This window comes from Kitasatospora sp. NPDC094015, from assembly GCF_040304075.1.
GTDB lineage: Bacteria > Actinomycetota > Actinomycetes > Streptomycetales > Streptomycetaceae > Kitasatospora.
On the sequence record NZ_JBEOUL010000009.1, the window covers coordinates 1 to 115,343 of the forward strand.

Below are 115,343 nucleotides of genomic sequence, written 5' to 3' on the forward strand. Positions count from 1 at the left end.
AGATCGAACCGCACGGCCCCATCGAGACCGAAGCAGCCCGCCGCCTCGCCGACGACCTCAAGAACGAGTGATCACCCGATTACCCAACACTTTCTGAGGCGCCCGGGGGGCTGAGGCGCGGGGTGCGGTCGTCGGGGTGCGGGCGGGCACCGGTGTGAAGCCGCGGTCCGGTGGGGCCGGCGCTCGGCGCGGGAGCCGCCGGCACCGGGACCGGGCGGGTATGCAGGGATGATGTCCTATCAGCACCCCGCACGGCCCGGCCGCGGCCCCCGGAACCAGGCGCCACGGCGGCGCGCAGCCGAACGAGGGGCGGCGCGCCGCGGTCCCGGCGGCGGACCGGGCCGGGACCGGGGGCCGTCCGCGGCGCTGCGCGGCGTGTCCGACTACGCCTGGCGGCTGCTGGTGATCGCCGGGGCCGGCTACCTGATCCTCATGATCGTGGGCCGCTTCCACCTGGTCACCCTCTCCTTCTTCCTGGCGCTGGTGATCACCTCGGTGCTCCGGCCGCTGGTCGACCTGTTCGCCCGCCGGATGCCCCGCTCGCTGGCCGTCCTGCTGGCGCTGGTCGGCGCGGTGGTCCTGATCGCGGCTCTGCTGGCACTGGTCGGGGAGACGGTGGCGGTGGAGACCACCACCCTGAGCGAGGAGTTCCAGAGCGGGGTGGACCGGCTCAAGCACTTCCTCACCGGGCCGCCCTTCCACGTCGACCGCTCGGTCTTCGACGACCTGGGCAAGAAGGTCACCACCTACCTCGCCGAGCACCGCTCGACCCTGATCAGCAGTGCGGTCAGCGGTGCCAGCCGGGCGGTCGAGGTCGCCACCGGGGCCGCGCTCGCCCTGTTCACCACCGTCTTCCTGCTGCACTCCGGCGACCGGATGTGGCTCTGGACCAGGGGCCAGCTCCCGCCCGGCGCCCGCGACCCCTACCACCGGGCCGGCCGCACCGCCTGGCGCACCTTCGCCGGCTACACCCGGGGCATCGTCATCGTGGCCGGCACCAACGCGGTGCTGGTCGGCATCGCGCTCTTCCTGCTCGGGGTGCCGCTGGCGCTGCCGCTGACCCTGCTGGAGTTCTTCGCCTCCTTCATCCCGCTGGTCGGCTCGCCGATCGCGATGGCCGTCGCCTCGCTCGTCGCGTTCGCCTCCCAGGGGCCGGTGATCGCCCTGGTCGTGCTGGCATTGATCGTGGTGATCGGCCAGATCGAGGGGCACCTGCTGCACCCGCTGGTGATGAGCTGGGCCGTCAACCTGCACCCGGTGGTGGTCGCCGCCTCGGTGCTCTGCGGCAGCATCGCGGCGGGCGTGATCGGCGCGGTGGTGGCCGTCCCGGCGGTCTCCGTGGTCTGGGCGGTCACCACCGAACTCCGCCACGGGGACGGCGCGGCAGGCGCCGGCGGCGGACGGCGTACGGACGGCCCGGGCGAGGGCGCGCCGCTCGGCGGATAGCGGGCGCGCCCCGCCGTCCCGTCGGGGGTTCCTCGGGCCGGGGCGGGCGTACTGACGGTGGTGACGGCGAAGGCTTAGGCTGGCCGCATGTCGAAACCTGACGGGCTGCTCGTTGACATCGCCGCGACGGTGGAGTCCGAGCACAGCAATCAGATGCCCCTCACCGTGGTCGTGCCAGGGGCGGTGATCACCGGGAGGCTCGCGCCGGAGGCGCTGTGGCGGGAACGGGTGGCGGAGGTCCTGGAGGCGTCCGAGCACCTGAAGCCGTTCTCACCGCTGTTCGCGACCGCTGCCGGGGACGGCCGGCGCGCGCCGGTCCCCGAACTGCAGCCCCGGCCCACCCACCTGCACCTGCACCTCGCGAAGATCCTCCAGGGGAGCTTCGGCCTGCCGCACACCGGCGGCATGTACCGGATCGCCATCGAGGACATCAGCAGCTGGACGATCGGCGACCTCAGCTACTCCGACCAGTGACCCACCGATGACCCACCGGTGACCGGCCGGTGACCGACCCCGGGGCGGGCCGTCGGCCCGCCCCGGAAGCACGACCGCGACACCGCCGGCCCTGCTCCGAGCGCGGGGCGTCCCCGCGACCGTCCCCGCCGCCGCACGCCGCTCAGGCGCCGATCGGTAAGGCTGACGGCCCCGGACCGGAACCGCGGGACGCGGCCGCTCCCGCCCCGCGCATGGCTGCCCGGGCACGGGCGGCGCCGGCCGGGGTGACCGGGGCACCTTGGCCGACGGCCGGACGAGGTCTGACCAGACCGGTGCAGGGCGGGCAGAGGCCCGGCCGCGGGACCGGGTCGTGGCAGGCGGTGCACTCGGCGAAGGCCGGCCGGGAGCGGTGCTCCACCGGGGGCAGCGGCCTGCTCCTCAGGCGGCTGCGGAGCAGACCGACCGGGGAGTGGACCGTCGGCGGGAGGTCGGGGAGCAGGGCCCGGGCCAGATCGGCGGGTGTGCTGCCGCGCTCCAGCCAGCGGGAGACGAGCGGTGCCAGGTGCCGGGCCTCGGCCTCGGCGAGCCGCAGGCGCGGCTCCGGCCCGAGCACCCGGATCAGGGTGGCGACCGCCTCGGGACGGGCGGGGGGTTCTTTCTCGTGGTCCTTTGAAGGAAGGGCGTCCGTGGCACCGGAGTTCGGCTCACCGGCGGCCGGAAGGGGGACATCCGGTCGCCCGCGCTGCGGGGTGTCGAAGACGTGGGCCTCCGAGCGCACCGTGCCGTCCGCCCCGCGCACCTTGTCGACGCGGTAGAACCCGGCCTCGGTCAGCTCCCGGAGCGCCCGGCGGATCGCCCCCCGGCCCTGGGGGCTGGTGTCGGCCATCCGGCGGCCGTCCTCGCGCCAGCCGTCCGGGCGGGACAGCAGATCGGCCAACAGGCCGCGGGCGGTGTAGCTGAGCCGCCGGTCCTGGAGGACGCAGTTGGGGAGAACCGTGAAATTGCGCGGGTGCGCGCTACGATGAATGTGCATGGGGTGCCTTGACCTTGTGCCGGACCCCGGGGTGTTGGAGCACCGCCGGGGTCAATCCTGTCTTGGGTGAAACATGGCACATGGTGGGCGAACCATCGGGGAATTGACGATCCGTCACCCATTCGGACGATGCGCACCGGGTACGCCGGGTGGTGGGTCGCGGACGCAACGGGCCCGGCCCGCCGGGGGGTTCGGCGGGCCGGGGGACTGCGGTGCGACGGGTGGGCTACTTCGCCGTCAGGTCGTAGACGGTGGTGCTGCCGACCGTCCTGGCGGTGAAGGTGGCCGCCACCCAGGCGGCGATCTTCGAGGAGTCGTTGCCGGAGGCGCCGTTGCCGCCCATTCCGCCGCCCATCCCGCCGCCGCCGATGAAGTAGTGGACCTTGCCCTCCGCGACGTACTGCTGGAAGGCCTCCAGGGTCAGCGACGGGTCGGTGCCGTTGAAGCCACCGAGGGCCATCACCGGTTCACCGGTGGCGAGTTGGTAGCTGGCCTGGTTCTGCGACCCGACCGCCGCGGCGACCCAGGTGTAGGAACCGGCGTCCTGCTTCAGCAGGGCGGCCAGCTCGCTGCTGACCTGGGCGCCGTTGAGCAGGCCACCCATCCCGCCGCCACCCATCCCGCCGCGGAAGCCGTTCCCGTCGCGGGCACCGGTGCCGCCGGTGCCGCCGGTGCCCGTACCGGTGCCGCCGCCCTGGGCCTGGCCCGGGAAGCCGCCGCCGGGGAACCCTCCGCCGGGGAAGCCGCCGGTGCCACCAGTGGTGCCGGTGCCGCCGGTGGCGCCGGGGGCCTGGCCGTTCGGGGCCTGGCCGCCCGGGGCGCCGCCGCCCGGGAAGGCCGTCCGACCGCCGCCCGGACCACCGCCACCGGGGCCGCCGAAGCCGTTGGCGCTCTGCACCCGCGGGCCGGCGGTGACGATCGAGCCGGAGTGTCCGGTGGACACGGTGTCCAGGGCGTACGCGGCCGGACCGCCGAGCGAGGCGGCCAGCGCGGCCAGACCGGCCACCGTCGCCACCCGGGCGCCGAGCCGGCCGGACAGCCGGCCCGCCAGCAGCAGGGCGGCCGCCGCCGCCAGGCCGCCGACCAGCACCGTCCAGCGCAGCCACGGCAGGAAGTCGGCGCTGCGGCCCAGCAGGACGTACGCCCACCAGGCGGTCAGCGCGACCACGCCGGCCAGCAGCGCCGCGTACGGCAGGCGGCGCCGGGCCCGCCACAGGCCGTCCGCGCCCATCCCGACCAGGGCGGCGACGGCCGGCACCAGGGCGACGGTGTAGTACTGGTGGAAGATGCCGGACATGAAGCTGAAGGTCAGTCCGGTGGCCAGCAGCCAGCTGCCCCAGACCAGGAAGGCGGTGCGGGCGCCGTCGGTGCGGCCGTGGCGGCGGGTGGCCCACAGGCCGGCCGCCAGCAGGACCAGGGCGGCGGGCAGCAGCCAGGCGATCTGGCCGCCGATGTCGCCGTCGAGCAGCCGGGTGATCCCGGTGCTGCCCCACATCCCGCCGCCCTGGCCGCCCCGGCCGCCGCCCATCCCGCCGCCGCCGACGCTGCCGGTCTCGTCACCGGTGATCCGGCCGAAGCCGTTGTAGCCGAAGGTGACGGAGAGGAAGTCGTTGTCCTGCGAGCCGCCGATGTACGGCCGCGCCGAGGCGGGCACCAGCTCGACGATGGCCACCCACCAGCCGGCGGACACCACCATCGCGAGCGCGCCCAGCAGCAGCTGCCGCATTCGGCGCCGGAGCCCGGTCGGGGCCACCACCAGGTAGACCAGCGCGAAGCCGGGCAGCACCAGGAAGGCCTGCAGGGTCTTGGTGAGGAAGCCGAAGCCGAACATCACGCCGGTGAACAGCAACCACCGGGTGCTCGCCGTCTCGGTCGCCCGGACCAGCCCGTACGCGGCCAGGGTCAGCAGCAGCACCAGCAGCGCGTCCGGGTTGTTGAAGCGGAACATCAGCGCGGCAACCGGGGTGAGCGCCAGCGCGGCGCCCGCCACCAGCCCGCCGAGCGGGGAGAACCGGCGCCGCACGGTGGCGTACACGGTGGCGACGGTGGCGACCGCCATCACCACCTGCGGGGCGAGGATGCTCCAGGAGCTGAGCCCGAAGATCCGCACCGACAGCGCCATCGGCCACAGCGACATCGGCGGCTTGTCGACGGTGATGAAGTTGGCGGCGTCCGAGGAGCCGTAGAAGAAGGCCTTCCAGCTCTGGCTGCCGGCCTGCACGGCCGCCGAGTAGAAGGCGTTGGCCCAGCCGGAGGCGGTCAGGTTCCAGAAGTACAGCACCGCGGTCGCGGCGAGCAGGCCGAGCAGCGCGGGGCGGGCCCAGCGCGGGTCGTCCGGGCGGCCGCGCCAGGCGCGGGCCGGGAGCGTGCGCAGCCGGCCCCGCCAGGACCCCGGGCCCTTGGGACCGGGCTCGGGCAGAGCGACCGGCGGGAACGGGAGGTCGGACGGTGACGGGGCATCGACCGCGGCCCGGGCCGGAGGTGCCGGCGGCGGGTGGTCCGCAGCCTCGGGCCACGGCTCGCTGGTCGGAGGAACGGAGTGGGTCGAGGTCATGCGGCAACGCTGTCGGCCGTTGCTGAGAGGTCCGTGAACGCGTCCTATGAGCGCGCTGTGATCTGCCGGAAGTCACCCGTCCGGCGCAGTCCGGCGCAGTCCGGAGCAGGTTGGGTGCCGAAGCGTCAGGCCGGCTGGGTGGGGGTCTGGGGCGGGGCGAGTCGGCGGCCGAGCCATTCCATGGCGGGCGGGATCTCCCTGGTCCAGGTGTGGAAGTTGTGGCCGCCGGTGTCCAGGGTGATGGTGGACAGCTGGGTGGGGGCCTTGAAGGCGGCCACCAGCTTCTGGGTGTCGTGGTAGTTCTCTTCGTTCAGGCTGGTGGCGAGCAGCAGCGAGACCGGCGGGGCGGGTTTGTTCTCCAGTCGCCAGAGCAGGTCGTTCTCGCGCTTGAGCTCGGCGTTGCCGTCGAACAGGTCGCCCGTGGTGGGGTCGCTGGGTGCCTCGTAGTAGCCGGACAGCGAGATCGCCGCGCGGTAGGCGTCGGGCTTGCGCAGGGCGAACTTCAGCGCGCAGTAGCCGCCGGTGGAGTCGCCCATCACCGCGTGCGCCTCGGGCCGGTCGGAGACCCGGTAGTCGGCGGCCATCGCCTTCGGCAGGTCGCTGGTGAAGAAGGTCTCCACCTGCGGGCCGTTCGGGATGTCCATGCACTCGGTGTCCCGGTTGCCCACGCCGGCCGGGGTCGGGCGCAGCATCACCAGCACGGTCGGCGGCAGCTGCTCGGCCTCGATCGCCTTGAGCGCGGATTCCGGGTACTTCAGCAGCGTGATCAGCTTCTCCGGGGTGCCCGGGTAGCCGGTGAGCACCAGCGCCATCGGGAACCGGGCGGTGGCGTACTCGGGCTGGAAGTACTGCGGGGGCAGGTAGACGTACCCGTCGGCGGTCAGGCCCGAGCCGGCGCCGCTGACGTCCACCTTCTCGATCGCGCCGGCGCGGTCCTTGGCGGAGCCCTGCGCGGAGTACATCTTCTGCTCGCCCGTCACCTTGACGGCCCGGGCGCCCGGCTGGTGGTCGACCACCTTGCCGGGGCCGCCGTCCAGGCCGAGCAGGTCGCTCCAGGTGGTGTAGAAGCCGAAGTACGAGTTGGCCACCAGGCCGAGTGCGGCCAGCACCACGATCTGGGTGCCGAAGAAGGTGCCGAGCCGTCCGAGCCAGGCCTTCCAGCCCTGCCCGCCCAGTCTGGGCCAGAGCCACATGGTCGCGACGAAGGCGGCGATCGCCAGCAGGGCGACGATGATCTGGAGCGGGAGTCCGGTGAGGCTTGGCACCTGTTGATCGTAAATGACGGAGGTTGACACCCTGGGAGCGGGCTGGGTGCTGTCTGAAGCAGAGCTGAGAATCCGCCGTTCCCGGGCGGAGCGGCGTGCGCGGGGCGCCCGCGGGCGGGGTCAGGCGGAGTCGCGGATGATCAGCCGCGGCTCGAACAGGACCGAGGTGGGGGCCGCGCCGGGGTGGCGGATGCGGTCGAGCAGGAGGGTGGTCATCCGGGTGGCCATCTCCTCGACCGGCTGGCGCACGGTGGTCAGCCGGGGATGGGCGGCGGTGGCGGCGCTGCTGTCGTCGAAGCCGATCACCGCGACGTCCTCGGGCACCCGTCTGCCGTGCTCCCGCAGGACCGCCAGCACGCCCTGGGCCATCAGGTCGTTGGCGGCGAACACGCCGTCCAGGTCCGGGTGTTCGGCGAGCAGCCGGGTCATCGCGGCGGCCCCGCCGCGGCGCGTGAAGTCACCGGCGGCCTCGGGCGACCACGGCCGGCCGTGCCGGGCCATCGCCTCCCGGAAGCCGGCCTGCCGGTCCTGCCCGGCGGGCAGGTCGGCGGGGCCGGTGACGGTGACCACGCGGCGGCAGCCCCGGGCGGCCAGGTGGTCGGCGGCGAGCCGGGCGCCCTCGTGGTTGGCGAGGTCGACGTAGCTGAGCGGCAGCGCGGCGGCGGGGCGGCCGAACAGGACCGCGGGCAGCCCGGCCTCGGCGAGCAGGGCGGGCAGCGGGTCGCCGCCGTGGGTGGAGACCAGCAGGGCGCCGTCGGCGCTGCCCCGCCGCAGGTAGGCGATCACCTGGGCGCGGGAGGCGTCGTCGTCGGCGAGCATCAGCACCGGGTGCATGCCGGGCGGGCGCAGGCCGCACAGCACCCCGCCGACCACCCGGCCGAAGAACGGGTCGGTGAACAGCATCCCGTCGCCGCCGGTCTCGCCGGCGCCCGAGACGATCAGGGCGACGGTGTCCGCGCGCCGGGTGACCAGCGCGCGGGCGGCGCCGTTTGGCACGTAGCCGGTGGCGGCGACGGCCTGCCGGACGGTCTCCTGGATCGCGGGGTCGACGTTGCGCACGCCGTTCACCACCCGGGACACCGTGGAGCGGGAGACCCCGGCCACGCGGGCGACGTCCTCCAGGGTGGCCGGGCGGGCTGCCGTGGGTTGGAGGGCGTCAGTCATACCGGTGTTATAGCACCTCGGCGACGGCCCGTCAGGGCGTGCCGGAGAGCGCTCCCTCCGTGTGGCCGCACGGAGGGAGCGCCGCTTTTCGGGGTCACCCGTCAGGGGTAGGAGACCAGGTTGGACGGGGTGGTGGAGGTGCCCGAGGTGCCGGCCCCGGTGCTGTTGATCACGTGGTCGAACTGGCCGTTGCCGCCGAGCGAGTTGACCAGGATGTCGTGGAAGCGGACGTTGGGCTTGTTCGGCGCCTCGAAGCCGTGGTCCATCCGGATCGTCGGGTCGACGTTGAAGTAGCAGTAGGAGCCGAGGCCCCAGCCCTCGTGGACGTTGACGTTGTCGTCCACCTTGTAGGCGGCCCAGCCCTTGGTGGCGCCGTTCTGGACCGCGGCCTGGTTGGGTGCGTCGTAGGCGATCTCGTTCTGGTAGAAGATCGTCCGGCCGCGCTCGCCGGACCACTCCACGTCGTACTTCTTGAAGTGCTCCACGAACAGGCCGGTGGCCAGCACGTCGTTGCCGCGCACCAGCATGCCGTAGTCGGACGGGTTGGCGTTCCAGCCGACCCCGGCGCCGTGGTCGGCCCGCCACAGCCAGGTGTGGTCGACGATGGTGTTGTTGCTGTTGATCACCATCGCGGTGGTGGCGGAGCCGGGGCCGGCGCCGCCGATCCGGGCGAAGACGTCCTGCACGGTGGTCGGGTCGGCGGCGTGGTTCGCGCTCGCGCCGTCCGGGCCGACCTGGAGCAGGGCGGGGGAGTTGACCGTACCGGCGTCGAACAGCAGGCCGGCCAGCCGGATGCCGTCCACGTCGGCGGTGCGCATCGCGGTGACGCCGTTGTCCGGCACGACGGTGGCCAGGCCCAGGCCGAGCACCACGGTGTCCGGCCGGGTCACCTCGATGGTCCGGTCGACGTGGTAGACGCCCGGGGTGAACAGCAGGTTGAGGCCCTGGGCCAGCGCCTGGTTGATGGTGGCCGCGGTGGCGCCGGGCTTGACCACGTAGAACCGGTCGAGCGGCAGCGAGCTGCCGGGGCCGGCGCCGTCGGCCCAGGAGATCCCGCTGGCGTCGGTCCGCTTGGCGGGCACGAACACCTTGTAGGCGCCGCCGTCCAGGTAGAGGAACGGCTTCTCGCGGGAGACCGGGGTGGTGGCCAGCGTGGTGTACGGCGGGTTGGGGAAGCCCTGGGCGGGGGCGCCCTGCACACCGGAGAAGGTCTGGTTCCAGACCCCGTTGCTGAACCCGCCGATCGCGCTGTCGCGGGTGTACCACTGCTGCTGCGAGTAGTTGCCGACGGTGCCGTCGATCTTGGAGTCGGCGATGTAGCCGCCGCTCGCCCAGCCGTAGCCGTTCGGGGCCAGGTTGAGCCCGCCCTGCACGTGCATCCGGCGGAACGGCGCGGCCTGCGAGACCGCCCAGCGGTCGGTGCCGTTGACCGGCTTCAGCGAGAGGTTCTCCGCCGAGCGCCAGAAGTTCTGGGTGGCGTTGCCGCCGAACCAGCCCGCGTCCACCGTGACGTCGCCGTTGAACACGGTGTCGTCGGGGCGCAGGCCGAGGCCTGCGATCGAGGTGTAGAAGCCGATCTGCGCGTTGATGTTGCTGTAGGTGCCGGGCTTGAACAGCAGCGCGTAGCGGTCGCTGCCGAACTGGTTGGACTCCTGCTTGGCGAAGACCTCGTCCACCTTCGCCTGGATGCCGGGCGTACCGGGGTCGAAGACCAGTACGTTGGGCCCGAGGTCGCCGCCGCCCTGGACCGGGGGCACGGTCGGGCCGCCGCCGGTGTGCACCCCGAGTTCCCACAGCGAGTAGCCCCAGGCGGTGCCTCGCGCGGTGCCGTTCATCCGCAGGTACCGGCCGGAGCCGGTGACGTTGATGGTCTCGGTGCCGCCGGTGCCGGTGGTGGTGGAGTAGACGGTGGTCCAGCCGGTGCCGTTGTCGGAGGTCTGCAGCTGGTACGACTTCCCGTACGCCGCCTCCCAGTTGAGCACCACCTGGCAGATCTGCTGGGTGCTGCCCAGGTCGACCTGGAGCCACTGCGGGTCGCTCGCGGCGGAGGACCAGCGGGTGCCGTTGTCGCCGTCGACGGCGAGGGCCGCGCCGGTGCCGCCGTTCTCGGTGGAGGAGGCGGTGGCGGGCCGGCCCTGGGCGGCGTTCGCGGTGCCGCAGCTGCCCGGGTCGGTGGAGCCGAACGAGCCGAAGACCTGGAACTCCCACAGCGAGTAGCCGTAGCCGGTGGCCCGGGCGACGCCGTTCATCCGCACGTACCGGCCGGAGCCGGCGATGTTGATGGTCTCGGTGCCGCCGGTGCCGGTGGTGGTGGAGTAGACGGTGGTCCAGTCGGTGCCGTTGTCGGAGGTCTGGATCTGGTACGACTTCCCGTACGCGGCCTCCCAGTTGAGCACCACCTTGCCGATCGTGGCGGTGGCGCCGAGGTCGACCTGGAGCCACTGCTGGTCACTGGCGGCGGAGGACCAGCGGGTGGCGTTGTTGCCGTCCACCGCGGAGGCGGCCGGGGTGCCGCCGTTCTCGGTGGAGGAGGCGGTGACCGCCTTGCCCTGGGAGATCAGGGTGTCGGCGGCGTGGGCGACGGTGCTCGGGAGCGCCAGGGCGGCGCCGGAGAGCAGGGCCAGGCCCAGCAGTCCGGCCAGGCCGCGGCGTCCGGCGGCGGGTGCGCCGTCGGGACGTGCTGAAGTGAGCCTCACGGGCTTCTCCTGCGGTGGGTGGGGGTGGGGGTGGGGCGCGGTCGAGCGGGCTCCGGTGGTGCAGGCCCGGCACCGGCCGGTAGGTCGCCGGCCGGCGTGGCGCGGGGGCGGTGCCGGGGGTGGCCGGGACCGGTCCGGCGAGGGCTCGGAGAGCGCTCCCCGGCAGGAGTCTCGGGGCCGCCGGGAGCGGGTGTCAACCCCCGGCGCCGAGTTGCCGTGCCGGTCATCTGCCGTGCGCAGCAGCGCGGTTGACGGCCGATCGGGTCGCCCGACCAGTCATCGTCGCTGGTCGGGGTCGGTGCCGGCGGTCAGCCCGCGGCCGGTACCCCGGGGCCGATCCGGCCGGCGATCTCGCCGCCCGAATCGAGGAACTGCGAGAGCGGCAGGGTGGCGGCGCCGACCGTGACGGCGTCCGGGCCGAGCCGCCCGAGCTCGATCGAGGTCTGCTCCCGGGGGAAGCGCAGCGCGTACGCCGTCGTGGCCGCCCGCACCGCGGGCAGCAGCCGGGGGCCGAGCAGCAGGCCGGCCCAGCCGCCGATCACGATCCGCTCCGGGTTGAACAGGTTGATCAGGTCGGCGATCGCGGCGCCGAGGTACTCGGCGGCCTCGTCCAGCAGCTCGACGGCGGCGCTCTCGCCGGCCTCGGCGGCAGCCAGCAGAGCGGCCAGCCCGGCCTTCTCGGCCGAGCCGTCGGCGGCCCCGCCCCAGCGTTCCACCAGCGCCTCGGCGCCGACGTACGCCTCCAGGCAGCCGCGCGACCCGCACCGGCAGCGCCGGCCGCCGACGTGCACCTTGGTGTGGCCCCACTCGCCGGCGCTGCTGGTCGCGCCGCGGAAGCGGGCGCCGTCGGCGATCACGCAGGCCCCGACCCCGGAGCCGAACAGCGCGACCACCGCGTGCTGCGCGCCCCGCCCGGCGCCGAACCACATCTCGGCCTGGCCGAGCGTCTTGGCGCCGTTGTCCACGTGCAGCGGCAGGTCGGTGCCGGCCCGCAGCAGCCGGCCGAGCGGCACCGCGTCCCAGTCGACGGTCTGGCTGTGCACCACGATGCCGGCCCCCTGCTCGGCCGGATCGCCCTGCTCCACGATGCCGGGGACGCCGACGCCCACCCCGAGCACGGTGTCCGGGTCGACGCCGGTGCGGCGCAGCACCTCGGCCAGCCCGGTCAGGATCAGCTCCACCACGTGGTCCACGTCGTGGCCCTTGTCGGAGAGCGGGTGGTCGCTGGCGGCCAGCTCGGTGAGCGCCAGGTCGAACAGCGCCACCCGGACCTGGGTCTCGCCGACGTCCACGCCCACCAGGTGGGCCCGGCCGGGCGTCACCTGGAGCAGGATCCGCGGCCGGCCGCCGTCCGACTCCACCGAGCCGCACTCCTCCACCAGGCCGTCGGCGAGCAGTTCGCCGGTCACGTTGCTGATCGAGCCGGCGCTCAGGCCGCTGATCCGCCCCAACTCCTGGCGGCTGAGCGGCCCGTCGAAGTACAGCCGGCGCAGCAGGGTGGATCTGCTGCCGCGCCGCAGGTCACGCACGGTCTGCTTGCCTCGAAGTGTCATGGACTCTCCTTCCGGTGCTGAATCTAGCGCTGCACAAACTCTTGACGCCAGCTTTTCTCACACGTTAAATCACGGCTTGAAGTAAGCCTGCCCGGGCCGCACTTCACCCCCACCACGCCACCCCGCCCGAGAGGGGCAACGGTCATGCGCATCAACCGCCTCGCCGCCGCCACCGCACTTGTCGCCACGCTCGTCCTGACCGCCACGGCCTGCGGCGGAGGCTCCACCGGCGCCGGCAGCGGCGACAACAGCAGCCCCAAGACTCTCACGTACTGGGCCTCCAACCAGGGCACCAGCCTGGAGAACGACAAGGAGGTCCTGGAGCCGGAGCTGAGAAAGTTCGAGCAGCAGACCGGCATCAAGGTGAAGCTGGAGGTGGTGCCCTGGTCCGACCTGCTGAACCGGATCCTCGCCGCCACCGCCTCCGGCCAGGGCCCCGACGTGCTCAACATCGGCAACACCTGGTCCGCCTCGCTCCAGGCCACCGGCGCACTGCTGCCCTTCGACGACGCGACCTTCGCCACGATCGGCGGCAAGGACCGCTTCCTGCCCGCCACCATCGCCTCCGCCGGTGCCGCCGGCAAGGACCCGGCCGCCGTGCCGCTGTACTCGATGGCCTACGGCCTCTACTACAACAAGAAGGCCTTCGCCGAGGCCGGCATCGCGGGCCCGCCGGCCACCTGGGACGAGCTGGTCGCCGACGGCCAGAAGCTCACCAAGGACGGCAAGTACGGACTGGCCGTCGAGGGCGGCAACGTCTCCGAGAACGTCCACCACGCCTTCGCGCTCGGCCAGCAGCACGGCACCGGCTGGTTCGACGCCGCCGGCAAGCCCGCCTTCGACAGCCCCGAGGCGGTCGGCGCCGTCAAGCAGTACGTCGACCTCATCGCCAAGGACAAGATCGCCGCCCCCGGCAACGCCGAGTACGCCAACAACCAGTCCGTCACCGACTTCGCCACCGGCAAGGCCGCGATGCTGATGTGGCAGTCCGCCGGCGCCAACCTCAAGTCGCACGGCATGAACCCGGACGACTTCGCGGTCGCCCCGATCCCCGTCCCGGCCGGTGCCACCGGCACCAGGGCCACCACCTCGATGGTGGCCGGCATCAACCTCGCCGTCTTCAAGAACACCAAGAACCGGGACGGCGCGCTCCGGTTCGTGAAGTTCATGACCGGGGACGAGGAGCAGAAGCAGCTCAACAAGACCTACGGCTCCATCCCGCCGGTCAAGGCGGCCCAGTCCGACCCGGCCTTCGCCACCCCGGAGCTCAAGGCGCTCGCCGACGTCCTGGCCACCAGCGCCCAGCCGCTGCCCCAGGTCGCGAACGAGAGCCAGTTCGAGACCCTGATCGGCACCGCCGTGAAGAACCTGCTCGCCGCGGCCGCCGCCGGCAAGCCGGTCACCGAGGACACCGTCAAGGCCGAGCTGACCAAGGCCCAGCAGCAGATGCCGGCGTCCTGACGTGCGAGCGCGACCGACCCGACCTCGCCCGCGGCGCCTCGCCCTGCCGTACCTGCTGCTGCTCCCCGCCCTCGCGCTGGAGCTGCTGATCCACCTGGTCCCGATGGTGGTCGGCATCGTGATGAGCTTCCGCCGGCTCACCCAGTTCTTCATCCGGGACTGGTCCTCCGCCCCCTGGTCCGGTCTGGAGAACTACCGCGTGGCGGTGGACTTCAGCGCCCCCGTCGGCCGGTCGCTGCTGCACTCGTTCTGGGTGACCTGCGCCTTCACCGTGCTGTCGGTCGGCCTGTCCTGGCTGATCGGCACCGCGGCGGCGATCTTCATGCAGGACACCTTCAAGGGCCGCGGCCTGCTCCGCGCGGCCTTCCTGCTCCCGTACGCGCTGCCGGTGTACGCCGCCGTGATCACCTGGTCGTTCATGTTCCAGCGCGACACCGGCCTGGTCAACCACGTGCTGCACGACCAGCTCCACCTGACCTCCGACCGGCCGTTCTGGCTGATCGGGGACAACAGCTTCACCGCGCTGGTCACCGTCTCGGTCTGGAAGTCCTGGCCGTTCGCCTTCCTCACCCTGACGGCCGGGCTGCAGAACATCCCGCGCGAGCTCTACGAGGCCGCCGCGATGGACGGCGCCGGCGTGTGGCAGCAGATCCGCCGGATCACGCTGCCCTCGCTGCGCCCGGTCAACCTGGTCCTGGTGCTGGTCCTCTTCCTGTGGACCTTCAACGACTTCAACACCCCGTACGTGCTGTTCGGCAAATCCGCCCCGGAGGCGGCCGACCTGATCTCCATCCACATCTACCAGTCCTCCTTCGTCACCTGGAACTTCGGCTCCGGCTCGGCCATGTCCGTCCTGCTGCTGCTGTTCCTGCTGCTGGTGACGGCCGGCTACCTGCTGGCCACCTCGCGCCGGAAGGACGCCGATGATTGACCCGCCCGCCTCCTACCGGTGGACCCGCCGGATCGCGCTCGCGGTGCTGCTGGTCTTCACCCTCACCCCGGTGCTGGTGATGCTCAGCTCCTCGCTCAAGCCGCTCCAGGACGTCCAGGGCCCGTTCCGCTGGATCCCCAGCACCCTGACCTTCCGGCCCTACCTGGACATCTGGCGGACCGTCCCGCTCGGCCGGTACTTCGTCAACTCGCTGATCGTGGCCGGCGGCGCCACCGTCTGCTCGGTGCTGATCGCGATCCTCGCCGGGTACGCGGTGAGCCGCTACCGCTTCCGCGGCCGCCGGCTGTTCACCGTCACGGTGCTCTCCACCCAGATGTTCCCCGGCATCCTGTTCCTGCTGCCGCTGTTCCTGCTGTTCGTCAACATCGGCAACTCCACCGGCGTCGCGCTCTACGGCAGCCGCGGCGGGCTGATCCTCACCTACCTGACCTTCTCGCTGCCGTTCTCGATCTGGATGCTGGTCGGCTACTTCGACTCCATCCCGCGCGACCTCGACGAGGCCGCCGCGGTGGACGGCTGCGGGCCGCTGCGCACCCTGGTCCGGATCGTCGTCCCGGCCGCCGTCCCGGGCATCGTCGCGGTCGCCGTCTACGCCTTCATGACTGCCTGGGGCGAGGTGCTGTTCGCCTCCGTGATGACCGACGACGAGACCCGCACCCTCGCCGTCGGCCTCCAGGGCTACGCCACCCAGACCGACGTGTACTGGAACCAGGTGATGGCCGCCTCGCTGGTGGTGAGCGTGCCCGTGGTGGCCGGCTTCCTGCTGCTGCAGCGCTACCTGGTGGCCGGGCTGACCGCCGGCGCCGTCAAATGACCCTCCGTGAAAGGCATGTTGTGAACGACCTCAGTGCTCTCCCGGACGGCTTCGTCTGGGGCGCGGCCACCGCCGCGTACCAGATCGAGGGGTCCGTGGACGCCGACGGCCGCGCACCCTCCATCTGGGACACCTTCTCCCACACCCCGGGACGGGTCGCCGGCGGCGACACCGGCGACACCGCCTGCGACCACTACCGCCGCTGGCCCGAGGACCTGGAGCTGATGCGCCGGCTCGGCCTGGACGCCTACCGGTTCTCGATCGCCTGGCCCCGGGTGGTGCCGCAGGCCGACGGTTGGGTCAACGCGCCCGGCCTGGACTTCTACGACCGCCTGGTGGACCGGCTGCTGGAAGCCGGCATCACGCCCTTCCCCACCCTCTACCACTGGGACCTCCCGCAGGCCCAGCAGGACCGCGGCGGCTGGCCGGAGCGCTCCACCGCGCTGCGCTTCGGCGAGTACGCGGCCGTGGTCGCCGAGCGGCTGGGCGACCGGGTGACCAACTGGGCCACCCTCAACGAGCCGCTCTGCTCCGCCTGGATCGGCCACCTGGACGGCGCGATGGCCCCCGGCCGGCAGGACCTGACCGCCGCCGTCCGGGCCTCCTACCACCTGCACCTCGGCCACGGCCTGGCCGTCGAGGCGCTGCGCGCACACGTGCCCGGCGCGCAGATCGGCATCGTCAACAACCTCTCCACCATCGAACCCGCCGGCGACCACCCGGACGACCTCGCCGCCGCCCGCCGGGCCGACGGCCACATCAACCGCTGGTGGCTCGACCCGGTGCTCGGCCGCGGCTACCCGCGCGACATGCTGGACCTGTACGGCGTCGAACTCCCGGTCCACGAAGGGGACATGGAGCTGATCTCGGCCCCGCTGGACTGGCTCGGACTGAACTACTACTTCCGCCAGATCGTCGCCGACGACCCGACCGGCCCGGTCCCGCACTTCCGCCAGCTGCCCGGCCCGGGCCCCGAGCACACCGCGATGCCCTGGGAGGTGCACGCCCCCGGGATCGAGGAACTCCTGCTGCGCCTCACCAAGGAGTACGGCGTCCCGAAGCTGTACGTCACCGAGAACGGCGCCGCCTACCGGGACACGGTCGCCGCCGACGGCAGCGTGCACGACCCGGAGCGCACCGCCTACCTCGAGCAGCACCTCGCCGCCTGCGCCGCGGCCGTCGCCCAGGGCGCCCCGCTGGCCGGCTACTTCGCCTGGTCGCTGCTGGACAACTTCGAGTGGGCGTACGGCTACGACAAGCGGTTCGGCCTGGTCCACGTCGACTACGGGACCCAGCGGCGCACCGTCAAGACCAGCGGCCACCGGTACGCGGAACTGATCCGCGCCCACCGCGCCCGCTGACCGGCACCACCGCAGAACCACTCCCGAGCAGGGCCCGACGACGCCGGTCGTCGGGCCCTTCGGCATCCTCCTGGACGGAACCGGTCATGGCCTCCTCCGTCCATCCCGAACCCCTTCCAACCCGGCTGAGCTGCGACGAAGCTGGTCATCGCCGCCAGGGGGGCGGGCCGGAGCACCGGCCGAACACCCCGGGCGGCCGCCGGATCCGGCTGCTCCTGCAGGGCAGCCGCGTCGTCGGCCTCACCCACCAACGTCACGTTCGCCACTCGGGGGAATCGCCATGTCTTCGAAGGTCTCCAAGCTCGTCCGGATCGCACTCGCCGCCTCCATCGCCGCGTCCGGCGCGATCGCCACCACCGCGCTCACCGCCACCACCGCGCAGGCCGCCACCTCCTCGGTCGACGGCAAGATCACCCGCGGCGAGATCATCACCCGGGCCCAGTTCTGGATGAACAAGAGCATCCCCTACACCCAGGGCGGCTCCTACGCGGACTCCTCGGGCCGCAGCTACCGGACCGACTGCTCGGGCTACGTCTCGATGGCCTGGCACCTGGGCACCAGCGCCAACACCCAGAGCCTGCCCGGCTACTCCTACGAGATCTCCCGGGCCGACCTGAAGCCCGGTGACATCCTCAACAGCTACTACGACCACGTCATCCTGTTCGACCACTGGGACGACGCCGCCCACACCAAGTTCTCCTACTACTCCTTCGGCTCCACCCCCGTGAAGCACGTCACCGGCGTCTCGATCAACGCCGCGACCTTCGACTCGCACCCCAACGGCGACTACAAGGCACTGCGCTACAAGAACGTCGTCGACGACCCGACGGGCAACCGCGTCGCGGTGTCGATGACGGGTGGGGTGGCGCATGTGGGGATCGTGGGTTCGGACGGTGCGATGTACAACTCGGACGGGGATTACGCGGGTTCGGGTTGGTCGGGGCGTTGGGACCGGATCGAGTCGTCGGGTCTGCGGGCGGTGACGAGTGTGTCGTCGGGCAGTGTGGTGCACGTGTTCGCGTTGGGTGCGAACGGTCAGGTGTTCGGCAAGGACGCGGACTACGCGTCGGGGCGTTGGTCGGACTGGGCCGAGGTGCCGGGTGGGGCCGCGGGGGCGACGGCGTTGACGGCGTCGATGACGGGGAGCACGGTGCATCTGGAGATCGTGGGTGCCGATGGTGCGATGTACAACACGGATGGGGATTACGCGGGTTCGGGTTGGTCGGGGCGTTGGGACCGGCTCGGGTCGTCGGGTCTGAAGGCGTTGTCGAGTGTGTCGTCGGGCAGTGTGGTGCACGTGTTCGCGTTGGGTGCGAACGGTCAGGTGTTCGGCAAGGACGCGGACTACGCGTCGGGGCGTTGGTCGGACTGGGCCGAGGTGCCGGGCGGGGCGGCGGGTGCGACGGCGGTCGCGGCGTCGATGACGGGGAGCACGGTGCACCTGGGGATCGTGGGGTCGGACGGTTCGCTGTACAACACCGACGGGGATTACGCGGGTGTCGGTTGGAGCGGTACGTGGTCGCAGATCCGGGGTGAGCGGAAGGTGACGTCGCTGGCGAGCACGTCGGCGGGTGGTGTGGTGCACACCTTCGCGATCGGTACCGACAACCGGGTCTACGGGATCGACGGTGACTACAACACCGGTAGGTGGAGCACCTGGAGCGAGCTCCCCGGCGGCGCCTCCGCCTGACCGGCGCCACAGTGCCGCGCCGGTCTCAGCCCGCCGTGCGGGGGATCCGCTGCTGCCAGTCGCGCTCGAACAGCACGTCGCCGCCCTCCAGCGCCCGCAGCTGGGTGCGGGTGGTGAAGTGGGTCGCGTCGCAGCCGATCTCGGACCGGGTCTGCACGGTGACGTCCCAGCCGATGTCGGGCCGCTCCAGCCGGACCGCCCGGTCCGAGCGGGCGGTTGCGCTCAGCGGGTCCTCGGCCCGGATCCGGTACGCCTCCAGCGCCTGCTCCTCCAGCACCAGGCCGTCCGGGAAGGTCACCGAGCCGCCGTCCCCGGGGCGGATCTCGGTGCGCCACTCGCCGTTCGCCACGTCGTGCACGGCCAGCCGCTCGGGGCGTTCGGTGAGCGGCTCGGTGCGCCCGACCTCCAGGGCCACCGCCTGCTCGGGCGCCTCGAAGGTGACCGGCCGGTTGCCGGCGTCGGCGGCCAGGTGGCGGACCGGCAGGGTGAGCACGCTGCGGCCGGGGTCGACCTCGAACCCGGTGGCGTCCGGCTGCGGCCACACCCACGGCCAGTACGCGGAGGACAGCGCCAGCCGGATCCGGTGGCAGGCCGGGAAGGCGTGCGCGATGCCGGCCAGCTCGAACTCCACCTCCGCCACCTCGCCCGGCTCCCACGGCGCCACCCGGTCCGGGCCGCCGCGCCCGGCCAGCGCGAGCACCCCCCGGGTGACCAGCGCGGACGAGCCGTCCGGGGCGACGTCGCACAGCCGCGCGGCGACCTGCCCGCGCCGTACGTCGCAGCGCACCCGCAGCCGCAGCGCGGGTCGGCCGAGGATCTCCACCGGTTCGGGCAGCGGGGCGGAGTCGAAGCAGACCGAACGGCCGTCCTCCTCGCGCTGGTCCGGCGGGAGGTCGGCGGCGCCGCCGAGCGGGCGGTAGCGGCCGGCGTCCAGGCCGGTGTGCTGCGGCGAGCGGACCCGGACGAACCGGTCCGCGGCGGCGGTACCGGCGGTGCGCAGGGCGTCGTCCAGGCCGTGGTGGACCTCGCGCACGTCGGGGGAGGGCCAGGACTCCTCGCCGATCCAGCGGCCCGGACGGTTGGCGTACCCGGGGGCGGGCGGCACCGACTCGTTCATCCAGCTGCGCAGCGCGGGTTCGGCCAGCACGCCGGTGTCGCGGTCCTTGAGCCAGTGGTCCCACCAGCGCAGGGTCTCCTGGAGGAAGCCGATCGACGGGCCGGGCGAGTGCCCCTGGTCCGGGTACTGGTGCGGCCAGGGGCCGATGATGCCGCGCACCGGGGCGGACAGGTGCTCGACCAGCCGCAGCACGGCGTCGCGGTGCGGGTCGGCCCAGCCGCCGACGGCCAGTACGGCGGCCGTGATCGCGCCGTAGTCCTCGCGGACGCAGTCGGGGCGCCAGTAGGCGTCCCGGGTCTGGTGGGCGAGCCAGGGGTGGACGAAGGGTTCCAGCGCGCCGAGCCGCTCCAGCCAGGCCCGCCGCCAGCCGTCCCCGGCGTACCGCGGGTCCGGCGGCCGGGCGGCGAGCGCCAGCAGTTCCGCGGACCAGGAGTGCAGCTCGGCGGCGAGCAGCGCACCGCCCAGGTAGTGCCGGTCGTCGTCGAAGCGGTCGTCGGGGGCGCAGACCGCGACCACCGCCCGCAGCGGCTCCGGGGCGCGGGCGGCGACCTGCAGGGCGCTCGCCCCGCCCGAGGAGAGGCCGAACATGCCGACCCGGCCGCTGCACCACGGCTGCCCGGCCAGCCACTCGACCACCGCGACCCCGTCGGTCACCTCCTGCTCGGAGCAGGCGTCGCCGGGCAGCCCCTGGGAGTTCCCGTAGCCGCGGACGTCGACCCGGACCGAGGCGTAGCCGTGCCCCGCGTACCAGGGATGCCGCTCGGCGTCCCGGAGCGCCGTCCCGTCGCCGAGCCGGAACGGCAGGTACTCCAGCAGCGCGGGCACCCGCTCACCGGTGACGGGCCGCCAGACCCGCCCGTGCAGCAGTTCGCCCCCGGGCAGCGGGATCCGCACGTCCTCGCGGGTGATCGGGTGCGGGTACGAGGTGGGGTGCCGCATGGTGGCCGCTCCCTGCAGTCGGTACGGGCGTCGCGCGGTGACCGCGGAGTTCCGTGCCGTACCGCCCTTCCGCTCCGCCGGATGGCCACCGAATCAGACAATAGTGGACTTACCGCCCTATTTCCCTGGCAGGGAGTGGCGGTGCACCGGCGGGGCGGGAGGGGACGGGAGGGCGGCGCGGGAGAGTCAGGCCTTGCTGAGCCAGGCGGTGGCGTTGAGGGCCAGGGCCGCGTCGGTGCCGGCCGGGTCGTCCCAGCCGTTGTAGAGGGTGTTGCCGCTCTGGCCGGTGCCGTCGTCGACCGGGGAGCTGTCGCCCCAGGCGGCGACCCGGCCGTTGCCGAAGGTGCTGGTGACGAAGAAGGCGCCGGTGTTGCCGCTGTAGCCCGTGCGGTAGACCAGGCCCTTGACCGCCGGGTTGTCGGCCGGCTTGAGGGTGAAGGTGGTGCCGCTGCGCAGGATGGAGCCGGTGACCGTGCCGAACGGGCCGTGCAGCACCGGGTCGCTCGGCAGCGCGGCGGCGCGCGGGTTGTCGGTGGAGATGTTGCTGAGGTCGACCGAGAAGCCGAACGGGTCGGTGTTGTCGACGCCGTTGCTGGTGAGCAGATCGTTGATGATCTTCGGGGAGTCCCAGCCGTCGTTGTTGCGGTCGCTGTTCAGGTGGTCCGAGATCAGGAACAGCCCGCCGCCGTTCTGCACGAACCGCATGATCGCGGTCTTCTCGGCGGTGCTGAATCTGGTGTTCGGCTCGGTCACCACGAAGGTGTCGAAGTTGGCGAGGTCGAGCGCGCCGCTGCCGCCGTAGCTGATGGTGTTGCCGGCCGGCAGGGTCTTCAGGCTGTACTGGCCGGTCTTCTGCAGTGCGACGCCCCAGGCGGAGAGGGCGCCGGTCCAGCTCTTCTCGGTGGTGGGGTGCGCGTTCTGGACGAGCGGGTCGGGCTGGGCGGTGCCGATGATCCAGTCGGCGTTGCCGGCCGTCTCGGCCTTGGTGTTGTCGAACAGGATGCGGTGCGGCACCGCGGCGACGGCAGCCGGGGCGGTGGTGGCGGCGCCGGCGGGGGCGGCCGGGACGGCGAGTCCGGTGAGGGTGGCCGCCAGGACGGCCAGGGCGGCGGTGGTGGCCTTGTTCCGGGCGGGGCGCAGGCTGATCATCTGCCGTTCCTCCGAGGGGAGTTGGGGTTTCCGGGCAGGAATGGGCGGGATGGCGCGGATCCGAGTATCCGCGCGTAGACCGGCCGGCGGAAAGCCGTTTCGGATGGCCTTTTTCTGTACGGCACATGACATTTATCGGGGCTGATGCCGGTCCGCCATGCGAGATGTCAGCAGGCGAATGTTGCTCGCTGTTGCGCATGACTTGCATGTGGGTACAACGGGGAGGAAAACTGTCCCGGCTCGCCCCCGTACCGAGAGGACACCCCATGTCAGCGCCAACCCGTCTGCGTGATCGGCTCACCAGGGACGAGTGGATCCGCCTCGGCGGAATGGGAGCCTTCATCCTCGCGCTGCACGTGATCGGCTGGGTCACCCTGCTGGCGATCATCGCGCCGCACCACTACGACGTCGGCGGGCAGGTCTTCGGGGCGGGCATGGGCCTCACCGCCTACACCCTGGGCATGCGGCACGCCTTCGACGCCGACCACATCGCCGCCATCGACAACACCACCCGCAAGCTGATGGGCCAGGGCAAGCGCCCGCTCTCGGTCGGCTTCTGGTTCTCGCTCGGCCACTCCTCGATCGTCTTCGGCCTGTGCGCGCTGCTCGCCTTCGGCATCCGGTCGCTGGCCGGCCAGGTCGAGTCGGACGACTCCTCGCTGCACAACGCCACCGGGCTGATCGGGGTCTCCGTCTCCGGCACCTTCCTGGTGCTGATCGGCCTGATCAACCTGGGCGCCTTCAACGGCATCCTCAAGGTGTTCCGCAAGATGCGCGACGGCGAGTTCGACGAGGCGGAGCTGGAGCGCCAGCTCGACCGGCGCGGCTTCATGAACCGGATCCTCGGCAAGGTCACCCGGGCGGTCACCAAGCCCTGGCACATGTACCCGGTCGGCCTGCTGTTCGGGCTCGGCTTCGACACCGCGACCGAGGTCTCGCTGCTGGTGCTGGCCGGCGGCGCCGCCGCCTTCCAGCTGCCCTGGTACGCGCTGCTGGTGCTCCCGGTGCTGTTCGCGGCCGGGATGAGCCTGCTGGACACCATCGACGGCTCGTTCATGAACTTCGCCTACGAGTGGGCCTTCTCCAAGCCGGTCCGCAAGATCTACTACAACCTCACGGTGACCGGCCTCTCCGTGATCGTCGCCCTGGTGATCGGCGTGATCGAACTGCTCGGCCTGCTCGCCGAGAAGCTCGACATCACCACGGGGCCGCTCGGCTGGATCGCCGGGCTGGACCTCAACCTGGTCGGCTACGCCATCGTCGGGCTGTTCGTGGTGACCTGGATCGTCGCGGTCGGCTACTGGAAGTTCGGCAAGGTCGAGCAGAAGTGGTCCGCCGCCGTCCGCGAGCCGGCGGCCGTCGAGGCCGACTGACCGCGCCCGCGCGAGCCGCGGGAGGCCCGCCCGACACCTGTCGGGCGGGCCTCCGGCCTTTCGTGGGGGCCGTACGTCAGCAGGTCAGCTGCGGCGCCGCCCAGTCGGCGTGGTCCGAGGCCGGGCCGTCGCCGCCGTCGGTGACCACCAGGCGCAGTTGCAGCGCACCGGTCAGGTCGGCGGTCAGGTGCTTGGCCGCGTCGCGGTAGGTCATCAGCCCGCTGTCGGCGGCCTTGGTGCCGTCCTTCCAGATCTGGAAGACCACCGAACCCTTGGTCGCGGACTCGTCGTCCACGCCCACGTCGGTGCTGAGCGAGCTGCAGGAGCCGCCCAGGTAGTAGGTGATCTCGCTGTAGGCGTTGGTGCCCAGGCCCTTGGCCCAGGTGGCGCCCTCGATGGTGAGGGTGTGGCCGTCGCCGCCCGGGGCCTCGTTGTTGCTGCGGTCCCGCTCGACCGGGCCCCAGCCGTTGACCGAGGCGGACCAGGCCAGGTCGCTGAGCTGGTAGTTGCCGGCCGCCGGGCCGTTGCCGCAGGCCAGCTCGGGATCGGCCCAGTCGGCGTGGTCGTAGCTCATCCCGTCGCCGGCGTCGGTGACCACCAGCCGCAGCGTGGTGGCGCCGGTGAGGTCGGCGCTCAGCCGCTTGGCCGCGTCCCGGCCGGTGACCGTACCGCTGTCGGCGGCCTTGGTGCCGTCCTTCCAGATCTGGAACACCACCGACCCGTTGCCGTACGTCTCGTCGTCCACGCCCACGTCCACGGTCAGGTTCTTGCAGCCGCCGCCGAGGTGGTAGCTGATGTCGCTGCCCGCGTGGACGCCGAGCCCGCGGCTGTAGGTGGCGCCGCGCAGCGCGAGGGTGCGGCCGTCGCCGGCGGCGGTGTCGCCGTTGCTGCGGTCACGTTCGGCCGGGCCCCAGCCGTTGATCGCGGAGGTCCAGGCCAGGTCGCTCAGCCGGTTCATGCCGCCGGGCGGCGGCACCGGGCTGCCCGGGGTGACCCGGAGCATCACCGTGCCGTGCGAGGGCACCGTGGCGCTGATCGCCCCGGTGGTGCTGCTGGTCGCCTTGGACCACAGGTCCTTCACCGCGTACGAGGAGGCGCCGCCGATGCCCACCGCCTGGACGGTGGTGGCGACCGTGGTGGCGTACGAGGACTCGTTGGTCAGGGTGACCGAACGGCTGCCGTCCGCCAGCGGCTTGGACATCACCACCTTGCCCCCGGCGGAGGAGACCACGGTGCCCTGGCGGCCCAGCGGGTCCTGGTCGACGGCTATGACGTCCTTGTTGGTGAGGATGTCGAAGGTGGCCGGGTCGGCGGTGCGCAGGTCGGTGCCGATCAGCAGCGGGGCGGCCATCTGGGACCAGAGGCTGAAGTGGGTGCGGTACTCGGTCTCGGTCATGCCGCCGTTGCCGACCTCCAGCATGTCCGGGTCGTTCCAGGCCCCCGGGCGGGCGTACGGGGCCAGCTGCTGGTTCTGGTGCGCGATGGTGATCATGCTGGACCAGGTGTCGCTGATGTCGCCGGTGGTGCGCCAGGAGTTGCCGACCGGTTGCGCCCAGTTCCAGGGCTGGTTGGCGCCCCACTCGCAGATGCTCAGCAGGATCGGGCGGCCGGTCGCCTTCAGCGCGTCGCGCATGGTGGTGTACCGGAGCTTGGCGTCCACGCCCTGGTTGTTGCAGTTGTCGTACTTGAGGTAGTCCACGCCCCAGGAGGCCCACAGGTTGGCGTCCTGCTGCTCGTGTCCGAGCCCGCCGGGGAAGCCCTTCACGTCGCAGGTGTGGCTGCCGGCGCTGGAGTAGATGCCGAACTTCAGGCCCTTGGCGTGGACGTAGTCGGCGACCGCCTTGATGCCGTGCGGGAAGCGCACCGGGTCGGGCACCAGGTTGCCGGCGGCGTCGCGGTCGGGCAGCGCCCAGCAGTCGTCGAGGTTGACGTACTGGTAGCCGGCGGCCTTCAGGCCCTTGCTGACGAAGAGGTCGGCGATGCCTTCCACCATCGCCTCGTTGAAGTCCGAGCCGCACCAGGTGGAGTTCCAGTTGTTGAAACCCATCTGCGGGGTGAGGGCGAGACCGTTGTCCAGGGCGAGGGCGGGTGGGGCGGTCGCCAGCTGGAGGCCGGCGCCGAGGGCCGCGCCACCGGCCAGCAGCGCGAGCGAGGTGAGCGCCGAGGCCGATCGGCGGCGCCAGGAATTTCTGCGGGACGGCACGTGAGGGCTCCTGCAGGGTGGGTGAGGGTGAGTGAGGGAGGGGCGAACCCGAAGGCAACCAAAGCCAACGAGTTCAAACGGAACGCAACATATGACAGCGGTGATTCCCGGGCCCGTCAAGGGTGCTGACGTGCCGTCGGACATCGGCGGTGGCCGGAACTGACGGGAAGTAGACCGAAATCAACAGGCGCACTCCAGCCTGTTGGATAATGTTGATCTCTGGCGACTCTCGCTGCGGCGATGGGCCGCCGGCCGCCCCGGTCTGGACGTGTCTGCGCCAAGAGTTAACGCGCGAGCCCTTGTCGCGTCATTTTCTACGCGCGTATCTTTACGTAGCCCGAGCTGCTGACAGCTCTGGATCTACGCGAGTAGTACGCACCCTGACGCACCATCAACGCCCGGAGACCGATCCCACAGTCGGCCGGGCCGCCGCGCTGCCCAGGACCCGGCCCACCCGACGGGCCGGGCGGATTAAGGAGTCCTGTACCGGTGTCCAAGCCCACCGCCGCCCGCCCCCGTTCCCGCCGGGCGCTGCTGCGTGCCACCATCCTCCCGGCCGGTGTCGCGGCCTCGCTCGTGCTCGTCCCGCTGCCCGGTGCCGCGGCCGCGCCCTCCGCCGACGCGGTGATCTCCGAGGTCTACGGCGGCGGCGGCAACTCCGGTGCCACGCTGAAGAACGACTTCATCGAGCTCGCGAACAAGGGCGGCGCCGCCTTCGGCCTGGCCGGCTTCAGCGTGCAGTACATCTCGGCCAGCCCCGGCCCGACCTCCGCCTGGAGCGTCACCCCGCTGAGCGGCTCGATCGCTCCCGGCGGCCGGTTCCTGGTCGCCGAGGCGGCCGGCACCGGCGGCACCGTGGCCCTGCCCACCCCGGACGCCACCGGCACCCTGGCGCTCTCCGGCACCGCCGGCACGGTCGCCCTGGTCCAGGGCGCCGACCCGCTGACCTGCAAGACGGCCGCCGACTGCGCCGCCGACCCGCGGGTGCACGACCTGGTCGGCTTCGGCACCGCCGTGGTCCGCGAGGGCAGCGGCCCCGCCGCCGGGGCGAGCAACACCGCCTCGGTGGCCCGCGCGGCCGGCCTGGCGGACACCGACGACAACGCGGCCGACCTGAAGGCCGGCGACCCGACGCCGACCAACAGCAAGGGCGAGACCACGGGTGGCGGCGGCCCGACCACCCCCACCAACCCGACCGAGCCCGGCCCGCTGCGGATCCACGACATCCAGGGCAACACCCGGCTGTCGCCCAAGGCCGGCCAGACCGTGCCCGGCGTCCCCGGCGTGGTCACCGGCGTGCGCACCTACGGCTCCAAGGGCTTCTGGATCCAGGACACCGCCCCGGACGCCGACCCGGCCACCAGTGAGGGCGTGTTCGTCTACACCGGCAGCGCCACCCCGACCGTCAAGGCCGGCGACTCGGTGCTGGTGACCGCGAAGGTCAGCGAGTACTACCCGAACCAGGCCGGCGGCAGCCAGTCCGTCACCGAGCTGACCAACCCGCTGATCACCGTGGTCTCCTCGGGCAACCCGGTGCCGGCGCCGGTCGTGCTGGACGACAGCACCATCCCGTCCGCCTACACCGCGGACGCGGCCGGTGGTTCGATCGAGGCCAACACCCTCGAGCCCGGCAGCTACGCGCTGGACCTGTTCGAGTCCCTCGAGGGGATGAACGTCCAGGTCAAGAACGTCCGCGTGGTGCAGGCCACCGACCAGTACCACGAGCTGTGGGTGGAGGCCCGGCGCGACGACGAGAAGTCCAACCGCGGCGGTGCGATCTACCTCGGCTACGACAACCCCAACTCCGGCCGGCTGATGGTCCAGGGCCTGGCGCCCGAGGCCGAGAAGCCGTTCCCGCTGGCCAACGTCGGCGACCGGCTGAAGGGCCTCACCACCGGCCCGCTGGACTACAACCAGTTCGGCGGCTACACGCTGGTCGCCGACACCCTCGGCACCCTCCAGGACAACGGCCTGGAGCGCGAGGTCGCCAAGGAGGCGGCGGCCGGTGAACTCACCATCGCCACCTACAACGTGGAGAACCTCGACCCGAGCGACCCGGACACCAAGTTCGCCGAGCTGGCCAAGGGCGTGGTGACCAACCTGCGTTCGCCCGACATCGTGACCCTGGAGGAGATCCAGGACAACAACGGCGCCACCAGCGACGGCACGGTGGACGCGAGCGCCACGGTGGCGAAGTTCGTCGCCGCGATCAAGGCGGCCGGCGGCCCGGCGTACGAGTGGCGCTCCATCGACCCGGTGGACGGCAAGGACGGCGGCGAGCCCGGCGGCAACATCCGCCAGGGCTTCCTGTTCAACCCCAAGCGGGTCTCCTTCACCGACATCCCCGGTGGCACCGCGACCACCGCCGTGGACGTCGCCGGCACCGGGAAGAACACCGCGCTGACCGCCTCCCCGGGTCGGATCGACCCCACGAACGAGGCCTGGAACGCCAGCCGCAAGCCGCTGGTCGGCCAGTTCTCGTTCAAGGGCAAGAAGGTCTTCGTGATCGCCAACCACTTCAACAGCAAGGGTGGCGACCAGGGCATCGACAGCCGCTTCCAGGCGCCGAGCCGCTCCTCCGAGGTGCAGCGGGTGAAGCAGGCCGGCATCGAGCAGGCCTTCGTCGCCAAGCTGCTGGCCGCCGACCCGCAGGCCAAGGTGGTCTCGCTCGGTGACTTCAACGACTACCAGTTCTCGCCGGCGCTGACCGCGCTGACCAAGAACTGCGTGCTGCGCGACCTGGTGAACGAGCTGCCGGAGAAGCAGCGTTACTCCTACGTCTACCAGGGCAACTCGCAGGTGCTGGACCACATCCTGGTCAGCCCCGGCCTGACCCACGCCAAGTACGACGTGGTGCACATCAACAGCGAGTTCGCGAACCAGGCCAGCGACCACGACCCGCAGGTGGTCCGCGTCAAGCCGTGACCCGCGAGGGCGGCGCGAAGGGGCGGGGCCGGTCGGCCCCGCCCCTTCGGGCTGTCCGGAGGTCGTCCGGACAGCCTGCGGTCAGCGCCCGAGCGCCTTCAGCACCGCGCGGGACATCGCCTGCTCGCCGGTGGCGTTGGGGTGGAACGGGACGGCCGGCGCGTGCGGGATGGTGCCCTCGATCCAGCGGTCGTCCGAGCAGATGTCGTGGCCCCGGGTGACGGCGGCGGTGTCGACGTAGGTGGCGCCGTTGGCCGCGGCGGTCGAGGCGAGCATCGAGTTGAGGCTGCCGAGCACGCCGCGCAGGTAGGCCACGTCCCCGACGGTGACGGGCTGGCGGCCGATGCAGTCCCGCTCGTCCTGCGGCAGCACGGACGGGTAGCCGACCAGCAGCACCTTGGCCTTCGGCGCCTTGGCGTGGATCCGCTGCAGGGCGTCCGCCAGCTGCGGGCGGGCCGCGTCGATCCGGCGCCGGAGGGTGTCGTCGCCGTACTGCCAGCTCCAGCTGCTCCAGTCCCAGTGGCCGTCGGCGTAGTGGTCCTTGCAGGGCGTGCCGAGCGGGTTGATGACGGCGCCGCCGATGCAGGTGGCGATCACGTCCGCGATGCCGAGGTCCGAGGTGCCGAGGTCGTTGCCGCCGATGCCGACGGTGATCAGCTCGGTGTCCGCGGTGACCGCGTCGAGCTGGGGGTCGTTGACCCGGATGAAGGCGTCGTACTGGGCCGAGGTGATGGCCTTGATCTTGGCCGCGGAGCAGGTGGTGTCGGTGTAGGCGCTGCTCTTGAGGGCGGCGGCGACCAGGTGGCCGTAGTTGCGGTCCGAGCGCAGGCAGAGCCCGGCGGACTGGCCGGGTACTCCGGCTCCGGCGGCGTAGGAGTCGCCGAGCGCGACGTACTTGCCGGTGCCGGTGGCCGCCTGGGCCGGGGCACCGAGCGCGGTGAGCACGGTCAGTGCGGCCGACAGCGCCGCACCGCAGGCCAGGACGGACTTTCGCTTCAGGGCAGGGCTGAGCACGGTTCCTCCTGGGGGAGAGAAACGAGGGTGGGTGAGGGTGCAGTGTGAGCCGGGCCACAGCGTCTACTGATTGGTAAGTTACTGGCACGTTAACGAGGTGTCCAGGTCTCCGTCCCGAGGAATTCGCACTGATCGGGGGTCAGTTCCCTTCGGAATTACGCTCCATGGTGGAGCGTTGGCGGCGCTTCCACGGGTGGCCCTGACCCGCTCGCGAATCCGTCCGAAAAAAGTCTGTGCGATTTCTGTTATCCCCTCCCGCCCCGTCCGTCTCCTAGGTGTCGGCATCCACACCCGACACTGCCGATGAGGGAGAGACACGCATGGGAAGCAGGGGAGCGGTCAACCACCGCCGCCGCAATCGCCGTGGTCGGCTGCTGGTCGCAGCCACCGTCACAGCAGGCCTCATCGCGGGTGCCGTCACGATCGGCACCGCGATGGGCGGCGACAAGCCGGTCGTGGTGTCCGCGGACGCCGCGCTGACCTCGGAGATAGGCCCGGCGGCCGGGCCGCTGCACAACGAGGCCCCGACACCGGTGACTTCGGTGCCGGCCAGCGACGCCGGCAAGGGCATGGTCTACACAGGCCTGACCGCGGCGGCCAACGGCGACAAATGTGCCGGAGTGTTCAAGGTCTCCGAGGCGGGGCTGTGCACGCACGGCCCGGACGAGCCGCCGCAGGGCATCGACATCCACCAGGACACCAAGCCGGCCGCGGCCGCCGCCGCCGAGCCGGCCGCGCTCGCGGTCAACAAGGACGCCCCGCCGTCCGCGGCCGACCTGCTGAGCGGCAGCCAGCCCGTCTTCGACGTGCAGTCCGGCGCCGCGCTGGCCTCCGACGCCCCGGCCGGCGGGTCGCCCGCCGCCGCGGCCGCGGCCGCCGCGGGCACCGCCGTGGTCTGCGACGGCGACGGCAGCACCGGCAACCGGATCCAGGTGCTGTACGTGCACGCGCCTGGCAAGGACCGTTTCGGCCAGTACCTGCCCTCGTTCAAGAAGTGGGCCGCCGACGCCGACGTCATCTACAACGCCAGCGCCCAGGAGACCGGCGGCACCCGCCACATCCGCTACGTCACCGAGTCCGACTGCTCGGTCGCGGTGCTGAACGTGGAGCTGCCGGACGCCGCGCTGCAGGAGTTCGGCGCCACCAACAACGCGCTGGCCAAGCAGGGCTTCAACCGCAAGGATCGCAAGTACATGATCTTCGCGGACGCCCAGGTCTACTGCGGCATCGGCACCTTCAACGGTGACGAGCGCCCGGGCAAGGACAACCTGAGCAACTTCGGCCCCTCCTACGGCCGTACCGACGGCGGCTGCTGGGGCGGTTCGACCGCCGCGCACGAGCTCGGCCACAACCTCGGCGCCGTGAACAACAGCGCGCCGAACAGCAGCAAGGCCGGCCACTGCGTCGACGAGTGGGACATCATGTGCTACTCGGACGCGCCGTACTACCCGAAGATGATCACCAAGTGCCCGAACCGGGCCAGTGACGACCGGCTGGACTGCAACCACGACGACTACTACAACACCAACCCGGCCGCGGGCAGCTACCTCACCACGCACTGGAACGTGGCCAACAACCAGTTCCTGATCTCCGGCGGAGGCACCGGGCCGAACCCGAACCCGAGCCCGACGCCGACCCCGTCGCCGAGCCCCACCAAGACCGGCACCGGCACCCCGAGCCCGAGCCCGTCGCCGAGCCCCACCAAGACCTCGACGACCCCCACCCCCAACCCGAGCCCGAGCCCGACCGGCGGCGGTGCGACCTTGCCCGACGTCGCGATCGGCCAGCTCACCCAGAACTCGGTCATGCTGAGCTGGGGCCAGGTCGCCGGTGCGGCCGGCTACGACCTGCTGCTCGACGGCCGGACCCTCGGCACCGTCCGCTCCACCGCGGTCAGCCTGATCAACCTGCGCCCCGACACCGCGTACAAGGTCTCCGTGGCCGTGCGCGACCAGGCCGGCAAGGTCGCCAAGCCCGGCCGTGAGGCCTCCTTCCGGACCCCGAAGGCGGCCGGCCCGGACGGCGCCACCAAGCCCGGCACCAAGTACACCCTGACCAACAGCCTGACCGGCCAGGCCGCCGACATGTGGGGCGGCTCGACCCGCGACGGGGCCGTGCTGATCGGCTACCAGCGCACCGGTTACGCCAACCAGCAGTGGACCTTCGAGGACCAGGGCGGCGGCAACCTGCGGATCCGCTCGGTGCGTTCGGACAAGTGCCTGCAGATCGGCGGCTCGGCCGTGGCCGGCCAGTACGTGATGCAGCAGGCGTGCAGCAGTGCGGACACCCAGCAGTGGAAGATCACCGCGAGCGGCAACGGCGTCACCCTGACCGCCAAGGGCTCGTCCCTGGTCCTCGGTGCCAGCAAGCGCTGGTACTACGGTGGCTGGCTGCTGGAGCTCCAGCAGCCGAACAACCAGACGTACCAGAACTGGACCATCCAGCCGGCCTCCTGAGGCCGACCCGAACAGGTGGCGGGGCGGGAACCGACCCCCTCCCGCCCCGCCACCCCCTGAGGAGCCACCGCTGATGCGCATCCGCACCCTCGCCGCCGCGGCGCTGCTGACCGGTGCCGCCCTGCTGGGCGGTGCCGGTCCGGCAGCCGCCCACGGCGACACCATCGTCTTCAAGATCACCACACTGGGGGACGGGCACACCCGGGCGGCCGCGACCTGGGCCAACGACAACGACCCGGTGACCGACCGGGTGGCCGCCACGCTCAGCGCGGTCGCCGAGGACGGCCGGTCGGTCGGCCCGTGGAAGCTGGAGCCGGTGGCCGGCACCCCCGGGACCTTCACCACCGGCCTGGCACTGCCGCCCGGCCACTGGGCGGTCACCGTCGAGTCCGGCTTCCCGGCGCTCGGCCGCGGCACCGCCGACCTCATGGTCACCGCGGTGCCGGGGACGGCGCCGAGCGCGGGCGCGGTGGTGCCGCCGGTGACGCCCGGTCAGGGCGGCCCGGCCACCGGCGCCGGGAGCGCCGCACCGTCCGGGACCGGCGTGCCGGCGGCCCAGGCCGCCGACCAGGCACCGGCCACCAACTGGGTGCTCGCGCTGGCGGCGGTCGCGGTGGCGGTCGCGGCGGTGGCGGTCGCCTCCTTCCTGCTGCGCAGGCGGCGCGCGGCGGGCTGAGCCCGCCCGCGCGAACCGATCAGCCCGGCCCTGCGGCCCGGGGCGCCGGACCTCCGGCGTTCCCGGGCCGTCGGTGTTCCCGGGCCGTCGGTGTTCCCGGGTCTGCACGGGGCTGTGGGGCCGAGCGGGGCTGCGGGGACGTACGGGGCTGTGGGGCCGGGCGGGGTTGCGGGGGCGGCCGCGGAGCCCGTACGCCCCGGTGGCCCGGCTTTGTTACCGACCGGTTGACCATGCGGCCCGCAGGCCGCAGTATCGGGGCACCCACCGAGCCCTGGAGGACCGTTCGCATGGCACTGGACGCCGACGTCATCGTGATCGGGGCCGGCCTCGCGGGCCTGGTCGCCACCGCCGAACTCGCCGACGCGGGGCGCAAGGTGATCCTGCTCGACCAGGAGCCGGCGGCCACCCTCGGGGGGCAGGCGCACTGGTCCTTCGGCGGACTCTTCCTGGTGGACTCGCCCGAGCAGCGCCGGATGCGGATCCGCGACTCGCGGGACCTCGCCTGGCAGGACTGGCTCGGTACGGCCGGCTTCGACCGACCGGAGGACGCGTGGCCGCGCCGCTGGGCCGAGGCCTACGTGGACTTCGCCGCCGGCGAGAAGCGCTCCTGGCTGCACGGCCAGGGGGTGCGGTTCTTCCCGGTGGTCGGCTGGGCCGAGCGCGGCGGGCTGCTGGCCACCGGCCCCGGCAACTCGGTGCCGCGCTTCCACATCACCTGGGGCACCGGCCCCGGGCTGGTCGAGCCGTTCGCCCGGCGGGTGCTGGCGGCCGCCGCGGCCGGGCGGGTGGACCTGCGCTTCCGGCACCGGGTGACGGCGCTGAGCGCCACGGCGGGCACGCTCGACACGGTCACCGGTGAGGTGCTGGTGCCCTCCACCGTCGGCCGGGGCGAGGCGAGTTCGCGGGAGGTGGCCGACACCTTCGAGCTGCGGGCACAGGCCGTGGTGGTCGCCTCGGGCGGCATCGGCGGCAACCACGAGCTGGTCCGCAAGGCCTGGCCGGCCCGGCTCGGCACCCCGCCCGAGCGGCTGCTGTCGGGGGTGCCCGCGCACGTGGACGGCTTGATGCTGGACATCGCCGGCGCGGCCGGCGGCAACCTGATCAACGGCGACCGGATGTGGCACTACACCGAGGGCATCGAGAACTGGGACCCGATCTGGGCCCGGCACGGGATCCGGATCCTGCCCGGCCCCTCCTCACTCTGGCTGGACGCCCGGGGCCGCCGGCTGCCGGTGCCGCTGTTCCCCGGCTTCGACACCCTGGGCACCCTCGAACACATCATGACCACCGGGTACGACCACACCTGGTTCGTGCTCACCCAGAAGATCATCGAGAAGGAGTTCGCGCTCTCCGGCTCCGAACAGAACCCCGACCTGACCGGGAAGTCGATCCGGGGCGTGCTGGGCCGTGCGCTGCCCGGGGCCACCGGGCCGGTGGAGGCGTTCAAGAAGCACGGCGCGGACTTCGTGGTCGCCGACTCGCTGCCCGAGCTGGTCCGGGGGATGAACGCGAAGACGCCCGAGGCGCTGATCGACGAGGCCGACCTGCGGCGCGAGATCGAGGCCCGGGACCGCGAGCTGGCGAACCCGTTCAGCAAGGACCTCCAGGTGACCGCCGTCCACGGGGCCCGCCGCTACCTCGGCGACAAGCTGATCCGCACCGCGACGCCGCACCGGCTGCTGGACCCGAAGGCGGGGCCGCTGATCGCGGTGCGGCTGAACATCCTCACCCGCAAGTCGCTCGGCGGGCTGCAGACCGACCTCTCCTCGCGGGTGCTGCGGGCCGACGGTTCGGTGCTGGACGGGCTCTACGCGGCCGGCGAGGCGGCGGGGTTCGGCGGCGGCGGGGTGCACGGCTACCGCTCCCTGGAGGGCACCTTCCTCGGCGGCTGCCTGTTCTCCGGACGGGCGGCGGGCCGGGCGGCGGCGGCCGCGACGGCCTGAGCCGACCGGTGCGGGGGCCCGGGCGGATCCATGGCAACCCTCGTCGGGATGCCCCGGATCCGCCCGGGCGATCACTACAGGTGCATGACCTTCAGGGTGTCCTCCAGGGAGTTCGCGTACAGGCGTGCTCCCCCGATCTTGGGGTGGAACGACTGGGCTGACAGACCGTACTTTTCCACGATCGGCCAGTCCTTGGCCGGGGTGTCGGATCTGGTGAGGGTCTTGACGATGCCGTGGATGTTCTCGGGCGTACCGCAGACGCCCTGACCTGCGAATTGCTTCGCCGGATCGGCGAACCACACCTGAGCGCCCAGCGCACCCGCGTCGTCGGCCGCATGCTGCATGGCGGCGGCCAAGGTGGCGGCGGTGCCGTTGAGCCAGCCCGTGGATGCTTCGGACAGGCCCGTGTCGGGAAGGCCCGGCATCTGGATCTTCAGGCAGGAGCCGTTGCCGGAGATCAGCGGCGGGTATCCCATGAGGACGATCTTCGCGTTCGGAGCCTTCGCGTGGATCCGCACCAGGGTCGTCGTGATGTCCTTGCGGACGATCGTGTCGATGATTCCCGGCACGGCCACCTCCAGCGGGTAGTCGAGGTACTGTGCGTCCCGGCCGTTGACGGCATCGTCCAGTTTGTCGAAGGTCTTGTCCTTGCAGTTGGCGCTGCCCTGGGCCAGCAGACACTTCTGGACGATGTCGGTGAACCTGGAGTCGTTGCCGCCGATGGAGAGCGTGACCAGGGTGGTGTTGTCGTCCAGGTATCCCTGGTCGATCTGTGGCATCTCACCGCTCAGGTAGTCCGCCTGGCCGAGCGGGTGCGGTGTGCCGCTGTAGCTCTGGGTCTCTCCCAGGATGTGGTACGTCCGAGCACCCGAGCACGCGATCAGGTGGTAGTCCAGGCTCGGGTCCAGTGCGTCGTCCAGGTCACCGATGGACCTGGACGCCCCCGGCAGCGTTGCCTGGCGCGACCATGCGTAGCGGGACCGGTGACAGGCGTCCCGCTCCGGCTTGTTGTTCTCGTCGCGGTAGTTGGTCTCCGGGTAGTAGTCCCGGTCGCCTTCCGAGGCGCCTTCGCCCGAGGAGTACGAATCGCCCATCGCGACCACCATGTTGTTCGGCTTGCCCGCCAGCGGCTGGAACGCCACCGCGCCCCACGCGATGTCCTCGTCGGCCGTGCCGTCCGGCGTGTCGTTCGACAGGGTCACCCCCGGTCGTCCCGTGAAGTGGAACACGCCCAGGCTCACCCAGCGTCCGGCGCGTTGCGGCACGTACCGGTCGGGGCTGGTGCTGTCGGTGTTGACGAGGTGGTACTTCGCCTTCCGCGTCTGTGCGCCGGTGTCGGGCAGGTGCACCAGGACACGGGCCCAGGTGAGGTCCTCTCCGAGGGTCCACGTCCCCGTGACGGTCATCCGGCCGCCGTTGCCGCCGAGATGGTCCGGATCCCGGGTGTGCGCGTACCAGTAGTGCCCGCCGTACCCGCCGCCGATCTGGTGCAGATCCTCCTTGCCCTCGTAGTGTCCGTCGGCATCGGGGTTGAAGTGGAACTGGAAGCTTCCCGCCGAACTGGCCTTGCCGCAGTCGGACCAGGTCTGGGTCCCGTCGGGCACCGAGGACACGACCTTCGCCCCCGCCGGCGTCGCCCCCGAGGTGTTCGGGCACACCGGGGTGCCGCTCCTCAGCCTGGTTCCGCGGCCGGGCTCCGCGACCAGCGTGGTGTACTTGATGTTCTCGTGGCCGCACGTGGTGGCGCAGTCCGACTTCCACGTCGCGTTGGGCTGGTGCCACCAGAACTGCTTGTAGCAGTCCTCGTTCGAGCAGTGCGGCGGGTTCAGCGGATCGCAGCCGTTCGCGCCGTTGCAGAACGTGTCCAGCGGCGGGGCGATCAGACTGCGGGAGAGGGCGGAGGTCCACCACGCGGGCCGGAAGCCGGCCGAGGAGAACCCGGGGTCGCCCGACCAGTCCTGACGGCCGTCGGTGCCGTAGGAGTATCCGGCGTCGATGGACCAGGCGGCCCAGCCCATCACCTTTTCCTGGTAAGGCCAGTACTGCGGATTGGCGGCGTCCTTGACGGCTGACGGACCGTCGACGTCGGTGTCCATGAACGGGTGCCCCCAGCTCTTCTCGTAGATCGGGTTGGCCGGGTTGTTGAACCAGCCCAGCCCCCAGTTCCCGGCGTTCTTGTCAGCAGCCGAAACCGGATTGAAGCCGAGGTTGTAGTTCCACACGGCGGTGAACCAGTTCTCGACCCTGGACGGGTCGTCGTTGTTGACGGTGACCGTCTGCCCGTCGGCGTGCACCTCGTTCCATTTGTCGGCGAGGATCTTCATCGACGCCGCGATGTTCGTGGCGTAGTCGACGGCCACAGCCTTTTGCAGAGCCGGTGACAGGCTCGTCCCGCCCTCCTTCTCGTGGCCCGCGAGGCGCATGCCGTCGGTGACCTGCCCCACGCCGTACCCGCAGTCGGACTTGTCCCAGTGGATCTGCCAGTAGGCGTTCGGGTCGTTCTTGACGGTCGCGCGACCGTAGTAGCCGTCCATGGCAGCGAGCGGATTGCCCATCTGCCCGGGAATCGCACCGCCTTCGGCCTGCCACAAGTTGGATTCCTGCGCCATGATGCCGAGCATCACGTTCGCCGGGATGCGCCCGCCACCCTTCAACGTGGGTGGTGGGAAAAGGCCCTGGGGATCGATCGTGCCCAGCCCTGCCTGGCTCCGGTACCCGCCCTGACGCAGGTACTGGGCGCGCAGCTGACCGCGGACTGCCATGTCGACGGCCCATTCGACCTGGTTGGGCGTCGGCTGCAGGGCCTGCGCGTCGACGTCGTTGCGGGAGACGGCGCAGATGCGGTCCGGATCGCGCGGATCCGTGGAGGCATCGGTGTCCGCCGGGAGCGACCGGGGAGTCTGCGTCCGGCCTTCTGCGGGTAGGGCGGGGGAGGGCGCTGCTCCACCTGGTTCCGTCGGGCCCGCGACCGTCTGGGCGATCTTCTTCCCGGTCGCGGTGGCCGTACTGCTGACCGTTACGGACTCGGTCCCGGCGGGGGATCCGGTGCCGGGTGCGGAGCGCGCCTGTGGAGCCGGCTCCGCACCGGTGAAGCCCTTGCCCGCGTCCTTGATGTGGGCCAGTCCGGCCCGGACGCCGGGGGTGAGCACCGGGTCCACGGCCAGGCGCCCTTGGGTGGAGACGTCCGAGCCGGCGGGAGCGTTGACCCGGGTGATGCCGGATCCCTCGAACTTCGAGGCTCCCTCGGGCTTTCCGGTGAGGAACACCCGGCCCTGGTCGCCCGGCATCAGATCCAGCTCGCCCAGCTTGCCGGCGGCGACCACGTCCGGGCTACCGTGACCGTGCCACACCTTCGCCTGTGCGGTCTTCAGGTCCTTGTGGTCGACGAAGCCGATCTTCCCGCCCTGGGCGGGCCGGATGTCGAACGGGACGCTGTCCCCGGTGGCCAGGGTCTGCACCGCACCCGAGCGGTCGATGTGGACCAGGCTGCGCCCGCTGGCGGCCACGGCACCGTCCTCGACCGGCACCGCGCCGGTGATCTCACCTCGAACGGCCGTGTCGCCCACGGCCTTTCCGGCCGGGTCGACCGTCACCACACGGGTCTGCGTCGCACGTGGGTCGTTCATGTCCCGGAAGGCGGTGAACGCGGCCGTGTGCGTCTGGGTGTTGCACGACGGGTCGAAGTAGGCGAGAGAGGCGGTGAACGGCAGCTTGTTCACCGCGCCGCTCGTGATGTCGATGATCGCGGCGAACGCACCGCCCTGCATCAGGTCCGGTTTGTTGGTGAAGGCGCGAGGCGCGTAGACGGCCGCGACATGGTCCGGATCCATGACGCACTGGTTGCCGATCCACGAGTCCGCGGACATGCCCGGTTCGCTGAGGACGGCCGCGGTCCGCCATTCGTAGGCCTGGTCGCTGTTGGCTACCAGGATCCTCAGCCCGTCGGTGTCCGCGGCGGCGGTGACGGCCCGGTCCTGGCTGCTCCTCCAGTCCCTGCCGAGGGAGGTGTCCGGATCCGTGACCCGCTTGGGCGGGGCCGGTTCGGCGTGGGAGCTGTTGCCGGCACCCGGATCGACCTCCGCGGTGGCCGGCACGGCCTGCACGAGTCCGCCGGCCAAGGCAGCACAGGCCACCATCGCGAGCAGCGGCCTGCCTGGTCGTATTCGCGTTCTCAAAAGACTTTCCCCCGTGAGTGGTTGGGTGATCTCCCGAGTCGCGTCCGGGATACGGCTCGACCCGCCCCGTGTCGGCCGATGGGGCGCCGACGGGCGGGAGGCAACGCGCCGTTCGCCGGATCGCGCGGGAGGATCGGGTGGACGGCTCCGGCCTTCGGCCGAAGTGCCGTCAGGGCCCGCGGCTTCCCTGCGGTACGGGCGAGGACAGCCGCGGTGATCGTGTCGCGCCTGCGACAGCTGACCGAAAGTTACGGCAACGGGTCGGCGGAGCCCGGGTTCGGCGTGCACAGTGATCCGGCAATTCCGGTGTGCCGGTGCACAGTGAGCCTCCGCGAAACCCGCGATCACGCAGGTGCGGGGGCCGGTCTGCCGAGGAACGGGACCGCACCGCGAGCGGCGCTGCCAGGGATCTTCGGGTCCCACTGTGCGTTGCCGCACCGGAGGGAGCGCTTCACTGTGCACACCGAACCTGGGAGCCGCCGATCCGTCGTCGTAGCTTTCGGTCAGCGGTTGCGAGGTCCGCACCTACCGGGATTCACCCTGTGCTGTGGCGTCGCCGGCAACCGAACCCTTTTCCACGTCCCGCTTCCCAGGAGACAACCCGTATGTCTGTTTCTGTTGCCGCGTACCGCGGCCGCGTTCGCACGGCTGCGTTCGCCGGATTCCTCGCCGTCGCCGCTCTGAGCGCTTCCGGCGTCGCCCATGCCGAGGGGGACCCCACCCGGGGCGGGGCCTCCGAGACGTACACCAACCCCGAGCAGTGTGCCGACCAGTCGGAGGAGTTCCGCTTCCGGTTCTACTACAACTCGAACTACGGCGGGGCCTGGGTCAACATCGGCCACTCCCTGCCCGACCTGGCCCGGCTCGAGCCGGGCGGCAGCTACCCCGGCACCTATCCCATGGGCTTCTGCGACAAGGGCAATGGTGCGGGCCAGAACGTGGCCAACAACGCGGCGTCGGCCTACAACTGGTACCGGGGCTACTGCGCGACCGTGCACTACAACTCCTGGTACCGGGGTGCCACCGACCAGATCTTCCCCAACAACGGCACGAACCTGTCGGCCACGTACAACAACAACAAGTCCATCAGTTTCGCGGCCTGCTGACCGGCGGCCATTCGTAACCATGTTGAGACGAAGCCACCGCAGAGCCCTGTCGGCCACCGCCGCCCTGATCATGTCCGCCCTGGCCGGTTGCGCCGGCGCGCAGTCCGGGCCTGCGGTGGTCTCCACCCCCCCTGGCTCCCCCGGTGCCCCGACGGGCGATCCGTCGACCTGGACACTGCCGCTGATGAACTACCAGCCGACCGCGGCCCAGGAGAACACCATCGGCCGGGCCCGGGAGATCCTCACCCGGCAATGTGCCGACGGCTACGGCATCACCCTCGCTCCCGAGCCCGAGCTGCCGCCACTGGGGCCCAAGAACCGCATGGACTGGCGCTACGGCATCCACGACCGCCAGCTCACGGCGCGTCGCGGCTACCAGCTCGACGACGTCCAGCAGGCCCGCTACGACGCCGCACTACGTGATCGGAGCAACCGGCCCCGGCAGTCGCCGGACACCCCCGTCGTCGTGTCCGGCACCGACCTGCCTCCCGATGTGCTCGCCGCAGCCGGCCCCCAGGCCCGGCAGGGCGTGGTCGGTGGCAAGCCGGTGCCCGAGGGCGGTTGCAGCGGCGAGGCCCGGAGAACGCTGGCCACGGACGCCCGGGGCCCGTCCCCTGTCGCCGACCGCCTCATGTCGGCCTCCTACCCCCGGTCGATGAACGAACCCGATGTCAAGCAGGTCTTCGCCGAGTGGTCCGCCTGCATGGCCGAGCGCGGCTTCCACTACAACGCGCCGATGGAGGCCAACGACGATCCTGCCTTCCACGCCGGTGCCGTCGGCGCCACCCGTACCGAGATCAGTACGGCCGTCGCCGATCTGGACTGCCGCGAGACCCACCATGTGGCCGAAGTCTGGCACGCCGCCGAAGCCCGCCTTCAGGCCGAAGCGGTCGACCAGAACCTCGCCGACCTCACCACCGAGCTCCGTGCCCTGGACCACACCCTGGTCATCGCCCAGAAAATCGTGGACTCAAGTCACTAGCCGGTTCCGGGCCCGTCGTCGGGCCGGGCCGGGGCGCCGCACCGCCGGAGACGGAGGGTCAGGTGCCTCCCGCGAGAACGACGGCACGCCGCGCGAGCCACAGGTCATGGCGCGCGCTGGGGGAGCGAAGCACGGAGCGCTCCAGCAGCGTCTCGATGCGGGCGAATCGCTTCCGCGTGGCGGTGGCCGAGAGGCGGAGCGCGGCGGCAGTCGGATCGAGACGCCCGTCATGGGCCAGATAGGTGGTGAGCGTGAGGGCCAGTTCGTCCGACGAGGATGCCGAGCGGATCGGGCCGAATTGGCGTTGGGCCCATTCCACCGCAGCCGGTCGGGCCAGCAGATCGTCGAGGGAGTCCCCGGAACCGCCGCCGGTGGCCCGCCCGCGCGCAGCAGCAGGCAACGATGCCGCACGCAGGGCCAGCGAGAGGAGCGATTGGTCGGCGAGCCGGTCGAGGTCCAGGTCCAGCAGGTCCCCGATGAGCTTGAGACGAGCGGACAGTGTGTTCCGGTGGATCTTCAGGTGAGCGGTCGCCTGCGACGAGAAGGCCAGCCACGAGGCGGCGGTGGCTGCGAGTTCCCCGCCGTCAGGATCCTGAGCCCGCTTGGCCGAATGGGCGTGCAAGGGCGCGAGCACGTCCAAGGCCCAGGACGTCGCGGCCGGCCCGAGGGTGAGCGCCAGATCCGGTCGGACCGCGAACTTCGCATGGCGGTCGGGCTGGTGGCGCGCCACGGCGAGAGCGTGAAAGGCCTGGGCGTAGCCGGTGGCTGTCTCGCGCAGCGGCAGCTCCTCGCTCGCTCCCACCAGGCAGTCGTCCGCAAGGGCGGTGAAGGCGCCTTCCAGCGCCGGGGCGTCGGCGGGCGCGATCACCAGCAGGTGGTCGGCGTAGACCGGGCACTCCACGACCCAGGCGCCCGCGGCTGCTTCCCTGCAGCGGGCTGCAAGGTGCCTGCGCACGCCCGGCCGGCACTCGACCACGTAGAAGAGGATCACCGGAGGGAGCGGCGGATGCAATGCCCCCGCGACCTGTCTGGCGGCAGACAGGTGTCCGTTCATCACCAGGTGGAGCACCGCCTCCCGGTTGCGCGTCTCGGCGCGTGCGAGCTGTTGCCCGTTCTGCTCGAGGCGCTCCGCCCGCCAGCACAGGCTCAGAGCCGACGTGGCGTCCGCGAGCAACACGGGCAGGCCGGACGGCGCGGGGCGGGTGACGATCGCAGTGAGAATCGGTGCGCGGATCCCGCGCCGGTCATCCAGGGGGAAGAGCAGAGTGGTGTGGCTCTCACCGTGGACGACCATCGAGCGCACTCGGCGGGCGGTGAGTTCACGGACCCCCCGGACGACGAGTTCGGCCTCCTCACCGTCCAGCCGGTCCGCCACGGCCGACACCGCTGCTCCGGTGGCGTCGGTCAGTTGGACCCGCGCGCCCACCCGCACGGCCAACCAGCGCAGAAGCGACCGGGTGCCCTCCTTGCGCGCCTCGCGCTGCATGGCCAGCACGTCCTCGGCCCGCTGGGCGGCTCCCCTGTCACGCGCAGACGTCTGTACTTGCATGTCGCCCCCCAGCGACAGCGGTAACCGGCGCGCGAGCTGGTCGGCGGCCGGCGACCACGGTCAAACTCGATCACGTTCCGGCATGTCAGGGTCAATGATACTCGCGAGTAGGACATCGCATGCCAGCCATCGACCGGGGGCGTCGTCCGCTCTGGTGGCCTCGCGGTCCCGCCGCGCGGGCGACAGGTCCCGACGCCCTTGTGGTCGGTCCCGGGCGGGAGGGCGGGGTGCGGTGTGCCCGCGGGCGTGCGGCAGAATCCTGGGGGCCGCCGTGGCGATCATGGCGGCGGCGCCCCGAGGTTGGTGGAAGGAAGCCGATGCCCCGCTCGTCCCGCAAGGAACCCGCCGCACCGCCCGCACCGGTGACGGTCACGGTCTGCCGGGGGTGCTGCTGCGGTGTCGCCGCCAAGTACCCGGGGGTCGACCACGTCGGGCAGGTGGACCGCCTGCGGGCGGGGGTCGGGGCGGCGGGCAAGGTCCGGGTGGTGGACTGCCTGGACGTCTGCGACCACGCCAACGTGGTGGTGGTCAGCCCCTCGGCGGAGGGCCGGCGGGCCGGCGGTAGGCCGGTCTGGCTGGGCTGGGTGTTCCAGGACGACATGCTGGACGACATCACCGGCTGGGTACGGGCCGGCGGGCCGGGCGTGGCCGAGGCGCCGGGCGTGCTCGACCTCCAGGCCTTCGAGGTGTCGCGCCGGGTGCGGGAGGGGCTCGGGGGAGCGTCGGCCGGCTGAACGGCCGGTCACGGTCCTTGCCGTCCACCCCAGTTGACGGCGAAGATCGGGATTCAGCCGTCGAGGACACGCTGCCTTCCCTACGCTGCAGATGTCCTGACGCCCCAACCCAGGAGATGCGGCGATGTTCTACTTCTCGGTCCTGCTCCTTGTCGCCGGCCTCGCGCTGGTGGTGCTCAAGCGTCGTTCGATAGCCGACTTCCGGTTCGCGACCGCGATCGGCGTCGTGGTGGCCGCCGTCGGCCTGCTGCTCGGACTGAGCTCCTTCACCTACGTGGTGGAGCCGTACGAGGTGGCGGTGCCCAGCTCGCTGGGCTCGGTGGGCAACACCTGGAAGCCCGGCCTGCACCTGAAGTCGCCGCTCACCGACGTCACCACCTTCTCCACCCGGCCCACCGACCTCAACCTCACCGGGGACGACACGGTCGAGGTCAGGTCGTCCGAGGGCGGGGTGCTCTACGTCGACGTCACGGTGAAGTGGTCGATCGACCCGGAGCACGCGCTGGCGCTCTACCGGCTGTCCGGCAGCTCGGAGAGCGTCCAGCAGCGGCTGGTCTACCCGGACACCCGGGAGATCGTCCGCAACGTCTTCGCCAAGCACACCAGCGTCGAGGGGTACGCCAGCCAGCGCGAGGTCATCAACTCCGAGATGGAGCGCGCGATCACCGAGCGGCTCAGCCCGCGCGGGATCGTGGTCAACGGGGTCAACCTGCGCAACGTCAAGCCGAACGACGTGCTGCAGAAGGCGATCGACCAGAAGATCCAGCAGGACCAGGCGACCGAGCAGGCCGCGGCGGCGGTGCTGACCGCCAAGGCCCAGGCCGAGCAGCGGAAGATCGAGGCCGAGAGCACCGCCCAGGCCAACGCGGTGATCGCCAACTCGCTGACCGACAAGATCCTGATGAGCCAGTGCATCGAGGCCTTCAAGGCCGCGGCCGACAAGAACCCGGTCTACGCCAGCCCGTGCGGCTCGGGCGCGGGCGGCACCCCGCTGATCGTGGACGGCACCAAGCGGTAGACCGACCGCACGGCCCGACAGCGGGAACCGGCCCTCCGCCCGACCGCGTGCGGATCTCCCGACCTGGGGGATGAGCAAGTCCCCTGTTATGGTGCGTCGATGTCAACGATCAAGCAGTTCCAGGTGACCTTCGACTGTGCGGAGCCCGCGCGCCTCGCCGCCTTCTGGTGCGAGGTGCTGGGGTACGTCATGCCGGCGGTCCCGGAGGGCTTTGCCACGTGGGAGGAGTACCACCGCTCGCTGCCGCCCGAGGACGAGATCTACTTCGCGTGCACCGATCCCTCGGGTGTGGCCCCGCGCCTGCTCTTCCAGCGAGTTCCCGAAGGCAAGGTCGTCAAGAACCGGGTGCACCTCGATGTGCGGGCCGGCACCGGGCTCGTGGGTGACGAGCGCCTGGCCACCCTCGAGGCCGAATGCGCACGGCTGACGGCGCTCGGCGCACAGCACGTGCTGACGCAGCGCGCCGACGGCGTCAACGAGTCGTGCATCACGATGCAGGACATCGAGGGCAACGAGTTCTGCCTCGACTGATCACTCCGCCGAGAGTGCGCCCCGTTCGTGGAGGCCGGTTCCGGGGTGGCCGCTCGCTCCGAACACCGGCCCGCGGGAGCTGCGCCTGGTGGCCGAGCATCCCCAACGGCCGTGTCACGTCAGGGTGGTGCGGCGGTGGGAGCCGGGGGGCCAGATGACCTCGACCGGTACGGCGGCGTGGCGGGCCGTGGTGACCATGTGGGCGGTGCCGCCGCGGCCGTTGCCGGGGAGGCCGTCCCAGACGGCGACCAGGAGGTCGGCCCGGCGGAGCAGTTCGGTGTTGGCCGCCTCGTAGGCCTCGGCGCCCGGGGTGGGGAAGGGGAGCACCAGCACCTCGGCGGCGGCCGCCCGGAGCCGGTCGAACTCGGGTGCGTAGCCGGCGCCGACCGAGTCGCGGTACGCGGGGGAGGGGATCACCGCGACCAGCCGCCCGCCGGCGGCGAGCACGGCGTCGGCGAACAGCGCGTCGGCGCCGCGGGCGAGGCAGGAGACCCCGGTCAGTTCGGCGGCCGGGTGCCGGGCCAGCAGCCGGCCGAGCGCGTCGCGGACCAGCCGGACGGTCGGTGCGGTGAGGTCCAGGTGGCCGGTCACCGCGATCACCGTCATGACGTCCTCCCGGCTCGGCTCCCCGGATGCTACCGGGCCGGCCCGCGGCGTGCGGGGCACAGTGCGGTATTGCGCCGGGGGCGCTCCGGGGTGCTGCGGGGCGTCCGGGGCGCGGGCCGGGCGGTGCGGGTCACGGCGGCGGCCCGGCGGTGGTCAGTCCGGTGCGTTCGGCCAGGACCCCGGCCTGGAACCGGCTCTCGGCCTGGAGACTCTCCAGGATCTCCGCGATGTGCCGGCGGCAGGTGCGCAGCGAGACGCCCAGCCGGCGGGCGATCACCTCGTCCTTGGCGCCCTCCGCCAGCATCCGCACCACGGCCCGGTGGACCCCGCTGCCGGGCTGTCCCCGCCCGCCCGCCGGGCGGCGGGTGTGGCACGGGGTGGCGGTGGCCCAGAGCAGGTCGAGCGCCTGGCAGAGGTGGGCGACCGCCCCGGGGTCGCGGAGCAGGACGGTGCTCGGGCTGCCGTCCGGCTCGCTGCGGCCGAGGAAGGCGGTGCTGCGGTCGATCACCGTGGCGGGGCCGGGCAGTTCGGGCAGCGCCCGGTAGTCGGCGCCGGCCGCGATCAGCCGGGTGATCCGTGCCCGCGGCGGTCCGGGGGCGGCGGGCACCGCCCGGCACAGGGTGCGGAGCCGGGCGCCGCGGGCCAGCGCGGCCAGTCCGGGGCCGTCCTGGCCGTCCGGGCCGCCGAGTCCGCCGGCGGCCGGCGCGAGTCCGCCGGGGGAGACCGTGAACAGCTCCTCCCGGCAGTGCGCGGCCTCCTCGGCGAAGACCGCCGCGGCGACCACCGGGTCGGTCAGCAGTTCGACCGGATCGCGTCGGGTGCGGCCGTGCCGGGCGGAGCGGTAGCGGGGCATCAGCGCGCCGAACTCCGCCCGGATCTCCCGGACCTGCTCGGCGGCCCGGGCGATCCCCTCCTCCAGCGGCGCGGTCACGCCGGCGGCGGCCAGCTCGGGGCTCATCGGGACGAGCTGGTCGGGCCGGTGCGGCACCGGGCGCAGCAGCCGTAGCCGCAGCAGCAGTTCGCAGGCCCGGTCGTACTGCTCCCGGTCCAGGTCGGGCGCCTCCCGGTCGGGGCGGGTGCGGTCGAGCCGGCCGCGGGCCAGCGCGAGGTCGAAGAGCCGGACGGCGGCGGGATCGAGCCGCGGTACGGGATCGGGAGCCGTGGTGTCCGGCAAGGAAGTACCCCCGGTCATGGTTCGCTGCACGTTGGGGACATGCAGGTTGCTGCCAGATCCGCGCGCTGGACGGTCGACGGACCGCTCGGGAAACTGTCAAATGCTCTGACCCGAAACGAGTCTGACAGTTCGTCACAGCAGTGGATCGTAGGCCTGAGCCGGCTCGTGGGGGGAGCTGGGGGCCTGCGCCGAACATCCCACAGGGCGATGTGCCCGGCCAGGGGGCCGGTCGAGCGACCGCAGTTTTCCGGACATCCCGACCGGCCGGTCGGCCGGGGCCGGGCCGCCGGACCCTCAGGACGACCGGAACCGACCACGCCCGCCGTGCCCCGCCCGCCCGGCCGATCCGCGACCCCGCGGGCGGCCCCCGACCCCGTGAAGGCCGCCCGTATGCCCTCTGCCCAGATCCTGGCACCCGACCCCGCCGAGCGGCTCGCCGTCCGGTCCGTACTCTTCGACCGGCTCCGGCTGACCGCCGGCGACCGGCTGGTGGTGGCGCTCGACCGGGGACGGGCGGGCGAGGCCGCCTGGCTGGCCGCCACCGCGCGGGCGGGCGGGGTCGCGGTGCGGATGGTCGCCGCGGACCCGGGGAGCCAGGTGCGGACGGGCCGGCTGGTGCTGGGCGCGCTGGCCGAGCTGCGGGGCGGTCGGGCGGCGGGCCGGGAGGCGGCGTTCTTCCTCTGCGCCGAGCTGCTGGACCACGCGGTGCTGCGGCTGCCGGCCTCGCTGGCGGCGGTCCAGCTGCCGGTGCCGGACTGGCAGGAGCCCGCCGTCCGGGCCGCGCGGCTGGCCGAGCTGTGCGCCGCCACCGCCGCCGCGCCGGCCGTCCGGGTGGGCACCGGCGGCGGCGCCGAACTGCTGCTGCGGCCGGCGGCCGGGCGCCCGCCCCGGGTCGAGGACGGCCCGGCGGAGCCCGGCCGGGTGCAGCAGCTGCCCGGCGGCCATGTGCACTGGCCGGTCGGCGCGGCCGACGGCGAGTTCCACGCGGACGGGCTGATCCGGATCAACCGGCCCACCCGGCTGGGTGGTTCGCTGGGCGAGCGGCCGGTCTCGGTGGAGCTGGCGGACGGCCGGGTCGACAAGGTGCGGTGCGCCGACCCGGTACTGCTCGGACTGCTGGAGCGGGCCGTCACCGTGCACCGCCTGGACCGGCTGGCGGCGGTGCGCTGCCGCCCGGTCGGCGGCCCGCCGCAGGTGACGCTGCGGCTCGTGGTCGACCCGGAGCACCCGTACTCGACGGCTTCGGCCGGTCTGCGCATCACCCTGGGCGCGTCCGCGTCCTGGGCACCGGAACCCCAGCACCGGGAGGCACCGTGAGCGCACCGACCGTCCGAGCGGCGGCGGGCCTGGTCCCCAGCCGCTACCTGCTGATCGGCGACCGGGCGTACCGCGGCCCGGGCGGCGGCGAGGCCTGGTTCGGCTACGCGACCCGGACCGCCACCCTGATCCCGCTGGACCGGGCGAGCGCCGAGGCGCTGCGCTCGGGCGATCCGGCGGCGCTGGCCGGGCTCGGCCCCGAGGAGTGCGGGCGGCTCGCCGCGCTGCACGCGCTGGTCGACCGCGAGGAGGACGAACTCGCCACCGTCACCGACGGGTTGCGTACGGGTTCGGCCCGCGGCTCGGCCCGGTCGGTGACCATCATGCCGACCGCCTACTGCAACATGGCGTGCAGCTACTGCGGCCAGGAGCACGTCAAGGCCGCGCACGACCGGGAGCGCTCCGAGCGGGTCGCCCGCCGGGTGGAGGCGATGATCGCGGACCCGGCGGTGGACACCGTCTCGGTCACCTGGTTCGGCGGCGAGCCGCTGCTGGCGCTGCGGGTGATCCGCGAGCTGAGCGCCCGGTTCACCGCGGCCGCCGCCGCGCACGGCACCCGCTACACCGCCCGGATGGCCACCAACGGCAGCCTGCTCACCGTCCGGACCCTGGCCGCGCTGCACCGCGACTGCGCGCTGGAGGAGATGGAGCTGACCATCGACGGGCCCGAGGAGGTGCACGACCGGCGCCGGATCACCCGCAACGGCCGGGGCAGCTTCCGCAGGACCGTCGCGGTGCTCGCCGAGACGCTGGCCGGAGGGCTGGCGCCGGGCCTGCGGGTGGGCATCCGGGTCAACATCGACCGGGGCAACGAGGACAGTGTCACCCCGCTGCTGCACGACCTGGCCTGCCTGGGCCTGGCCCACCCCCAGGTGACCCTGCACCTGATCGCGGTGCACTCCTGGGGCAACGACGTCTCCGAGGTGGAACTCGCCGCCCGCGCCTACGCGGCCCGCGAGGCCGAGTGGCTGCGCACGGCGGAGGCGCTCGGGCTGCACTTCGCCCCGCTGCCGGTGGCGACCGTCCGCACCACCTGCACCGCCACCACCCGCTCGGGCGAGATCATCGACCCCGGCGGCCGGATCTACTCCTGCTCCGAGCACCCGCTCGTCCCCGGCGCCGGCAGTGCCGGGGTGGTCGCCGAGGTGGCCGACCTGGTGGGCTCGGCCGCCCGGCCGGCCGGCGCCTTCGACGACTGGTACGAGCAGGTGGGGGCGGGCGCCGCGCAGTGCTCGCGCTGCCCGATCCTGCCGGTCTGCGGCGGTTCCTGCCCCAAGCTCTGGCGCGAGGGCCACCTGCCCTGCCCGAGCGTGAAGTTCAACTGGGCCGAACGCCTCGACCTGGCCGTCCGGCGGCGCGGCTTCACCCCGCTGCCGCCCGGGCCGGCCCATGCGCCGGAACAGCAGAACGGGGAGCAGCAGGACCGGGGGCAGCAGTGGTGAGCGGCGCCGCGCCGGCCGCCCGCCGGACGATCCGCTTCGCACACACCTCGGTCGGCGAGAGCTGCGACCCCGGCCACCTGGCCGCCCCGGCGCCGGTCAGCCGGGCCTGGGCCTGGGGCGGCGCCACCGGGCGCGGGGTGCGGGTCTGCATCGTGGACAGCGGCGTCACCGCCGGCCATCCGCAGATCGGCGACGGCGTACGGCAGTTGGCCGCCGCGCGGGAGCCCGCCGGGTCCGACCCGGCGGCCCCCCGGGCCTGGTCGATCACCGAGGACACCGGCGGCGACGTGGCCGGGCACGGCACCGCCTGCGCCGGGATCGTCCGCTCGCTGGCCCCGGACTGCGAACTCACCAGCGTCCGGGTGCTCGGCGGCAACCTCCAGGGCAACGGCGACGCGCTGCTGACCGCGCTGGAGTGGGCGGTGGCGGAGCGGTTCGCGCTGATCAACGTCAGCCTCTCCACCCGCCGGGAGCACTTCAAGGAGCGCCTGCACGACCTCGCCGACGAGGCCTGGTTCGCGGGCGTGACGCTGATCTCCGCCGCGCACAACAGCCCGGTGGACAGCTACCCGTGGCGATTCCCCTCGGTGATCTCGGTCGGCGCGCACGCGGTTGCCGACCCCGAACGGGTGGAGTCCAACCCCCGTCCGCCGGTGGACTTCTTCGCGCTCGGCGTGGACGTCGCGGCGCCCTGGCTCGGCGGCGCCACCCGCCGGGTCTCCGGCAACAGCTTCGCCGCCCCGCACATCACCGGCCTGTGCGCGCGCATCCTGGAGCGCCACCCTGGCTTCGGCACCCCGCAGTTGCGGCACGTCCTGGCGGCCACCGCCGACAACATCGCCCCGAGGAGACCGGAGTGACCTCCGACCAGCTCGACGAGATCCTGCGCTCCACCGTGCGGCTGGCCCGGCTGTCCTTCGCGGCGGCGGCCGCCTCGGTGTTCGTCCGGGACGAGGAGCACGGCACCCTGGTCTTCGAGGCGTCCTCGGGGGTAGGCGAGGACCGCCTGGTCGGGATCGCCATCCCGGGCGACCACGGCATCGCCGGCTGGGTGGCCAACACCGGCGAGCCGATGGTGGTGCGCGGGGCGGCCGAGGACGCCCGCTTCGACAAGGGCTTCGCCGAGAGCACCGGGCTGGTGCCGGACGTGATCCTGGCCGTCCCGATGGAGCACCGGGGCGAGATCCTCGGCGTCCTGGAGGTGCTCGACCCCGAGGTCGAGGGCATCGGCGACCTGGACGCGATGGACCTGCTCACCGAACTCGCCAACCAGAGCGCCGCGGTCCTCGCGCTCAGCCTGGCCGAGCGGCGCCGCCCGCCGGCCCGGCCCGAGCAGGACCCGCTGACCCGGATCGCGGCCGCCGCCCGGCAGGCCGACGGGGCGCGCGGCGAAGCCGTCCAGGCGCTGCTGGCGGCCGTGGCCGACCTGCTGCGGACCGACCGGTAGCCGGGGGGTGGCGGCGGTGCACCTGGCGGAACTCCTCACCCTCGGCGCCCGGCCGGCCGCCGGGCTGCTGCTCGCGCTCACCGACCGCTGCCCACTGGCCTGCGCGCACTGCTCCACCGACTCCACGATGGACTCCGCCCAGTCCGCCGGCGGCCCGTTCCGGCGGCTGGTCGCCGGCTTCGAGCCCGGGTGCCGGCCCGAGCTGATCCTGATGTCCGGCGGCGAACCGCTGCTGCGCCCGGCCCTGGTCGCCGAGCTGGCCGCCTCGGCCGCCCGCGCCGGGGCCCGCTCGGCGCTGCTCTCCGGGATGTTCTTCGCACGCGGCGGCGGTCTGCCCCCGGCGATCCGCCGGGCCGTCGCGGGCCTGCACCACTTCGCGGCCAGCCTCGACGCCCAGCACGAGCGCGAGGTCGGCCGGGCCGAGGTGTTCGCCGCGCTGGACGCCGTCCTCGACCTGGTCCCGGCCGCCAGCCTGCACGTCACCGCGCTGCCCGGCCCGGCCGGCCGCGACTACCTGGACGGCCTGGTCGCCGAGGTCCGGCGGCGCTACGGCGCCCGGCTGCCGATGCTGGTCAGCGCCGTGCAGCCGACCGGACGGGCCCGGGACCTGCTGCCCGCCCCGGCCCCGGGGGCGGCCCGGGGCGGCGGACCGTGCGAGTTCGCACACTGGCCGCTGGTCGACCAGGACGGCACCGTGTACGCCTGCACCCGGCAGAGCCTGCTGCGCGGCGGCGGACCGGCCCACCTGGTCCTCGGGCACGCCGCCCGGGACCCCTGGCCCGTCCTGCGCGAGCGCGCCCTCGCCGACCCGCTGCTGCGCTCGGTCCGGACCCTCGGCCCGGTCGCCACCCGCGAGCTCCACGGCCCGGCCGGCGGCTGCGCCGCGGACGCCTGCGGGAGCTGCCTGGGGCTGACCGCCGCCAGCGCGGCCGGCGCCGCCGACCGGCTGGCCGACCCCGCCGGGCAGCGGATCGAACGCGCCGTGCTGGCCCTGACTTCGGCCCGCTCGCCGCGCCGCCTCGCGCTGGCCCGGGGAGCCCTCGCCGACTACGCCGACCTGGTCGAACTGGGGTGGGCCGGATGAGACTCGACCAGGTGCTGACGCTGCGCCGCACCCCCGGCGCCAGTGTGCTGCTCTACCTGACCGACCGCTGCCCGGTCGGCTGCGCGCACTGCTCGGTCTCCGCCCGGCCGGACAGCCCCGGGCCGCAGGACCTGGCCCTGCTCGGCGAGCTGCTGGACACCCTGGCCACCCGGCCGGGCCTGCGTGCGGTCGCCGTCTCCGGCGGCGAACCCTTCGCCGAGCGGCGGGCGTTGACCCTGGCCGTGGACCGGCTGCACGACGCCCGGCTCGCCGTGGTGCTGTTCACCGCCGGCCACTGGGCCGGCGCCCGGACCCCGTCCTGGATCGACGCCCTGCTCCGCAAGGCGGCCACCGTCTTCCTCGGCGTCGACGACTACCACCTGGCCCGGCTCGGCCGGGACCGGCTGCGCCGCGCGGTACGTGCCGTGGCCGGGGCCGGCAGCCACCCGGTGCTCCAGGTGATCGACCGGCCCGGGCGCCTGGACCTCGTCCGCGCCCTGCTGGCCGAGGAGTTCGGGGACGGCTGGCCGGACCACGCGGAGCTGTACCCGACCGCCCCGCTCGCCACCGGCCGGGGCGCCGCGCTCTTCGCGCCGCCCGCGCCCCGGCCGGCGACCGCGTTCGGCCCCTGCCTGGCGGCGGCGGCGCCCACCGTGCGCTACGACGGCACCGTCACCGGCTGCTGCAACGAGAGCGTCATCACCGGCGCCGGCCCCGCCGCGCTGCGGCACCGGACCGGTGACGCGGCCGGACTCACCGCGGCCCTGGACGGCTTCGCCCGCAGCCCGCTGCTGCGGGTCCTCGCCACCACCGGCCCCGGTCCGCTCGCCGCGCTGCCCGGCTTCGGCGCGCTGGCCGGGGCGGAGCACGCCGGGATCTGCGAGGCCTGCTGGGCCGCCCACCGGGCGGTGCAGGCCGACCCGCGGGCCGCGGCCGTCCTGGAGCTGGTGGCACCCGGCGGCGAGGAGGTCCGGCGATGTCGCCCGAGCAGCTGAGCCCGCTCCCGGCCGGCCGGCGGCTGCGGCTGCTGCTGGACCGGCTCGCCCCCGCCCTCGGCTCGGTCGCGGCCGGCCTCTGGCACGGCGACGGCTGGTCGGGCCCGCCCGGCGTCCAGCGGTACCGGGCCTGGCTGCGCATCAGCCACCAGGTGGTGCGGGCCACCACCCCGCTGCTCGCCGACGCCGTCACCGAGTGCCTGCGCCGCCCGGACCCGCTGTCGGCCGAGCTCGCCCCGTACCTCGCCGGCCAGCTCACCGAGGAGCACGGCCACGACCGCTGGCTGCTCGACGACTACGCGGCCACCGGCGCCGACCCGGCGGAGCTGCTGGCCGCCCAACCGGCCCCCGCCGTCGCCCGGTTCGCCGGCGCGCCCGCCTACTGGATCCGGCACGCCCACCCGCTGGCCCTGCTCGGGCACATCGCCCTGCTGGAGTGGTACCCGCCGCCGGCCGGGACCGCCGACCGGCTGGCCGCCGGGACCGGCCTGCCCGCCGCCGCGTTCCGCACCCTGGCCGCGCACACCGTCCTGGACGCCGGGCACGGCGGCGCGCTGCTCGCCTTCCTGGACGCCCGCCGGCTCACCCACCCGCAGCACCGGCTGCTGCTCACCGCCGCCGCCACCAGCGCGGGCGGCCTCGCCGACGTCCTCGCCCCGCTGCTCCGGCCGGCCGGCCGGCGCCCGCACCCTACGGAGGAACCATGGCCGACCCGCACCGGCTGACCGAGCTCGGCTTCGACCTGGACTACGCGAGCGACGAGCAGCTGGCCGTCCTCGACGCGCTGACCGACGAGGAGATCCAGCTGCTGCTGGACGTCAAGCGGCGGCTGGACGAGGCCGGCGCCGACGTGGAGGGCCACGGGATCGAGGGAGGTGCGCTGCTGTGGTGAGCCCACCGCCCGGACCGGGCGCGCCGCCGGGCGCCCCGCCGGGCCCGGGGCCCGCGGCCGCGCCGGGGGCCGGCTGCTCCGGGTGCGGCACCGTCAACCCGCCGGTGGCCAGGTTCTGCATGGCCTGCGGCAGCCCGGTGGGCCGGCCGGCCCAGGCCGCGCCGAGCGGCCTGCGCTTCGTCACCGTCGCGTTCTGCGACATCTCCGGCTCCACCCGGCTGGCCACCAGCCTCAGCCCCGAGCGCTGGCACCAGGTGCTGGAGCGGTACTTCGGCACGCTGCGCGGAGCGATCGAGGAATTCGGCGGCCGGGTGGAGAAGTTCATCGGCGACGCCGTGGTCGGCGTCTTCGGCGCCGACCGGCCGGCCGACGACGACGCGCTGCGCGCGGTGCACGCCGCACACCGCGCGCTGCACCGGCTCGCGGCCGAGGACGACGGCACGATCGCGCTGTCGGCCCGGTTCGGGATCGCCTCGGGCCAGGTGGTGCTGGCCGATCGGGACTCCTCCTTCGCGATCGGCGCGGTGATGAACCGGGCCGCCCGGCTGCAGGCCGCCGCGCCCCCGGACGGCACGCTGGCCGACGTCCGCAGCTGGCTGCTGGTCCGCGACCAGGTCCGCTGCACGGCCGTCGCACCCGTTCTCGCCAAGGGCTTCGCCACCGCCTTGCAGGCCTGGGTGGTCGAGCCGGGCGCCCGCCCGGCCGCCGCGCCGCCGGTCTTCGTCAACCAGCGCCCGCTGCTGGCCCGGCTGACCGCGCAGTTGGCGGCCGGCCTCGGCCGGCCGGGCCGCACGGTGCTGGCGGTGGACGGCGAGGTGGGCAGCGGGAAGACCGCGCTGCTCGGACAGCTGGCCGGCTCGGCGCCGGCCGCCCGGGCCGCGGTGGTCCGGCTGGACTGCGCCCGGGACGACGGGGCGCACGGCCGCACCAGGCTGCTGCGGCTGGAGGCCGAGCTGGCGGCCGAACTGGACACCGGGTCGGCGGGCGGCCGGATCGCCCCGTCCACCGCCGAGTTGAGCTGGCGGATCGGCCGGCTGCTGGCCGCACTGAGCGCCCGGCAACCGGTGCTGATCCTGGTGGACAACGTCCAGTGGGCGCCCGAGGAGCTGTTCGGGCTGATCGACGACCTGCCGGCCGGCTGCGGCCCGCTGGTGTTCGTGCTGGCCGGGCGGGAGGTGCCGGAGCGCCCCGGGCACCGGCCGGCTGCCTTCTCGGTGCCGGCGCTGTCGGTGGAGCACAGCCACCGGCTGCTCGCCCGGCTGCGCCCGGTGGCCGGCGAGGACCGGGAGGCGCAGCCGGCAGCCGCCGGCGGGGACCTGGAGCTGCACTACGAGCCGGGCGCCGCCGCACTGGTGGCACGCAGCGGCGGCAACCCGCTCTTCCTGGAGCAGCTGGCGGCGCTGGCCGCCGACGGGATCGAGGACCTGGTCGCGCCCTCGGCCAGCGCCGCGCTCGGCGCCCGGATCGAACGGCTCGGCCGTCCGGCCCGCCGGGTGCTCGGCTGCGTCGGCGCCTGGGGCACCGCCGTGGACACCCGGGAGCTGGCCGACACCGCCGGTCTGGAGCCATCCGAACTGGCTGACGCCCTGGCCGAGTTGGAGCAGCGCGGGCTGGCGGCCGGCCGCCCCGGGGACGGCGGGCGGTTGCGGCTCGACTGCCGCGGCCCGGCCCAGGTGGCGTACGCGCACCTGCCGCTGGGCGAGCGGGCGGAGCTGCACACAGCGGTGGCCGGCCGGCTGCGGCGGCTCGCCGCGCGGACCCCCGGCGTGCTGGAGCAGGCTGCCGTGCACGCCGAGCGGGCCCTCGGCTGCGTCCGCGAACTCGACCCGGGCTCGGCGGCCGAAGCCGCGGCGAGTGCCCTGGCGGCGGGCTGCCTGGTCGCCGCGGCGCGCGGCGCGGTCGGCCGCTCCGACGTGCAGCGCGCGGTGGAACTCGCTTCGCGGGCGGGTGAGTTGGCGCTCGGTGCGGAGGAGGTGGACGAGGCGCTGGTGCTGGAGGCGGCAGCCATCGAGAGCTACGCGCTGGCGGCCTGCGGACGGACCGTCCAGGCGCTGGAGCTGATCGACCGGACGGCCGCGCGCGGTCCGGCCGCGGCCAACCCGGCGGCCGCCTTCCAGCTGCGCGCCAACGAACTGGCGCTGCGCCCGGCCGGGGAGGCGGCGGTCCGGGCCGCCCGGCGGCTCGCCGAGCAGGCCGGGGACGAGGCCTCCCGGGCCCGGCTGCTGCTGCTCGAAGGGCTCGGCGCGATCGCCACCGGCGACTACCGCCAGGGCGAGCGGTTGCTGACCGCCGCGTACGGCGGTGCGCACGCGGCCGGCGCCGGGCTCGGCACCGCGGAGATCCACGCCAACCTCGCGCTCTGCCTGGCCTTCGGGGACAGTCCCGTCCGGGACGCGCTGGAGCAGTGCGCCCAGCTGCGCCGGGACACCGCCGCGGCCCCGGTGCTGCACGCCCTGGTCGGCTGCTCGGCCGCGCTGCTGCACGCCTTCGACGGGGTGCCGGACCTCGCCCACGCCCTGCTGGACCAGGCCGGGGAGGTGTTCGACGGGGTCGGCCACCGGGCCGCGTCGGCCGGGCTGCACCAGTTCCGCAGCGCCGTGCACGAGTGGTCCGGCGATCTGGCGGCGGCCGCGCACTGGCAGCGCGCGGCCGCCGAGTGCTTCGAGGCGGCGGGTGCCGGACCGGCCGCCGCCCGCTGCCGGGCCTCCGGCTGGCTGCTGGACCAGCGGGGCCCCGCCCCGGCCGAGGGTCCGCCACCGCCCGGCGCCGGCTGGGAGGCCAGGCTGCTGCACCACCAGGTGGCGGCGGCCCGGCTGGCGGCCCGCGGCGACCCCGCCGCCCGCGAGCGGCTCGACCTGGCGCTGGCGGTGCTCGACCCCGTCCGCGGCGCGGGCGCGCTGCTGCTGCCGCTGACCGCCGCGCTCCGGATCGCCCGGTCCACGGCCGGTGGCGGCGACCTCGCGGAGCGGGCCGAACGGGCCCTGGCGGCCGCCCGGGACGCCAAGGGGGCGAGCCCCGGGCCGGCCCCGGTCCCGTGACCGGAATGGCACCGACGGGTATTTCACCATTCTCCGAGGGTCGTTTTCGCCTGCCATTTTTCGGGTCGCCGGGAGGTATTTCGAAATGTCGCCGCGACGGTTGACGCCGGTCCGGCCGGTGACAACAATTCGAAAAGGCCGCAGCAGCGTGCCCCAGGTACCGCCTGAACCCATGGGAGGGCTCATGTCCAACGAATTCGAGAAGAACGAGGCCGAGGAGCTGGCCGCCGCCGCCCGCGAGGCCGAGCTCGCCGAGGCCGACGTCGAGGGCCACGCCGCGGACGTCGAGGACGAGGCCGGCTTCACCAACATCAACTTCGGCTGCGCCGCCAACTGATTTCCGGCCGACCGTTGATCCCCCTTGCCGACGGCCGAACGGGTGCCGCCGGCAAGGTGTGGGTCGCCGCCCGCCGAAGAATTGTCCGGACAATTGTCAGCGCTCGGTCCGCCGGATATTCCGCAGCGGAGGTGGGGAGGGCCGGATGACCGATCGGACCGGCCCCGCCGCGCCCCGCTACCGGGCCGCCCCGGTGGCCGTACTGCGCATTCCGGCCCTGCCGGCCGACCGGTACGGCGCCCTCCTCGCGGCCTGCCCGCCCGAGGACCCGCGCTGGCCCGCAACCCACCGCGCGCTGCTCGCCGACCTCCGGGACGACCCGCTGCCGGCCGCCGCCGTCGAGTACGCCGCCCCCGACCTGGCCCGCGCGCTGGCTGACCCCGGCGCACCGGCCGACACCCGGACGGCCCTCGCCCTGGACCGCTGCCTGAACCGGCTGAGCACCCGCCCCACCCCGTTCGGCCTGGCCGCCACCGTCGCCACCGCGGACTTCGGCCCGCACCCCCGGCTGGAACTGGCGGGGCCGCCCCGGCCGGTCGCCCGCCCCGACGCCGCCGCGCTCGCCGACCCGGCCGAGCTCGGGGACCGGCCGGTCGTGGTCTCCGACCTGGTGCACACCCTCGACGGCCACCCCTGGCGGGAGAGCGCCGGCCGCGGCGCCGCCCGCTGGCTGCGCGGCAGCGCGCCGCTCCTCGCCGTGCTCGCGGCCGCCGCCCGGCCCGTCCCGCCGGCCGCCCTGCTGGCCGAGCTCGACCGCCGCCACCCCGGGCAGCCCGCCGCCGCCCGCAGGCTGGTCCGCGACCTGCTCCGGCTCGGCTTCCTGCGCCCCGCCACCGGCCCCGGCCCGGCGCCGGCGCCGCTGCGCGAGCTGTGCGCGGAGCTGAACGCGGCCGCCCCCGCGGACGCCCTCGGACGGCTGCGCACCGCGCTGCGCGCCGAACCCCGCCCGGCCCTGCACCTGGACGCCGTCGCCCGCCCCGCCGCGCCGCTCACCCTCGACCCGGCGGTCGCCCGGTACGCCGAGCAGGCCGCCGGGCTGCTCGCCCTGGTCGGCCGGGGCAGCCGCTACCCCCGCCACCTCGCCCGGGCGGCCACCGCGTTCACCGAGCACCACGGCGCGCACGCCCGGGTGCCGGCCCTCGCCGCCGTCCACACGTTGACCGACCTGCGAGCGCTGGACGGCGACGGGCCGGCCCCGTTCGACGACCGGGACGACCTGCTGGCCGGTCTGGTGGCCGAGGCGCTGGCACGCCGGCAGCCGGTCCGCGAACTCGACGACGACCTGCTCGCCCGCCTCACCCCCGGGCGCCCGATCGATCTGGACCGCCCGGCGCTGCCCGGGGCCGACATCTGCCTGCGGATCGGCCACGGCCCCGACGGGCGGGTACGGGCCGCGCTCGGCGGCCCGGGCGCCGTGCCCGCCGGGGTGGCCTACGGGCGGCTGACCGACCTGCTGGACGGCCCCGCCCGGGCCGCCCTGGCGGCCGCGGTCGACGCCGAGGAGGCGGCCGCCCCGGGCCACCGCTTCGTGGAACTCGGCTACCGGCCCGAGCGGGCCGCCGCCGCCAACGTGACGGCCCGGGAACTGCGGCGCGGCCGGCAGCTCCCGGTCGACCTGGAACCGGCCCCCGGCGCACCCGTCCTGGCCCTGGCCGAGGTGCTGGTCGGCGTCCGGGACGGGCGCTTCGAACTGCGCGAGGCCGCCACCGGTGGGCTGCTGCACCTCACCCAGGGCTCCGGGCTGGACCTGCGGCTGGCCCCACCGGTCTGCCGCTTCCTGCTGGACGCCTCCGCCAACCAGTTCCGCCACCCCGCCCCGTTCGACTGGGGCGTGGCCGGGCGGGGCCCGTTCCGGCCCCGGCTGGAGCGGGCCGGCCTGGTGCTCTCGCCCGCCTGCTGGCAGGTCGGGCGCGCCGACCTCGGCGACTGCTCCGCCGGCCGGGTCCGGGCCTGGGCGGCCGACTGGCTGGCTCCCCGGTACGTCCATCTGGTCAGCGCCGGGCGGCAGTTGCTGCTCGACCTGGACAGCGCTGTGTCACTGGCCCACCTCCGGCACGCCCTCGCCCGGGCGGGCGCGGGCCGGCTGCTGCTCCAGGAGGCCGTCCCGGCCCCCGGCACCGAACCGGTCACCGGACCCGACGGCGGCCGCCACACCCTGGAGGCGGTGGTCCCGGTCACCCTGACGACCCCGCACCCGGCCCGGCCCGCCGCGCCGCAGGGGCACGGATCGGAGGCGGTCGCGGTCGCCCGCGCGGGCCGGCCCGGGGTGACTACGGTGCCGGCCGGTGCCGTGTCGGCCGTGGCCCTGGCGGAACTGGTGTGCCCCGGTGGCGAGGTGGTGCGCATGTCGGCGGTGGACCGGACCGAGGGCCGGTCCGGGGTCGGTGCGGGTCACAGCGTCCCGCCGTCGGCTGCGGTGGGTCCGTCCGGGGCCCGGGCTGCCGACGGGCGGTCCGCGGGCCCGGCCGTTCCCGCGGCGGATCCGGAGCCGGCCCAGCCTGGTAGCACCATGGCGCCGGCCGCTGCCGCGTCGGCCGTGGCGGCGCCGGAACTGTCCTGCCCCGGAGCAGCGTTGGGTGCGTCGAGTGCGGCGGTGCCGTCGATACACGCTCCGGCGACGGATCGGCCCGGGGGCCCGTCCGGGGCCGGTGCGGGTCACGGTGTTGCGCCGCCCGCTGGGCTGGGCCCACCCGAGCCCTCGGCCGCCGGCGCGGCTCCGGGCGGCCCGCCGTCGCCGGCCCCGGCGCGCGGCCGCGTAGCTGCTGGCCTGCCGCCCGGGCGGCCGTCCGGTGAGTGGGTCTCGCTCCACCTCTACCTGCGCGGCCCCTGGCAGGACGCCCTGCTGGCCGAGCTGGTGCCCGAACTCCCGGGTGTCGAGCTGTTCTTCGTCCGGTACGCCGATCCGCTGGAGCACCTGCGGATCCGGGTCCGGCACCGCCCCGGGCGGTTGGAGGAGTTGCTCGACCTGGCCCGGGCGTGCGCCGGCCGGCTGCCGGTGCACGAGGTGGCGGTGCGGGAGTACCGCCCGGAGGCCGACCGCTACGGCGGGCCGGAACTCCTCGGTGCGGCCGAGCGGTTGTTCTGCGCCGACTCCGCGGCGGTGGTGCGGCTGCTCGCCGGCCGGCCGGCACTGCCCCGGGCCGTGCTGGCCGCGCTCACCCTCGACCGGTTGGCCGCCCTGCTGCTGCCCGACCCGGCCGAGCGCCGCGCGGTGGCGGCCGGGTCGGCCGACTCCCGGGCGGGCTCCGCGGAGCACCGGCGGCACGGCCGCGAGCTGTGGCGGCTGCGGACGGACGGCGGCGGCCCGGCGGCGGAGGTCGCCGCGCTCTGGGCCGGGCCCGCCGCCGAGTACGGCCGCCTGCTGGAGCTCCACCGGCCCGGCCCCGAGGGCGCCGACCGGCGCCGGTACGCGCTGGCCTCGGTGCTCCACCTGCACGCCAACCGGCTGGGCCTGGACCGGGCCCGTGAGCGCACCGCCCTCGGCCTGTGGCGGCGGCTGCTGGACCGCGAGGCCGCCACCGCCGGCCCGGCCCCACCGCCGGAGCCGGCCGGACCGACCGGACCCGCCCAGCACCCGCCCGTACAGGACCCGCCAGCGCCCGCGAAGGAGGCCGCACGGTGACAGCACCGGTAGCGAACTGGCTCGGACACCTCTCCGACGAGGAACGCGTCCCGCAGGACGAGGCCGCGGCCGTCGACCGGGCCGGCGCCCTGCTGGCCAGAGCGGCCGGCGAGGAGCCCGAACCGCTGTTCGTCGCGGCCAACCTGATCGCCCTGGTGCAGTTCCGGCTCGGCCGGCTGGACCACGCCCGGGCGCTGTGCCGGGCCGAGACCGCGTACGCCCGCCGCCGCCCGCCCGGCGGACCGTCCGCGCAGCTGGCCGCGCTCGCCCTCCAGCCGCAGGTCAACCTGGTCCGGATCGAGGGGTACGCCGGTGACCTGGACCGGGCACTGGCCGGGCTGGCCGCCCTGGAGCGGATCGCCGACGGGCTGGCGGCGCGCACCGCGGACCTCGACTGGCGGCCCGATGACCTCGCCGGGGACCCGGCGCTGGCCCGCCGGATCCGGGCGCTGGCCCGCAACATCCGGGTCAGCGACACCTGCAAGATCCTCCACCGGCGGGGCCGGCCCGACCTGCTGGGACCGGAGGCCGCCCGGTTCACCGCCCGCTGGCCCGCGCTGGCGTCGCACGGCATCCAGCACGCCGCCGAGACGCCCTGGCTGCTCGGCGACGGACCGGCCGGACACCCGGTCGACGGGCCGGCCGGACGGTCGGGCCCGGCCGCGCTCACCGACCCGGACCCGATGACCCGCCGGCTCGCCGTGGTCCGCACCCTGCACCTGGCCGCGCACGCGGCCGACCACGGCGAGCACCGGCGCGCGGCCGACCTGGCCGGCCCGCTGGTGGAGGCGATCGGCAGCCTGCCGGGCCCGTGGGCCTCGCCGCTGACCGTGCCGCGCTGGTGGGCCGTCCTCGGCGCCGCGCTGCAACACGCCGACCAGGAACGGCAGGGCCGGATCCTGCTGCGCGCGGCCCTCGCGGAGGCCCGCGGTGACGCGCCGCTGGTGCGCGGCGTCCTGCTGCGGCTCGGCGAACCCGCGCCGCCCCGGCCCCCGGCCCCGCCCGGGCTCGACGAGGTCACCCGGCGGCTGCACACCGCGCTGACCCCGCAGCGCAGCCGGGCGGGGGTGTGAGGATGGCGTCCGCCCTGACCCGCCTGGTCGGCCACGCCGATCGGCTCGCCGAGCACTGGGAGGCGGAGCCGTTCGTGGCCCGCTCGCTGGGTTCGTTCTCCGACGTGTTCGACGCCCGCACCGCCGAGCGGCTGATCCACACCACCGGCCTGCCGCTGCCCTCGGTCCGGCTGTTCCTGGCAGGCGAGGAGCTGCCCGCCGCCCGGGTCGGCCGCGGCCGGGAGCGGACGGCCGGCCGGCGCGAGGCGCTGGTGGACGGCCGGGCGGTGGAGCGCGAGGTCGCCGCCGGGGCGACCCTGGTACTGGAGGAGTTGCAGACCTACTGCCCCCAAGTGGCTTCCTTCTGCCGGGAGTTGACCGACGAAACCGGCTTCGCCACGTACTGCGCCGCGTTCCTCACCCCGGCCGGCTCGCGCGGGGTGGCCCCGCACTACGACACCGCGGGCGTGCTGGTGCGCCAGGTGCACGGCTCCAAGCGCTGGCGGGTGTCGCGGCCGGCGGAGCGCTGGCCGGTGCGCGAGTGGTCCCCCGGCCGGGCGGGCCCGGAGCCGGAGGAACTGCTGGACGTGGTGCTGCGGGCCGGGGAGTGCCTGTACATCCCGCGCGGCTTCGTCCACGTCGGCGACGCCACCGAGGAGGCCTCGGTGCACCTGTCGGTGGCGCTGCGCCCGGTCACCTGGGCCGCGGTGCTCCGTCCGCAGGTCGAACGGGCCCTGGCGGCCGAGGAGTTGCGCGAATGCCTGCCGTTCGGCTTCCACCGGCTCGAACCGGCGGAGTTCGAGCGGCTGCTGGCGGCCAGAACGGCCGCGCTCACCGACCGGCTGGCGGCCGAACTCGCCGCCACCGGCGCCAAGGAGACCGCCGCCCGGCTCCGGCCGGAGCAGCCGGGACCGGCCCCCGCGGGCGGCGGATCGCTGCTGCGCGCGCTCACCCATGCGTCGGCCCGGCCGGCGCCGCACCGCCCACGGGAGGCGAGATGACCGACACCGTGCCCGCCGAGGCACCGCCCGAGCCGGCCACCGGACTGCGCGGCAACCGCAACTGGCACCGGCTCTGGCTGGGCCAGGCGGTGTCCGTGGTCGGGGACTTCGTCTTCGACACCACCGTGCTGCTCTGGGTCGGCACGGTGCTCGCCAAGGGCCAGAGCTGGGCGCCCGCGGCGGTCAGCGGCGTGCTGATGGCGGCCGCCCTGCCGACCCTGCTGGTCGGGCCGGTCGCCGGGGTGTTCGTGGACCGCTGGGACCGCAAGCGGCTGATGCTGGCCACCGACGCGCTGCGGGCGGTGGTGATCCTGGCCCTGCTGGCGGTGCCGCTGGCGGGCGACCGGCTGCCGCCCTGGCTCGCCCTGACGCTGGTCTACCTGGCGGTCGCGGTGTGCGCGGGCGCCGGGCAGTTCTTCAACCCGGCCCGGCTGGCGGTGATCGGCGCGGCCGTCCCGAAGGCCGACCGCACCCGGGCGTTCAGCCTGACCTCCGCCACCGGGAGCGCGGCCGGCATCGTCGGGCCGCCGCTGGCGGCTCCGCTGCTGTTCACGGCCGGGGTGCAGTGGGCCCTGGTGGTCAACGCGCTGTCGTTCGCGCTCTCCTTCCTGCTGATCAGGTCGCTGGTGCTGGCACCGGTGGAGCGGCCGGCCGGGCGGGGGCCGTCCACCTTCCGGGCCGACTTCCGCGAGGGCATCAGCTTCTTCGTGCACAACCGCGTCCTGATGGCGCTGCTCGGCTCGGTCTGCGTCTACACCCTGGGCGTCGGCGCGCTCAACGTGCTGGACGTCTTCTTCGTCACCGACAACCTGCACTCCGCCGCCTCCTGGCTGGGCACGCTGGGCGCCGGCTTCGCGGTCGGCACGCTGCTCGGCGGCCTGCTGGCGGGCGTGGTCTCCGGGCGGCTGAGCGACCACCGGATCTACTGGCTCTGCCTGGTGCTCACCGGCGCCGGGGTACTGGTGTACTCGCGGCTCACCGCGCTGCCGCTCGCCGTGGTGGTGCTGGCGCTGATCGGCCTGCCGGTCGGCGCGGTGAACGTGGTGATCGGCCCGCTGCTGCTCGGGGTCACCCCGCAGCACCTGCTCGGGCGGGTGGTCACGGTGATCGGGCCGGTGCAGCAGCTCGCCGCCATCTCGACCATGGCGCTGGCCGGGTTCCTGGCCAGCACCGCGCTGCGCGGCCTGGACACCAGCGTGGCCGGGGTGCACTTCGGACGGATCGACACCCTGCTCGCGGCGGGCGGCCTGTGCATGGTCGCGGGCGGTGTCTGGGCGGCCCGCCGGCTGCGGCCGGCCGACCCGCTCGAGCCGGCCGAGGAGGCGGCCGCACCTGCACCGGCGGGGTGATCGCGAGAGCCCGGCGGGCTGATCGGGCAACCCCGGGAAAGAGGATCCCTTTGCGAACAGATGGGGGAACCTTGCGAACCGTCAGACCCGCCGGTAGTCGCTCGTTCATCGAATGTCCGTGCACGCGCCACCGCGCGCTGGGAAGGTCTGGGCCATGGATATCCCACGCATGGGCGTGCCCGAGAAGCTCGCCGACCGCATGAGCATGGCCGAGCAGCACGAGTACCTGCGCAGCGCGCTGTCCCGCCGCAAGCTGCTGCGCTCCAGCGCCGTGACGGTCGGTGCGCTGGCCGTCGGCGGCGCGCTGGGCTCCGGCACCGCGTACGCCGACCCGGCCGCGCCGGCCCGTGGCGTCACCGACGGGATCGACGGCTCGCTGGTCGCGCCGATCGGCCGTCACCTGGCCTTCGGTGCCGAGCCGGACAGCCAGATCCGGGTCTCCTGGCAGGTGCCGGCCCCGGTGAAGAAGCCCTTCCTGCGCTACGGCAAGCACCCGTGGGACCTGAGCCACAAGGTGGAGGCCGAGGTCCGGGCGCTGCACACGCCGGCCCTCACCCCGACCGGCCAGCCCGTCGACCAGTACTACCTGCACGTCAAGCTGGACCACCTGCAGGCGGACACCACCTACTACTACGGTGTCGGCCACCAGGGCTTCGACCCGGCCTCGCAGCAGGCGATCTCCACCCTGAGCACCTTCCGCACCGCCCCCGAGCGGTCCTGGCGCTGGGGCCGTCCGTTCGCGCCGTTCACCTTCACCGCCTTCGGCGACCAGGGTGTCAGCGCCCACGCGGCCGGCAACGACCACATCATCCTGGCCCAGAAGCCGGCCTTCCACCTGCACGCCGGCGACATCTGCTACGCCGACCCGGCCGGCTCCGGCCAGGACTCGGACAAGTCCGTCTTCGACGCCACCACCTGGGACAAGTTCCTGGCCCAGACCGAGACGGTGTCCTCGAAGATCCCGTGGATGGTCGCCTACGGCAACCACGACATGGAGGCCTGGTACTCGCACAACGGGTACGGCGGCGAGTCCACCCGCTTCTTCCTCCCGGAGAACGGCCCGGACCCGCGCACCGCCCCCGGCGTCTACGCCTTCAAGTACGGCAACGTCGGCGTCATCTCGCTGGACGCCAACGATGTCTCGTACGAGATCCCGGCCAACCTCGGGATCACCGCCGGCAAGCAGACCAAGTGGCTGGACCGCAAGCTGCACGAGCTGCGCGAGGACGACACGGTCGACTTCGTGGTGGTCTTCTTCCACCACTGCGCCTTCTCGACCACCCACCAGCACGCCTCCGAGGGCGGCGTGCGCGAGGCCTGGGTGCCGCTGTTCGAGAAGTACCGGGTGGACCTGGTGATCAACGGTCACAACCACGTCTACGAGCGCACCGACGCGATCCTCGGCAACAAGGTCTCCAGGGCGGTGCCCAGCGGCGCCACCGTCGAGCCCGCCAAGGACGGCGTGGTCTACGTGACGGCGGGCGCGGCCGGCCGCAGCCTGTACTCCTTCGACGCCCCCGACACCTACGAGGGCCACGAGAACCGGGTCGACTCGGTGCTCACCTACCACTTCGCCAAGGGCGGCACCAAGGTGCCCGAGACGGTGGAGTGGTCCCGGGTCCGCTACACCGGCTACTCGTTCATCAAGGTGGACGTGGCCCCGGCGCACCCCGGCCGGACCGCCACCATGAAGGTCACCGCCCTCGCCGAGGACGGCACCCAGGTCGACCACTACACCATCGCCCGCAAGGCGGGGGAGTGCTGGGGCCGCTGACCCCGGGCGGCCGCCGGCCGCCGCACGCCTGACCCGAGGCCCGCGCCCCTCCGCCAGGGGGCGCGGGCCTCGCGGCGTCCGCGCCCCCGGCGGTCGGGGCGGCCGGGCTCAGGCCAGGGCGGCCAGCTGCTCGGTCAGGGTGCCGGTGTTCTGGAAGGTCAGCCCCATCAGCGCGACGTGCTTCCAGCGCAGGGTGCCGTCGCCGTCCACGATGAAGACCGACCGGCGCAGCCCGAGCCCGGGCACCGCGATGCCGAAGGCGGTGGCCACCGCGCGGTCGGTGTCGGCCAGCAGCGGGAAGGCCAGCCGGTGCTTGCGGGCGAACGCCTCGTGGCTGTCCAGTCCCTGCGGGCTGATGCCCCAGACGGTGGCGCCCAGGCCCTTGAAGCGGTCCAGGTCCGAGGTGTACGAGCAGAGCTGCTTGGTGCACACGGCGGTGTCGTCGCCGGGGTAGAAGACCAGCACCAGCGGCGAGCCCTTGGCCTCGCTCAGCCGGTAGTCGCGGCGCTCGGCGCCGTCCCCGGCGAGCAGCAGGCCGGGGAGGGTGAACTCGGGTACGGCGGAACCGATCTCGGGCTGCTTGGCCATCGGGTGTCCTTCGGGGGAGGGCGGGTCGGGGGGTGTCCCCGCGTGATGCTACTCGTCCGTAGGCCCGGCGGAACGGGCGCCCGCGCCGCGGGCTGGTCTGGACCACCACCCGGTCGCCCGGCGACACTGCTGCCGTGACCGACCTGCCTGCCCTCCGGCCGTCCAGAAGCCAGGTGCCGCTGCACAACCTGGACGTGCCCGCGCCCGGGGTGCTGCCCTTCGCGCTGGGCTCCTTCGACACCATCGGACCGCTGTCCCGGGCGGCCTTCCCGCACCGGCACTCCTTCTACGAGATCGTCTACGTCACCCAGGGGCGGGGCTCGCACGTGCTCGACCTGGTGGAGTGGCCGCTCGACCCGCCGCACCTGTGCGTGGTGCTGCCCGGCCAGGTGCACCACTGGGCCCGGGCCCGCGGGCTGGGCGGCTGGGTGCTGCTGTTCAACGAGGACTTCCTGCTGAAGCACCCCGAGGACCTCGGCCTGCTGCGGCTGCTGGCGGGCCGCCCGTGGCTGCGCCCGGACCGCGTCCAGGACCGCGCGCTGACCGGCCTGCTCGGCGAGATGCTGCGCGAGCTCCAGGCCGGGGAGGCCGGCTTCCCGGGCGTGCTCCAGGCCTACCTGCACGTCCTGCTGGTCCGGGCGATGCGGGCCTCCGCGCCGGGGGCGCCCGGGCCGGTGCCGCCGAGGGCTGCCGAACTGGCGGCCCGCTTCGGCCGGTTGATCGCCGAGCCGGACCGGACGGGCCGCTCGGTCGGCTGGTTCGCCCGGGAGCTCGGCGTCTCCGCCGGACGGCTGCACGAGCTGGTGAAGGAGGCCACCGGGCGCACCCCGGCCCTGCTGATCCGGCAGCAGCAGACCTTGGAGGCGAAGCGCCTGCTGGTGGCCACCGAGCTGACGGTCCGCCAGGTGGCCGCAGCGGCGGGCTTCGCCGACCCGTCGTACTTCTGCCGGTTCTTCCGTCGCGAAGTGGGTCTGAGTCCGGGGGAGTTCCGGGCCCGGGCCGGAGGAAATCACCACGAACCCGGGATCAGGTCCATCGACCGCTGCCCGGCCGGGCCCGTAGCGTCGTAGCCCGGAACCCCCACCGCGCCACCCTGCCGGGCCCCCACCGTGGCACCCCACATGTCATGCACCCGGCAGGGTGGACCCCGTGCCACCACGGCAAGGAGAGCCGACCATGACCCCCTCCCGCGAACCCCTGGGCGAGCGCAGGCTGACCCGCAAGTCCCTGCTCAAGGCCGCCGTGCTGGCGGGTGCCACGCCCCTGCTGATCGGCGGCGGCGCCGCGCTCGCCCGGGACGGCGGGGACGGCCCGCCCGTCCTCACCCCGGCCTGCGACGACGGCGACCACCCCACCGCCGAGCAGATCGAGGGCCCGTACTTCAAGCCCGACTCCCCGCTGCGTACCTCGCTGGTGACCGCGACCACCCCCGGCACCCGGCTGGCCGTCACCGGCTACGTCTTCGGCCGGGCCTGCCGGCCGATCGCCGGGGTGCTGCTGGACTTCTGGCAGGCGGACGACGCGGGGGCCTACGACAACGCCGGATTCGCCTTCCGGGGGCACCAGTTCACCGACGCCCGGGGTGCTTTCGGGCTGACCACGGTCGTGCCGGGCCTCTACCCGGGCCGCACCCGCCACCTGCACGTCAAGGTGCAGGCCCCGGGCCGCCCGGTGCTCACCACCCAGCTGTACTTCCCCGGCGAGCCGCGCAACGCCACGGACACCATCTTCGACCCGGCGCTGCTGATGACCGTCCGCGCGAACGGCCCGGCCAGGGAAGGCAGTTTCGACTTCGTGCTGGACGTCGCGCAGAGCCCCTCGCCCTCGCCGACGCCCTCCCCGTCCGGGTCGTCCGGCGGTCCGACGGGCGGGAGCTGGCGGGCGGGCACCGCGTACCGGCCCGGCGACCAGGTCACCTACGGCGGGGCCGGCTACCGCTGCCTGCAGGGGCACACCGCGATCGCGGGCTGGGAGCCGCCGAACGTCCCGGCGCTCTGGCAGCGGCTCTGAGGCGGCCCGCCGCCCGCGTCGTCCGGCCGGTCCGAAGCCTGCGGGGGCCCCGGGCCGGCCGGGCCCCTTCCCGGGCCGGAGGGCCTACTGGCGGTAGGTGGTGAGGAAGCGGCCGATCCGGCTGATCGCCGTCTCCAGGTCGTCGGCGCGGGGGAGGGTGACGAACCGGAAGTGGTCGGGGCGGGGCCAGTTGAAGCCGGTGCCCTGGACGATGTGGATCTTCTCGCGGAGCAGCAGGTCCAGCACGAACTGCTCGTCGTCCACGATCCGGTGCACCGCCGGGTCGAGCTTGGCGAAGGCGTACAGCGCGCCCTTGGGCTTGACGCAGCTGACGCCGGGCAGGTCGTTGAGGGCGCGCCAGGTCACGTCGCGCTGCTCGGTGAGCCGGCCGTTCGGCAGGGTCAGGTCGTGGATCGACTGGTGGCCCCCGAGTGCGGCCTGGACGGCGTACTGGGCCGGCACGTTGGGGCACAGCCGCATGCCCGCGAGCATGGTGAGCCCCTCCAGGTAGTCCTTGGCGTGCTGCTTGGGCCCGGAGACCACCAGCCAGCCGCTGCGGAACCCGGCGACCCGGTAGGCCTTGGAGAGTCCGTTGAAGGTCAGCGTCACCACGTCGTCGGCGAGCGCGGCCAGGCAGTGGTGCTCGACGCCGTCGTAGAGGATCTTGTCGTAGATCTCGTCGGCCAGCACCATCAGGCCGTGCCGGCGGGCCAGTTCGAGGATGCCCTCCAGCAGTTCCTTCGGGTAGACCGCCCCGGTCGGGTTGTTGGGGTTGATGACCACGATGGCCTTGGTGCGGTGGTTGATCCTGGCGGCGATGTCGTCGAGGTCCGGGTACCACTCGGCCTCCTCGTCGCACAGGTAGTGCACCGCCTTGCCGCCGGCCAGCCGGACCACCGCCGTCCAGAGCGGGAAGTCCGGTGCCGGGACGAGGACTTCGTCGCCGTCGTCGACCAGGGCCTGGACCGCCATCTGGATCAGCTCGGAGGCGCCGTTGCCCAGGTAGACGTCGTCCACCGTCACCCCGGCCACCCCGCGCTGCTGGTAGTACTGCACCACCGCGCGGCGCGCCGGCAGGATGCCCCGGGAGTCGCTGTAGCCGTGCGCGCCCCGCAGGTTGCGGATGATGTCCTGGACGATCTCCTCGGGCGCCTCGAAGCCGAACGGTGCCGGGTTGCCGGTGTTCAGCCGCAGCACCGAGTGCCCGGCCTCCTCCAGTGCGTTGGCCTGGTCGACCACCGGGCCACGGATCTCGTAGCACACGTCCTTCAGCTTGCTGGACTGGCGAAACTCCATCAGCGGCCTCCCGAACCGTCACCGCGCCACACCGGCGGATGCTTTGTTCTACCAAGTAAGCACTTGGAAAGTCCAACCTATTGGCTATGCTGATCCGCATGTCACGCCGAAGCTACGACCAGTACTGCGCCGTCGCCCGCGCCCTGGATGCCGTGGGCGAGCGCTGGAGCCTCCTGATCGTCCGCGAGCTGCTCGGCGGCCCGCGCCGCTACACCGATCTGCACGCCGACCTGCCCGGCGTCTCCACCGACATCCTGGCCACCCGCCTCAAGCAGCTGGAGGGCGAGGGCCTGGCCGTGCGGCGCAAGCTGGAGCGGCCGGCCAACGCCACGGTCTACCAGCTGACCGAACGCGGGCTGGCGCTGCGCCCGGTGGTCGAGTCGCTCGCCGCCTGGGGCCTGCCGGAGCTCGGCGAGCGGCGCCCGACCGACGCCGTCCGCGAGCACTGGTTCACCGGCGCGGCGGACGGCGGTGCGGGCGCGGGGGCGGACGGCGGGACGGCGGAGCTTCAGGCGGCCGGACCGGTCTGACCGGCCTGATCGGCCTGCGGCGCGGCTCGCTGCACCTCCTCGGCCAGCCGGGCCACCAGCCCGGCGTGCAGCGTCCCCATGTCCGGCGCGGGGTCGCTGCGCAGCACCGCCGAATGGTCCCAGTACGCCCCCATGTACGGGTCCGGCCGGGTCAGCCGGCCGACCAGGGCATGCCGGTATGCGGGGGAGTCGGCGGCGCCCTCCGCACCGGCGTGCGCGGCGACGAAGCAGTCCACCGCGTCGGGGGCCGGCCGCTGCGCCAGCGCGTACGCCTCGCCCAGCCCTTCGTAGTACAGCCGGGCCCGCGGGCCGCAGCTGCCGGCCCCGTTCGCCCGGACGGCCGCGGCCGCCGACCGGTCGGTGACCACCGCGTGCAGCCGGGCCCAGGCCAGCGCCTGGCCGGCGGTGGGGGCGGTGGGCAGTTCGGGCACGGCCGCGTCGATGATCGCGGCCAGCAGCGCGCGCGGCAGGCGCGGCGGCAGCACCCGGCGCCAGAACGTGGCGAGCGCGTCCCGGTCCGGGGGTGCGTGCAGCGCGTCGCCCAGCAGCTCCAGCGCCTCGGGCCGCTCGGCCAGGGCCGTCAACGCGGCCTGCCGCCAGCGCAGGTCCCGCAGCGTGCGTTCCACCTCGGCCCGGTGCGCGGCCAGCGTGGCGGCCGGGTCGGCGTCCCCGCGCAGCACCTGGGCGACGGTGGGCAGGCCGAGCCCGAGCGCCCGCAGCTGCCGGACGGTCCGCAGCTGCCCGAGCGCCGCCTCGCCGTACCGCCGGTGCCCGCCCGGGCTGCGGCCGGCCTCCGGCAGCAGCCCCGAGTCCGAGTAGAAGCGCACCGTCTTCACGCTCACCCCGGCGGCCTCGGCCAGCTCGCCGATGCCGTAGCGGCCGGTGACCCCCTCGTTCTCCGTCATCGTGCACCCCCGTGTCGACCGTCCGGCCAGCGTAACGACCGGGGTGGCGGCGCCGCCGCGGGCCCCGCGGCCGGGTGGGCGGCCCGGCCGCCGCTACCGTCCGGTAGGCCGCCTGCGGGCCGGGCCGGAGGTGCGCGTAGCATCGACGGGCCATGGAGAACTACGCCACCGCCACCGTGTACCGCAGCTACGTCGCCGTCGGGGACTCGTTCACCGAAGGCATGTGCGACGAGCTGCTCCCCGACGGCCACTTCCGGGGCTGGGCCGACCGGGTCGCCGACGCGCTCGCCGCGGAGCGGCCCGACGAGGAGTTCCGCTACGCCAACCTGGCCGTCCGGGGCAAGCTGATCGGCCAGATCGGCGCCGACCAGATCGGCCCGGCCGCCGCGATGGGGGCCGAACTGGTCACCCTGGCCGGCGGGTTGAACGACGTGCTGCGGCCGGGCTGCGACATCGCCGAGGTCGAGCGCCGGCTCGGCGGGGCGGCCCGCGAGCTGCTCGCCGGCGACGCCACCGTGGTGCTCTTCACCAGCACCGACCCGGCCCGCCGGCTGGCCGGCGGCACCCGGCTGCTGCCGGCGATCCTGCGGATGAAGGCCTTCGTCGAGTCGATCGCGGCCGAGCACCCGGGCCGGGTCGCGGTGGTCGACCTGTTCTCCGCCCCCTGCTTCGACGACCGCCGGCTCTGGGACGAGGACCGCCTCCACCTCTCCCCGGAGGGCCACCGCCGGGTCGCCACCGCCGTCCTGGAGGCCCTCGGCCGCCCGGCCGACCACGACTGGCGCGCCCCGCTGCCCCCGGCCGCCCCGCGCGGCCGCGCCGAGAAGCTCCGCGCCGACCTGCGGTGGCTGCGCCTGCACCTCGGCCCGTGGATCGGCCGCCGCCTCACCGGCAGGTCCTCCGGCGACGGCCGTCCGCCCAAGCGCGCCGAACTCCTCCCGTACGGCAAGCGGTAGCAGACCCGGGCCGGGGCCGTCCGTGGGTCAGGAAGCCCAGGGCGGGGTGAGGACGGTGCCGTCGGTCAGGGTGGCGGTCAGGCCGGTGCGGGTGGTGACCCAGACGGCGGCCGGGGTGTCGGTGGTGTCGATGCGCAGCCGGGTGCCGGCGGGCGCGACGGCCGTGTCGCCGGGGGCGAGCTCCGTCGGTGCACCGTCCAGGGTGACGACGGGTGCGCCGGCGAGCACGTGGAACACCTCCTCCCCGGAGACGGTGTGCTCGACCCCTGCCGTGCCGGCCGGCAACTCCAGCCGCCAGGCGCTGAGTTCGGTGCTGCCGGTGGCGGTGGCGGCGTGTGACAGGAAGCGGGCCCCGTGGACCTCGTGGACGGTGGCCTCGGCGGACCGGATGACGGGCATGGCTGGGCTCCTCAGGCTAGATGGTCAAGCTGCTTGTCTATATAGTCAAGCAGCTTGACCATCCTGTCAACCGGACTGGCAGACTTCAGCCATGGACCGGACCGTTGCCCTCAGCCTCCCGCCGCTGCTCCTCGGCCTCGCCCACGACCTCGTCCGCAGCATCGACGACGGGGTCCGGGCCCGCGGCTTCGACGACCTGCGGCCCGCCCACGGCTACGCCTTCGCCCGGCTCGCCCCGGCCGGAGCCAGCGTCGGCGAGCTGGCCGAGCACCTCGGGGTGACCAAGCAGGCGGCCAGCCAGATGGTCGAGGAGCTGGTCCGCAAGGGGTACGTCGAACGCCGCCCGCACCCGGACGACGCCCGCGCCCGACTGATCGTCCTCACCGACCGCGGCTGGGCCTGCACCCGCGCGGCCGACCAGGCCGCCGCCGACGCGGTCGGGCCCTGGACGCAGGCGCTCGGCGAGCAGCGCCTGCGCGAACTGCGCGACGACCTGCTGCGGTTGGCACCGTCGGGGCGGCTGCGACCGATCTGGTGACCGCGCGGCCGCCCGCCGGGGCCGGCTCAGGACGAGCCCCGCAGCGCCGGGGCCGGCTCAGGACCGGATGAAGCCCGAGTGGAACACCGCCGGCACCCCGGCGTCGCCGAACACCTCCAGCGTCTCCTGGCCACGCCGCCCCCACAGCCACAGCAGCAGGTCGGACGCGCTGCCCCGGACGGCGGCCGCGCCCTTGCCGTGCTCCGCCACCACCTGCCACCCGCCGTCCCCGGGGCGGACCGTCCACTCGCCGGCGCCGTCGGTGGCGTGCAGGTGGACCCCGTCCGCGGGCAGCCCGGCGGGCGGCTCCGGGCGCCGGAAATGGGTCAGGAACTCGTCGATGCCGTCCACCGCGAGGGCCCGGTCCACCGGTTCGACCCGGCCGACGGCCAGCAGCGCGTCCTGGCAGTGCACGGCCGCCTCCTGCGCCATCCGGCGCTGGATGAACCCGGCGTCGCGGCGGGCCGTCCAGCTCCACCGCGGCTCGGCCGGGTCCACCTGCTCCAGGACGGCGGCCAGCCGGGCCGACTCGTCCTCGTACCAGGCCACCAGCTCGTCGTCGGCGGGCCGGTCGGGCTCCTGGTACCCCTCCGGGCCGGCCAGTTCGCCGTCGGCGATCCGGCGCCAGAAACCGAACACCTCACCGGTGTGGAAGAGCAGGTCGGCGACGTTCCAGTCGGGACAGGTGGGCACCGGCAGGGCGAGCGAGCCGGCGGCCGCACCGGCCAGCCGGGCGCCCTCGGAGCGGAGCGCGCGGACGTACGCGGATCGGTTCATGGCCCCGACCGTAGACCGCCGGAGGCCCCGTCAGCGAGCGGATCCGGGGACCGCGACCTGGCCCGCCCGGCGCCCGGCCCGCCGTACCGCCGGCGCCCGCGCCCCGACCGCCACGCCGTCCGGGCCGTGCCGGTCGGGCCCGGATCCGGCCGGGTACCTGCCAGAATGCAGGGCGAACAGAACGCAGGGCGACTCCCGCGAGGGACCTCCCGCAAGGGGACTCAGGAGAAGGTGACCGGCTTCGTGACCATGCCAGTCGAACGCAAGATCGCCGAAGAGCTGGGCGTCCGCGAGGGGCAGGTGAAGGCGGCCGTCGACCTGCTCGACGGCGGCTCGACCGTCCCCTTCATCGCCCGCTACCGCAAGGAGGCGACCGGGGCACTGGACGACGCCCAGCTGCGCACCCTGGAGGAGCGGCTGCGCTACCTCCGCGAGCTGGAGGAGCGCCGGACGGCCGTCCTGGAGTCGATCGAGGCCCAGGGCAAGCTGGACGACACCCTGCGCGCCCAGATCCTCGCCGCCGACTCCAAGGCCCGGCTGGAGGACATCTACCTCCCGTACAAGCCCAAGCGCCGCACCAAGGCCCAGATCGCCCGCGAGGCCGGTCTCGAACCGCTCGCCGACACCCTGCTGGCCGACCCGGCGCAGGACCCGCAGGCGCTGGCCGCCGGCTACCTGAACGAGTCGGTCGCCGACCCGGCCGCCGCCCTCGACGGCGCCCGAGCCATCCTGGTCGAGCGGTTCGGCGAGGACGCCGACCTGGTCGGCTCGCTGCGCGAGCGGATGTGGACCCGGGGCCGGCTGGTCGCCAAGGTCCGCGACGGCAAGAACCAGGACGGCGCCAAGTTCGCCGACTACTTCGACTTCGCCGAGCCGTACACCAAGCTCCCCTCGCACCGGATCCTGGCGATGCTGCGCGGCGAGAAGGAGGAGGTCCTCGACCTCGACCTGTCGCCCTTCGACGGCGAGGACGGCGACCTGCCCGGCGCGAGCGACTACGAGCAGCGGATCGCCGCTCGGTTCGCCGTCGCCGACCGCGGCCGCCCGGCCGACAAGTGGCTGACCGACACCGTGCGGTGGGCCTGGCGGACCCGGATCCTGGTCCGGCTCGGCATCGACCTGCGGGCCCGGCTGCGCCAGGAGGCCGAGGACGAGGCGGTCCGGGTCTTCGCCGCCAACCTGCGCGACCTGCTGCTCGCCGCCCCGGCCGGCACCCGCGCCACCATGGGCCTGGACCCGGGCTTCCGGACCGGCGTCAAGGTCGCGATCGTCGACGCCACCGGCAAGGTGGTCGCGTTCGAGACCATCTACCCGCACCAGCCCGCCAACAAGTGGGACGCCTCGATCGCGACGCTGGCCGCCCTCGCCAAGAAGCACCAGGTCGACCTGGTCGCGATCGGCAACGGCACCGCCTCCCGCGAGACCGACAAGCTGGCCGGCGACCTGATCATCCGCCACCCGGAACTCGCCCTCACCAAGGCGATGGTCTCCGAGGCCGGCGCCTCGGTGTACTCCGCCTCCGCGTTCGCCTCCCAGGAACTTCCCGGCCTGGACGTCTCGATCCGCGGCGCGGTCTCCATCGCCCGCCGCCTCCAGGACCCGCTGGCCGAACTGGTCAAGATCGACCCCAAGTCGATCGGCGTCGGCCAGTACCAGCACGACCTGAGCGAGCTCAAGCTCTCCCGCTCGCTGGACGCCGTGGTCGAGGACTGCGTCAACGCCGTCGGCGTCGACGTCAACACCGCCTCCGCCCCGCTGCTCACCCGGGTCTCCGGCATCACCGGCACGCTCGCCGACAACATCGTGGCGCACCGCGACGCCAACGGGCCGTTCCGCACCCGCAAGGCGCTCAAGGACGTGGCCCGGCTCGGCCCCAAGGCCTTCGAGCAGTGCGCCGGCTTCCTGCGGATCCCCGGCGGCGACGACCCGCTGGACGCCTCCGCCGTCCACCCCGAGGCCTACCCGGTGATCCGCCGGATCCTCACCGCCACCGGCGGCGACCTGCGCGCGCTGATCGGCAACAGCACCGCGCTGCGGGCGCTGCGCCCGTCCGACTTCGCCGACGACACCTTCGGCGTGCCGACCGTCACCGACATCCTGGGCGAGCTCGACAAGCCCGGCCGCGACCCGCGGCCGGCGTTCCGCACCGCGGTCTTCAAGGAGGGCGTCGACAAGATCGGCGACCTCGAGGTGGGCATGGTGCTGGAGGGCGTGGTCACCAACGTGGCGGCCTTCGGCGCCTTCGTCGACGTGGGCGTCCACCAGGACGGCCTGGTGCACGTCTCCGCGCTGTCCAAGACCTTCGTCAAGGACCCGCGCGAGGTGGTCAAGCCGGGCGACATCGTCAAGGTCCGGGTCACCACGGTCGACGTGCCGCGCAAGCGGATCGGGCTCACCCTGCGGCTCGACGACGAGGTCGGCCGGTCCGGCGGCGGCGAGGGCGGCGGCGGCCGCCGTGACCGCGGCGACCGGGGCGGGGACCGTGGCGACCGGGGCGGCGACCGCGGCCCCCGCCCGCCGCGGCAGGACCGCCGCGGCGGCGGCACCCAGCCGCCGGCCGCCAACAGCGCCATGGCGGACGCGCTGCGTCGCGCCGGCCTGACCAAGTAGCGGCGCCGCCACCCGGCACGCGGCGGGGCCCCGACCACACGCGTGGTCGGGGCCCCGCCGTTGCGGTCGGCGGCCCGGTCAGCCCGCCCGGCGGCGGGACTCGACCGCGAGGTCCACCAGTTCGCCCCACCACGGCTCGCGCCCGGCCACCAGCAGCCGGCCGGCCTCGGCCGGGTCCATGGCGCGGACCTCCTCCACCTGTTCGCCGTCGTCCGGGTTGGTCGGGGAGGAGTCCACCTCGACCTCGGCCCAGCCCCACAGCCAGGCCTTCTCCGGGTGCGGCTGCCACGGCCGGTAGGGCTCCGGGGTGTCGGTCACCGCCCGGTGCGCGCCGATCCACACCGGCTCCCCGACCAGCCGGGCGCCCGCCTCCTCGCGCAGCTCGCGGACCAGGCAGGACTGGATGCTCTCGGCCGCCTCCCGGGTGCCGCCGGGCAGGAACCAGTGGCCCCGGGCGTCCCGGCACAGCACCACGCCGCCGTCCGTGAACCCGACCAGGTGGATGTTGGTGATCAGCCCGTCCGGCGGGAGCTCCGCCGAGAACTGCGCGTCGATCCCGCCCCAGGCCCAGCGCTGCGGCGCGTAGAGGTGCGGGAACCGGGCCGCCTGGTCCGCGAGTTCCCCTGCTCTGTCGGTTGTGTCCGTCATTGACCGATCGTAATCCTCCGCAGCCGCCCCGGGCTGCGGAAACGGTGTCGCGGACGGCTCGGCGTGCTCACCACGCGGCCTCCTGGTAGTCCTTCAGGAAGACGCCCGAGACCGGCGCGCCGGCCTGGCCGCGCACGATCGGGTCGTAGATCCGGGCCGCGCCGTCGACCACGTCGAGCGGGGTGCGAAAGCCCCGGTCGGCGATCCGGGACTTCTTGGGTGCCGGGTTCTCGTCGGTGATCCAGCCGGTGTCCACGGCGCACATGTGCACGCCCTGCCGGGCGAGTTGCTCGGCGCTGGTGCGGGTGAGCATGTTGAGCGCGGCCTTGGCCATGTTGGTGTGCGGGTGGCCGGCGGTCTTGTTGCGGACGGCGAACCGGCCCTCCACCGCGGTCACGTTGACGATGTAGCGGGCGGCGTGCGGGGAGGCCAGCAGGAGCGGCAGCAGCCGGTCGCAGAGCAGCGCCGGGGCCAGCGCGTTGACCAGCTGGGTCTCCAGCACCTCGGCCGGGTCGAGCCCGCCGAGCGTCGTCGTCCAGGAGTTGACGGCCGCCGTGTCCGGGAGCAGGCCGGCCTCGTCGGCCAGCGCCAGCACCTCGCCGGCGGGCGGCGGGCCCGGCAGTTCGGGCTCCAGGCCGGTGACCGGCCAGGCCGCCGTCAGGGCCGGCATCGGCCGGAAGCCCGGGGCGTGCTCGACCCGCCCGCCCGCCGGGAGTTCGCCCCGCTCGCCGGCGGCCAGCAGGGCGTACGACTCCGGTGGGCGCCGCAGCGTCTGGGCGGCGTTGTTGACCAGGATGTCCAGCGGCCGGCCGGCCGCGCGCAGCCGCTCGCACAGGCCCAGCACCTGGCGGGGGTCACGCAGGTCGATGCCGACCACGGTGAGCCGCTCCAGCCACTGCTCGCTGCCCTCGGCGGCGCGGAACCGGCGGACCGTGTCGTGCGGGAACCGGCTGGTGACGATCAGCTCGGCGCCGTCCCGGAGCATCATCAGGGCGAGCTGGAAGCCGATCTTGACCCGGCCGCCGGTGAGCAGCGCGCGGCGCCCGTGCAGGTCGGTGGTCAGGTCGCGGCGGGCGGTGTTGTCGGCCGCGCAGTGCGGGCAGAGCATGTGGTAGAAGCCGTCCACCTGACGGTATGTCGACTTGCAGACATAGCAGCGGCGGGGGCGGGTCAGCTCGCCGAGCGGGGCCGGACGGGCGGCGGGCACCAGCGGGGCGTCCTCGCGGCGGTCGGCCGCACCGGTCGCGGTCGCGGCGAGCAGGTCGGCGTCGCGCCGGGCCCGGGTGTCGCGGGCCGCCTGGCGGCGGGCGCGGCGGCCCTCGCGGACGAACGACTCGGCGAGCTTCTCGGCGTGCCGGCGCACGGGGTGGTCGGCCGGCAGTCCGCGCAGCCGTCCCACCGTGCCGCTGTAGGCCGCCAGTTCGGCCTCGTCGACCGCGGTGTCCTGATGCATGGCGCCTCCGTTCGGGATCGGGTGCGTCCGGTGGGCCGGCCCGCACCGGGTGCCTCACCCGGACGGCTGAACGGATGCTAACGCCCTGATCGCGGGCCCCGGTACCGGTTAAATCGCGGGGCGCCGGCGGGCCTGCGGGTGGGCGGCGCGGGGCGCGCGGGCCGGCGGCGGGCTCCGGTGCGCGCGGCCGGGGGCGGGCCCGGTGCTAGCGTTCGGGCGGCGTGTACGGAGGACCGACCGCAGGAACGGGGCAGGCGAGTGGCAGTGGTGGAGGCGACGGCGCTGGCCGGGATCGCCGCGGTGGCGACCGGGATGGTGCTCACCCCGGGGCCGAACATGATCTACCTGGTGTCCCGGTCGGTCTCCCAGGGCCGGCGGGCCGGGATGATCTCGCTCGGCGGGGTGGCGCTGGGCTTCCTGGTCTACCTGCTGGCCGCCACGGCCGGGATCTCCGCGCTGTTCGCGCTGGTGCCCGAGCTCTACCTGGCGCTGCGGGTGGCCGGTGCGGCCTACCTGCTGTGGCTGGCCTGGAAGGCGGTCCGGCCCTCGGCCGGCTCGGTGTTCGCGGCGAAGGAGCTGGCGCCGGACCGGCCCCGCAAGCTGGTCCTGATGGGCCTGGTGACCTGCCTGCTCAACCCCAAGCTGGCGATCCTCTACGTCTCGCTGCTGCCGCAGTTCGTGGACCCGCACCGCGGCCACGTGGCGCTGCAGAGCCTGCTGCTCGGGCTGACCCAGATCACCGTCGGGCTGCTCGGCAACGCCTTCTTCGTGTTCACCGCGGGCTCGGTCGCCACCTTCTTCGCCCGCCGGCCGCTCTGGCAGCGGCTGCACCGGTACGCGATGGGCACGGCGCTGGCCGGCTTCGCGGTGCGGATCGCGGTGGACTGAGTCGGGGCACCCGGTACGCCGTGCGCACCGGGTGCCCCGGACCGCCCGGCGGAGCGTGGGGATCCACCGGACGGGGCCTGTCGATCCGTCAGCCGGTGTACCCGGCGAAGACCTTGGAGAAGTCGTACGGGGCCTGCGTGACGTTGGTGCACTTGTAGAGCGGCCCGGTGCAGGCGGCCGCGTCCCGGGTCATCTCCCAGAAGCCCAGCATCCCCAGGTGGTTCTGGCGCGCGAAGGCCACCAGCTGCTGGGCGTCGGCCTGGTCGAAGACGCCGTGGTCGTCGTTCTCGCCCAGCATCGGGGTGACCCCCGTCATCGCCCACAGCTGGGCGTCCGTCTTCGCCGGGTAGAGCCCCTTGAGCTGGTCGTGGGTGCTCCGGCCGGCCTGGACGGCGTCGTCCCCGTAGTCGGTGGCGGGCCGGTTGTAGTCCATCGCCATCACGTTGACCAGGTCGAGCGCCACCCCGGCGTCCCGGGCGGAGCGCACCACGGCCAGCCCGTCGGCGGTCAGGCCCTCCGGCAGCACCGGGAGGGTGAGCGAGACCTTCAGCCCGGGGTGGGCCTGCTGGAGCCGGGCCAGCGCCGCCGAGCGGCGGTCGTTGGCGGCCGTGTCGACCACGGCCGCGCCCTCGATGTCGAAGTCGACGTACTTCAGGCCGTAGGCCTTCACCACGGCGTCGTACTCGTTGAACAGCGAGTCCACCGTGGTGCAGGCCTGGGCCAGTTCGGTGCCGGAGGCGCCGCCGAACGACAGCTTGACGTCACCGCCGCCGGCCCGGATCGCGTCGATCTGGTCCTTGCCCCAGCCGGACTTGGGGTCGTAGGCGTTGAACCAGCTGGCCTTGCAGCCGACCGAGGTGACGAACGCCAGCGTGAAGGACTTGAGGTGGCCGGCGGCGGCCATGTCCTTGAGCACCGGCGTCGGCCAGGCGCCGAGGTCCACGTAGGGCGCGACCGGCAGCGGGCCGCCGGCCGGCGGGGTCCCGGTCGGGGTGCCCGACGGGGTCGAGCTGGGCGAGGGGGACGGGTCGGGGCTCTTCGTCGGGGTCGCGCTGGGGGTCGCACTGGGGGTCGGGGTCGGAGTGGAGCCGCCGGGGCCGCTGAGCACCACGTCGTCCGCCAGGTAGGCGCCCAGGCCGTACCAGCCGTGCAGGTAGACCGTCACGCTGGTGGTGGCGGCGCCGGTGGTGAAGCTGCCGGCGAGCTGCTGCCAGCTGCTGCCGCCGGGGGTCCAGACGGCGGGGTCGATCACCCCGTTCCCGGTCGCGCCGAGGTAGATGTACTGACCCTGGACCCAGGCGCTCAGCGCGTACGTGGTGTTGGGCTTGACCGTCACGGTCTGGCTGCACTGGGCGGTGGAGCTGTTGCTCGGGGTGCCGCGCAGCGCGTGGGACCCGCCGTGCGCCGGCGTGCCGACCACCGCGCCGGCGCCGTCCGTACAGGTCCAGGGGCTCAGGGCGCCGCTCTCCAGGCCCGGGTTGGCGAGCAGGTTGGCGTCGGCGGCGTCCGCACCGTCGGCGAGGGTGGCCAGGCCGCCACCGGCCAGGGCGGCGGCGCACAGCAGCGGGACGAGCTTGGAGCGCCGCGCGGCGGCGTGGCGGGGGAGTGCGGCACGGGGCATGAGGGTGCCTTTCGGGACGGTGCCGGGGTGTCCGCGCCGAGCGTGGGGGGTGCGCGGGCCGACGGCGTGACAGGGGCGTGGATCCTGAACTGCCCTCGCGGCACAGCGGCGAGGGGTTCGCGGAGCGGGGGGCGGGCGGTGCTGTCCTGAGTAAAAGTGGACTAGACCAAGTGGGCACGTCAAGCGGTCCCGGACGGGCTTACGCCTGCGTTAAGGTCCACGTCCGCAACGCCCCGCCGGGTTCAGCCCCGACGCTCCTGCGGCCTGCCGCCGCCCTGCCCCTGCCGCCGCCCTGCCCCTGCCGCCGCCCTGCCCCTGCCCCTGCCCCGGCTCCGGCTCCGGCCGGGGGGTCAGCCCTGCCGGAGCTGCTCGGCGATCCGGGCGCGGTGCGGGGCCAGCTCCGCGTCGGCCTCGGCGTGCCGGGCCGGGTCGGCCACCAGCAGCGCCTTCGTGATCTGCGGGCGGGCGGTGAGCATCCTGATCCGCAGGTGGGTCGGCGGGTGGGTCGAGTCCACGGCGCCGAGCGTGCGCTCGGACAGCCGCAGCCGCCGCTCGCGCTCGGACGGCGGGACCGCCGCGATCCGCTCCGCCAGGGTGGCCCACAGGTCCGGGCCGTCGGCCGGGCCGTCGGTGGTCCGGCGGGTGCCCCGGGCCTGGACGCGCCACCGGGTGACCGCCGACTCGATGGTGGCCCCGAGCAGCAGGACCTCCAGCACGGAGCGGGTGGCTTCGCTGCCGGCGGCCTCCACGGCCAGCGCGTCGGCCCGGTACTCGGCGCCCTGGCCGGATCGGGTGGTGAGCACGTCGAGCACCTCGTACAGGCCACCGGCCACGGCGTGGAGCACGTGCAGCACCAGCAACTTGACCATTCCGGCGAGCGCGAACAGGCCCCCGGCCTCGTCGGACGCGGTCCGCTCCGGCAGGGTCATCGCCCGCCACTGCGCCAGCGCCTGCCCCGCCGAGCGCAGCCAGCGGCCCCGGCGGTGGTCGCCGTTGCGGTCGTGGCCGAACTCGTGCCCCAGCAGGGCCGTCCGCTGCTGCGGGGTGAGTGCGACCCACAGCGGCAGCCCGAGCTGCAGCACGCCGCGGTTGCGCAGCCCGTACCGGCCGAAACCGGCGTTGAACTCGCCGGTCACCACGATCGCGTCGACCGGGCGGACGCCCACGGCGGCGGCGGCCCCGTCCGCCAGCGCGTACAGCGCGGGTGCCTCCTCGCGGCGCAGCGGCACCTCGTCGGCGGTCGACCGGCCGAGCCGTGGCCGCAGCGCGTAGGCCACCACCAGGCCGATCACGCCGACCACCCGCAGCGGCCCGGGGCCGACCACCAGCAGCGTCACCGAGCCGGCCAGCACCAGCAGGGTCACCAGGTGGACCAGCCCCGCCAGGACGGCCGCCAGCAGCCAGGACAGGTCGCGGTGGGCCGGCGCGTCGCCCGCCACCAAGGCGTACACCTTCTCGGTCCGGGCCCGGACGGTCCGTTCGCGCCGCTCGGTGCGGCGGGTCTCCCGCTCGTGCCGCCGCTGCGCCCGGGGGGTGAGCGGGGCGGTGGGGCGCGGCGCGACGACCAGGTTCCACTCGCAGGCGGGGCACCAGACGGGGAACGCCGGGTCCCCGGTGAGCGGCGCCGCGCAGTCGGGGCAGGTGGTGGGGCGATCGGCCGGACGGGTGACGGAGTTGACGGTGGGTCGGGCGGGCGTGGGTGTCGACATGGCGGGTGATCATGCCAGACCGGCGCGGGCTCGCGGGCGGTGGCCCGGCCCGACCCGGCGGCGCCGGGCCGTGCCCGGCTCAGCGGTCCAGCACCCAGACCAGGTTGCGTCCGGTCTCGGCGGGCGTGGTGATCTCCGCGTCCTGGACCCGGTCCAGGCGGTAACCGAGCTTGCACGGGACGGCCGCGCTGGCGGCGTTGGCCTCGTCGCAGTGGATCTCCACCCGGGCGATCCCGGGCAGCGCCAGGGCCGCCCCGGTGAGGGCCCGGGCGGCGGCGGTGGCCAGGCCGCGGCCGGTGTGGTCGACGTGCACCCAGTAGCCGATCTCCAGGGCGCCGGGGCCGATCCGGCCGTGCAGGCCGAACGCGCCCACCACGCTGCCGGGTTCGGCGTCCAGCCCGGCCAGGTACATGAAGTCGCTGCCCTCGTCCCAGACCTGCTCCCCGGCCCGGCACATCTCCTGGCTGTTCTGCAGGGTCGGCGCCTCGGCCGCCCACGGCATCCAGGGCCGCAGGTGGGCCAGGTTGGTGCGGACCGCCGCGTTCAGCGCGGCCGCGTCGGCCTCCCGGCGCCGCCGCAGCGAGACGCCGCCGGGCAGCGGGAGCAGCTCGGGCGGGCGGGCGCCGGCGCCGGGCCGCGTTTCGGGGCGGGGCGGCGTCTCGGGGTGGGGCGGCGGACCGGGCGTTTCGGCAGGGCGGCTCATGGCCGGATTATCCCCTCGCCGCACCGGCTCCGACCAGCGGATTTCCCGAGCCGGTCAGAGCCGCACCAGGACGTCGTCGAGCTCCTTGCGGTGCAGATCCGGCACCCGGGCGTGCTCCGCCGGGTAGCCGACCGGGATCACGTACGCGGCCCGTTCCTCGGCGGGCCGGTCGCAGACCTCGTTGAGGAAGCGCATCGGGCTCGGCGTATGGGTGAGGGTGGCCAGCCCCGCCTGGTGCAGGGTGGCCAGCAGCAGGCCGACGGCGATGCCGACCGACTCCTTGGTGTAGTACGGGCGCGGCGAGTCCGGCCCCTTGTGCACCTCGAAGACCACGATCACCGCCGGGGCGTCCTCCAGGAAGGGTTTGCGCCAGTCGGTGCCGATCGGTGCCAGCGCGGCCAGCCACTCCGCGGAGGCCCGGTGGGTGTAGAACTCGCGTTCCTCGGCCTCGGCGGCCTCGCGCAGCCGGCGCTTGCGGGCGGGATCGGTGATCACCACGAACCGCCAGGGCTGCACGTGGGCGCCGCTGGGGGCGGTGGCCGCGGTCCGGACCGCCCACTCCAGCACCCCGTCGGGGATCGGCCGGGTGGAGTAGTCGCGGACGGTCCGGCGCCGGTCCATCAGCGCGTGGAAGGACCGGGCGCGGTCCTCGGCCTCGTGGGTGGGGACCGTCATCGGGCGGAGCTCGACGGTGCGGTGTCCCGTCGGCGGTGCACTGTCAACCATGGGAGCCAGCACAGCACATGACGTACCGTCGGCGGAAGGCCGCGACCCGAAGTGGTCCAGACCGGTCGCCGGGACCGGCCGGCCCGCTCGGGCCTCCTCGAGCAGGCCGCTCAGGCCTCCTCGACCAGCCCGCCCGCCACCGTGAGCCGCCGGTTGACGGTCACCGCCTCCAGCATCCGCCGGTCGTGGGTGACCAGCAGCAGCGTGCCGTTGTACGAGGCGAGCGCCGACTCCAGCTGCTCGATCGCGGGCAGGTCGAGGTGGTTGGTCGGCTCGTCCAGCACCAGCAGGTTGACCCCGCGCCCCTGGAGCAGGGCGAGCGCCGCCCTGGTCCGCTCACCCGGGGAGAGGGTGGCGGCCGGGCGCAGCACGTGCGCGGCCTTCAGCCCGAACTTGGCCAGCAGGGTGCGGACCTCCTCCGGCGCGGTGTCCGGCACGGCCGCGGCGAACGCCTCCAGCAGCGGCTCGTCGCCCAGGAACAGCCCGCGCGCCTGGTCGACCTCGCCGACCACCACGCCCGAACCGAGCACGGCGTGCCCGGCGTCCGGCGTGAGCCGGCCGAGCAGCGCGGCCAGCAGGGTCGACTTGCCGGCGCCGTTCGCCCCGGTGATCGCGATCCGGTCGGCCCAGTCGACCTGGAGGTCCACCGGCCCGAGCGTGAAGTCGCCGCGCCGCACCGTCGCACCCCGCAGGGTGGCCACCACGGAGCCCGAGCGCGGCGCGGAGGCGATCTCCATCCGCAGCTCCCACTCCTTGCGCGGCTCGTCGACCACGTCCAGCCGCTCGATCATGCGCTGGGTCTGGCGGGCCTTGGCGGCCTGCTTCTCGGTCGACTCCTGCCGGTGGGCGCGCCCGATCTTGTCGTTGTCCGGGCCCTTGCGGCGCGCGTTGCGCACGCCGTTCTCCATCCAGCCGCGCTGCATCCGACCGCGCGCCTCCAGCGAGGCCTTGGTGTCGGCGTACTCCTCGTACTCCTCGCGGGCGTGCCGGCGGGCGATGTCCCGCTCCTCCAGGTACGCCTCGTAGCCGCCGCCGTACACGTTGACCTGCTGCTGGTGCAGGTCCAGCTCGACCACCCTGGTCACCGTGCGGGCCAGGAACTCGCGGTCGTGGCTGATCAGCACGGTGCCGGCGCGCAGGCCCTTGACGAAGGACTCCAGCCGCTCCAGGCCGTCCAGGTCCAGGTCGTTGGTCGGCTCGTCGAGCAGGAACACGTCGTAGCGGGAGAGCAGCAGCGAGGCCAGGCCCGCGCGGGCCGCCTGGCCGCCGGAGAGGGCGGTCATCGGCAGGTCCAGGCCGACCTTGAGGCCCAGCGAACCGGCGACCTCCTCGGCCCGCTCGTCCAGGTCGGCGCCGCCCAGCTCCAGCCAGCGGTCCAGGCTCTCCGCGTACGCGTCGTCGGCGCCCGGGCGGCCCTCCACCAGGCCCTCGGTGGCCTCGTCCAGCGCCGTCTGCGCGGCGGCGACCCCGGTCCGGCGGGCCAGGAAGTCGCGCACCGACTCGCCCTCGCGGCGCTCCGGCTCCTGCGGCAGGTGGCCGACGTTGGCGCTCGCCGGGCTGAGCCGCAGCGAGCCCGCCTCGGGGGTGTCCAGGCCGGCCAGCAGCCGCAGCAGGGTGGACTTGCCGGCACCGTTGACCCCGACCAGACCGATCACCTCGCCCGGCGCGACGACGAGGTCGAGCCCGGTGAACAGGGTGCGGTCGCCGTGGCCGGCGCTGAGATCCTTGACGACGAGAGTGGCACTCATGATGCCCCGATCCTAGTCGCCGCGGCGGGCCACCCCGGCCCGCGGGCGGTCCGGGGCCCGGTGCCGGGCGGGGTAAATCCGTTGCCGTGCCGCCGCCCCCCGGCCTAGCGTGGCGGATGCCCGGCCGCGGACCGCCGCCCGGCTCCCACCGCGTACGTCTGGAGAAGGCCCTTGCTCGTCTGAGGTCACGAGACACCGCACCGCCCGCCTGACGACCCCGGCGCGCGCGGTGCAGGAGTGCGACCTCGGCGACGAGCCCGGCCCCGGATCCGCGGGCCCCGTCCTGCCGTCCGGCCCTGCCGCACCCCCGGTGTCTCCCGTGTTGCTCCGACCGTCCACGGCAACCACGCAGGAGGCCTGCATGTCCCATCGAACCGCCACCTCCGTCCTCTGCTCCGACCTCACCTTCGAATGGCCGGACGGCACCCCCGTGCTGAACGGATTCCACCTGGCCGTCCCGCCCGGCCGCACCGGCCTGATCGGCCTCAACGGGGCCGGCAAGTCCACCCTGCTGCGGCTGATCGCCGGCGAGCTCACCCCGTCCGCCGGCACCGTCCGGACCAGCGGCGAACTCGGTTACCTGCCGCAGGACGCCGGCACCGACACCGCCCACCGGGTGGACGAGGCGCTCGGCATCCGGGCGGTCCGCGAGGCGCTGCACGCCATCGAGGCCGGCGACGCCGACGAGCGGCACTTCACCACCGTCGGCGACGACTGGGACGTCGAGGAACGCGCCCGCGCCACCCTCGACCGGCTCGGCCTGCACCCCGACCTCGACCGCACCGTCGGCGAGCTCTCCGGCGGCCAGGCCGTCCTGCTGCGGCTGGCCGCGCTGCTGGTGCGCCGCCCCGAGGTGCTCCTGCTGGACGAACCCACCAACAACCTGGACCGGGCCGCCCGGGCCCGGCTGTACGAGGCGGTGGCCGGCTGGCAGGGCACCATGGTGATCGTCAGCCACGACCGCGAACTGCTCCGCCGGGTGGACCGGATCGCCGACCTGCGCGACGGCGGGGTCACCTGGTACGGGGGTAACCACGACGACTACGAGGCGGCCGTCACCGCCGCCCAGGAGACCGCCGAGCGGCTGGTGCGCAACGCCGAGGCCGACGTCCGCCGCCAGCAGCGCGACCTGGTCGAGGCCCGGACCAGGCTGGAGCGCAGCGCCTCGTACGGCAAGAAGCGCTCGGTCACCCGCAACGATCCGAAGATCATGGCGGGCAGGTTCAAGACGCAGGGCGAGGAGACCGCGGGCCGGCTCAAGGGCATGCACGCGGAACGCCTCGGCGAGGCCAGGGAACGGTTGCACGCCGCCGAGGAGGCGATCCGGGACGACGCCGAGATCCGGATCGACCTGCCGCACACCGCCGTCCCGGCCGGGCGCACCGTGCTCACCCTGGACCGGGTCCGGCTGGCCCACGGCACCCGGGTCCAGCTGGAGCTGCGCGGCCCGGAGCGGATCGCACTGGTCGGTGCGAACGGCTCCGGCAAGTCCACCTTGCTGCGCACCGTGGCGGGCGAACTCGCGCCGCTGGAGGGCGAGATCGGCCGTCCGGTACCGCTGCGCCACCTGCCGCAGCGGCTCGACCTGCTGGACGACGCGCTCTCCGTGGTGGGTAACGTCCGGGCGTTCGCGCCCCGGGCGGACGAGAACGCGGTGCGGGCCCGGCTGGCCCGGTTCCTGTTCCGGGGGGCCCGGGCCGACCAGCTCGCCGGCGGCCTGTCCGGCGGCGAGCGGTTCCGGGCGACCCTGGCGGCCCTGCTGCTGGCCGAGCCGCCGCCGCAGCTGCTGCTGCTCGACGAGCCGACCAACAACCTGGACCTGGCCAGCGTCCGCCAGCTCACCCAGGCACTGTCCGGCTACCGGGGCGCGCTCGTGGTCGCCAGCCACGACGTGCCGTTCCTGCGCGGGATCGGCATCACCCGCTGGCTGGAGCTCGCCGACGGGGCCGTCCGCCGGGTCGACCCGCTCTGACCGGCGCCGGCCGGGCTGGCCTGCCGTCAGTTCCCGTACGGTGAACAGCTGTCGACGTCGGTCCGGGCCGCCCGGCGGGTCGGGCAGACTGTAGGTCTTGCCCCGAGCGCCCGGCCACCGGCCGGCGCCGGGGCCGAACCTGAGGGGGCTCCGTGCGGGATGGTCCGATCGGCGGCGTGCTGGGCCGGTGGCTGGGACCGGGCGCGCACTGGCACACCAAGCGCGCCCGCCGGAGCTTCGCGGCGGGGCGCCCGGTGGTGTTCGCCGGCGCGGTGCTGGGTGACCGGCCCTACTGCGCGCCCTGGGCCGGCCACCTGCACGCCCGGCCGGGCGAGCTGCACAGCTCGGCCGAACGGGTCGGCGCCCCGGCGGAGCCCCGCCCGCTGCCGCTGGAGCAGCTCGAACTGGTCCTGGTGCGGGCCCGGTTGATCTCGGACCCGCAGGCGATCGCCGGTCACTGGCGGGTCGCCGAGTGCCGGGACGGCCGCGCCAGGGTGCTGGTCGCGGCCGCCCCGGGCCACCTGGAGATCGTGCTGGGCCTGCTGCGCGGGCGGCTCTAGGTCCGGGGCCGGTCAGGGCCGGTCGGGCCCGGTTCAGGCCCGGGTGACGGTCACGTCGTCGCACAGACCGGTACCGGTACCGCTGCGCGCGTAGCAGTAGATCCGGGCCGTGGTGGCGCCCGGGCCGGTGGTGAAGAGGGTGGAGCCGTAGCTGTAGCCGGTGCCGGTGAACGCCGCCCGGGTGGTGGAACCGGCGGAGTCGTACTGCTTGACGCCGAGCGAGAGTTCGGTGCCGGTGGCGGAGACCTTGCCCCAGCCCGCCAGCCGGTAGGTGGTGCCGGGCTCGACGGCGACCACCTGTTCGACCGCGGCGGGTGCCGGGCCGACCCGGGCGGCGTACCCGCCGGTGTGCGGCTCGGCGCTGTCGACGCGGGCCCCGCCGTACCAGGTCCAGGGGGTGAGCGAACCGGTCTCGAAGCCGCCGTTGACCGCCCGGCTCGCCGCGGCGCAGGCGCCGTCGTCGAAGGAACTCGCCTGCTGGAAGCCGATGTCGGGACGGCAGGACTGCGGCACGGCGGCGCCGAACCAGTCCCGTCCGCCGTTGTCCGGCACCGGGACGCCGGCGGCCCGGGCGGGGGAGCCGGCAGCCAGCGCGTAGTCGGCCGGGGTGCTGCCGCCGGGGTTCACCAGCCGCGGGTCGGCGCTCACCCCGGCCGGATCGGCCGGCTCGTTCGCGGGGTGGTTGCCGTACCGGGCGTTGGCCTGCCAGCTGAAGTCGGCGGCTCGGAAGGGGTTGCCGCCGAAGCCGGTGTAGCCGCCGCTGCCGAGGTTGACGAAGAGGTTGCCGCTCAGCGCGGTGGTCGAGGTGCCGGACCCCTGCTGGATGATCGCGGTGGTCGAACCGGCCGGCAGGTACACGGTGTTGTGGTACATCCGGGCGTCCTGCTCGCCGACCGCGAACAGCCAGCGGCTGCGGTCGCCCCGGCTCAGGTTGTACCGCACCACCGTCCCGGTGCTCCGCGACCCGGCGCCGCACGCCCCGCAGAACAGCATGAAGCCGCCCTCGTTGTCGTGGCTGTCGTTGTACTGGAACAGCGCGCCGGTGTTGCCGTAGTCCGAGTCGAAGGCCGTTCCGTCGTTGTTGTCCGGCAGCCGGTGGACGTGGTGCACCTCGTTGCCCTGCACGGTGGTGTGGTCCGAATTGATCGTCCAGATGCCCGCGTTGGAACCCATCGGGCGCGCCGCCAGGTCGTACGCGGTGTTGCCCTCCACCAGGGCATGGTCGGCGGCGCGCACCACGATGCCGTCGCCGCCGATGTCGTCCAGGGTGTTGCCGCGGAAGACCAGCCGGGTGCTGGGGCGCCAGTTGACGGTGCTCCCGCACCCGTCGCCGGAGCCGTACGCCGGCCGGCACATCCAGGTCGAGCGGTTGGTCAGGCCCTCGCGGTCGACGTGCGAGATCCGCGAGTTGCGGACGGTGACGTCGTCGAAGGAGGTCGGGACGGTGGTGCCGCTGACCCGGAACTGGATACCGTTGCTCCACTTGGTGGCGTCGCCGTTCACGTCGTGCACGTAGACGTCGTCCACCAGGTAGTGGCTGCCGGTGCCGTCCGGCAGGTCGGAGATCTCCACCAGCAGGCCGTTGCGCTCGCGCCTGGTGGCGGCGGTGTCCTGGAAGGTGATCTCGATCCCGCGGATCTCCCACTGCTCCAGGTCGTCCAGGTGCACGGCGGCGTTCTCGCCGGTGGCCGGATCGCCGGCGACCACCGGGCGGGCGGTGCCGGGGCCGTACGGCGCCAGCGTGATCGGGGCGCCGGGCGCGCCGGAGCCCTTCGGTGCGAGGGTGCCGTGGCAGGTCGCGCCGCGCTTGAGCAGCAGGCGGTCGCCCGGCCCGAGCACGGTGGCGTCGGCGACGGCGAGGCTGTTCCACGGGCTGGCCTCGGTGCCGTTGCCGCCGGTGGTGGCCGAGCAGTCGAGGTAGTGGTCGGTGGCGGCGGCCTGCGCGGAGGTGGGGAGCGCGAGCCCGGCGGCCGCCAGGGCGAGGGCGGCGGTGCACCGCAGGACGGGGGAGAGGAGCATGGGGGACTCCCGGAGGACGGTGGGGGGAGCGTCGCCCCAAGCTAGGACGGTCACCTGATCGAGTCAATACGGTCAGACCTTTGGATCGAACTTCGATCGAATGATAAAAACTGATCAGACATCCTCCGCGGCCACCCGGGCCGCCGGAGCCGGCAGCAGAGGGAGCGCCGTGACCATCTCGGCCCAGGAACGTCAGGCCCGCATCCTCGAGGTCGTCCGCGACCTCGGCACGGTCCGGGTGGTCGACCTGGCCGCCCGGCTGGGCATCCCCGCCGTCACGGTCCGCCGCGACGTCGCCACGCTGGCCGAGGCCGGCCGGCTGCACCGCTCGCACGGCGCCGTCGCCCTCCCCGACAGCGGCGGCGGCTACGCCAGGTCCGAGGGCCGCGACCGGGTGATCGGCATGCTGGTCCCCACCGTCGGCTCCTACTTCGACGAGGTGATCGCCGGCGCCCGCTCGGCCGCCGCCACCGCCGGCGCCCGCCTGGTGCTCGGCATCGCCCCGTACGAGGCGCGCGACGACCGCGCCCAGGTCGAACGGCTGCTGGAGTCGGCGGTGGACGGGCTGCTGCTCACCCCCAACTGGCACCCCGGCCGGCAGCCCGAGGAGCACGACTGGCTGGACGACCTCCCCGTCCCGGCCGTCCTGGTCGAACGCCAGGCCACCCCCGGCGGGCCCGGTGCCGAACTCGACGCGGTCGCCTCCGACCACCGGCACGGCGTGCTGCTGGCCCTGCGCCACCTGGCCGGGCTCGGCCACCGCACGGTGCTGCTCGCCGCCCGCGGCGACACCTGGACGGCCCACCAGGTGCGCACCGGCTACGCCGAGGCCGTCCGGCTGCTCGGTCTGGAGGCGCAGCCCGTCGTCGACATGCAGCGCCCGGGCGCACCGCTGGCCGCGCCCGACCCCGAGTGGGTCGCCGACCGGATCGCCGACGCGGTCGGGTCGGGCGTGCGCGCGGTGCTGGTCCACAACGACCAGGACGCGATCCAGCTGCCCCCGCTGCTGCGGGTCCGCGGCCTTCGGGTGCCCGACGACGTGGCGCTGATCAGCTACGACGACGTGTTCGCCGCCCTGGCCGCGCCGCCGCTCACCGCCGTGGCCCCGCCCAAGCGCGCGGTCGGCGCCGCCGCGCTCGACCTGCTGCTGCGCCGGCTCCGGGCGGGCACCGCACTGCCCGCGCACCACCTCGAACTCCTGCCGACCCTCAAGGTCCGCACCTCCTGCGGCGGCACCGGCTGACGGCCGGCGCCCGGCCGCCCCCGGCTCAGCGCACCGCGCGCAGGACCTGGGCCACGGCCTGGCCGGCGGCCTGGGCGCCGTAGCCGGCGCCCTCGATCTCGGCGGCCACCGCCACGTTGTCCCGGTAGGCGATGAACCAGCTGTTGGCGGCCGGGGCGCCGTCCACCTCGGCGGTGCCGGTCTTGGCGCCGACCCGACCACTGATCCCGGCCATCGCCGATGCGGCGGTGCCCTCGGCCGCGGTGCGGGCCATCATGCTGCGCAGGTCGGTGGCGACCTGCGCGGGCAACTTCCGGGCGGCGGTGGCCGGTCGGTCGCCGGTCGGCCCGCCGGCCAGCAGCACCGGCTGGTGGAAGGCGCCGCTCTGCACGGTGGCCGCCACCGACGCCATGGTCAGCGCGTTGGCCCGGATCGAGCCCTGGCCGATGTACTCGGCGGCCTGCTCGTCGGAGTTCTTGGGCACCGGGACGGTCGCGTCGAAGCTCTCGACGCCGGTGTGCCAGACCAGGCCCACGCCGAACTGCTCGGCCGCGACCTTGGCCAGCGTGCCGGGCGCCAGCTTCGTCAGGCCCTGGTCGATGAAGGCGGTGTTGCAGGACTCGGCGAAGTCCTCGGCCAGCGTGTTGTCGAGGTGGTCGCCGTCCTCGTCGTTGTGCCACAGCCGGGGGGAGTTGGTGGTCGAGGGGCAGGGCACCGCGGACCCGGGGTCGAGCCCGGCCTCCAGCAGGGCCGCCGCGGTGATCACCTTCATCGTGGAGCCGGGCGCGATGCCCCCGAGGAAGGCCCGGTTGAACTGCTCCGCCGGGGAGTTGGCGACGGCCAGGATGCCGCCCGTACCGGTGTCGATCGCCACCAGCGAGCCCGGGTGTCCGCCGGCCCGGTCGTGCAGCGCCGCCTCGGCCGCCCGCTGGAGGTCGGCGTCCAGGGTCAGCCGCGTCCCCGTGGCGGCGGTCGGCGCGGTGACGGTGAACAGCGGCTCGGCGTCGGCCGCACCCGGGCCATGGGTGATCATCACCGCGCTGCCGTCGTCGCCCCCCGCGCCGGGTGCGGGCGGGAGCCCGGCCAGCACCTGACGGAGCGACGGGAACTCTTCGAGCGCCTTACCGTTGCGATCGGTCACCCGCCCGGCCGCCGCGTGCAGCGGCTGCAGCGCGATCGTCTCGCCGGGGCCGAGGTGCGGATGGATCACGGTCGGCGACCAGTGCACGAGCGGCTTCCCCTGGCCCGAGCGCGCCACGGCCAGCGCCCCGTCGTACTCCCAGATGCTGCCGGTGTCCGCGAACCCGACCGAGGCCCGGAAGCCGACCCCGGCCTGTCCCGCCGCGGGGGCGGGTGCGGCCCCGCTCGGGGTGAACGCCAGCGAACGTACCCGGACCTGGTCCCGGAACGCCGTCAGCGCCGCGAGGGCCGCGTCCGGACGGTCGGTGAGCCCGGCCGCGGCCGCCAGGTCGCCCGCGGCCCACCGTCCGAGGAACTCCCGTGCGGCGTCGTCCGCCTGGGCCTGCGTCGGCGCCTGCGGCAGCGACGAGGACGCCTGCGCCGGCCGGTGGTTCGGGTCGCTGCCCCGGCTGCCGCCGGTCACCGCGCCGACCAGGTTCCAGGCGCCGTAGCCGCCCACGGTCAGCATCGCGGCGCAGAGCACGCCGATCCCGGTCAGCACCGCCCGGCGGCCCCCGGCGGCGCGTTCGCTGCCGGCCGGTTCTTCCTCGTCCATGTCCATGCTCTCCCCCATGGGGCCAACCTACTCGGTCCGGGGCGCCCCCCGGCAGGGGGTCCGTGGATCGCCGGTGGGCCGCGGGTGGCCGGGGCGGGCGGCCCGCAGGTGGCCCGCCTCACCCGGGCGGGCCCGGCAACTCCCGTGGCGGGGAAGGCCGCTGGGGCGGCGGCTGGGCGGGCCGCAGGGAGCGCAGCAGGTCCGCGGCCGGTCCGAGCAGTCCGGGCAGCGGGGCCGCCGCCGGGTGCCAGGGTGCCTCGTACTCCCAGGAGACCCAGCAGCCGTCCGGCAGCGTGCGCAGGCAGTCGGTGATCGGCAGGCAGCCCGCGCCGAGCGCCAGCGGGGTCAGGTCGTGCGCATCGGCGACGTCCTTGACCTGCACGTAGCCCAGGTACGGCGCCAGCGAGTCGGCGGTGGTGCGCACCTTCTCGCCGGCCAGCCGGGTGTGCAGCAGGTCCCACAGTGCGCCGACGGCCGGCTGCCCGACCTGCGCCAGCACCCGGGCCAGGTCCCGGCCGCCGCGGTGCGAGTCATGGGTCTCGACCAGGATCCGGACGCCGAGCGCGGCCGCCTGCCCGGCCGCCGCCGTCAGCCGCCGGACCGCCCGCCGGTCGGCCCCGGCCACCGGGCCGTCGCCGCCGCGCGGGAAGACCCGCAGGTAGGGGGCGCCGAGATCGGCGGCCAGCCGTAGGTGCTCGGCGAGGGCGGCCAGCAGCGGCCGGTCCGGACCGGGGGCGGCGACGCCCAGGTAGGAGGCCACGGCCAGCGGGGTGATCCCGGCGGCGGCGCAGGCGGCCCGGACGGCCCGGCGCCCGCCCGGGTCCAGCGCGGGGTGCACCGGCTCGCCGGGGGCGCAGCGCAACTCCAGTCCCTGCCAGCCGTGTTCGGCGGCCAGGTCGAGCACCTCGGCGAGCGGCCGGCCGGGCAGGCCGAGGGTGGAGAGGGCGATCGGCACGGCGGCCGCCCTCAGCCGCGCCGGGCGGTGGCCGGCGCGGTGCCCGTGACCGTGACCTCGCCCGGCCGCAGCAGCACCTGGTGCCCGGTGCCGTCCGGCCAGGTGACGTCGAGCCGGGCGCCGTCCCCGTCGGTCGCCACCCGGAGGTACAGAGCGCCGAACGGCGGTGGGGGCGGCACCAGTCCGGTCAGTCGGGCCGTGCAGACGAACAGCGCCGGGCCGTCCCCGACGGCGCCGGTCAGCACCGGAACGGCCGCCCGCGGGCCGAACGCGGTACCGCCCGGCGGCTGTTCGACCGCGGCGGCGGTGAAGCCGTGCACCCCCTGGAGCTCGGTGGCCAGCGCCTGGTCGGCCTGGGCACGGGCGACCGGCGGTCCGGCGGCGGCCCGCGCCGGGGCGTCGGAGGGGTCCTGCCGGTGGGTCCGGACCTCGGCGCCGGCCACCGGCCAGCCGCCCTGCCAAGCCACCGACCCGGCGGGGGCGCCGGTGACCAGGTGGGCCCGTACCTCCTCGGCGCCGTGCGCCAGGGTGACGGAGGTGACGGTGGCGCCGGGCAGGTCGGTGCCACCGGCCCGGGGCCGGTGGGCGGAGGCGGCCCAGCCGGTGCCGGTGCCCAGCGGGGTGATCCGGCCGCGCTCGGTGGCGGCGCCGGCGACCAGCAGGGCGAACCGGTTGTCGGGGCCGCCGACGGTCGGCCCGGTGGCGGTCGAGTGGGCGAACGCGGCGTACAGCGGGTCGTCGGGGTCGACCCGGTCGGCCGGCTGGTCGTCGCTGCCGTGGTTGTGCAGCCGCACCAGGCCGTCGGCGGCGGTGGACTGGATCAGCCAGCCGGGGCCGCGGACGGCCCGGACCGCGTCCGCGGTCTCGGCCGGTCCGGGCTGCTCGACGGCGGTCCAGACCGGGTGGTCGGCGGGCAGCAGCAGGCCGAGGAAACCGCTGGCCGCCCAGTACGGGGACGCGGGGCCGGAGTACGGCTGGACCAGTGGCGGGTACGGGCCGTGCCAACCGAGTTCGAGCAGGCCGTCCGGGCCGAGCGCGCCCCGGTCGAGGAAGTAGCGCAGGGCGCCGGAGGCCAGCCGCCGGGTGGTGCCGGGGCTCAGTGGGGTGCGGCCGGTCAGCGCGCCGGCCCAGAGCGGGGCGGCCGCGGCGAACCGGTAGCTGAGCGAGCGGCCCTGGTGGACCGGGGCGCCGTCGGCGCCGAACAGCCGCGCCTGGTCGGCGAGGTGGGCGGCCAGCCGGTCGCCGTGGCGGGCCAGCAGGGCCGGGTCGCGGGCCAGATGGGCGTGCAGCACCGGGTAGAGGTGCAGCGCCCAGCCGTTGTAGTGGTCGAAGGCCCGGGGGCGGCCGTCGGTGTACCAGCCGTCGCCGAGGTACCAGCGGTCGATCGCGGCCAGCCCGCGTTCGACGGCGGCGCCGGCCGCCTCGGTGTGCCGGCCGGCCTCGGCCAGGAAGCCGCCGACGGCGACCGGGAACAGCACCCAGTTGTTGTCGTTGGGCGTGCGGTGCAGGGCGCCGGCGAGCCAGTCGCCGACCCGCTCGCGCACCGGTTCGGGGAGCCGGTCCCAGAGCCAGGGGCGGGTGATCCGCAGCGCGTTGGCGATGGTGGCGGCCTCGACCATGGCCTGGCCCCGGTCGGTGATCAGCGGCCAGGACTCCCGGTCGCCGTCGGCCAGGTCCCGTTCCCGGGTGGGGGAGCGGGTGCCGGCGGCCAGGCCGTCCGCGTAGCGCTCCAGCAGCCCGTGCGGGTCGGCGCCGCCGGCTCCGGCGACCCGAAGGGCGGCCAGCAGGAAGGTCCGGGCGAAGCCCTCCAGCCCGTCCGAGCGCGGGCCGGACCAGCTCGGCCGCGGGCCCGGCAGGTCGATCAGCGCCCGCCCGGGGCTGCGGTACGGGTCGACGGCGGCGAGCATCCGGTCGGCCGCCGCCTCCCAGTGCGCCCTGGTCCAGCCGGTGTACGGACTCCGTTCGCGGTCCTCCGGCGGCAGGTGGGGCAGTGCTGGGCGCTGGGGCACGGGCGGTGTCCTTCCGCAGGCGGTTCCGGCCGAATCTAGGGAGCCGCCGATCATCCGTCAAGGCGGATCGGATCGAATGATCTGATCCGATCGCCCGGAAGGGGCGGGATTTCCCTGCTGCTCTGGGTAGTAGACCCCAACGCGCTGATCACTTGAGATCATTTGATCCGAATCTCTTGACTCCGATCCGAAGCGGTCGCAGGATGGCGGTCAACCTCGCCCGACCAGCACCCCCGACCGGGCTCGAGGAACCACCCCGCGACTGCGATCCCCCCACCTGGAGCCGTGCCATGCCCTCGACCGCCCTCCCCCGCCGCAGAGCCCTCCGCCTCGCCGCCGCCGCCACCGCGGCGGCGCTCGGCGCCACCCTGCTCACCGCCTGCGGCAGCGACGCCCAGGACGGCGCGGCCGCCGGGGCCGCCGACGGCCGTCCGGTCGTGCTCACCTTCTGGGGCTGGGCCAAGGGCACCAAGGACGTGGTGGCCGCCTTCAACGCCTCCCACCCCGACATCCAGGTCACCTTCGAGGAGATCCCCTCCGGCAACGCCGGCGGCTACGCCAAGATCTCCAACGCGGTGAAGGCCGGCAACGCCCCCGACGTCTTCAACATCGAGTACCCGCAGCTGCCCGACTTCGTCAGCCAGGGCGCCGTGCAGGACATCAGCAAGCTCGTCCCCACCGACCTGACGGCCCGCTACCTGCCGCAGGCCGTCCAGCTGACCACCCTCGGCGGCGCCACCTGGGCGCTGCCGCTGGACGCCGCGCCCCAGGCCTTCTACTACCGCAAGGACCTCTTCGACCGGGCGGGCATCACCGCACCGAAGACCTGGGAGGAGTTCCGCACCGCCGCCCAGAAGCTCAAGCAGGCCGACCCGGCCACCCGGATCGCCACCTTCTTCCCCGACGACCCGTCCACCTTCGAGGCGATGTCCTGGCAGGCCGGCGCGCACTGGTTCGGCACCTCGGGGGACAGCTGGAAGGTCGACCTGGACGGCGCCGACAGCAAGCGTGCCGCCGAGTACTGGCAGCAGCTGATCACCGACGACCTGATCCGGGTCAACACCTCCTTCAGCCAGCAGTGGACCGCCTCGCTCCAGAAGGGCGAGACCGCCGGCTACCTCGGCGCCTCCTGGGGCGGCGGCGTGCTCAAGAGCACCCTGCCCGACGCCGCCGGCAAGTGGGCCGTCGCCCCGATGCCGACCTGGGACGGCAACCCCGCCAGCGGCATGCTCGGCGGCACCACCTTCGCGGTCTCCAAGGACAGCAGGAAGGCCAAGGCCGCGGTCGAGTTCGCCCGCTGGGCCACCACCACCCCCGAGGGCATCCAGGCCCGGATCGCCTCCGGCACCTCCTCCGTCTACCCGGCGGCCCCGGAGCTGGTGCCGGTCGCCAAGGCGGCCTTCAAGACCGACTTCTACGGCGGCCAGGACGTCTACGCGGTCTACGCCGACGCCGCGAAGTCGATCAAGCCGGACTGGACCTGGGGCCCCGTCATGGGCGCCACCAACGGGGCGCTCAAGGACTCCTTCGGCGCGCTCGCCGCGCAGGGCGGCGGCTCCGTCCCGCAGAGCCTGGCCACCGCCCAGCAGGCCACCCTCACCGAGCTGAAGAACCGCGGCCTCAAGGTGGCCGGGTGATGACCGGCCCCGCGCCGGCCGCCCGCCCCCCGGCGACCCGCCCCGCGGCCGCGCCCCCCACGCAGGCCACCCGCGCCCCGGCCGCGCCGGCCACCCGCCCCCGGCGGCGGGCGGCCGCCCACCGGGCGCCCGCCGTCCTGCTCGCCCCGTTCCTGCTGCTGTTCACCGCCTGCACGCTGATCCCGATCGGGTACGCCGTCCGGCTCAGCCTGTTCACCGAGCACCGCTCCGGCCTCGGCTTCGGCGGCGCCACCCAGGTCTTCACCGGTCTCGGCAACTACACCCGCGCGCTCGGCGACCGGGCGTTCCGGGCCGGCTTCCTGACCACCGCCGAGTACTGCCTGCTCTACATCCCGCTGATGGTCGGCCTGTCGCTGCTGCTGGCCCTGCTGCTGGACTCCGGGCTGGCCCGGGCCAGGCGGTTCTTCCAGCTGGCGCTGTTCCTGCCGCACGCCGTGCCCGGCATCATCGCCGCGCTGGTCTGGATGTACCTGTACACGCCCGGCATCAGCCCGGTGCTGGACGCCCTCGACTCGCTCTCCCTGCAACCCGATCCGCTCGGCCACCCGCTGCCCGCCGTGGTCAACGTCGCGCTCTGGGAGTGGACCGGCTACAACATGGTGATCTTCTACGCCGCGCTCCAGGCCGTCCCGCGCGAGGTGCTGGAGGCGGCCGTGGTCGACGGTGCCGGCGCCCTGCGCACCGCCTGGAGCGTCAAGGTCCCGCTGGTGCGCGGCTCGATCGCGATGGTCGGCCTGTTCACCGTGATCGGCTCGCTGCAACTCTTCACCGAGCCGATGATCCTGCACGGCGCCGCCCCCGGCGTGCTCTCCACCTGGACCCCCAACATGTACGCCTACACCGCCGCCTTCGAACGCGGCGACTACGGCCTGGCCGCCGCCGCCTCGGTGCTGCTCGCCGTCGCCGCCGCCGCGCTCTCCTACGCCGTCACCCGGGCAGGCCGGGCCGGCCGCACCCGCGGCGCCCGCCGATCGGAGGCCCCCGCATGACCCTGCTCGCCCCGCCGCGCCGGACCGCCCGCGCCACCGTGCCGGCGCCGCCCGCCCGCCGGCCCCGGACGCTGTCCCGCACCGCGGTCAACGGCGCCCTGCTGCTGGCCACCGCGTACACCCTGCTGCCGCTCGGCTGGCTGCTCACCGCCGCCGCCAAGAACACCGGCGACCTGCTCGGCGGCGCCGCCCTCACCCCGTCCCGCTGGCACCTCGGCGCCAACCTGCACGCCCTGGCCACCACCGGCGACGGCATCTACTTCCGCTGGTACCTCAACTCCCTGCTGTACGCCGGGTTCGGCGCGCTGTTGTGCGCCCTGGTCTGTGTCTGCGCCGGCTACGCCTTCCACGTGTACGCCTTCCCCGGCAAGGAGAAGCTGTTCGGCCTGGTGCTGCTCGGCGTGCTGGTCCCCGGCACCGCGCTGGCCCTGCCGATGTACCTGCTGGCCTCGCAGCTCGGCCTGGTGAACACCTTCTGGTCGGTCTTCCTGCCTTCCCTGGTCAACCCGTTCGGCGTCTACCTGGCCCGGGTGTTCTGCGCCGGCTACCTGCCCGGCGAGGTGCTGGAGGCGGCCCGCGTGGACGGCGCCGGCGAGCTGCGCACCTTCCGGTCGATCGGGCTGCGGATGGTGATGCCGGGCTTCGTGACGGTGTTCCTGTTCCAGTTCACCGCGATCTGGAACAACTTCTTCCTGCCGCTGGTGATGCTCTCCGACAACCGGCTCTTCCCGGTCAGCCTCGGCCTGTACGCCTGGAACGCCCAGACCCACGCCTTCCCCGAGTACTACCCGCTGGTCGTCACCGGCTCGCTGCTCGCGGTGGTGCCCCTGGTGGCGGCGTTCGTCGTGCTCCAGCGCCACTGGAAGGCCGGACTGACCGCGGGGAGCGTCAAGTGACCACCGACGTACGCCGCACGGCCACCCTTCACGACCCATCGACCGCCCCCCTGGAAGCCGATCCGGAGACCCCCGTGACCCGCCGCCCGCGCGTCCTGCTCGCCATGGAACCGGGCCTCGCCGCCCGCCTGCTGGACACCGAGAGCCTGGCCCGCCTCACCGCCCTCGCCGACCTCGACCCGACGCTGGTGGTGGACGACTTCCGCACCCCCGCCGCGGCCGCCGCGCTGCGCGAGACCGAGGTGCTGCTCAGCTGCTGGGGCTGCCCGCCGCTGGACGAGGCGGTGCTCGCCGCGGCGCCCCGGCTGCGCGCCGTCGTGCACGCCGCCGGCTCGGTCAAGCACCACGTCACCGAGGCCTGCTGGGAGCGCGGCATCCAGGTCACCTCGGCGGCCTGGGCCAACGCCCTGCCGGTGGCCGAGTACACCGTGGCCGCCGTGCTCGCCGCCAACAAGCAACTGCTGCGCCTCAGCGCCGACTACCGCCGCCGGCGCGCCCCGTACGACTGGCAGGCCGCCTACCGGGAGGTCGGCAACTACCGGCGCACGGTCGGCATCGTCGGCGCCTCCCGGATCGGCCGCCGGGTGCTCGAACTGCTGCGCCCGCACGACCTGGACCTGCTGCTGCACGACCCGTACGTGGACCGGGCCGAGGCCGCCCGGCTCGGCGCCCGGGCCGTCCCGCTGGACGAACTGTGCGCCGCCGCCGACGTGGTGAGCGTGCACGCCCCCGAACTCCCCGCCACCCGGCACCTGCTGGACCGCCGCCGGCTCGGCCTGATGCGGGCCGGGGCGACCCTGGTCAACACCTCGCGCGGCTCGCTGGTCGACCAGGAGGCGCTGACGGCCGAGCTGGTCTCCGGGCGCCTGGACGCGGTGCTGGACGTGACCGTCCCCGAGGTGCTGCCCGCCGACTCCCCGCTCTACGAGCTGGAGAACGTGCTGCTCACCCCGCACATCGCCGGCTCGCTCGGCGGCGAGCTGCACCGGATGGCCGCCGCCGCGGTCGACGAGCTGGCCCGGTACGCGGCCGGACTCCCGTTCGCCCACCCGGTGCTCGCCCAGGAGGTCCGGCGCAGCGCCTGACGGCGTCCAGCAGGTGACACTCTCGGGCGCGGTCGCGGGCCCGGCGGGCAGGATAGGGGCGATCATCAGCAGGGCGAACCCCCCGTGGCCCGAGACCCCTGGAGAGAGCGTGACCACCGTCGAGATCCCCGGTTCCAAGTCGGTGACGGCCCGGGCCCTGTTCCTGGCCGCCGCGGCCGAGGGCACCACCACCCTGCTGTGGCCGCTGGCCTCGGACGACACCGAGGGGTTCGCGGAGGGCCTCGGCAAGCTCGGCTACACGGTCGAGCGGGGAGAGCGCGCCTGGCGGATCGAGGGCCGCCCGCAGGGCCCCGCCCACGACGCCGACGTCTACTGCCGGGACGGCGCCACCACCGCGCGCTTCCTGCCCACCCTGGCCGCGGCAGGCCGCGGCGACTTCCGGTTCGACGCCTCCGCGCAGATGCGCCGCCGCCCGCTGGCCCCGCTCACCGAGGCGCTGCGCGCGCTCGGCGTCGACCTGCGGCACGAGGACCGGGAGGGCCACCACCCGCTGCGGATCGCCGCCCGCGGGGTCCGCGGCGGCGAGGTCACCCTGGACGCCGGGCTGTCCTCGCAGTACCTGACCGCGCTGCTGCTGCTCGGTCCGCTGACCGAGCAGGGGCTGCGGATCACCGTCACCGACCTGGTGTCCGCCCCGTACGTGGAGATCACGCTGGCGATGATGCGCAGCTTCGGCGTGCGGGTCGAGCGGGAGGGCAACGTCTTCTCGGTGCCGCCGGGCGGCTACCGGGCCACCGAGTACCCGGTGGAGCCGGACGCCTCCACCGCCAGCTACTTCTTCGCGGCTGCGGCGCTGACCGGCCGCGAGGTCACCGTGCCGGGCCTCGGCGCCGGGGCGCTCCAGGGCGACCTGCGGTTCGTCGAGGTGCTGGAGCGGATGGGCGCCCGGGTCGAGCTCGGCACCGACCGGGTCACCGTGGCCGGCGCCCCCGGCGGCCGGCTGGCCGGCCTCACCGTCGCCATGCGGGACATCTCCGACACCATGCCGACGCTGGCCGCGATCGCCCCGTTCGCGGACGGTCCGGTGCGGATCGAGGACGTCTACAACACCCGGATCAAGGAGTGCGACCGGCTGGAGGCCTGCGCGCAGAACCTCCGGCGCCTGGGCATCGACGTCTCCACCGGCCGCGACTGGATCGAGATCCGCCCAGGCACCCCGTCCCCCGCCGAGATCGAGACCCACGGCGACCACCGGATCGTGATGTCCTTCGCGGTCACCGGCCTGCGCACCCCGGGCATCACCTTCGACGACCCGGCCTGCGTCCGCAAGACCTTCCCCGACTTCCACACCGCCTTCGCCACCTGGACGGCCGGCACCACCGCGGGCGAGTAGCCTCTCAGCGGAGAGAGGAGCGCCACCATGAGCCGGCCCGTGCACGAGGGAACCCCGCTCATTCCCCGGCCCGCGAAGAACCCGGCCGCGCTCAAGGCCGCGCTCGCGGTCGTCGCCGCGGACCGGCTCACGGAGATGGTGGACGGGCAGACCAGGGCCATGGCGGAGGCCATCGAGCAGGGCAGCGTCAACCCGATCCGCGCCTTCGTCGCCCACTGGGCCGCCGTCGTGGAGATCGAGCGGCTCCCGGACACGGCGAAGGCGTACCACCGGGCGAACTACCTCGCCAACCACGCCGGGACGGCGGGGGAGTGCCGCGTCCACGCCTTGGCGGTGGCGGAGCTCTACCGATCCGCCTACGCGGCGGTGAACGGGTGACCTGGAGCTGGGAGTACCTGCCCGACGAGGAGCAGGTCGCCGGCGGTGCACCCGAGGAGTTCCGCGCGGCGGTGGGGCGCAAGGCGGACGAGCTGGTCCGCGCCGCGGAGGCGCTGTACCTCGACGGAACGACGTTCGAGGGCAGCGGGGAGCCGATGCGGTACGTCGACGTGGCCGGGGGCCTCTTCGCCTACTTCGTCGTTCCTCGCCTCGAACTCGTGGCCGTCTGCCAGGTGACCCCACCGCCGGTCTGAAGCCGTCCCGGCTACCGGCGGGCCGTGGTGTCCGTGGTGGGTGCGGGGCTCTCGGTGGGGGTCGTGGGTGGCGGGGTGGTGGTGCGGCGGAGCCGCTGGCGGGCCAGGGTGCCGAGGCGGTCGAGGGCGATGACGAGGGCGCCGAGCAGGACGAACTCGACGGTCAGCCGGGCGATCTGGCCGGCCACCCAGGCGTGGCCCTCGGTGGTCGGGTCGAGGAAGAAGTACGGGTACTTGAGCGGGAACGAGGGGAACAGCGCGGCCCGGACCTCGGTGACCACCGCGTAGCCGAGCGGGAAGGCCAGCCAGAGCGGCAGGTCGCGCCAGCGCGAGGCGTTGCGCGGCTTGAGGCAGAGCCAGTCCGCCAGCACCATCAGCGGGGTGGTGTAGTGCAGCAGGAAGCTCGACCAGTTCTGCAGCCGGTCGGGGCCGGGGCCGAGGCCCGGCAGCGGGTCGGCGCCGTGGTTGAGCAGGATGTGGGCGACCAGCCCGGTGATGGTGATGTACAGCGTGACGGCGCCGCGCAGCCGCGGCGCCGGGGCGTCCGTGGTGCCGCGCCGGACCATCCAGTACACCGCCGAGGCGAAGTAACCGAGCACGATCACGTTGCTCTCGGTGGTGAAGTACACCAGCGAGCTGTTGCCGAGGATCAGCCCGAGCCCGGCGGAGAGCACGACGGCCAGGCGCCACCAGAGCGCGGGGCGGGTCCAGGCTGCCATGCGTTCACCGGTCCGTGTCGTCGGGTTCACCCGTCGGACGGGTCGGACGGCGCACTCTACCCGCCGGTAGCCGGCCCGGGAAAGCCGTCCGGAGGGCCGTCCGGGCCGGTTCGCGGGTGCGCCGCTCGGCGCCGGCGTCCGCCTCGGAATCCGCCCGCCCGGCGCGGTTCGCACGGAGGGTCCGGTGGCGGGGGTGCGACCCTTGTTACCGGCGGGTCAACTGCCTATCATCACGACTGTGACAGCTTCACTGTCAAACCTGCCGCACCCCGACCCGTCCAACCCCGACCCGTCCAACCCCGACCCGTCCCACCGCGCCCCGGCGCCGGACCCGGGAGGCCGAACGATGGCCGCGACCACCACCGCCGCCGCAGCGGGCTCCCCGGGCCCGCTGGCCGGCCTGCGGGTGCTGGAGCTGGCCGGGATCGGGCCCGGCCCGTTCGCCGCCATGCTCCTCGCCGACCTGGGCGCCGACGTGGTCCGGGTGGACCGCCCGGGCCCGCCCCCGATCGGGCCCGACCCGGCCTTCGACCTCACCAACCGCAACAAGCGCTCGGTGCTGGTCGACCTGAAGAGCCCGACCGGCCCCGGCCTGGTGCTCGACCTGGCCGCCCGGGCCGACCTGCTGATCGAGGGCTACCGCCCCGGCGTCGCCGAGCGGCTCGGCGTCGGCCCCGAGGCCTGCCTGGCCCGCAACCCCGCCCTGGTCTACGGCCGGATGACGGGCTGGGGCCAGAGCGGCCCGCTGGCCGCCCGGGCCGGCCACGACATCGGCTACACCGCCACCACCGGCGCCCTCGGCCTGATCGGCCCGCCCGACGGCCCGCCCGCCGTCCCGGCCAACCTGCTCGGCGACTACGCGGGCGGCTCGCTCTACCTGGTGGTCGGCCTGCTCGCCGCCCTGCGCCACGCCGAGCGCACCGGCCAGGGCCAGGTGGTCGACGCCGCCATCGTGGACGGCACCGCCCACCTCACCTCGATCCTCTGGGGCCTGCTCGCCGCCGGCCAGTGGCAGGACCGGCGCGGCGTCAACCTGCTGGACGGCGGCGCCCCCTGGTACGACACCTACCGCACCGCCGACGGCCGCCACATGGCCGTCGGGGCCCTGGAGCCGCAGTTCTACGCCGAGTTCGCCGCCCTGCTGGAGCTCGGCCCGGACGCCCCCGCCCAGTACGACCCGGCCCGCTGGCCCGAGCTGCGCACCCGGATCGCCGAGCGCTTCGCCGAGCGCACCCAGGCCGAGTGGACCGCCGTCTTCGAGGGCACGGACGCCTGCGTGGCGCCGGTCCTCACGCTCCGGCAGGCCGCCGAGCACCCGCACCTGGCGGCCCGCGCCACGTACACCACCCACCAGGGCATCACCCAGCCCGCGCCCGCCCCGCGCTTCTCCGCGACCCCCGGCACGCTGCGCCGCCCGCCCAGCCGTCCGGGCGAGCACACCGCCGAGGTGGCCGCGGACTGGCAGGTACCGATGCCCGCCCCCGAGACCGCCCCCGAGACCGCTGGCTGAGAGGACCGACCGAGGTGCGACGAGAGCTGTACGCCGTGGAGCACGAGGCGTTCCGGGAGACCGTGAAGGCCTTCCTCGCCAAGGAGGTGCTGCCGCACTACGACCGCTGGGAGCAGGCCGGCATCGTCGACCGCAGCGCCTGGCTGGCGGCCGGCCGGCAGGGCCTGCTCGGGATGGCCGTCCCGGAGGAGTACGGCGGTGGCGGCGACCCCGACTTCCGCTACCCGGCCGTGCTGGCCGAGGAGTTCACCCGGGCCGGGGTCAGCGGCCTGGCGCTCGGCCTGCACAACGACATCATCGGCCCGTACCTCACCGGGCTCACCACCGAGGAGCAGAAGCGGCGCTGGCTGCCGGGCTTCTGCAGCGGCGAGCTGATCACCGCGATCGCGATGACCGAACCCGGCACCGGCTCCGACCTGCAGGCCGTCCGGACCACGGCGGTCGACCGGGGCGACCACTACCTGCTCAACGGCAGCAAGACCTTCATCTCCAACGGCATCCTGTCCGACCTGGTGATCGTGGTCGCCCGCACCACCCCGGAGGGCGGCGCGCACGGCCTCAGCCTGCTGGCGGTCGAGCGCGGGGCGGCCGGCTTCGAGCGCGGCCGCAACCTCGACAAGATCGGCCAGAAGTCCCAGGACACCGCCGAGCTGTTCTTCACCGACGTCCGGGTCCCCAAGGAGAACCTGATCGGCGAGGAGCACCAGGGCTTCCTCCACCTGATGCGCAACCTCGCCCAGGAGCGGCTGGCGATCGCGGTCGCCGCGATCGCCGGGGCCGAGCACCTGGTCGAGCTCACCACCGAGTACGTCAAGCAGCGCACCGCCTTCGGCCGGCCGCTGGCCAAGCTCCAGCACGTCCGCTTCGAGATCGCCGAGCTGGCCACCGAGTGCGCCGTGACCCGCACCTTCGTCGACCGCTGCATCACCGAGCACAACCGCTACGCGCTCACCCCGGTGGACGCCTCGATGGCCAAGTGGTGGGCGACCGAACTGCAGAAGCGCACCGCCGACCGCTGCCTCCAACTGCACGGGGGCTACGGCTACATGAGCGAGTTCCCGGTCGCCCGGGCGTTCACCGACGGGCGGATCCAGACCATCTACGGCGGCGCCACCGAGATCATGAAAGAGATCATCGGCCGCTCCCTCCTCGGCTGACCACTTCCCGGAAAGGCACCCACCGTGACCACCGAAGCGTACGTCTACGACGCTGTCCGCACCCCACGCGGCCGAGGCAAGGCCAACGGCTCGCTGCACGGCACCAAGCCGATCGACCTGGTGGTCGGCCTGATCCACGAACTCCGGGCCCGGTTCCCCTCGTTGGACCCGGCCGCGATCGACGACATCGTGCTCGGCGTGGTCAGCCCGATCGGCGACCAGGGCTCCGACATCGCCCGGATCGCCGCCATCGCGGCCGGCCTGCCGGACACCGTGGCCGGCGTCCAGGAGAACCGCTTCTGCGCGTCCGGCCTGGAGGCCGTCAACCTGGCCGCCGCCAAGGTCCGTTCGGGCTGGGAGGACCTCATCCTGGCCGGCGGCGTCGAATCGATGTCCCGGGTCAAGATGGGCTCCGACGGCGGCGCCTGGGCGATGGACCCGATGACCAGCTTCGAGACCGGGTTCGTCCCGCAGGGCATCGGCGCCGACCTGATCGCCACCCTCGAAGGGCTGTCCCGCACCGACGTGGACGCCTTCGCCGCCGAGTCCCAGGCCCGCGCCGCCAAGGCCCAGGCCGACGGCCACTTCGACCGCTCGGTGATCCCGGTCAAGGACCGCAACGGCCTGGTGGTGCTGGACCGCGACGAGTTCATCCGTCCCGGCACGACGGTGGAGACCCTGGCCGGCCTCAAGCCCTCCTTCGCCGCCATCGGCGAGGCCGGCGGCTTCGACGCGGTCGCGCTGCAGAAGTACCACTGGGTCGAGTCCATCGACCACGTCCACCACGCCGGCAACTCCTCCGGCATCGTGGACGGCGCGGCCCTGGTCGCGATCGGCTCCCGCGAGATCGGCGAGCGGTACGGGCTGCGCCCCCGGGCCCGGATCGTCTCGGCCGCCGTCTCCGGCTCCGAGCCCACCATCATGCTCACCGGCCCGGCCCCCGCCACCCGCAAGGCGCTGGCCAAGGCCGGCCTGACCGCCGCCGACATCGACCTGGTCGAGATCAACGAGGCCTTCGCCGCGGTGGCGCTCCGGTTCATCCGCGAACTCGGCTTCCGCCACGACCAGGTGAACGTCAACGGCGGCGCGATCGCCCTCGGCCACCCGCTCGGCGCGACCGGCGCGATGCTGATCGGCACCCTGATCGACGAGCTGGAGCGCCGCGACCTGCGCTACGGCCTGGCCACCCTCTGCGTCGGCGGCGGCATGGGCGTCGCCACCGTCATCGAGCGCATCTGACTCCGGGAGACCTCCACCTCATGAGCAACACGACTGCCATCCGCTGGGAGCAGGACCAGGACGGCGTGGTCACCCTCGTCCTGGACGACCCGGCCCAGTCCGCCAACACCATGAACGCGGCCTTCACCGACGCCCTGGAGGCGACGGTCGAGCGGCTGAAGGCGACCGAAGGCTTGCGCGGGGTGATCGTCACCTCGGCCAAGAAGACCTTCTTCGCCGGTGGCGACCTGCGGCTGATCTCCGCCGCCCGGCCCGAGCACGCCGACCAGGTGTTCGCCAACTCGATGCGGATCAAGCGCGCCCTGCGCGGCCTGGAGACCCTGGGCCGGCCCGTGGTCGCCGCGATCAACGGCGCGGCGCTCGGCGGCGGCCTGGAGATCGCGCTCGCCTGCCACCACCGGATCGCCCTGGAGGCCCCCGGCAGCAAGATCGGACTGCCCGAGGTCACCCTCGGCCTGCTGCCCGGCGGCGGCGGTGTGGTGCGCACCGTCCGGCTGATGGGCATCACCGACGCCCTGCTCAAGGTGCTGCTGCAGGGCCGCCAGTACCGTCCGGCGCAGGCCTTGGAAGCCGGTCTGGTGCACGAACTGGCCGCCACCCCCGAGGAGATGCTCGCCAAGGCGCGCGCCTTCGTGGACGCCCACCCGGAGGCGGTCCAGCCCTGGGACGTCAAGGGGTACAAGATCCCCGGCGGCACCCCGAGCAACCCGGCCTTCGCCGCCAACCTGCCGGCCTTCCCGGCCAACCTGCGCAAGCAGCTGGCCGGCGCCGACTACCCGGCCCCGCGCAACATCCTGGCCGCGGCGGTGGAGAGCAGCCAGGTCGACGTCGACACCGCGATGGAGATCGAGGCCCGGTACTTCACCGAGCTGGCCTGCGGGCAGATCTCCAAGAACATGATCCAGGCGTTCTTCTTCGACATGCAGGCCGTCAACTCCGGCGCCGGCCGGCCCAAGGGCTTCGAGCCCCGTACGGCCCGCCGGGTGGCCGTGCTCGGCGCCGGCATGATGGGCGCCGGCATCGCCTACTCCTGTGCGCGGGCCGGCATCGAGGTGCTGCTCAAGGACGTCTCGGTGGAGGCGGCCGAGCGCGGGAAGGCCTACTCCGCGGGCCTGCTGGACAAGGCGGTGGCCCGCGGCCGCACCACCCCGGAGCAGCGCGACGCCCTGCTCGCCCGGATCACCCCGACCGCGGACGCCGCCGACCTGGCCGGCTGCGACACCGTGATCGAGGCGGTCTTCGAGAACCCGGAGCTCAAGCACAAGGTCTTCCAGGAGGTGCAGGAGGTCGTCGCGCCGGACGCGCTGCTCTGCTCCAACACCTCCACCCTGCCGATCGGCCTGCTCGCCGAGGGCGTCACCCGCACCGCCGACTTCATCGGCCTGCACTTCTTCTCGCCGGTCGACAAGATGCCGCTGGTGGAGATCATCCGCGGCCCGCAGACCGGGGACGAGGCGCTGGCCCACGCCTTCGACCTGGTCCGCCAGATCAACAAGACGCCGATCGTGGTCAACGACTCGCGCGGGTTCTTCACCTCCCGGGTGATCGGGCAGTTCATCAACGAGGGCGTGGCGATGGTCGCCGAGGGCCTCGACCCGGTCTCCGTCGAGCAGGCGGCCGCCCAGGCGGGCTACCCGGCCAAGGTGCTCTCGCTGCTCGACGAGCTCACCCTCACCCTGCCCCGCAAGATCCGCAACGAGGCCCGCCGGGCGATCGAGGAGGACGGCGGCAGCTGGACGGCGCACCCGGCCGACGTGGTGATGGACCGGATGCTGGACGAGTTCGAGCGGCCCGGCCGCAGCGGCGGCGCGGGCTTCTACGACTACCAGGACGGACGGCGCACCCGGCTGTGGCCGGGGCTGCGGGAGCACTTCACCCGGCCGGGCGCGGAGATCCCGTTCGAGGACATGAAGGAGCGGATGCTCTTCGCCGAGGCGCTGGACTCCGTGCGGTGCCTGGAGGAGTCCGTCCTCACCTCGGTCGCCGACGCCAACATCGGCTCCATCCTCGGCATCGGCTTCCCGGCCTGGACCGGCGGCGTCCTCCAGTACATCAACGGCTACCCCGGCGGCGTCCCCGGCTTCACCGCCCGCGCCCGCGAACTCGCCACCACCTACGGCGACCGCTTCCAGCCCCCCGCCCTCCTCGACCGGATGTCCACCGAGGGCCGCACCTTCACCGACTGACCGGTCTCCGCTCCTGGGGGGTTGTTCTTCAGGGGCGCGGGGAACTGCGCGAACACCGACCCCCGCTGTCCGCCCGCCGGGGTCGGTGCTCGGGTGGCAGCTGGCTGGCCTGCCGTCGCGCGCAGTTCCCCGCGCCCCTGCGGGTGCCTCCTGAGGTGGCGCCGGCTCAGTCCGTGGTGCGCCGGGCCGCCAGTTCCTCCGCGAGCGAGCGCTGGAAGGCGGTCACCAGGGCCTGCACCACCATCGGCTGGATCCGGTCGGTGAGTTCCTTCATCCGCTCCAGCTCCTCCGCCGGCGGATCGCTCTCCCGGTACGGCTTCCACACCGTCTCGCGGAACAGCCGCTGCAGGTCGTGCGCGGTCGCACGGCTGTGCAACCGCACCACCGCCCGCGCCGCCACCAGCGTCTCCAGCGGGATCGGCACGTCCAGCACCCGCACACCCAGCGGCAGCAGTCCGGGGTCGACCTTGAACGCCTCCGGGTCCGCGGTGCGGTGCAGCGCCCCCATCGCGGTCAGCCGGTCCAGGTCGGCGTCGGTGAGCGCCCGTCCGGCCCGCCGCTCGACCTGCGCCCGGGTGGCCTCCTCGGCCGCCTCCGGGGTCCAGGACGCCACCAGCGCGCGGTGGATGGCCAGGTCCAACGAGCTGATGTCCTCGGGCAGTTGCGCCAGGTAGCGTTCGATCGCGGCCAGCGTCAGGCCCTGCCGCTGGAGCTCCTCGATCAGCTCCAGCCGCCCCAGGTGCTCCGGCCCGTACTGCCCGACCCGCCGCGGCCCCAGCTCCGGCGGCGGCAGCAGCCCCTTCGCGCTGTAGAACCGCAACGTCCGCACCGTCACCCCGGCCCTGGCCGCGAGCTCGTCCACGGTGAGGTGCGGCGGCGTGGCCGGGGGTGTAGCCGTCATGGGTGGGTCCTCGGAGCGTGATGCAGCAGCACTGTGACACCAGCAGTGTGACACCGCCCGTCACCACCGGTCCAGCAGTCGCACACGGCCGTCGTGTCCGGTCCGGCGAGGGTTTCCCGTACACCCTGCCCGACGGTCGGTCAGGTCGTAGCATCGGTGGTTCGGCCACGGCCGTTGCCGGCACCGGCACCGCACCCACCACCCGGCACTGGGAAGTGAGATGGATCCTGTTGTCCGCGTCACCGGCCTGACCCAGGGGTACGGGGCAAGAACGGTCATCGAAGGCCTGGACCTTGATCTCGGGGTGGGGGCGTTCGGGCTGCTCGGGCCCAACGGGGCGGGGAAGACCACGCTGCTGCGGACGTTGGCGACGATCGCACCGCCCGGCGCCGGGTCCCTCGAGATCCTCGGGCGCCGCATCACCTCCGAGCGGTCGGCACGCCGTGCCCGCCGGGAGATCGGGTTCCTGCCGCAGGACTTCGGCCACCACCCGGGGTTCACGGTGCACGACTTCGTCGCCTACTGCGCCTGGCTGCGCGAGGTGCCCGCCCGGCAGGTGCACCGGGACTCCCTCCGGGTGATCGAGCAGGTCGGGCTCGCCGACCGCCGGAACGAGCGGATGAAGGCGCTGTCCGGCGGCATGCTCCGGCGCGCCGGGATCGCCTCGGCCCTGGTCGGTTCGCCCCGCCTGGTGCTGCTGGACGAACCCACCGTCGGACTCGACCCGGCCCAGCGCCTGGAGTTCAGGGAGCTGATCAGGTCACTGGCCGAGGACACCGCCGTCGTGCTGAGCACCCACCTGGTGGAGGACGTGTCCGCGGTCTGCCGGGAGGTCGCCGTCATGGCCGCGGGCCGGTTCGTGTTCCGCGGCACCCCCGCCGAGATGACCGCGCTGGCGTCCCCCGGGACCCAGGGCGACACCGCCCTCGAGCGCGGGTACATCAGCGTGCTGGGGGCCGGCCGGTGATCGGGTACCGGACCGAACTCAGGCGCTCACCGCTGCGGTGGTGGTTCCCGCTGCTGGTCCTGCTCGACCTCGCCGCCATTTTCGGCCGTGGCCGGTGGTGGATCGGCGAGTGGCCGATGACCAGCGTGCAGGCCCAGATCCCGGCGTTCTACCTGGCACCGCTGCTCGCGGCGGCCGCCGCCTGGGCGGCCGGCCGCACGGGCCGCAACGGCCTGCGTGACCAGCTCGCCGCTGCGGCCCGCCCTCGTCCGCAGGTCGAGTTCGCGCAGCTCGCGGCGGCCCTCACCTACGGACTCCTCGCCTACGCGCTGGGCGCCGCGGTCGCGGCCGGGGTCAGCCTGCCGACCGCCGGCCCGGGCTTCCTGTGGCCCGGGTACCTGCTGCTCGGCGCGGCGCTGATGGTGTCGTTCGCGGCCGCCGGCCACCTCGCGGGCCGGACCTTCCCCGGTGGGTTCGCCACCCCGGTGGCCTGCGGACTCGGAGGCTTCATCGTCATCGCGTGGGCGGCCGGCCCCCAACAGCTCGGGCTGTTCGCCATCAACGGCGCACCGTTCAGGACGGTCTCCTGGCCGGCGCTCGCCGTGCGGCTCGCGCTCGCCGGACTGCTCCTCGCCGGGGCCGTCGGGCTGCGCAGGCCGGGTGGCCGCAGCGCGGGCCGGCGCGCCCTGGCGGCCGTCGCGTTCGGCGCGGCGCTCGTGGTGGTGACCGTCGCCCTGACGGTGACGGTTCCGCTCCAGGTCGACCGCGCCGCGCCGGCGCAGCCGCTCTGCACCACCGGGGCGCCGACGATCTGCCTCTGGCCCGAGGACCGCAACCAGCTGCTCCGGGCGCAGGCGATGGCCGACCGCATGCGGCAGCTGCCCACGGCCCTGGTCACGCTCCCCGCCCGGCCGATCGCCGAACTCGGGCTCGGCCGTGGTGGCAGCCGGGATCCGGAGGGTTTCTACGTCCTCGAGGGCGACATGTGGGACCCGGCGCAGACCATGGCCGGCGACATCATGGAGGCCTCCCGCCCCCAGGGTTGCCCGGATCCGGCCGTCTCCGCCTTCACCCCCGAGTTCTACCGGGCGTCGGGCGAACTCATGATGTGGCTGACCATGCGGATCTACGGCGGTCCGATGCCCGCGACCATGCACGGGGGGCCGCCGTCGGTGGACCTGGGCGCGGTCGCCGACGTCGTCCGCGGGACGGATGCCGAGCAGCTCGCCTGGGCCGGGCAGCGCAGTGAGGTGATCCACCGTGCGTACTGCGGTTGACGCCCCGTGGTGGACCGGGCCGCTGCGCCACGCCCGCGCGCACGACCTCGCGCCCGTCGCCCTGCTGCTCGCCGTGGTCGCCGGCTGCGAGGCGGCCTTCGGGTCGTTGACGCTGTCGTTCCCCCTGCAGCACGCTGCCCACAGCGCCGGTTTCCCGATGCGCCGCGAGCTGCCCATCGCGTACGCCGCCCTGACGGCCGGGAGCCTGCACAGCCGGATGGCGGACCTGGAGACCGCGGCCGCGGCGGTCCTGGCCCGCTACGAAGGGCTCCAGCTGGCCGCGATGTACGCCGCGACGGTGCTCCTGGTCGGCGGTGTCGAACTGTCGGTCTCCGGGCCGGGGACGGCGGTGGTCCTGGTCCGCGCGCTGCTGGTCTGGACGGGGCTGGCGCTGGTCTCCGGCCGGGTGTTCGGCCCGCGACTGGCCTGGATCCTGCCGGTCGCCACGGTGTTCCCGCTCACCTACCTCGGCGAGGACGGGCAGGGCCGGGCGCTGTGGTGGGACTGGACGGTCCGGCCACCTTCCGACGCCGCCGGCTGGACGCTGGCCGCGGTCACCACGGCCGCCGGACTCACGGCGTTCCGGCTGACCCCGTGGCGCCTGCGCACACTCCGCGGCCGCCTGGCGGCCCGGTAGGCCGCGGCGCCGGCCCGCCTGTCGGTGCCGGCGGTTAGCGTGCCGGCATGGCAGAGCGCAGCGCGGCGAACCGGGCACCGCGGCCCACCGAGTACTGGCGGCAGCACCGTGCCGAGGAGGTCCGGGCGCTCGCCGCGGGCGAGATCGGCCCCGGGGAGGCGTACGCGCGGCAGCTGTTCCCCGACTCGCTGCTGCTGCGCACCGACCAGGTGCTGGCCGCCTTCGAGGCCGAGCTCGACGGCTTCGCCGGGCCCTCGGACGGGCAGGTGCTCGGCGCGGTCGAGCGGGTGGTGCTCGCCCTGAACGCGGTCAACGACGAGCACGGCGGCGGCGGTTACGAGACCGACGAGCGCGAGCGGTTGTGCGACTACGTCGACTCCGCGCTGATCGGTGCCGGGGTGGACCTGGACGCGCTGACCGCCCGCCACGGGCTGGACCGCTGGGAGATCACCGGCCGCTGGCGCGAATGGTGACGCGCCCCGGCGCCCGTACGGGGCCGGGGCGCGCGGTGGTGGCTCAGGCGCCGGCCAGCGGGAGCAGGTCGGCGTGGTGCCGGCGGGTGACCTCGGGGTGGGCGCGCAGGTAGCCCTTGAGTTCGTTGCGGCCGAACTCGGCGAACAGCGGGTTGGACGGGTCCTGGGTGGCGCCGGGGGCGTGGTGGGCGTGCGGGAAGTCCAGCGGCTCGATGTGCGCGTCCAGCCGGGGGTTGTAGAAGAACGGCACCGAGAACCGCTCGCGCGCCCCGGCCGGGCTGATCACCCGGTGGCTGGTCGCCTTGAGGTAGCCGTCGGTGGCGACCTCCAGCAGCTCGCCCAGGTTGACCACGAAGGCGCCCTCCATCGGCGGCACCTCCAGGAAGGAGCCGTCCGGCCGCTCGACCTGGAGCCCGCCCACGGTGTCCTGCAGCAGCAGGGTGATGAAGCCGTAGTCCTTGTGGGTGCCGACGCCCTGCCCGGCGCCGTCCGGGGCGGTGCCCGGGTAGCGGACCAGCTTCAGCCGCAGGTGCGGGTGGCCGGCGAAGGCGTCGTCGTAGAAGTCGGGCCGGGCGCCGATCGAGCCGAGCAGCTCGTGCAGCAGCCGGTGGGCCACCGCGCCGAGCCGGTCGATCCAGCTCAGGGCGGCACTGCGCAGCTCGGGCAGGCCCTCGGGCCACTGGTTGGGCCCCTCCAGCCACCAGTACGGCTGCTCGCCGGGGCCGGGCAGGTGCGGCGGGCGCTCGGCGCCGATGTCCAGCTGGTCGCGCCAGTCCTGGCTGCCGCCGGTGAGCTCGGCGCCGGTGCGGGTGTAGCCGCGGAAGTGCGGGGAGTTGAGGTTGCTCACGGCCAGCCGGTCGGCCTCGGGGAGGTCGAAGAACGCCCGCATGGCGGTGGTGAGGGCCTTGGTCTCGTCCGCGGTTATGCCGTGTCCGGTCAGCTGGAAGAAGCCGACCTCGGTGGCGGCCGCGCGGAGCGCGTCGTGCAGGCGGGCGCGGTCCTCCTCGGTGCCGTCGGCGAGGGACAGGTCGATCACGGGGAGACCGGTGGTCTGGGACTGCTGTGTCATGGGTGACATCCGCTGTGTCGAGGCCCCGGCGGTGCCCGGAGGTGTCCGGGGACGCTGCCGCCGACGCGCCCGGTCGGGCGGGTACGGCGGGGCCGGGGGAGGGTGTGTGCCCCCGAGGGCAGGGTGGGGAGAAGGTCAGCCGGAGCGTCGACAGGACATGCTCGTGACGCGGAGCAGGTCCACGTGGCGACGGCTGACGAGTATGAGCACGTCACCAGGTTAGATGACGGTCGGGGCGGCGGTCGAACACGGTACGGTCCGCGGGCTCCTCCCGGCCCGGGTAACCCTTCCGGGCTCACCGTCCGAGCTCCCGGGCCGCCAGCTCGCGCAGCTCGTTCTTGCGCACCTTGCCGCTGACCGTCATCGGGAAGGCGTCGACCACCCGCACGTGCCGGGGCGCCTTGTAGCGGGCCAGCCCGTCCCGGCAGTACGCGGTCAGCTCCTCGGGCGCCGGCCCGCCGGCCGGGTCGCGCAGCACCACGAAGGCGAAGACCTCCTCGCCGTAGCGCTCGTGCGGCACCCCGACCACCTGGGCGTCGGCCACGCCGGGGTGGGTGTGCAGGTACTCCTCGACCTCCCGGGGGTAGACGTTCT

Annotated in this window: 89 protein-coding genes and 2 pseudogenes (1 of these 91 running past the window's edge); 57 read left to right on the plus strand and 34 right to left on the minus strand. The window is 74.2% G+C overall.

Translation table 11 applies throughout. The annotated features are described in order from the left end of the window. Positions 1–231 precede the first annotated feature (231 nt). Complete coding sequence (locus ABT014_RS13830) at positions 232–1,446, plus strand: AI-2E family transporter (protein ID WP_502894961.1); 1,215 nt, start codon at positions 232–234, stop codon at positions 1,444–1,446. Positions 1,447–1,533: 87 nt separating this feature from the next. Then, complete coding sequence (locus ABT014_RS13835) at positions 1,534–1,920, plus strand: GvpU-like protein (RefSeq protein ID WP_350638931.1); 387 nt, start codon at positions 1,534–1,536, stop codon at positions 1,918–1,920. Positions 1,921–2,062: 142 nt separating this feature from the next. Here the strand turns inward: ABT014_RS13835 and ABT014_RS13840 are convergent, their stop codons facing one another. The 6 genes from ABT014_RS13840 to ABT014_RS13865 all read right to left on the minus strand — a co-directional run bounded on the left by ABT014_RS13840 (position 2,063) and on the right by ABT014_RS13865 (position 12,146). Continuing rightward, a complete protein-coding gene (locus ABT014_RS13840) occupies positions 2,063–2,914 on the minus strand; it encodes a hypothetical protein (protein WP_350638932.1) in 852 nt (283 codons plus the stop codon). A gap of 226 nt (positions 2,915–3,140) precedes the next feature. Next, on the minus strand, positions 3,141–5,468 hold the full coding sequence (locus ABT014_RS13845; protein ID WP_350638933.1) for a glycosyltransferase family 39 protein: 2,328 nt from the start codon (positions 5,466–5,468) through the stop codon (positions 3,141–3,143). 125 nt (positions 5,469–5,593) lie between these two features. Continuing rightward, positions 5,594–6,733: an alpha/beta hydrolase gene (locus tag ABT014_RS13850; RefSeq protein WP_350638934.1), complete on the minus strand. Its 1,140-nt coding sequence runs from the start codon at positions 6,731–6,733 to the stop codon at positions 5,594–5,596. 120 nt (positions 6,734–6,853) lie between these two features. After that, complete coding sequence (locus ABT014_RS13855; RefSeq protein WP_350638935.1) at positions 6,854–7,897, minus strand: LacI family DNA-binding transcriptional regulator; 1,044 nt, start codon at positions 7,895–7,897, stop codon at positions 6,854–6,856. Between the two features lie 101 nt (positions 7,898–7,998). Then, positions 7,999–10,539 (minus strand): pectate lyase-like domain-containing protein, encoded by a 2,541-nt coding sequence (locus tag ABT014_RS13860; RefSeq protein ID WP_502894976.1) that lies wholly within the window; start codon positions 10,537–10,539, stop codon positions 7,999–8,001. A gap of 362 nt (positions 10,540–10,901) precedes the next feature. After that, positions 10,902–12,146, minus strand: coding sequence for an ROK family transcriptional regulator (locus ABT014_RS13865; RefSeq protein ID WP_350638936.1), 1,245 nt, complete (start codon positions 12,144–12,146; stop codon positions 10,902–10,904). Between the two features lie 144 nt (positions 12,147–12,290). Between ABT014_RS13865 and ABT014_RS13870 the strand changes: the two genes are divergently transcribed. From ABT014_RS13870 to ABT014_RS13890, 5 genes are all read left to right on the plus strand, one after another. Next, positions 12,291–13,607 carry an ABC transporter substrate-binding protein gene (locus ABT014_RS13870; protein WP_350638937.1) on the plus strand — a complete coding sequence of 439 codons (1,317 nt, stop codon included), beginning with the start codon at positions 12,291–12,293 and terminating at the stop codon, positions 13,605–13,607. A gap of 1 nt (position 13,608) precedes the next feature. Then, complete coding sequence (locus ABT014_RS13875) at positions 13,609–14,538, plus strand: carbohydrate ABC transporter permease (protein ID WP_350638938.1); 930 nt, start codon at positions 13,609–13,611, stop codon at positions 14,536–14,538. Next, positions 14,531–15,373, plus strand: coding sequence for a carbohydrate ABC transporter permease (locus ABT014_RS13880; protein ID WP_350638939.1), 843 nt, complete (start codon positions 14,531–14,533; stop codon positions 15,371–15,373). The genes ABT014_RS13875 and ABT014_RS13880 overlap by 8 nt, the downstream gene beginning before the upstream one ends. A gap of 20 nt (positions 15,374–15,393) precedes the next feature. After that, entirely contained in the window at positions 15,394–16,734 is a 1,341-nt protein-coding gene (locus tag ABT014_RS13885; RefSeq protein WP_350638940.1) for a GH1 family beta-glucosidase, read from the plus strand. Positions 16,735–17,014: 280 nt separating this feature from the next. After that, positions 17,015–18,424 (plus strand): hypothetical protein, encoded by a 1,410-nt coding sequence (locus ABT014_RS13890; RefSeq protein WP_350638941.1) that lies wholly within the window; start codon positions 17,015–17,017, stop codon positions 18,422–18,424. A 25-nt stretch (positions 18,425–18,449) separates the two neighbouring features. Here ABT014_RS13890 and ABT014_RS13895 read toward each other — a convergent pair whose 3' ends face one another. Together ABT014_RS13895 and ABT014_RS13900 are read right to left on the minus strand one after the other, a co-directional pair. Then, positions 18,450–20,480, minus strand: a complete 2,031-nt coding sequence (locus ABT014_RS13895; RefSeq protein WP_350638942.1) for a CocE/NonD family hydrolase — start codon at positions 20,478–20,480, stop codon at positions 18,450–18,452. Positions 20,481–20,669: 189 nt separating this feature from the next. After that, positions 20,670–21,629, minus strand: a pseudogene (locus ABT014_RS13900) (hydrolase); the annotation flags it as partial. Between the two features lie 266 nt (positions 21,630–21,895). On the opposite strand from ABT014_RS13900, the gene nicT reads away from it, so the two are divergent. Beyond that, a complete protein-coding gene (gene nicT / locus ABT014_RS13905) occupies positions 21,896–23,002 on the plus strand; it encodes a Nickel transporter NicT (protein ID WP_350638944.1) in 1,107 nt (368 codons plus the stop codon). Positions 23,003–23,078: 76 nt separating this feature from the next. Here the strand turns inward: nicT and ABT014_RS13910 are convergent, their stop codons facing one another. Continuing rightward, positions 23,079–25,205, minus strand: coding sequence for an NPCBM/NEW2 domain-containing protein (locus ABT014_RS13910; RefSeq protein WP_350638945.1), 2,127 nt, complete (start codon positions 25,203–25,205; stop codon positions 23,079–23,081). A 489-nt stretch (positions 25,206–25,694) separates the two neighbouring features. Between ABT014_RS13910 and ABT014_RS13915 the strand changes: the two genes are divergently transcribed. After that, a complete protein-coding gene (locus ABT014_RS13915) occupies positions 25,695–28,130 on the plus strand; it encodes a DUF8508 domain-containing protein (protein ID WP_502894963.1) in 2,436 nt (811 codons plus the stop codon). 81 nt (positions 28,131–28,211) lie between these two features. Here ABT014_RS13915 and ABT014_RS13920 read toward each other — a convergent pair whose 3' ends face one another. Beyond that, a complete protein-coding gene (locus tag ABT014_RS13920) occupies positions 28,212–29,144 on the minus strand; it encodes an SGNH/GDSL hydrolase family protein (RefSeq protein ID WP_350638946.1) in 933 nt (310 codons plus the stop codon). A gap of 320 nt (positions 29,145–29,464) precedes the next feature. On the opposite strand from ABT014_RS13920, the gene ABT014_RS13925 reads away from it, so the two are divergent. From ABT014_RS13925 to ABT014_RS13935, 3 genes are all read left to right on the plus strand, one after another. Continuing rightward, positions 29,465–31,600, plus strand: coding sequence for an RICIN domain-containing protein (locus tag ABT014_RS13925; RefSeq protein ID WP_350638947.1), 2,136 nt, complete (start codon positions 29,465–29,467; stop codon positions 31,598–31,600). Between the two features lie 73 nt (positions 31,601–31,673). Beyond that, positions 31,674–32,276 carry a hypothetical protein gene (locus tag ABT014_RS13930; RefSeq protein ID WP_350638948.1) on the plus strand — a complete coding sequence of 201 codons (603 nt, stop codon included), beginning with the start codon at positions 31,674–31,676 and terminating at the stop codon, positions 32,274–32,276. Between the two features lie 287 nt (positions 32,277–32,563). Next, the gene (locus ABT014_RS13935; RefSeq protein ID WP_350638949.1) at positions 32,564–34,219 is read left to right on the plus strand and encodes an FAD-binding dehydrogenase; all 1,656 of its coding nucleotides are present in this window, start codon (positions 32,564–32,566) and stop codon (positions 34,217–34,219) included. 74 nt (positions 34,220–34,293) lie between these two features. Here ABT014_RS13935 and ABT014_RS13940 read toward each other — a convergent pair whose 3' ends face one another. Beyond that, positions 34,294–38,337: an SGNH/GDSL hydrolase family protein gene (locus tag ABT014_RS13940; protein WP_350638950.1), complete on the minus strand. Its 4,044-nt coding sequence runs from the start codon at positions 38,335–38,337 to the stop codon at positions 34,294–34,296. A 662-nt stretch (positions 38,338–38,999) separates the two neighbouring features. Here ABT014_RS13940 and ABT014_RS13945 point away from each other — a divergent pair. Together ABT014_RS13945 and ABT014_RS13950 are read left to right on the plus strand one after the other, a co-directional pair. Further along, entirely contained in the window at positions 39,000–39,500 is a 501-nt protein-coding gene (locus ABT014_RS13945) for a hypothetical protein (RefSeq protein ID WP_350638951.1), read from the plus strand. Positions 39,501–39,684: 184 nt separating this feature from the next. Continuing rightward, entirely contained in the window at positions 39,685–40,482 is a 798-nt protein-coding gene (locus tag ABT014_RS13950; protein WP_350638952.1) for a hypothetical protein, read from the plus strand. 58 nt (positions 40,483–40,540) lie between these two features. Here the strand turns inward: ABT014_RS13950 and ABT014_RS13955 are convergent, their stop codons facing one another. Continuing rightward, on the minus strand, positions 40,541–41,968 hold the full coding sequence (locus ABT014_RS13955) for a helix-turn-helix domain-containing protein (protein WP_350638953.1): 1,428 nt from the start codon (positions 41,966–41,968) through the stop codon (positions 40,541–40,543). Between the two features lie 380 nt (positions 41,969–42,348). Between ABT014_RS13955 and ABT014_RS13960 the strand changes: the two genes are divergently transcribed. The 3 genes from ABT014_RS13960 to ABT014_RS13970 all read left to right on the plus strand — a co-directional run bounded on the left by ABT014_RS13960 (position 42,349) and on the right by ABT014_RS13970 (position 44,314). After that, on the plus strand, positions 42,349–42,765 hold the full coding sequence (locus ABT014_RS13960; RefSeq protein WP_350638954.1) for a (2Fe-2S) ferredoxin domain-containing protein: 417 nt from the start codon (positions 42,349–42,351) through the stop codon (positions 42,763–42,765). A 124-nt stretch (positions 42,766–42,889) separates the two neighbouring features. Next, positions 42,890–43,783, plus strand: coding sequence for a prohibitin family protein (locus ABT014_RS13965; protein ID WP_350638955.1), 894 nt, complete (start codon positions 42,890–42,892; stop codon positions 43,781–43,783). A gap of 99 nt (positions 43,784–43,882) precedes the next feature. Further along, positions 43,883–44,314 (plus strand): VOC family protein, encoded by a 432-nt coding sequence (locus tag ABT014_RS13970; protein ID WP_350638956.1) that lies wholly within the window; start codon positions 43,883–43,885, stop codon positions 44,312–44,314. A 114-nt stretch (positions 44,315–44,428) separates the two neighbouring features. Here the strand turns inward: ABT014_RS13970 and ABT014_RS13975 are convergent, their stop codons facing one another. After that, a complete protein-coding gene (locus ABT014_RS13975) occupies positions 44,429–44,920 on the minus strand; it encodes a hypothetical protein (RefSeq protein WP_350638957.1) in 492 nt (163 codons plus the stop codon). 130 nt (positions 44,921–45,050) lie between these two features. Beyond that, complete coding sequence (locus tag ABT014_RS13980) at positions 45,051–46,094, minus strand: helix-turn-helix transcriptional regulator (RefSeq protein ID WP_350638958.1); 1,044 nt, start codon at positions 46,092–46,094, stop codon at positions 45,051–45,053. A gap of 390 nt (positions 46,095–46,484) precedes the next feature. Here ABT014_RS13980 and ABT014_RS13985 point away from each other — a divergent pair, with 390 nt between their 5' ends. The 15 genes from ABT014_RS13985 (at position 46,485) to ABT014_RS14055 (ending at position 65,444) form a co-directional block, all read left to right on the plus strand. After that, complete coding sequence (locus ABT014_RS13985) at positions 46,485–47,411, plus strand: hypothetical protein (protein ID WP_350638959.1); 927 nt, start codon at positions 46,485–46,487, stop codon at positions 47,409–47,411. Next, on the plus strand, positions 47,408–48,853 hold the full coding sequence (locus ABT014_RS13990) for a radical SAM/SPASM domain-containing protein (RefSeq protein ID WP_350638960.1): 1,446 nt from the start codon (positions 47,408–47,410) through the stop codon (positions 48,851–48,853). Before ABT014_RS13985 ends, ABT014_RS13990 begins: the two co-directional genes overlap by 4 nt. Continuing rightward, positions 48,850–49,713 (plus strand): S8 family serine peptidase, encoded by an 864-nt coding sequence (locus ABT014_RS13995; RefSeq protein ID WP_350638961.1) that lies wholly within the window; start codon positions 48,850–48,852, stop codon positions 49,711–49,713. Before ABT014_RS13990 ends, ABT014_RS13995 begins: the two co-directional genes overlap by 4 nt. After that, entirely contained in the window at positions 49,710–50,300 is a 591-nt protein-coding gene (locus tag ABT014_RS14000) for a GAF domain-containing protein (protein WP_350638962.1), read from the plus strand. The genes ABT014_RS13995 and ABT014_RS14000 overlap by 4 nt, the downstream gene beginning before the upstream one ends. 16 nt (positions 50,301–50,316) lie before the next feature. After that, the gene (locus ABT014_RS14005) at positions 50,317–51,384 is read left to right on the plus strand and encodes a radical SAM protein (protein ID WP_350638963.1); all 1,068 of its coding nucleotides are present in this window, start codon (positions 50,317–50,319) and stop codon (positions 51,382–51,384) included. Beyond that, a complete protein-coding gene (locus ABT014_RS14010; protein ID WP_350638964.1) occupies positions 51,381–52,379 on the plus strand; it encodes a radical SAM protein in 999 nt (332 codons plus the stop codon). The genes ABT014_RS14005 and ABT014_RS14010 overlap by 4 nt, the downstream gene beginning before the upstream one ends. After that, on the plus strand, positions 52,361–53,104 hold the full coding sequence (locus tag ABT014_RS14015) for an iron-containing redox enzyme family protein (RefSeq protein WP_350638965.1): 744 nt from the start codon (positions 52,361–52,363) through the stop codon (positions 53,102–53,104). The genes ABT014_RS14010 and ABT014_RS14015 overlap by 19 nt, the downstream gene beginning before the upstream one ends. Further along, a complete protein-coding gene (locus tag ABT014_RS14020) occupies positions 53,083–53,271 on the plus strand; it encodes an aroma-sacti cluster domain-containing protein (RefSeq protein WP_350638966.1) in 189 nt (62 codons plus the stop codon). Before ABT014_RS14015 ends, ABT014_RS14020 begins: the two co-directional genes overlap by 22 nt. A 104-nt stretch (positions 53,272–53,375) precedes the next feature. Continuing rightward, positions 53,376–56,309 carry an adenylate/guanylate cyclase domain-containing protein gene (locus ABT014_RS14025; RefSeq protein WP_350638967.1) on the plus strand — a complete coding sequence of 978 codons (2,934 nt, stop codon included), beginning with the start codon at positions 53,376–53,378 and terminating at the stop codon, positions 56,307–56,309. Between the two features lie 184 nt (positions 56,310–56,493). Further along, a complete protein-coding gene (locus ABT014_RS14030; RefSeq protein WP_350638968.1) occupies positions 56,494–56,646 on the plus strand; it encodes a hypothetical protein in 153 nt (50 codons plus the stop codon). A 145-nt stretch (positions 56,647–56,791) separates the two neighbouring features. Then, positions 56,792–60,268, plus strand: a complete 3,477-nt coding sequence (locus tag ABT014_RS14035) for a lantibiotic dehydratase (RefSeq protein ID WP_350638969.1) — start codon at positions 56,792–56,794, stop codon at positions 60,266–60,268. Further along, entirely contained in the window at positions 60,265–61,341 is a 1,077-nt protein-coding gene (locus ABT014_RS14040; protein WP_350638970.1) for a hypothetical protein, read from the plus strand. Before ABT014_RS14035 ends, ABT014_RS14040 begins: the two co-directional genes overlap by 4 nt. Positions 61,342–61,343: 2 nt before the next feature. Then, positions 61,344–62,321 carry a JmjC domain-containing protein gene (locus ABT014_RS14045; protein ID WP_350638971.1) on the plus strand — a complete coding sequence of 326 codons (978 nt, stop codon included), beginning with the start codon at positions 61,344–61,346 and terminating at the stop codon, positions 62,319–62,321. After that, positions 62,318–63,670 carry an MFS transporter gene (locus ABT014_RS14050; RefSeq protein WP_350638972.1) on the plus strand — a complete coding sequence of 451 codons (1,353 nt, stop codon included), beginning with the start codon at positions 62,318–62,320 and terminating at the stop codon, positions 63,668–63,670. The genes ABT014_RS14045 and ABT014_RS14050 overlap by 4 nt, the downstream gene beginning before the upstream one ends. Positions 63,671–63,824: 154 nt before the next feature. Then, positions 63,825–65,444, plus strand: coding sequence for a purple acid phosphatase family protein (locus tag ABT014_RS14055; RefSeq protein ID WP_350638973.1), 1,620 nt, complete (start codon positions 63,825–63,827; stop codon positions 65,442–65,444). Positions 65,445–65,552: 108 nt separating this feature from the next. Here the strand turns inward: ABT014_RS14055 and ABT014_RS14060 are convergent, their stop codons facing one another. Then, the gene (locus ABT014_RS14060) at positions 65,553–66,032 is read right to left on the minus strand and encodes a peroxiredoxin (RefSeq protein ID WP_350638974.1); all 480 of its coding nucleotides are present in this window, start codon (positions 66,030–66,032) and stop codon (positions 65,553–65,555) included. Positions 66,033–66,166: 134 nt separating this feature from the next. Here ABT014_RS14060 and ABT014_RS14065 point away from each other — a divergent pair, with 134 nt between their 5' ends. Then, the gene (locus ABT014_RS14065) at positions 66,167–67,102 is read left to right on the plus strand and encodes a helix-turn-helix transcriptional regulator (protein ID WP_350638975.1); all 936 of its coding nucleotides are present in this window, start codon (positions 66,167–66,169) and stop codon (positions 67,100–67,102) included. 106 nt (positions 67,103–67,208) lie between these two features. Next, positions 67,209–68,042 (plus strand): dioxygenase family protein, encoded by an 834-nt coding sequence (locus ABT014_RS14070; protein ID WP_350638976.1) that lies wholly within the window; start codon positions 67,209–67,211, stop codon positions 68,040–68,042. A gap of 84 nt (positions 68,043–68,126) precedes the next feature. On the opposite strand, the gene ABT014_RS14075 is transcribed toward ABT014_RS14070, so the two are convergent. Further along, a complete protein-coding gene (locus ABT014_RS14075) occupies positions 68,127–69,338 on the minus strand; it encodes a pyridoxal phosphate-dependent aminotransferase (RefSeq protein ID WP_350638977.1) in 1,212 nt (403 codons plus the stop codon). A gap of 98 nt (positions 69,339–69,436) precedes the next feature. Here ABT014_RS14075 and ABT014_RS14080 point away from each other — a divergent pair. After that, positions 69,437–69,832 (plus strand): annotated as a pseudogene (locus ABT014_RS14080) (winged helix-turn-helix transcriptional regulator); the annotation flags it as partial. A 14-nt stretch (positions 69,833–69,846) separates the two neighbouring features. Here ABT014_RS14080 and ABT014_RS14085 read toward each other — a convergent pair. Further along, positions 69,847–70,773 (minus strand): MerR family transcriptional regulator, encoded by a 927-nt coding sequence (locus tag ABT014_RS14085; protein WP_350638978.1) that lies wholly within the window; start codon positions 70,771–70,773, stop codon positions 69,847–69,849. Positions 70,774–70,925: 152 nt separating this feature from the next. On the opposite strand from ABT014_RS14085, the gene ABT014_RS14090 reads away from it, so the two are divergent. Further along, the gene (locus ABT014_RS14090; RefSeq protein ID WP_350638979.1) at positions 70,926–71,729 is read left to right on the plus strand and encodes an SGNH/GDSL hydrolase family protein; all 804 of its coding nucleotides are present in this window, start codon (positions 70,926–70,928) and stop codon (positions 71,727–71,729) included. A gap of 27 nt (positions 71,730–71,756) precedes the next feature. On the opposite strand, the gene ABT014_RS14095 is transcribed toward ABT014_RS14090, so the two are convergent. Further along, complete coding sequence (locus ABT014_RS14095) at positions 71,757–72,128, minus strand: cupin domain-containing protein (protein ID WP_350638980.1); 372 nt, start codon at positions 72,126–72,128, stop codon at positions 71,757–71,759. A 91-nt stretch (positions 72,129–72,219) separates the two neighbouring features. Between ABT014_RS14095 and ABT014_RS14100 the strand changes: the two genes are divergently transcribed. Then, on the plus strand, positions 72,220–72,666 hold the full coding sequence (locus tag ABT014_RS14100) for a MarR family winged helix-turn-helix transcriptional regulator (protein ID WP_350638981.1): 447 nt from the start codon (positions 72,220–72,222) through the stop codon (positions 72,664–72,666). A 57-nt stretch (positions 72,667–72,723) separates the two neighbouring features. On the opposite strand, the gene ABT014_RS14105 is transcribed toward ABT014_RS14100, so the two are convergent. After that, the gene (locus ABT014_RS14105) at positions 72,724–73,443 is read right to left on the minus strand and encodes a maleylpyruvate isomerase family mycothiol-dependent enzyme (protein ID WP_350638982.1); all 720 of its coding nucleotides are present in this window, start codon (positions 73,441–73,443) and stop codon (positions 72,724–72,726) included. Positions 73,444–73,692: 249 nt separating this feature from the next. Here ABT014_RS14105 and ABT014_RS14110 point away from each other — a divergent pair, with 249 nt between their 5' ends. After that, positions 73,693–76,053: a Tex family protein gene (locus ABT014_RS14110; RefSeq protein WP_350639129.1), complete on the plus strand. Its 2,361-nt coding sequence runs from the start codon at positions 73,693–73,695 to the stop codon at positions 76,051–76,053. A 78-nt stretch (positions 76,054–76,131) separates the two neighbouring features. On the opposite strand, the gene ABT014_RS14115 is transcribed toward ABT014_RS14110, so the two are convergent. Beyond that, positions 76,132–76,701, minus strand: a complete 570-nt coding sequence (locus ABT014_RS14115; protein WP_350638983.1) for an NUDIX hydrolase — start codon at positions 76,699–76,701, stop codon at positions 76,132–76,134. A 67-nt stretch (positions 76,702–76,768) separates the two neighbouring features. Next, positions 76,769–78,154 (minus strand): SDR family NAD(P)-dependent oxidoreductase, encoded by a 1,386-nt coding sequence (locus tag ABT014_RS14120; protein ID WP_350638984.1) that lies wholly within the window; start codon positions 78,152–78,154, stop codon positions 76,769–76,771. 264 nt (positions 78,155–78,418) lie between these two features. On the opposite strand from ABT014_RS14120, the gene ABT014_RS14125 reads away from it, so the two are divergent. Beyond that, the gene (locus ABT014_RS14125; protein WP_350639130.1) at positions 78,419–79,042 is read left to right on the plus strand and encodes a LysE family translocator; all 624 of its coding nucleotides are present in this window, start codon (positions 78,419–78,421) and stop codon (positions 79,040–79,042) included. 88 nt (positions 79,043–79,130) lie between these two features. On the opposite strand, the gene ABT014_RS14130 is transcribed toward ABT014_RS14125, so the two are convergent. From ABT014_RS14130 to ABT014_RS14150, 5 genes are all read right to left on the minus strand, one after another. Further along, positions 79,131–80,663, minus strand: coding sequence for a carbohydrate binding domain-containing protein (locus ABT014_RS14130; protein WP_350638985.1), 1,533 nt, complete (start codon positions 80,661–80,663; stop codon positions 79,131–79,133). Between the two features lie 350 nt (positions 80,664–81,013). Further along, complete coding sequence (locus tag ABT014_RS14135; protein ID WP_350638986.1) at positions 81,014–82,372, minus strand: M48 family metallopeptidase; 1,359 nt, start codon at positions 82,370–82,372, stop codon at positions 81,014–81,016. Between the two features lie 79 nt (positions 82,373–82,451). After that, complete coding sequence (locus ABT014_RS14140) at positions 82,452–83,075, minus strand: GNAT family N-acetyltransferase (protein WP_350638987.1); 624 nt, start codon at positions 83,073–83,075, stop codon at positions 82,452–82,454. Between the two features lie 54 nt (positions 83,076–83,129). Next, positions 83,130–83,801, minus strand: a complete 672-nt coding sequence (locus ABT014_RS14145; protein ID WP_350638988.1) for a nitroreductase family protein — start codon at positions 83,799–83,801, stop codon at positions 83,130–83,132. Positions 83,802–83,911: 110 nt separating this feature from the next. Next, a complete protein-coding gene (locus tag ABT014_RS14150; protein WP_350638989.1) occupies positions 83,912–85,549 on the minus strand; it encodes an ABC-F family ATP-binding cassette domain-containing protein in 1,638 nt (545 codons plus the stop codon). A gap of 361 nt (positions 85,550–85,910) precedes the next feature. On the opposite strand from ABT014_RS14150, the gene ABT014_RS14155 reads away from it, so the two are divergent. Continuing rightward, positions 85,911–87,521, plus strand: a complete 1,611-nt coding sequence (locus ABT014_RS14155; protein ID WP_350638990.1) for an ABC-F family ATP-binding cassette domain-containing protein — start codon at positions 85,911–85,913, stop codon at positions 87,519–87,521. A gap of 152 nt (positions 87,522–87,673) precedes the next feature. Continuing rightward, complete coding sequence (locus tag ABT014_RS14160) at positions 87,674–88,081, plus strand: hypothetical protein (protein ID WP_350638991.1); 408 nt, start codon at positions 87,674–87,676, stop codon at positions 88,079–88,081. A gap of 33 nt (positions 88,082–88,114) precedes the next feature. Here ABT014_RS14160 and ABT014_RS14165 read toward each other — a convergent pair whose 3' ends face one another. Beyond that, positions 88,115–90,100: a carbohydrate binding domain-containing protein gene (locus ABT014_RS14165; protein ID WP_350638992.1), complete on the minus strand. Its 1,986-nt coding sequence runs from the start codon at positions 90,098–90,100 to the stop codon at positions 88,115–88,117. Positions 90,101–90,269: 169 nt separating this feature from the next. Here ABT014_RS14165 and ABT014_RS14170 point away from each other — a divergent pair, with 169 nt between their 5' ends. Further along, complete coding sequence (locus ABT014_RS14170) at positions 90,270–91,343, plus strand: substrate-binding domain-containing protein (protein ID WP_350638993.1); 1,074 nt, start codon at positions 90,270–90,272, stop codon at positions 91,341–91,343. Between the two features lie 25 nt (positions 91,344–91,368). Here ABT014_RS14170 and ABT014_RS14175 read toward each other — a convergent pair whose 3' ends face one another. The 3 genes from ABT014_RS14175 to ABT014_RS14185 all read right to left on the minus strand — a co-directional run bounded on the left by ABT014_RS14175 (position 91,369) and on the right by ABT014_RS14185 (position 96,075). Further along, on the minus strand, positions 91,369–93,075 hold the full coding sequence (locus ABT014_RS14175; RefSeq protein ID WP_350638994.1) for a penicillin-binding transpeptidase domain-containing protein: 1,707 nt from the start codon (positions 93,073–93,075) through the stop codon (positions 91,369–91,371). A 100-nt stretch (positions 93,076–93,175) separates the two neighbouring features. Further along, positions 93,176–94,012, minus strand: a complete 837-nt coding sequence (locus tag ABT014_RS14180) for a sugar phosphate isomerase/epimerase family protein (protein ID WP_350638995.1) — start codon at positions 94,010–94,012, stop codon at positions 93,176–93,178. A gap of 11 nt (positions 94,013–94,023) precedes the next feature. Further along, positions 94,024–96,075, minus strand: coding sequence for a DUF2264 domain-containing protein (locus ABT014_RS14185; protein WP_502894969.1), 2,052 nt, complete (start codon positions 96,073–96,075; stop codon positions 94,024–94,026). Between the two features lie 236 nt (positions 96,076–96,311). On the opposite strand from ABT014_RS14185, the gene ABT014_RS14190 reads away from it, so the two are divergent. From ABT014_RS14190 to ABT014_RS14220, 7 genes are all read left to right on the plus strand, one after another. After that, the gene (locus ABT014_RS14190) at positions 96,312–97,658 is read left to right on the plus strand and encodes an ABC transporter substrate-binding protein (protein ID WP_350638997.1); all 1,347 of its coding nucleotides are present in this window, start codon (positions 96,312–96,314) and stop codon (positions 97,656–97,658) included. Beyond that, positions 97,658–98,668, plus strand: coding sequence for a carbohydrate ABC transporter permease (locus ABT014_RS14195; protein WP_350638998.1), 1,011 nt, complete (start codon positions 97,658–97,660; stop codon positions 98,666–98,668). Before ABT014_RS14190 ends, ABT014_RS14195 begins: the two co-directional genes overlap by 1 nt. Then, positions 98,665–99,564, plus strand: coding sequence for a carbohydrate ABC transporter permease (locus ABT014_RS14200; RefSeq protein WP_350638999.1), 900 nt, complete (start codon positions 98,665–98,667; stop codon positions 99,562–99,564). Before ABT014_RS14195 ends, ABT014_RS14200 begins: the two co-directional genes overlap by 4 nt. A gap of 104 nt (positions 99,565–99,668) precedes the next feature. Next, positions 99,669–100,649, plus strand: a complete 981-nt coding sequence (locus ABT014_RS14205; RefSeq protein ID WP_350639131.1) for a hydroxyacid dehydrogenase — start codon at positions 99,669–99,671, stop codon at positions 100,647–100,649. Between the two features lie 109 nt (positions 100,650–100,758). Beyond that, entirely contained in the window at positions 100,759–102,003 is a 1,245-nt protein-coding gene (aroA, locus tag ABT014_RS14210) for a 3-phosphoshikimate 1-carboxyvinyltransferase (RefSeq protein ID WP_350639000.1), read from the plus strand. A gap of 27 nt (positions 102,004–102,030) precedes the next feature. Further along, positions 102,031–102,381, plus strand: coding sequence for a hypothetical protein (locus ABT014_RS14215; RefSeq protein WP_350639001.1), 351 nt, complete (start codon positions 102,031–102,033; stop codon positions 102,379–102,381). Beyond that, positions 102,378–102,635 carry a hypothetical protein gene (locus tag ABT014_RS14220; protein WP_350639002.1) on the plus strand — a complete coding sequence of 86 codons (258 nt, stop codon included), beginning with the start codon at positions 102,378–102,380 and terminating at the stop codon, positions 102,633–102,635. Before ABT014_RS14215 ends, ABT014_RS14220 begins: the two co-directional genes overlap by 4 nt. An 11-nt stretch (positions 102,636–102,646) precedes the next feature. Here ABT014_RS14220 and ABT014_RS14225 read toward each other — a convergent pair whose 3' ends face one another. Further along, positions 102,647–103,354 (minus strand): Pr6Pr family membrane protein, encoded by a 708-nt coding sequence (locus ABT014_RS14225; RefSeq protein WP_350639003.1) that lies wholly within the window; start codon positions 103,352–103,354, stop codon positions 102,647–102,649. 346 nt (positions 103,355–103,700) lie between these two features. Here ABT014_RS14225 and ABT014_RS14230 point away from each other — a divergent pair, with 346 nt between their 5' ends. From ABT014_RS14230 to ABT014_RS14245, 4 genes are read left to right on the plus strand one after another with little or no spacing between them, the layout of a single operon-like run. Beyond that, positions 103,701–104,864, plus strand: a complete 1,164-nt coding sequence (locus ABT014_RS14230) for a CaiB/BaiF CoA transferase family protein (protein ID WP_350639004.1) — start codon at positions 103,701–103,703, stop codon at positions 104,862–104,864. A 14-nt stretch (positions 104,865–104,878) separates the two neighbouring features. Beyond that, positions 104,879–106,021, plus strand: a complete 1,143-nt coding sequence (locus ABT014_RS14235; protein ID WP_350639005.1) for an acyl-CoA dehydrogenase family protein — start codon at positions 104,879–104,881, stop codon at positions 106,019–106,021. A gap of 24 nt (positions 106,022–106,045) precedes the next feature. Then, entirely contained in the window at positions 106,046–107,260 is a 1,215-nt protein-coding gene (locus tag ABT014_RS14240) for an acetyl-CoA C-acetyltransferase (protein ID WP_350639006.1), read from the plus strand. Between the two features lie 20 nt (positions 107,261–107,280). After that, entirely contained in the window at positions 107,281–109,446 is a 2,166-nt protein-coding gene (locus tag ABT014_RS14245; RefSeq protein WP_350639007.1) for a 3-hydroxyacyl-CoA dehydrogenase NAD-binding domain-containing protein, read from the plus strand. Positions 109,447–109,612: 166 nt separating this feature from the next. Here ABT014_RS14245 and ABT014_RS14250 read toward each other — a convergent pair whose 3' ends face one another. Continuing rightward, positions 109,613–110,347 (minus strand): MerR family transcriptional regulator, encoded by a 735-nt coding sequence (locus tag ABT014_RS14250; protein ID WP_350639008.1) that lies wholly within the window; start codon positions 110,345–110,347, stop codon positions 109,613–109,615. Positions 110,348–110,567: 220 nt separating this feature from the next. On the opposite strand from ABT014_RS14250, the gene ABT014_RS14255 reads away from it, so the two are divergent. The 4 genes from ABT014_RS14255 to ABT014_RS14270 are packed head-to-tail and all read left to right on the plus strand — an operon-like array spanning position 110,568 to position 113,680. Continuing rightward, positions 110,568–111,314 carry an ATP-binding cassette domain-containing protein gene (locus tag ABT014_RS14255; protein WP_350639009.1) on the plus strand — a complete coding sequence of 249 codons (747 nt, stop codon included), beginning with the start codon at positions 110,568–110,570 and terminating at the stop codon, positions 111,312–111,314. Then, positions 111,311–112,570 (plus strand): hypothetical protein, encoded by a 1,260-nt coding sequence (locus ABT014_RS14260; protein ID WP_350639010.1) that lies wholly within the window; start codon positions 111,311–111,313, stop codon positions 112,568–112,570. Before ABT014_RS14255 ends, ABT014_RS14260 begins: the two co-directional genes overlap by 4 nt. After that, the gene (locus ABT014_RS14265) at positions 112,554–113,207 is read left to right on the plus strand and encodes a hypothetical protein (RefSeq protein ID WP_350639011.1); all 654 of its coding nucleotides are present in this window, start codon (positions 112,554–112,556) and stop codon (positions 113,205–113,207) included. Before ABT014_RS14260 ends, ABT014_RS14265 begins: the two co-directional genes overlap by 17 nt. Positions 113,208–113,254: 47 nt before the next feature. Then, positions 113,255–113,680: a hypothetical protein gene (locus ABT014_RS14270; protein WP_350639012.1), complete on the plus strand. Its 426-nt coding sequence runs from the start codon at positions 113,255–113,257 to the stop codon at positions 113,678–113,680. Positions 113,681–113,723: 43 nt separating this feature from the next. On the opposite strand, the gene ABT014_RS14275 is transcribed toward ABT014_RS14270, so the two are convergent. Both ABT014_RS14275 and ABT014_RS14280 read right to left on the minus strand, forming a co-directional pair. Then, positions 113,724–114,749 (minus strand): isopenicillin N synthase family dioxygenase, encoded by a 1,026-nt coding sequence (locus tag ABT014_RS14275; protein ID WP_350639013.1) that lies wholly within the window; start codon positions 114,747–114,749, stop codon positions 113,724–113,726. 295 nt (positions 114,750–115,044) lie between these two features. Beyond that, on the minus strand, positions 115,045–115,343 hold the end of the coding sequence (locus ABT014_RS14280; RefSeq protein ID WP_350639014.1) for an AMP-binding protein. It continues 1,318 nt past the right edge of the window; only the last 299 of its 1,617 coding nucleotides appear in the window; its start codon lies beyond the right edge, outside the window — the gene reads right to left on this strand; it ends in the stop codon at positions 115,045–115,047.

Coding starts and splice junctions, on each gene's coding strand:
- ABT014_RS14165 (WP_350638992.1), bottom strand. CDS start 90,100: ATGCTCCTCTCCCCCGTCCTGCGGTGCACCGCCGCCCTCGCCCTGGCG.
- ABT014_RS14130 (WP_350638985.1), bottom strand. CDS start 80,663: ATGCCCCGTGCCGCACTCCCCCGCCACGCCGCCGCGCGGCGCTCCAAG.
- ABT014_RS13865 (WP_350638936.1), bottom strand. CDS start 12,146: ATGACACTTCGAGGCAAGCAGACCGTGCGTGACCTGCGGCGCGGCAGC.
- ABT014_RS14020 (WP_350638966.1), top strand. CDS start 53,083: ATGGCCGACCCGCACCGGCTGACCGAGCTCGGCTTCGACCTGGACTAC.
- ABT014_RS13985 (WP_350638959.1), top strand. CDS start 46,485: ATGCCCTCTGCCCAGATCCTGGCACCCGACCCCGCCGAGCGGCTCGCC.
- ABT014_RS14230 (WP_350639004.1), top strand. CDS start 103,701: ATGGCCGCGACCACCACCGCCGCCGCAGCGGGCTCCCCGGGCCCGCTG.
- ABT014_RS14190 (WP_350638997.1), top strand. CDS start 96,312: ATGCCCTCGACCGCCCTCCCCCGCCGCAGAGCCCTCCGCCTCGCCGCC.
- ABT014_RS13935 (WP_350638949.1), top strand. CDS start 32,564: ATGGCACTGGACGCCGACGTCATCGTGATCGGGGCCGGCCTCGCGGGC.
- ABT014_RS13950 (WP_350638952.1), top strand. CDS start 39,685: ATGAACTACCAGCCGACCGCGGCCCAGGAGAACACCATCGGCCGGGCC.
- ABT014_RS14070 (WP_350638976.1), top strand. CDS start 67,209: ATGACCCCCTCCCGCGAACCCCTGGGCGAGCGCAGGCTGACCCGCAAG.
- ABT014_RS14140 (WP_350638987.1), bottom strand. CDS start 83,075: ATGAGCCGCCCTGCCGAAACGCCCGGTCCGCCGCCCCACCCCGAGACG.
- ABT014_RS14175 (WP_350638994.1), bottom strand. CDS start 93,075: ATGGGGGAGAGCATGGACATGGACGAGGAAGAACCGGCCGGCAGCGAA.
- ABT014_RS14090 (WP_350638979.1), top strand. CDS start 70,926: ATGGAGAACTACGCCACCGCCACCGTGTACCGCAGCTACGTCGCCGTC.
- ABT014_RS14115 (WP_350638983.1), bottom strand. CDS start 76,701: ATGACGGACACAACCGACAGAGCAGGGGAACTCGCGGACCAGGCGGCC.
- ABT014_RS13930 (WP_350638948.1), top strand. CDS start 31,674: ATGCGCATCCGCACCCTCGCCGCCGCGGCGCTGCTGACCGGTGCCGCC.
- ABT014_RS14120 (WP_350638984.1), bottom strand. CDS start 78,154: ATGCATCAGGACACCGCGGTCGACGAGGCCGAACTGGCGGCCTACAGC.
- nicT (WP_350638944.1), top strand. CDS start 21,896: ATGTCAGCGCCAACCCGTCTGCGTGATCGGCTCACCAGGGACGAGTGG.
- ABT014_RS14045 (WP_350638971.1), top strand. CDS start 61,344: ATGGCGTCCGCCCTGACCCGCCTGGTCGGCCACGCCGATCGGCTCGCC.
- ABT014_RS13880 (WP_350638939.1), top strand. CDS start 14,531: ATGATTGACCCGCCCGCCTCCTACCGGTGGACCCGCCGGATCGCGCTC.
- ABT014_RS14145 (WP_350638988.1), bottom strand. CDS start 83,801: ATGGTTGACAGTGCACCGCCGACGGGACACCGCACCGTCGAGCTCCGC.
- ABT014_RS14105 (WP_350638982.1), bottom strand. CDS start 73,443: ATGAACCGATCCGCGTACGTCCGCGCGCTCCGCTCCGAGGGCGCCCGG.
- ABT014_RS14085 (WP_350638978.1), bottom strand. CDS start 70,773: ATGACGGAGAACGAGGGGGTCACCGGCCGCTACGGCATCGGCGAGCTG.
- ABT014_RS14205 (WP_350639131.1), top strand. CDS start 99,669: ATGGAACCGGGCCTCGCCGCCCGCCTGCTGGACACCGAGAGCCTGGCC.
- ABT014_RS13855 (WP_350638935.1), bottom strand. CDS start 7,897: ATGACTGACGCCCTCCAACCCACGGCAGCCCGCCCGGCCACCCTGGAG.
- ABT014_RS14060 (WP_350638974.1), bottom strand. CDS start 66,032: ATGGCCAAGCAGCCCGAGATCGGTTCCGCCGTACCCGAGTTCACCCTC.
- ABT014_RS13955 (WP_350638953.1), bottom strand. CDS start 41,968: ATGCAGCGCGAGGCGCGCAAGGAGGGCACCCGGTCGCTTCTGCGCTGG.
- ABT014_RS13965 (WP_350638955.1), top strand. CDS start 42,890: ATGTTCTACTTCTCGGTCCTGCTCCTTGTCGCCGGCCTCGCGCTGGTG.
- ABT014_RS14275 (WP_350639013.1), bottom strand. CDS start 114,749: ATGACACAGCAGTCCCAGACCACCGGTCTCCCCGTGATCGACCTGTCC.
- ABT014_RS14095 (WP_350638980.1), bottom strand. CDS start 72,128: ATGCCCGTCATCCGGTCCGCCGAGGCCACCGTCCACGAGGTCCACGGG.
- ABT014_RS13830 (WP_502894961.1), top strand. CDS start 232: ATGTCCTATCAGCACCCCGCACGGCCCGGCCGCGGCCCCCGGAACCAG.
- ABT014_RS14100 (WP_350638981.1), top strand. CDS start 72,220: ATGGACCGGACCGTTGCCCTCAGCCTCCCGCCGCTGCTCCTCGGCCTC.
- ABT014_RS14015 (WP_350638965.1), top strand. CDS start 52,361: ATGTCGCCCGAGCAGCTGAGCCCGCTCCCGGCCGGCCGGCGGCTGCGG.
- ABT014_RS14150 (WP_350638989.1), bottom strand. CDS start 85,549: ATGAGTGCCACTCTCGTCGTCAAGGATCTCAGCGCCGGCCACGGCGAC.
- ABT014_RS14050 (WP_350638972.1), top strand. CDS start 62,318: ATGACCGACACCGTGCCCGCCGAGGCACCGCCCGAGCCGGCCACCGGA.
- ABT014_RS14200 (WP_350638999.1), top strand. CDS start 98,665: ATGACCCTGCTCGCCCCGCCGCGCCGGACCGCCCGCGCCACCGTGCCG.
- ABT014_RS14075 (WP_350638977.1), bottom strand. CDS start 69,338: ATGGAGTTTCGCCAGTCCAGCAAGCTGAAGGACGTGTGCTACGAGATC.
- ABT014_RS14225 (WP_350639003.1), bottom strand. CDS start 103,354: ATGGCAGCCTGGACCCGCCCCGCGCTCTGGTGGCGCCTGGCCGTCGTG.
- ABT014_RS14055 (WP_350638973.1), top strand. CDS start 63,825: ATGGATATCCCACGCATGGGCGTGCCCGAGAAGCTCGCCGACCGCATG.
- ABT014_RS13925 (WP_350638947.1), top strand. CDS start 29,465: ATGGGAAGCAGGGGAGCGGTCAACCACCGCCGCCGCAATCGCCGTGGT.
- ABT014_RS13840 (WP_350638932.1), bottom strand. CDS start 2,914: ATGCACATTCATCGTAGCGCGCACCCGCGCAATTTCACGGTTCTCCCC.
- ABT014_RS14185 (WP_502894969.1), bottom strand. CDS start 96,075: ATGATCGGCGGCTCCCTAGATTCGGCCGGAACCGCCTGCGGAAGGACA.
- ABT014_RS13845 (WP_350638933.1), bottom strand. CDS start 5,468: ATGACCTCGACCCACTCCGTTCCTCCGACCAGCGAGCCGTGGCCCGAG.
- ABT014_RS13835 (WP_350638931.1), top strand. CDS start 1,534: ATGTCGAAACCTGACGGGCTGCTCGTTGACATCGCCGCGACGGTGGAG.
- ABT014_RS13870 (WP_350638937.1), top strand. CDS start 12,291: ATGCGCATCAACCGCCTCGCCGCCGCCACCGCACTTGTCGCCACGCTC.
- ABT014_RS14030 (WP_350638968.1), top strand. CDS start 56,494: ATGTCCAACGAATTCGAGAAGAACGAGGCCGAGGAGCTGGCCGCCGCC.
- ABT014_RS13945 (WP_350638951.1), top strand. CDS start 39,000: ATGTCTGTTTCTGTTGCCGCGTACCGCGGCCGCGTTCGCACGGCTGCG.
- ABT014_RS14155 (WP_350638990.1), top strand. CDS start 85,911: ATGTCCCATCGAACCGCCACCTCCGTCCTCTGCTCCGACCTCACCTTC.
- ABT014_RS14215 (WP_350639001.1), top strand. CDS start 102,031: ATGAGCCGGCCCGTGCACGAGGGAACCCCGCTCATTCCCCGGCCCGCG.
- ABT014_RS14195 (WP_350638998.1), top strand. CDS start 97,658: ATGACCGGCCCCGCGCCGGCCGCCCGCCCCCCGGCGACCCGCCCCGCG.
- ABT014_RS14110 (WP_350639129.1), top strand. CDS start 73,693: ATGCCAGTCGAACGCAAGATCGCCGAAGAGCTGGGCGTCCGCGAGGGG.
- ABT014_RS14255 (WP_350639009.1), top strand. CDS start 110,568: ATGGATCCTGTTGTCCGCGTCACCGGCCTGACCCAGGGGTACGGGGCA.
- ABT014_RS13970 (WP_350638956.1), top strand. CDS start 43,883: ATGTCAACGATCAAGCAGTTCCAGGTGACCTTCGACTGTGCGGAGCCC.
- ABT014_RS14135 (WP_350638986.1), bottom strand. CDS start 82,372: ATGTCGACACCCACGCCCGCCCGACCCACCGTCAACTCCGTCACCCGT.
- ABT014_RS14245 (WP_350639007.1), top strand. CDS start 107,281: ATGAGCAACACGACTGCCATCCGCTGGGAGCAGGACCAGGACGGCGTG.
- ABT014_RS13895 (WP_350638942.1), bottom strand. CDS start 20,480: ATGCGGCACCCCACCTCGTACCCGCACCCGATCACCCGCGAGGACGTG.
- ABT014_RS14270 (WP_350639012.1), top strand. CDS start 113,255: ATGGCAGAGCGCAGCGCGGCGAACCGGGCACCGCGGCCCACCGAGTAC.
- ABT014_RS13975 (WP_350638957.1), bottom strand. CDS start 44,920: ATGACGGTGATCGCGGTGACCGGCCACCTGGACCTCACCGCACCGACC.
- ABT014_RS14250 (WP_350639008.1), bottom strand. CDS start 110,347: ATGACGGCTACACCCCCGGCCACGCCGCCGCACCTCACCGTGGACGAG.
- ABT014_RS14035 (WP_350638969.1), top strand. CDS start 56,792: ATGACCGATCGGACCGGCCCCGCCGCGCCCCGCTACCGGGCCGCCCCG.
- ABT014_RS13890 (WP_350638941.1), top strand. CDS start 17,015: ATGTCTTCGAAGGTCTCCAAGCTCGTCCGGATCGCACTCGCCGCCTCC.
- ABT014_RS13960 (WP_350638954.1), top strand. CDS start 42,349: ATGCCCCGCTCGTCCCGCAAGGAACCCGCCGCACCGCCCGCACCGGTG.
- ABT014_RS14010 (WP_350638964.1), top strand. CDS start 51,381: ATGAGACTCGACCAGGTGCTGACGCTGCGCCGCACCCCCGGCGCCAGT.